At 42.4% G+C, this 115,343-nt stretch carries 89 protein-coding genes (1 of these 89 running past the window's edge); 45 read left to right on the top strand and 44 right to left on the bottom strand.

Translation table 11 applies throughout. The features are described from left to right. From xdhB to guaD, 3 genes are all read left to right on the top strand, one after another. Window positions 1-2,232: the 3' portion of a xanthine dehydrogenase molybdopterin binding subunit gene (gene xdhB / locus JMX89_RS02520; RefSeq protein ID WP_201531361.1), read on the top strand. It extends 339 nt beyond the left edge of the window; only the last 2,232 of its 2,571 coding nucleotides appear in the window; its start codon lies off the left edge, out of view; the stop codon is at window positions 2,230-2,232. Then, window positions 2,225-3,208, top strand: coding sequence for a xanthine dehydrogenase accessory protein XdhC (gene xdhC / locus JMX89_RS02515; RefSeq protein ID WP_227672982.1), 984 nt, complete (start codon window positions 2,225-2,227; stop codon window positions 3,206-3,208). Before xdhB ends, xdhC begins: the two co-directional genes overlap by 8 nt. A gap of 213 nt (window positions 3,209-3,421) precedes the next feature. Beyond that, window positions 3,422-4,879 (top strand): guanine deaminase, encoded by a 1,458-nt coding sequence (guaD, locus tag JMX89_RS02510; RefSeq protein WP_227672981.1) that lies wholly within the window; start codon window positions 3,422-3,424, stop codon window positions 4,877-4,879. Window positions 4,880-5,039: 160 nt separating this feature from the next. Here the strand turns inward: guaD and JMX89_RS02505 are convergent, their stop codons facing one another. Continuing rightward, window positions 5,040-6,212 (bottom strand): cupin domain-containing protein, encoded by a 1,173-nt coding sequence (locus tag JMX89_RS02505; protein WP_181210544.1) that lies wholly within the window; start codon window positions 6,210-6,212, stop codon window positions 5,040-5,042. Between the two features lie 131 nt (window positions 6,213-6,343). Between JMX89_RS02505 and JMX89_RS02500 the strand changes: the two genes are divergently transcribed. Next, window positions 6,344-6,529, top strand: a complete 186-nt coding sequence (locus JMX89_RS02500) for an NF038104 family lipoprotein (RefSeq protein ID WP_011513481.1) — start codon at window positions 6,344-6,346, stop codon at window positions 6,527-6,529. Between the two features lie 124 nt (window positions 6,530-6,653). Here JMX89_RS02500 and purB read toward each other — a convergent pair whose 3' ends face one another. From purB to mnmA, 3 genes are all read right to left on the bottom strand, one after another. Continuing rightward, complete coding sequence (gene purB, locus JMX89_RS02495; protein WP_201531363.1) at window positions 6,654-8,045, bottom strand: adenylosuccinate lyase; 1,392 nt, start codon at window positions 8,043-8,045, stop codon at window positions 6,654-6,656. 80 nt (window positions 8,046-8,125) lie between these two features. Continuing rightward, window positions 8,126-9,964, bottom strand: a complete 1,839-nt coding sequence (locus tag JMX89_RS02490) for a hypothetical protein (protein ID WP_201531365.1) — start codon at window positions 9,962-9,964, stop codon at window positions 8,126-8,128. A gap of 53 nt (window positions 9,965-10,017) precedes the next feature. Continuing rightward, on the bottom strand, window positions 10,018-11,244 hold the full coding sequence (mnmA, locus tag JMX89_RS02485) for a tRNA 2-thiouridine(34) synthase MnmA (RefSeq protein ID WP_201531367.1): 1,227 nt from the start codon (window positions 11,242-11,244) through the stop codon (window positions 10,018-10,020). Window positions 11,245-11,496: 252 nt separating this feature from the next. Here mnmA and ispF point away from each other — a divergent pair, with 252 nt between their 5' ends. From ispF to JMX89_RS02460, 5 genes are all read left to right on the top strand, one after another. Continuing rightward, the gene (gene ispF / locus JMX89_RS02480) at window positions 11,497-12,003 is read left to right on the top strand and encodes a 2-C-methyl-D-erythritol 2,4-cyclodiphosphate synthase (RefSeq protein ID WP_320157701.1); all 507 of its coding nucleotides are present in this window, start codon (window positions 11,497-11,499) and stop codon (window positions 12,001-12,003) included. Window positions 12,004-12,152: 149 nt separating this feature from the next. After that, a complete protein-coding gene (grxD, locus tag JMX89_RS02475) occupies window positions 12,153-12,503 on the top strand; it encodes a Grx4 family monothiol glutaredoxin (protein ID WP_011280514.1) in 351 nt (116 codons plus the stop codon). A 255-nt stretch (window positions 12,504-12,758) separates the two neighbouring features. Then, window positions 12,759-13,286: a hypothetical protein gene (locus JMX89_RS02470; protein ID WP_201550762.1), complete on the top strand. Its 528-nt coding sequence runs from the start codon at window positions 12,759-12,761 to the stop codon at window positions 13,284-13,286. A gap of 276 nt (window positions 13,287-13,562) precedes the next feature. Next, window positions 13,563-15,461 (top strand): tRNA uridine-5-carboxymethylaminomethyl(34) synthesis enzyme MnmG, encoded by a 1,899-nt coding sequence (gene mnmG, locus JMX89_RS02465; protein ID WP_201550760.1) that lies wholly within the window; start codon window positions 13,563-13,565, stop codon window positions 15,459-15,461. A 249-nt stretch (window positions 15,462-15,710) separates the two neighbouring features. Then, window positions 15,711-16,670: an AEC family transporter gene (locus JMX89_RS02460; RefSeq protein ID WP_201531373.1), complete on the top strand. Its 960-nt coding sequence runs from the start codon at window positions 15,711-15,713 to the stop codon at window positions 16,668-16,670. Between the two features lie 125 nt (window positions 16,671-16,795). Here JMX89_RS02460 and JMX89_RS02455 read toward each other — a convergent pair whose 3' ends face one another. Both JMX89_RS02455 and JMX89_RS02450 read right to left on the bottom strand, forming a co-directional pair. Continuing rightward, on the bottom strand, window positions 16,796-17,815 hold the full coding sequence (locus tag JMX89_RS02455; RefSeq protein WP_201531375.1) for an LLM class flavin-dependent oxidoreductase: 1,020 nt from the start codon (window positions 17,813-17,815) through the stop codon (window positions 16,796-16,798). A 542-nt stretch (window positions 17,816-18,357) separates the two neighbouring features. Then, the gene (locus tag JMX89_RS02450) at window positions 18,358-19,287 is read right to left on the bottom strand and encodes a LysR substrate-binding domain-containing protein (RefSeq protein ID WP_011513490.1); all 930 of its coding nucleotides are present in this window, start codon (window positions 19,285-19,287) and stop codon (window positions 18,358-18,360) included. Window positions 19,288-19,782: 495 nt separating this feature from the next. Here JMX89_RS02450 and JMX89_RS02445 point away from each other — a divergent pair, with 495 nt between their 5' ends. The 5 genes from JMX89_RS02445 (at window position 19,783) to JMX89_RS02425 (ending at window position 26,063) form a co-directional block, all read left to right on the top strand. Further along, entirely contained in the window at window positions 19,783-21,444 is a 1,662-nt protein-coding gene (locus JMX89_RS02445; protein ID WP_201531377.1) for an AmpG family muropeptide MFS transporter, read from the top strand. A 47-nt stretch (window positions 21,445-21,491) separates the two neighbouring features. Next, window positions 21,492-22,418, top strand: a complete 927-nt coding sequence (gene prmC / locus JMX89_RS02440) for a peptide chain release factor N(5)-glutamine methyltransferase (RefSeq protein WP_201531379.1) — start codon at window positions 21,492-21,494, stop codon at window positions 22,416-22,418. Window positions 22,419-22,433: 15 nt separating this feature from the next. After that, the gene (locus tag JMX89_RS02435; RefSeq protein ID WP_201531381.1) at window positions 22,434-23,228 is read left to right on the top strand and encodes a HesA/MoeB/ThiF family protein; all 795 of its coding nucleotides are present in this window, start codon (window positions 22,434-22,436) and stop codon (window positions 23,226-23,228) included. 74 nt (window positions 23,229-23,302) lie between these two features. Continuing rightward, a complete protein-coding gene (locus JMX89_RS02430; RefSeq protein ID WP_201531383.1) occupies window positions 23,303-24,658 on the top strand; it encodes an ABC1 kinase family protein in 1,356 nt (451 codons plus the stop codon). Window positions 24,659-24,761: 103 nt separating this feature from the next. Beyond that, the gene (locus JMX89_RS02425) at window positions 24,762-26,063 is read left to right on the top strand and encodes a YbfB/YjiJ family MFS transporter (RefSeq protein ID WP_201531385.1); all 1,302 of its coding nucleotides are present in this window, start codon (window positions 24,762-24,764) and stop codon (window positions 26,061-26,063) included. Window positions 26,064-26,082: 19 nt separating this feature from the next. Here the strand turns inward: JMX89_RS02425 and JMX89_RS02420 are convergent, their stop codons facing one another. Continuing rightward, window positions 26,083-26,571: an Lrp/AsnC family transcriptional regulator gene (locus tag JMX89_RS02420; RefSeq protein WP_020443364.1), complete on the bottom strand. Its 489-nt coding sequence runs from the start codon at window positions 26,569-26,571 to the stop codon at window positions 26,083-26,085. A 217-nt stretch (window positions 26,572-26,788) separates the two neighbouring features. Between JMX89_RS02420 and leuA the strand changes: the two genes are divergently transcribed. Together leuA and JMX89_RS02410 are read left to right on the top strand one after the other, a co-directional pair. Then, a complete protein-coding gene (leuA, locus tag JMX89_RS02415; RefSeq protein ID WP_201550758.1) occupies window positions 26,789-28,573 on the top strand; it encodes a 2-isopropylmalate synthase in 1,785 nt (594 codons plus the stop codon). 290 nt (window positions 28,574-28,863) lie between these two features. Then, window positions 28,864-29,478, top strand: a complete 615-nt coding sequence (locus JMX89_RS02410) for a hypothetical protein (RefSeq protein ID WP_181210556.1) — start codon at window positions 28,864-28,866, stop codon at window positions 29,476-29,478. Window positions 29,479-29,614: 136 nt separating this feature from the next. On the opposite strand, the gene accC is transcribed toward JMX89_RS02410, so the two are convergent. The 4 genes from accC to JMX89_RS02390 all read right to left on the bottom strand — a co-directional run bounded on the left by accC (window position 29,615) and on the right by JMX89_RS02390 (window position 34,108). Then, window positions 29,615-30,976: an acetyl-CoA carboxylase biotin carboxylase subunit gene (gene accC / locus JMX89_RS02405; RefSeq protein WP_020443367.1), complete on the bottom strand. Its 1,362-nt coding sequence runs from the start codon at window positions 30,974-30,976 to the stop codon at window positions 29,615-29,617. 204 nt (window positions 30,977-31,180) lie between these two features. Further along, entirely contained in the window at window positions 31,181-31,612 is a 432-nt protein-coding gene (accB, locus tag JMX89_RS02400) for an acetyl-CoA carboxylase biotin carboxyl carrier protein (protein ID WP_011513500.1), read from the bottom strand. A 250-nt stretch (window positions 31,613-31,862) separates the two neighbouring features. After that, a complete protein-coding gene (locus JMX89_RS02395) occupies window positions 31,863-33,230 on the bottom strand; it encodes an MATE family efflux transporter (protein ID WP_011513501.1) in 1,368 nt (455 codons plus the stop codon). A gap of 380 nt (window positions 33,231-33,610) precedes the next feature. Next, the gene (locus JMX89_RS02390) at window positions 33,611-34,108 is read right to left on the bottom strand and encodes an EVE domain-containing protein (RefSeq protein WP_201531389.1); all 498 of its coding nucleotides are present in this window, start codon (window positions 34,106-34,108) and stop codon (window positions 33,611-33,613) included. A 229-nt stretch (window positions 34,109-34,337) separates the two neighbouring features. Here JMX89_RS02390 and hemW point away from each other — a divergent pair, with 229 nt between their 5' ends. Beyond that, window positions 34,338-35,663 carry a radical SAM family heme chaperone HemW gene (gene hemW / locus JMX89_RS02385; RefSeq protein WP_201531390.1) on the top strand — a complete coding sequence of 442 codons (1,326 nt, stop codon included), beginning with the start codon at window positions 34,338-34,340 and terminating at the stop codon, window positions 35,661-35,663. A gap of 96 nt (window positions 35,664-35,759) precedes the next feature. Here the strand turns inward: hemW and JMX89_RS02380 are convergent, their stop codons facing one another. Then, window positions 35,760-35,900: an entericidin A/B family lipoprotein gene (locus tag JMX89_RS02380; RefSeq protein ID WP_011280495.1), complete on the bottom strand. Its 141-nt coding sequence runs from the start codon at window positions 35,898-35,900 to the stop codon at window positions 35,760-35,762. Between the two features lie 261 nt (window positions 35,901-36,161). On the opposite strand from JMX89_RS02380, the gene JMX89_RS02375 reads away from it, so the two are divergent. Beyond that, window positions 36,162-36,725: a tRNA (cytidine(34)-2'-O)-methyltransferase gene (locus JMX89_RS02375; protein WP_181210559.1), complete on the top strand. Its 564-nt coding sequence runs from the start codon at window positions 36,162-36,164 to the stop codon at window positions 36,723-36,725. 65 nt (window positions 36,726-36,790) lie between these two features. Here the strand turns inward: JMX89_RS02375 and JMX89_RS02370 are convergent, their stop codons facing one another. From JMX89_RS02370 to tusD, 4 genes are all read right to left on the bottom strand, one after another. Then, window positions 36,791-37,156 (bottom strand): TusE/DsrC/DsvC family sulfur relay protein, encoded by a 366-nt coding sequence (locus JMX89_RS02370; RefSeq protein WP_409033825.1) that lies wholly within the window; start codon window positions 37,154-37,156, stop codon window positions 36,791-36,793. 2 nt (window positions 37,157-37,158) lie between these two features. Next, window positions 37,159-37,497 carry a hypothetical protein gene (locus tag JMX89_RS02365; protein WP_133104237.1) on the bottom strand — a complete coding sequence of 113 codons (339 nt, stop codon included), beginning with the start codon at window positions 37,495-37,497 and terminating at the stop codon, window positions 37,159-37,161. Window positions 37,498-37,572: 75 nt separating this feature from the next. Next, a complete protein-coding gene (locus JMX89_RS02360) occupies window positions 37,573-37,896 on the bottom strand; it encodes a hypothetical protein (RefSeq protein ID WP_181210561.1) in 324 nt (107 codons plus the stop codon). 69 nt (window positions 37,897-37,965) lie between these two features. After that, window positions 37,966-38,397: a sulfurtransferase complex subunit TusD gene (tusD, locus tag JMX89_RS02355; RefSeq protein WP_181210562.1), complete on the bottom strand. Its 432-nt coding sequence runs from the start codon at window positions 38,395-38,397 to the stop codon at window positions 37,966-37,968. 423 nt (window positions 38,398-38,820) lie between these two features. Here tusD and glnE point away from each other — a divergent pair, with 423 nt between their 5' ends. From glnE to JMX89_RS02340, 3 genes are all read left to right on the top strand, one after another. Beyond that, a complete protein-coding gene (glnE, locus tag JMX89_RS02350; RefSeq protein ID WP_201550756.1) occupies window positions 38,821-41,667 on the top strand; it encodes a bifunctional [glutamate--ammonia ligase]-adenylyl-L-tyrosine phosphorylase/[glutamate--ammonia-ligase] adenylyltransferase in 2,847 nt (948 codons plus the stop codon). A gap of 273 nt (window positions 41,668-41,940) precedes the next feature. Further along, on the top strand, window positions 41,941-42,870 hold the full coding sequence (locus tag JMX89_RS02345; RefSeq protein ID WP_201531392.1) for a branched-chain amino acid transaminase: 930 nt from the start codon (window positions 41,941-41,943) through the stop codon (window positions 42,868-42,870). Window positions 42,871-43,201: 331 nt separating this feature from the next. Next, window positions 43,202-43,891, top strand: coding sequence for a glycosyltransferase (locus tag JMX89_RS02340; protein ID WP_011513511.1), 690 nt, complete (start codon window positions 43,202-43,204; stop codon window positions 43,889-43,891). Between the two features lie 33 nt (window positions 43,892-43,924). Here the strand turns inward: JMX89_RS02340 and JMX89_RS02335 are convergent, their stop codons facing one another. After that, window positions 43,925-45,487, bottom strand: coding sequence for a glycosyltransferase family 2 protein (locus JMX89_RS02335; protein ID WP_201550753.1), 1,563 nt, complete (start codon window positions 45,485-45,487; stop codon window positions 43,925-43,927). A gap of 305 nt (window positions 45,488-45,792) precedes the next feature. On the opposite strand from JMX89_RS02335, the gene JMX89_RS02330 reads away from it, so the two are divergent. Then, the gene (locus JMX89_RS02330) at window positions 45,793-46,914 is read left to right on the top strand and encodes a glycosyltransferase (RefSeq protein WP_201550750.1); all 1,122 of its coding nucleotides are present in this window, start codon (window positions 45,793-45,795) and stop codon (window positions 46,912-46,914) included. Here JMX89_RS02330 and JMX89_RS02325 read toward each other — a convergent pair. The 4 genes from JMX89_RS02325 to aspS form a co-directional block, all read right to left on the bottom strand. Next, window positions 46,907-47,749 (bottom strand): hypothetical protein, encoded by an 843-nt coding sequence (locus tag JMX89_RS02325; protein WP_201550747.1) that lies wholly within the window; start codon window positions 47,747-47,749, stop codon window positions 46,907-46,909. The genes JMX89_RS02330 and JMX89_RS02325 overlap by 8 nt on opposite strands. A gap of 60 nt (window positions 47,750-47,809) precedes the next feature. Then, the gene (locus JMX89_RS02320) at window positions 47,810-48,610 is read right to left on the bottom strand and encodes a glycosyltransferase (protein WP_201550745.1); all 801 of its coding nucleotides are present in this window, start codon (window positions 48,608-48,610) and stop codon (window positions 47,810-47,812) included. A 105-nt stretch (window positions 48,611-48,715) separates the two neighbouring features. Further along, window positions 48,716-49,642 carry a lysophospholipid acyltransferase family protein gene (locus JMX89_RS02315; RefSeq protein WP_201550743.1) on the bottom strand — a complete coding sequence of 309 codons (927 nt, stop codon included), beginning with the start codon at window positions 49,640-49,642 and terminating at the stop codon, window positions 48,716-48,718. Between the two features lie 67 nt (window positions 49,643-49,709). Continuing rightward, window positions 49,710-51,536, bottom strand: coding sequence for an aspartate--tRNA ligase (gene aspS / locus JMX89_RS02310; RefSeq protein ID WP_181210571.1), 1,827 nt, complete (start codon window positions 51,534-51,536; stop codon window positions 49,710-49,712). Between the two features lie 363 nt (window positions 51,537-51,899). Here aspS and sohB point away from each other — a divergent pair, with 363 nt between their 5' ends. The 5 genes from sohB (at window position 51,900) to JMX89_RS02285 (ending at window position 57,630) form a co-directional block, all read left to right on the top strand. Next, window positions 51,900-52,880: a protease SohB gene (gene sohB / locus JMX89_RS02305; protein ID WP_201550741.1), complete on the top strand. Its 981-nt coding sequence runs from the start codon at window positions 51,900-51,902 to the stop codon at window positions 52,878-52,880. Window positions 52,881-53,127: 247 nt separating this feature from the next. Further along, window positions 53,128-54,378: an acyl-CoA dehydrogenase family protein gene (locus JMX89_RS02300; protein ID WP_227672986.1), complete on the top strand. Its 1,251-nt coding sequence runs from the start codon at window positions 53,128-53,130 to the stop codon at window positions 54,376-54,378. 139 nt (window positions 54,379-54,517) lie between these two features. Continuing rightward, window positions 54,518-55,792 (top strand): phosphotransferase family protein, encoded by a 1,275-nt coding sequence (locus JMX89_RS02295; RefSeq protein ID WP_133104249.1) that lies wholly within the window; start codon window positions 54,518-54,520, stop codon window positions 55,790-55,792. Between the two features lie 77 nt (window positions 55,793-55,869). Beyond that, the gene (locus JMX89_RS02290) at window positions 55,870-56,622 is read left to right on the top strand and encodes a histidine phosphatase family protein (RefSeq protein ID WP_133104250.1); all 753 of its coding nucleotides are present in this window, start codon (window positions 55,870-55,872) and stop codon (window positions 56,620-56,622) included. A 138-nt stretch (window positions 56,623-56,760) separates the two neighbouring features. Next, window positions 56,761-57,630, top strand: a complete 870-nt coding sequence (locus JMX89_RS02285) for an SDR family oxidoreductase (protein ID WP_227672980.1) — start codon at window positions 56,761-56,763, stop codon at window positions 57,628-57,630. A 95-nt stretch (window positions 57,631-57,725) separates the two neighbouring features. Here the strand turns inward: JMX89_RS02285 and JMX89_RS02280 are convergent, their stop codons facing one another. The 3 genes from JMX89_RS02280 to JMX89_RS02270 form a co-directional block, all read right to left on the bottom strand. After that, window positions 57,726-59,426, bottom strand: a complete 1,701-nt coding sequence (locus JMX89_RS02280) for an AMP-binding protein (protein WP_201531410.1) — start codon at window positions 59,424-59,426, stop codon at window positions 57,726-57,728. 563 nt (window positions 59,427-59,989) lie between these two features. Beyond that, the gene (locus JMX89_RS02275) at window positions 59,990-61,687 is read right to left on the bottom strand and encodes an AMP-binding protein (protein WP_201531412.1); all 1,698 of its coding nucleotides are present in this window, start codon (window positions 61,685-61,687) and stop codon (window positions 59,990-59,992) included. A 622-nt stretch (window positions 61,688-62,309) separates the two neighbouring features. Further along, window positions 62,310-62,879, bottom strand: a complete 570-nt coding sequence (locus JMX89_RS02270; protein ID WP_201531414.1) for a thioesterase family protein — start codon at window positions 62,877-62,879, stop codon at window positions 62,310-62,312. Window positions 62,880-63,196: 317 nt separating this feature from the next. On the opposite strand from JMX89_RS02270, the gene xthA reads away from it, so the two are divergent. From xthA to JMX89_RS02255, 3 genes are all read left to right on the top strand, one after another. Next, the gene (xthA, locus tag JMX89_RS02265) at window positions 63,197-64,021 is read left to right on the top strand and encodes an exodeoxyribonuclease III (RefSeq protein WP_011513526.1); all 825 of its coding nucleotides are present in this window, start codon (window positions 63,197-63,199) and stop codon (window positions 64,019-64,021) included. Between the two features lie 72 nt (window positions 64,022-64,093). Beyond that, window positions 64,094-65,317, top strand: a complete 1,224-nt coding sequence (gene argJ / locus JMX89_RS02260; protein WP_133104254.1) for a bifunctional glutamate N-acetyltransferase/amino-acid acetyltransferase ArgJ — start codon at window positions 64,094-64,096, stop codon at window positions 65,315-65,317. A gap of 318 nt (window positions 65,318-65,635) precedes the next feature. Further along, entirely contained in the window at window positions 65,636-66,034 is a 399-nt protein-coding gene (locus JMX89_RS02255; RefSeq protein ID WP_020443396.1) for a DUF4377 domain-containing protein, read from the top strand. Window positions 66,035-66,174: 140 nt separating this feature from the next. On the opposite strand, the gene JMX89_RS02250 is transcribed toward JMX89_RS02255, so the two are convergent. Then, window positions 66,175-67,608: an L-serine ammonia-lyase gene (locus JMX89_RS02250; RefSeq protein WP_133104255.1), complete on the bottom strand. Its 1,434-nt coding sequence runs from the start codon at window positions 67,606-67,608 to the stop codon at window positions 66,175-66,177. A gap of 714 nt (window positions 67,609-68,322) precedes the next feature. On the opposite strand from JMX89_RS02250, the gene JMX89_RS02245 reads away from it, so the two are divergent. After that, a complete protein-coding gene (locus JMX89_RS02245) occupies window positions 68,323-69,756 on the top strand; it encodes a solute carrier family 23 protein (protein WP_201550737.1) in 1,434 nt (477 codons plus the stop codon). Between the two features lie 120 nt (window positions 69,757-69,876). Here the strand turns inward: JMX89_RS02245 and JMX89_RS02240 are convergent, their stop codons facing one another. Continuing rightward, window positions 69,877-70,809 (bottom strand): DMT family transporter, encoded by a 933-nt coding sequence (locus JMX89_RS02240; RefSeq protein ID WP_011513531.1) that lies wholly within the window; start codon window positions 70,807-70,809, stop codon window positions 69,877-69,879. 367 nt (window positions 70,810-71,176) lie between these two features. Here JMX89_RS02240 and JMX89_RS02235 point away from each other — a divergent pair, with 367 nt between their 5' ends. Further along, window positions 71,177-72,334, top strand: coding sequence for a WG repeat-containing protein (locus JMX89_RS02235; protein ID WP_201531416.1), 1,158 nt, complete (start codon window positions 71,177-71,179; stop codon window positions 72,332-72,334). Window positions 72,335-72,442: 108 nt separating this feature from the next. Here JMX89_RS02235 and JMX89_RS02230 read toward each other — a convergent pair whose 3' ends face one another. Together JMX89_RS02230 and JMX89_RS02225 are read right to left on the bottom strand one after the other, a co-directional pair. Continuing rightward, window positions 72,443-73,480: an alpha/beta fold hydrolase gene (locus tag JMX89_RS02230; protein WP_020443400.1), complete on the bottom strand. Its 1,038-nt coding sequence runs from the start codon at window positions 73,478-73,480 to the stop codon at window positions 72,443-72,445. A 28-nt stretch (window positions 73,481-73,508) separates the two neighbouring features. Then, window positions 73,509-73,673: a rubredoxin gene (locus tag JMX89_RS02225; protein WP_011280463.1), complete on the bottom strand. Its 165-nt coding sequence runs from the start codon at window positions 73,671-73,673 to the stop codon at window positions 73,509-73,511. Window positions 73,674-74,010: 337 nt separating this feature from the next. Between JMX89_RS02225 and JMX89_RS02220 the strand changes: the two genes are divergently transcribed. Next, window positions 74,011-74,580: an adenine phosphoribosyltransferase gene (locus tag JMX89_RS02220; protein WP_201531418.1), complete on the top strand. Its 570-nt coding sequence runs from the start codon at window positions 74,011-74,013 to the stop codon at window positions 74,578-74,580. A gap of 282 nt (window positions 74,581-74,862) precedes the next feature. Here the strand turns inward: JMX89_RS02220 and JMX89_RS02215 are convergent, their stop codons facing one another. Both JMX89_RS02215 and JMX89_RS02210 read right to left on the bottom strand, forming a co-directional pair. After that, a complete protein-coding gene (locus JMX89_RS02215) occupies window positions 74,863-75,315 on the bottom strand; it encodes a hypothetical protein (protein ID WP_201531420.1) in 453 nt (150 codons plus the stop codon). Window positions 75,316-75,500: 185 nt separating this feature from the next. Then, window positions 75,501-76,442 carry a transaldolase gene (locus JMX89_RS02210; protein ID WP_133104259.1) on the bottom strand — a complete coding sequence of 314 codons (942 nt, stop codon included), beginning with the start codon at window positions 76,440-76,442 and terminating at the stop codon, window positions 75,501-75,503. A gap of 454 nt (window positions 76,443-76,896) precedes the next feature. On the opposite strand from JMX89_RS02210, the gene pheA reads away from it, so the two are divergent. The 6 genes from pheA to JMX89_RS02180 all read left to right on the top strand — a co-directional run bounded on the left by pheA (window position 76,897) and on the right by JMX89_RS02180 (window position 83,940). Beyond that, on the top strand, window positions 76,897-78,078 hold the full coding sequence (gene pheA, locus JMX89_RS02205) for a prephenate dehydratase (protein ID WP_201531422.1): 1,182 nt from the start codon (window positions 76,897-76,899) through the stop codon (window positions 78,076-78,078). A gap of 140 nt (window positions 78,079-78,218) precedes the next feature. Beyond that, window positions 78,219-79,361, top strand: a complete 1,143-nt coding sequence (gene hisC / locus JMX89_RS02200) for a histidinol-phosphate transaminase (RefSeq protein ID WP_133104260.1) — start codon at window positions 78,219-78,221, stop codon at window positions 79,359-79,361. Window positions 79,362-79,410: 49 nt separating this feature from the next. Beyond that, window positions 79,411-81,750 (top strand): bifunctional prephenate dehydrogenase/3-phosphoshikimate 1-carboxyvinyltransferase, encoded by a 2,340-nt coding sequence (locus tag JMX89_RS02195; protein WP_201531424.1) that lies wholly within the window; start codon window positions 79,411-79,413, stop codon window positions 81,748-81,750. Window positions 81,751-81,996: 246 nt separating this feature from the next. Beyond that, a complete protein-coding gene (gene rarD, locus JMX89_RS02190) occupies window positions 81,997-82,956 on the top strand; it encodes an EamA family transporter RarD (protein ID WP_201531426.1) in 960 nt (319 codons plus the stop codon). A 50-nt stretch (window positions 82,957-83,006) separates the two neighbouring features. Next, window positions 83,007-83,429, top strand: coding sequence for a dihydroneopterin aldolase (folB, locus tag JMX89_RS02185; RefSeq protein WP_201531427.1), 423 nt, complete (start codon window positions 83,007-83,009; stop codon window positions 83,427-83,429). Beyond that, window positions 83,419-83,940, top strand: a complete 522-nt coding sequence (locus tag JMX89_RS02180) for a 2-amino-4-hydroxy-6-hydroxymethyldihydropteridine diphosphokinase (RefSeq protein ID WP_133104264.1) — start codon at window positions 83,419-83,421, stop codon at window positions 83,938-83,940. Before folB ends, JMX89_RS02180 begins: the two co-directional genes overlap by 11 nt. 64 nt (window positions 83,941-84,004) lie before the next feature. On the opposite strand, the gene cysE is transcribed toward JMX89_RS02180, so the two are convergent. The 10 genes from cysE to JMX89_RS02130 all read right to left on the bottom strand — a co-directional run bounded on the left by cysE (window position 84,005) and on the right by JMX89_RS02130 (window position 97,508). Next, window positions 84,005-84,874: a serine O-acetyltransferase gene (cysE, locus tag JMX89_RS02175; protein WP_413786634.1), complete on the bottom strand. Its 870-nt coding sequence runs from the start codon at window positions 84,872-84,874 to the stop codon at window positions 84,005-84,007. 187 nt (window positions 84,875-85,061) lie between these two features. Continuing rightward, complete coding sequence (locus JMX89_RS02170) at window positions 85,062-85,505, bottom strand: YtoQ family protein (RefSeq protein ID WP_201531429.1); 444 nt, start codon at window positions 85,503-85,505, stop codon at window positions 85,062-85,064. An 86-nt stretch (window positions 85,506-85,591) separates the two neighbouring features. Continuing rightward, window positions 85,592-86,470, bottom strand: a complete 879-nt coding sequence (locus tag JMX89_RS02165; protein WP_201531431.1) for an RNA methyltransferase — start codon at window positions 86,468-86,470, stop codon at window positions 85,592-85,594. Then, window positions 86,467-86,850, bottom strand: coding sequence for an Hpt domain-containing protein (locus tag JMX89_RS02160; protein WP_201531433.1), 384 nt, complete (start codon window positions 86,848-86,850; stop codon window positions 86,467-86,469). Before JMX89_RS02160 ends, JMX89_RS02165 begins: the two co-directional genes overlap by 4 nt. A gap of 92 nt (window positions 86,851-86,942) precedes the next feature. Continuing rightward, window positions 86,943-90,650 (bottom strand): DNA polymerase III subunit alpha, encoded by a 3,708-nt coding sequence (gene dnaE, locus JMX89_RS02155; protein ID WP_201531435.1) that lies wholly within the window; start codon window positions 90,648-90,650, stop codon window positions 86,943-86,945. Window positions 90,651-90,982: 332 nt separating this feature from the next. Next, window positions 90,983-92,431 carry an alanine/glycine:cation symporter family protein gene (locus tag JMX89_RS02150; protein WP_201531437.1) on the bottom strand — a complete coding sequence of 483 codons (1,449 nt, stop codon included), beginning with the start codon at window positions 92,429-92,431 and terminating at the stop codon, window positions 90,983-90,985. 116 nt (window positions 92,432-92,547) lie between these two features. Beyond that, window positions 92,548-94,044, bottom strand: a complete 1,497-nt coding sequence (locus JMX89_RS02145) for an aldehyde dehydrogenase (protein WP_201531439.1) — start codon at window positions 94,042-94,044, stop codon at window positions 92,548-92,550. A gap of 111 nt (window positions 94,045-94,155) precedes the next feature. Next, window positions 94,156-95,037 (bottom strand): 4-hydroxy-tetrahydrodipicolinate synthase, encoded by an 882-nt coding sequence (dapA, locus tag JMX89_RS02140; RefSeq protein WP_133104272.1) that lies wholly within the window; start codon window positions 95,035-95,037, stop codon window positions 94,156-94,158. A 104-nt stretch (window positions 95,038-95,141) separates the two neighbouring features. Then, on the bottom strand, window positions 95,142-96,389 hold the full coding sequence (locus JMX89_RS02135) for an NAD(P)/FAD-dependent oxidoreductase (RefSeq protein ID WP_133104273.1): 1,248 nt from the start codon (window positions 96,387-96,389) through the stop codon (window positions 95,142-95,144). Between the two features lie 96 nt (window positions 96,390-96,485). After that, complete coding sequence (locus JMX89_RS02130) at window positions 96,486-97,508, bottom strand: proline racemase family protein (protein ID WP_201531440.1); 1,023 nt, start codon at window positions 97,506-97,508, stop codon at window positions 96,486-96,488. Window positions 97,509-97,837: 329 nt separating this feature from the next. Here JMX89_RS02130 and JMX89_RS02125 point away from each other — a divergent pair, with 329 nt between their 5' ends. Beyond that, window positions 97,838-98,641, top strand: a complete 804-nt coding sequence (locus tag JMX89_RS02125) for a helix-turn-helix domain-containing protein (protein WP_201531442.1) — start codon at window positions 97,838-97,840, stop codon at window positions 98,639-98,641. 10 nt (window positions 98,642-98,651) lie between these two features. On the opposite strand, the gene ggt is transcribed toward JMX89_RS02125, so the two are convergent. Both ggt and JMX89_RS02115 read right to left on the bottom strand, forming a co-directional pair. Continuing rightward, window positions 98,652-100,589, bottom strand: a complete 1,938-nt coding sequence (ggt, locus tag JMX89_RS02120) for a gamma-glutamyltransferase (RefSeq protein ID WP_201550735.1) — start codon at window positions 100,587-100,589, stop codon at window positions 98,652-98,654. 272 nt (window positions 100,590-100,861) lie between these two features. After that, window positions 100,862-101,383, bottom strand: coding sequence for a Spy/CpxP family protein refolding chaperone (locus JMX89_RS02115; protein WP_201550733.1), 522 nt, complete (start codon window positions 101,381-101,383; stop codon window positions 100,862-100,864). 290 nt (window positions 101,384-101,673) lie between these two features. Here JMX89_RS02115 and JMX89_RS02110 point away from each other — a divergent pair, with 290 nt between their 5' ends. The 3 genes from JMX89_RS02110 to JMX89_RS02100 all read left to right on the top strand — a co-directional run bounded on the left by JMX89_RS02110 (window position 101,674) and on the right by JMX89_RS02100 (window position 109,832). Further along, window positions 101,674-102,366: a response regulator transcription factor gene (locus JMX89_RS02110; protein WP_201550731.1), complete on the top strand. Its 693-nt coding sequence runs from the start codon at window positions 101,674-101,676 to the stop codon at window positions 102,364-102,366. After that, window positions 102,366-104,057, top strand: a complete 1,692-nt coding sequence (locus JMX89_RS02105; RefSeq protein WP_201550729.1) for a sensor histidine kinase — start codon at window positions 102,366-102,368, stop codon at window positions 104,055-104,057. Before JMX89_RS02110 ends, JMX89_RS02105 begins: the two co-directional genes overlap by 1 nt. A gap of 312 nt (window positions 104,058-104,369) precedes the next feature. Further along, window positions 104,370-109,832, top strand: a complete 5,463-nt coding sequence (locus tag JMX89_RS02100; protein WP_201550727.1) for a YadA-like family protein — start codon at window positions 104,370-104,372, stop codon at window positions 109,830-109,832. Between the two features lie 156 nt (window positions 109,833-109,988). Here the strand turns inward: JMX89_RS02100 and JMX89_RS02095 are convergent, their stop codons facing one another. Next, on the bottom strand, window positions 109,989-110,852 hold the full coding sequence (locus tag JMX89_RS02095; RefSeq protein WP_201531452.1) for a universal stress protein: 864 nt from the start codon (window positions 110,850-110,852) through the stop codon (window positions 109,989-109,991). Between the two features lie 615 nt (window positions 110,853-111,467). Here JMX89_RS02095 and JMX89_RS02090 point away from each other — a divergent pair. After that, window positions 111,468-113,018 carry an acetyl-CoA hydrolase/transferase family protein gene (locus JMX89_RS02090; protein WP_133104282.1) on the top strand — a complete coding sequence of 517 codons (1,551 nt, stop codon included), beginning with the start codon at window positions 111,468-111,470 and terminating at the stop codon, window positions 113,016-113,018. A 105-nt stretch (window positions 113,019-113,123) separates the two neighbouring features. On the opposite strand, the gene JMX89_RS02085 is transcribed toward JMX89_RS02090, so the two are convergent. Next, a complete protein-coding gene (locus tag JMX89_RS02085) occupies window positions 113,124-113,828 on the bottom strand; it encodes a hypothetical protein (protein WP_201550725.1) in 705 nt (234 codons plus the stop codon). Window positions 113,829-114,109: 281 nt separating this feature from the next. Between JMX89_RS02085 and JMX89_RS02080 the strand changes: the two genes are divergently transcribed. Further along, window positions 114,110-115,036, top strand: coding sequence for a bestrophin family protein (locus tag JMX89_RS02080; RefSeq protein ID WP_201531454.1), 927 nt, complete (start codon window positions 114,110-114,112; stop codon window positions 115,034-115,036). The last annotated feature ends 307 nt before the right edge of the window (window positions 115,037-115,343 follow it).

The raw sequence follows: 115,343 nt of genomic DNA, 5'->3' as shown, positions 1-115,343 counted from the left end.
GTCGGTCAAACGCTATTTACGGTGGTTGCCACCAGTCACCGTGCAGCAAAAAAAGCCGTGCTCAAAGCCATTGTGGAATATGAACCGCTGTCCGCAATCCTCACTATTGATGAGGCGCTAAAGCAAGAGCAGTTTGTACGTCCAAGTCACTTTATGACGCGCGGTGATGCTCAGGCTGAGCTTGAAAATGCACCTACTCGTATTGCAGGGCATATTCGTATGCTAGGGCAAGAGCATTTTTATTTGGAAGGGCAGGTGTCATACGTCATTCCTTGCGATGATGGTGGGCTTGAAGTCTATACTTCCTCACAGCATCCGAGTGAAGTGCAGCAGCTGGTCGCCGAAGTGGTCGATTTACCTTTTCATGCCGTGACGACAGTTGTGCGCCGAATGGGCGGCGGCTTTGGTGGTAAAGAAACGCAAGCCGCGGCATGGGCGTGTCTGTGCGGTATCGTTGCCAAACGCCATAATGTGCCAGTGAGTATGCGCTTAGACCGTCAAGATGACATGGTCGTAACTGGTAAACGTCATGAATTTGCCAATCGCTACGATGTCGGTGTCAATGATGCTGGTCAAGTGCTTGGCGTTGATATGCAGCTATCAGGATTGTGTGGCTATTCACCAGATTTGTCCGATGCCATTGTCGATCGGGCGATGTTCCATTGTGACAACGCTTATTATTATCCAGCGGCTCAGATCGCTGGTCATCGCTGCAAGACACATACGGTATCTAATACCGCTTATCGAGGTTTTGGTGGCCCACAAGGTTTGCTGACCGCTGAATATATGATGGATGATATCGCCTACAGTTTGGGCAAAGATCCTCTGCAGGTACGTTTGGCAAATCTATATCAAAATGGTCAAAGCACCCATTATGGGCAGCCAATTGAGCATTTTGATTTGGCGACTATTATGCAGACGTTAGCTGATGATAACGATTATGCTAAGCGCCGTGAGCAAATCACAGCAGCTAATCAAAAAGCTGAAGCTGAGGGCAGTGACAAACGTTTTGGTCTGGCTTTAACGCCGGTCAAATTTGGTATCTCATTTACGGTACAGACGCTAAACCAAGCGGGTGCTTTGGTTCATATCTATACCGACGGTACCATTCAAATCAATCACGGCGGTACTGAAATGGGGCAAGGGCTATATATTAAGATTGCCCAAATCGTTGCCAATGAATTCGATGTAGATTTAGATACCGTAAAAGTAACCGCAACTCGTACCGATAAAGTGCCAAATACTTCGCCAACAGCGGCGTCGTCAGGTACTGATATGAATGGTAAAGCAGCACAAAATGCCTGTATTACTATTAGAGATCGCTTGGTTGAATTTGCTACTGAACATTTTGACGTAAGTGCAGAGGATGTCAAATTTGAGCGCAATCATGTCCATATCGGTGATAAAGAAACACTAACCTTTGCTGAAATGGTGTTACTCGCATATCAGCACCGCGTTAGCTTATCGTCTACTGGCTACTATAAAACACCAAAGATATTTTATGATCGCTCAAAAGCATGGGGTCGCCCATTCTTTTACTTTGCCTTGGGTGCCTCTTGTTCTGAGGTTGAGATTGATATTTTAACGGGTGAATATAAAGTATTGCGCTGCGATATCTTACACGATGTTGGGCAGTCGATTAATCCTGCAATTGATATCGGTCAGATTGAAGGCGGTTTTGTTCAAGGTATGGGCTGGCTTACTGCTGAAGAGTTGGTTTGGGATAAAAAAGGAAACCTTGCGTCAAACAGTGCCGCCAATTATAAAATTCCAACGGCGCATGACTTACCAAAACAATGGAGCGTCAAACTGTTCGAGCGTAAAAACGAAGAGCAGACTATTTATAACTCCAAAGCCGTTGGCGAACCGCCATTTATGCTTGCCGCTAGCGTTTGGTGCGCGATTAATAACGCGATTGCAAGCTTAGGTAATTATCAGAGAAACCCTGAGCTGACCATGCCGGCAACGCCAGAAGCGGTATTAAAATCGGTCATGCGCATGCAGGGTCAAGCGTGGGAAATCACCTCTAAAGCGGATACAGACACGATTACTAGCCTAACAGTAACCGATGATAATTGCGGTATTGATGATGATAAAGTCAAGCTGCAGCAAGTCGCACACGGTAAAGATATTAATCCAACAGAAGTCGAAGGTAAGCTAACGGATGATCAGCCTGAAGCGATACAAAACCCAAATGTATCAACGGCTCGCGGACCGGCACATAGTGAATAAGTCACTAATCACACCGATGCCACCAACAAAGTGGTATAACGGACTGGCGCAATATCAGCAGCAAGGTATTGCGCACGTTTTGGCGACGGTCGTTGCGGTGAATGGCTCAGCACCTCGTGAGCTTCAATCCAAAATGATCGTGACGCTTGATGCATGTTGTGACACCTTAGGCGGCGGTAGCCTTGAACATGACGTGACGATAACCGCTAGGCAATTGCTAAATGGTGAAATTAATGCCACTGACGCTAGAAGCATGCAACCGTTAAAAGAAGGTAAGTCTGCAAAGGCGCAGGCAGTACGCCGCGATGCCGTTTATACCAAGCATTATCCATTGGGCGCTACATTGGCTCAATGCTGCGGCGGTAGCGTCACGGTCATGTTTGAATGCTTTAATGTAACGCCGCCCATGTCGTTACTGGTGTTTGGTGCAGGGCACGTAGCAGCTGCGCTAATGACCATTCTTGCTGAGCTACCTTGTCAAGTCGACTGGGTAGACAGCCGAGCTGAAATGTTTGAGCGTTATCTAACCCATAATCCGGATACTGTAGAGGGGCAAGTGACTTATCAGTTGCCTACTCACATTCGCCCGCATATTGATGAAGATCCAGTCGATTTTATCCAACCGTTTGTCGCTAAAAGCATTCAAAGCACTTTGAATGCATCAACAAAAAAGGGCACTCAGTATTTTATTTTGGTCATGACTCATGATCACAGTCTTGATTTTGATTTGGTACGTGCCGCGCTTGATACTTATGGGAAAACTGGCATAGATAGCAGCTTAGTGCCTTATCTTGGCTGTATAAGCTCAGCGACCAAAGCCAAGCGTTTTAGAGATCGCTTACTACAGCGTGACTACAATGAGCAAATAGTCGATAAATTGACCATGCCAATCGGTCTTAATACTGGCGGAAAAGAGCCAATGGCGGTCGCTATCTCTATCGCGGCGCAAATGATGCAGCTTTATCATGATTTATAACTAACATTTATCTCAATTAAAAAATTTTTAATTCTCTATTTATCTGTCTGCCTTAAATGCATTAAGACATCGTTCTTAGCTTCGTCAGCCGTCATACGAGATAGGCTGCGCTCAGTAACTTTGTGCTTGTATTTCTTTGATTGCATTAGGGTAAACACATAATATGGATGAATTTTTAACCAAAATACTTATCTATTATTGTGAGATTTTTTTATGACCATACATATTTATCAAGCACAATTATTGCATTATTTAACGGAAGAGAATCTGGCGGCAAGAGCCAAGCATACCCATGTAGAGACGGCTGACTTAACTAATGATAGTTTAACCAATGCTGAGCGTCCTAGCATTACGGTGGTCGATAAAAACGTTACTTTGCTGCCAGTGGTGGCAGGCGTCAAGGTTTATCCTGAATATATCGCTAATGGTGCCTTGGTGGTCGATGATGCGACTGGTCGCGTCGTAGATTATGGCAGCTGTGCGTCAATGATGTCGCAGTACGGCAACGCCAGTCGCCAAGAGGGTCAAGCGCCAGTACAGATTCATGATTGCCAAGATCAGCTTATCATGCCAGGCTTTATTGACACCCATGTGCATTATCCGCAAATAGATATGATTGCTGCGTTTGGCGAGCAATTACTTGATTGGTTGAACAATTATACCTTTGTGACCGAAGCCAATTTTGGTGATACAAAGATTGCTGATGATACCGCAAAATTCTTTTTAAACCAGCTGCTTGCTAATGGCACAACAAGCGCCTTGGTATTTTCAACCAGTCATCCGCAGTCAGTAGAATCATTCTTTAACGAAAGCTGCCGTCTGAATACTCGTATGATTACGGGTAACGTATTGATGGATCAAAACGCGCCTGAGCATCTGTGTGTGCCAACAGAGCAGGGCATCCGTGATACCCAAAATATCATCGATAAATGGCATGAGCGCGGACGTCAGCATGTGGCGATTACGCCAAGATTTGCCATTACGTCAACGCCAAAACAATTACAAATGACCGGTGAGCTGTATCGTAGTTATGATAGTGTTTATCTGCAAACACATCTGGCTGAAAACCTTGATGAAATCGCTTTTGTACGTGAGCTTTATCCCAATCATAAAGGTTATTTGGACGTTTATCATGATATGGGCTTACTTGGCAGATATACGACGTTGGCGCATGGCATCCATCTCTCGACATCAGAATATGAAGTGCTACGTGATACTGGCACCCAAATAGCCCATTGCCCGACGTCCAATTTATTTTTAGGCAGTGGACTGTTTGATTTGTCCAAAACTCTAAGCTATACCGGCGTTAGTATCGCAACCGACGTGGGCGCAGGTACTAGCTTATCGATGCTGACCACTTTAGCAGAAGCCTATAAAGTTCAGCAATTACAGAGTAATCCGTTATCAGCGCATCAAGGGTTATATCAAATCACGTTAGGCAACGCGCAGTCATTGTTGTTAGACGATAAAATCGGTAACTTTATGCCCAATAAAGAAGCAGATTTTGTGGTGATAGATATGGGTGGCACTGATTTAATGGAGCGCCGTATGACACAGACCAAGTCACTTGATGAGCAGTTATTTGTGCTGATGATGTTAGGTGATGATAGGGTGATTGAAGAAACAATTATCGCTGGCGTGAGTCGTTATAAAAAAGCGGTTGCTGCATAAAGGGAAGTATTAAAGGTATTTTTTTGCTTAAGTTAGAATGTTTACATAAAAATCAGCGCCTATTTATTAAGACATTTAAATCTTAGTAAATAGGCGCTGATGGTTTTTAAATAATGCTTAATAGCCAATGTGCTATAAAAACTGGCTAATAACTATGGCATTACTCTGGATGATTCATCCATATCCAACCATTCTCTAACCATTCCATCACTTCATCAGGGTCAATCCCTTCCATATCGTCAAGGCTTAAATGCTCGCCATTAGATAAGCGTACCAGTAGTGCTATCGATGTTTCATGCAAATCATCTAGGCGTTGCCCATTGGCATATAAAACGATGTCATTATCCGCCTGGGTGTATAACAAACGATTGCTATAATCTGCTTGCAACGTCGCGCCAGTTGCCAATGCTGCTATCATCTCATCAGTCGTCAGCGACTCTTCAGGGACAAGCACATCATATTGACGCTTGCTGACCACTTCAGACACGGCTTGGCGAATAATCGTATCACCGCGCTCAGATTGGAGGAGTTGTAATAATTGAGTTTTAATCGCCTCAATGCTGTCAGTCTTTAACTCCCCTGACGCTTGCATAGCTTGTGGTAATAACATCGGTATAAATAAAGCGCTGTCATTGGTCGCGACATCGGCAAGGCTGTCAATGATTTGCATCAAGTTTGGACGACGGCAGCCAAAGGAAAAGGTTAGGCAATCATCTTGCGCTACGCCAAAATGTGCTAATTTTGGTGGCACGTATAGCACATCACCGGCTTCTAAGATTTCATCAAAGATAATCTCGCCCATATCATCAAATAGACGTATCGGCTCATCGGCAACAAATTGGGTCTGCTCATCACAAAACTTACCTAACTGCCAACGTCTAGAGCCAAACCCTTGCGCTAGAAATACATCGTAATCATCATAATGCTTGCCAACCGAGCCGCCTTTTGGCGCATAAGACACCATAATATCATCGCGCTGCCACTGCGGTATAAAATCAAGCGCCTGCCATAATGCGCCAAGTTCCGGCGACCATTGCTCAAGATTTTGTACCAGTACTGACCATTGCTCAGGTAAGTTATCAAAGTCGGCTTCAGTTAGTGGGTTCTTTTTAAGTTGCCATTGCGGCTGACCTTCTTGTTTGCTCGCAGCTTGAGTCAGTAGCCTTGCAGTAGCGTCTTCATCTATGGCTAAGCCTAAGATATCTTCCGGCTCAAACATACCAATTAATTGCGGTAAGCCTTGCTTAATCAAGAGGGGTTTTTTTTGCCAATAATCGTTTAAGAATTGCTCAGGAGTAATGGTATTCGGTAAACAAAGGGGGATAGAAGTCATGGATAAATCCGTATGGTTAACTGGTTATAAGATTAATAGAAATGATGGCTTTATAGGCAGGATTTATTAGTTTATGATTATTGCTTATCTGATGACTGTCATCAGAGCCTATAATTATTCTTAGGACATTTATGAAAAAATTGCATTTTATCGTTATTATTGCCAGTATGTTTTTGCTGCAAGCTTGTGTACATAAAATTGTTACTGTACCTGCTAAAATCGCTTATAAAACCACTAAAGGTGTGGTTAAAGGTACGGTCGCTGTGGGTAAAGCTATCATACCGGGCGATAGCAGTGATAAAGACGATAAAGAATAAAAACCTCACCCATCAACTATGTATTTTAAAAAATAATAGTGTTTAGAGTAAGGTTTTTATTAAGATATAAATGAGTGCTCATTTATATCTTTTTTACATTTGATAGAAATGATTTGATTGCCAGTTAAATTTTAGCAATCCATTCTTTAATCGTGCGTGCTTGTTCAGCCGCATTACCAATATAAGTAGCAGGCGTCATTTCACGCAAACTGTTTTTATCGCTTTCACTGACTGCCGATAATTCATCGCCATCAACAAAAGTAAGCATCGCTTCACGAGTCATGGCATTACCACGAGTTAATGCTTTTAGCTTCTCGTATGGGTTTTCAACACGGTAGCGACGCATAACCGTCTGAATTGGTTCAGCCAATACTTCTTGCGCATTATCCAAATCGTCATTTAAACGTTGGGCATTTAATTCAAGTTTGCTGACGCCTTTGAGGCACGCATCATAAGCAATCATGCTTTGTGCTAGACCAACACCGATATTACGCAACACGGTAGAGTCAGACAAATCGCGCTGCATACGTGAAATCGGTAGCTTTTCACCCAAATGAGCAAGCATGGCATTAGCTACACCCAAATTACCTTCAGAGTTTTCAAAGTCAATCGGGTTGACTTTATGCGGCATGGTAGAAGAACCCACTTCACCATCTTTTAGGCGCTGTTTAAAATAGCCTAAGCTAATATACTGCCAAATATCACGGTTAAAGTCGATTAGAATGGTATTAAAGCGTTTTACTACATCAAACAATTCAGCGATATAATCATGCGGCTCAATTTGCGTGGTATAAGGATTAAAGGTCAATTCTAAACGTTCATTAATGAATTTTTCAGCATGATTCTGCCAATCAACGTCAGGATATGAGGCGTAGTGAGCATTATAGTTACCGACCGCACCATTGATTTTACCGAGTAACTCTACCTGACCGACTTGCTTGATTTGACGCGCTAGACGATAAGCAACGTTTGCCATCTCTTTACCTAGAGTCGTCGGGCTTGCCGTTTGACCATGAGTACGTGAAAGCATCGGTTGATCAGCATGGATAATTGCTAGATTAACGATGCTATCCGTTACTTCTTGCATTTTAGCAACGACGATTTCGCGGCTGTCTTTGAGCATGAGTGCGTAAGATAGGTTATTAATATCTTCACTGGTGCAAGCAAAATGAATAAATTCTAATGAATCTTCAAGTGCTGCCTGACCACGGAATTTATCTTTAATAAAGTATTCGACCGCTTTTACATCATGGTTGGTCGTTGCTTCGATGTCTTTGATCGCTTGCGCGTCAGCTTCGCTAAAGTTATCTACGATAGCATTTAAAAACGCATTGGTATTGGTATCAAATTCTGCCAACTCACCAATCGCGCTATTATCAGCCAATGACTGTAACCAGCGAATCTCAACGGTCACGCGCGCTTTAATCAGACCAAATTCTGATAAATAAGGGCGCAAGCTATCGGCTTTGGATGCATAGCGACCATCGATTGGGGAGAGTGCGGTAAGTAGATTCATATCATTGCCTCAAAAGTTATTGAAATTACAGCTGGTTAAAAAAATGTAAAAAATGATTTAATCTGAAAAATCATCATGTATTAATTAGATTGCGTTGTACCGTACTTAGTATTGAAGTAAAAGTCGTAAGATGATTTTGCAGCTAGAGTAAATATTTTGGTTTTAATTAAACCATTGTTACCGATAGCCACACTATCAGAAGCATAGTCATTTGGCTTATATAGTGGCGCAATCAGTTTTGAGTCGACCGTGGCCCCTTTTTCTCCCTTCTTTTGAAGCATATCTTGCATTATGAAGTTATCAATAGAAAGGTTGGCGCGATTGGTTGCCGTAATTTTATAGGCAATACAGTTTCCAGGCTCAATATTATCAATAGGTTTAGTACTAAAACCACTATTAGGGTTGTCAGCAGCGGTATTGCTAATAGTGGGGTAATCAATAGTCGCCGGACAGCTATTTACATATTGGTATTTTATAAGTACTAGAGCAGCATTTTCAGCAGCGACTCTACCAAAATTATTGGTATCATAAAAATATTTGTTCGTCACTAAATCCACTTGTTTTTTACTATTAGTAGTGCGAATAGGGTGTGTATTCGTACTGTTTTCTTCTATCAAACAGACAGTGTTTTTGCCGCTCAGATTGGCAATGGGCGTTCTAAGTTGATATTGCCCAACACCAGTCATAGGTAAATTTTCACTAGCGTAAACTATATCTGAGTTGTTGCAATCGACTAGTTTAATAGTACTGTTAGAAATTCCGCTTTCGGAGACGGTATCAAAAATACCGTTAAAGTAGCCAGAGTTATTTACTTGTGGATTGGTATTACCACCATTATCGTTAAATACTGTTCCTGAAAAAACATAATAGAGAGGTTCGCTTTCTACCCCGAAGCTGATCCATTCATTATAGGTTTCTCCAACCACATCCGCTTCAATAGCACTATTACCTCTCATGATGCCTTCGTAAGTTAAGGTGACAGTCTTGGCATTTTTAACCGCAAGAACATAGTTGCTGTCTGCATTAGCGATACCATAGCTGACGTAGCTGCTATTATTAGCTATGATGTCGTTTACGTTCAATGCCCGATAAGTCGTCTGATTATTGGGACTGGTAGAGGTTTCTTTTAGAATATTGGTAAAGGTGGGCATAGGGGGCAAGGTGCCTCTTTTTTGACCAGATGCAAAAGATACTTGTCCACTACTATTGGTAGTAGGCGTAAACGAGCTACTATTACCACTACCGTTAAGCGCAGTGATTCCGTAATAATATAAGCCGCTATCTCCACCAATTGAGCTATCGAAGCGTAGCTGTGGCAAGGTAACCATATTGTTAGAGCTAAAGCTATTTCCAGCCAGTTTTTTACCCATAAAATAATCACCCATGGCATTATAAAAATAGGAGACGTTTGGGTTATTTCTGATGGTAGCTTGCGCAGGTGTACTAATTTGACTATTTTGGGTAAAGCTTAATGTTTGACGTGCAATCTCTGAGTTACCACCTATTGAATAGCTAGCTTGACCAACTTTTATGGTATGTATAGAAGCATTGTCATCAGGAGTAATAGTAAAGGTGTACTTGAACTTATCTCTATCAATACTAGTATTAGAATCATTCCTGATTTCAATACCATTGGTGCGCGTACCACTAGCTGGTGTTATCTCAGCGCTATTGTTATAACCAATATTTTCATTGCGCACCAAAGTAAAACGACCGGTAGCACCAGAACCTGCTGCGATATAGGTGCCAGAAGCACTACCAGTCGAAGCATTAGAGCTGGTCACCGTAATACTACCCATCTCTGCTGGTGCTGACTGTGCACTAAATGACGCAGCAATGAAAGTAAGCGTAAGACCTCTCTTTACCCATATCGAACAAGAAAATGAGATATTCAGCAAGGCGAAAAGGCGAGCGGTCATTCAGTATCCTAAAAAAAGACAAATCATTGTATTAATTAATGTTAACTGAGATGTCAAATTCCGCAAGGCGCATCAATAGAGGCAATGACGCCACCGCCCAAACAAACCTCATCGACATAAAACACCGCTGACTGACCTGGCGTCACTGCACGTTGCGGCGCATCAAACATCACTCGTACTTCTAAACCTTTATCATCAACAGCAAACACTCGGCACGCTTGGTCAGGCTGACGATAGCGCGATTTTGCCATACAACGTAAACCTTCATCGGTAAAGATATCTGCAGGCGGTAAACCATTGACCCAATCGAGCTTATAAGCTTGTAGCTCATTACTCAGCATCATGGCATGCTCGTGACCTTGTCCAACGATCAAACGGTTGTTATCCAAGTCTTTTGCGAGTACAAACCATGGTTCTTCGGGACGATCTTTCACTCCGCCAATACCAATACCACCGCGCTGCCCTAATGTATAGTACATAAGACCATCATGCGTACCGATAGTAATACCATCGTCAGTGACGATATCGCCTTTTTGGGCAGGCAGGTACTGTTGTAAAAAGTCTTTAAAACGGCGCTCGCCAATAAAACAAATACCAGTTGAATCCTTTTTATTGGCGGTAATAAGGTCATGATCTTCAGCGATTTGACGAACGACTGGTTTTTCGAGCTCACCAACTGGGAACAGGGTTTTGGCAAGCTTGTCACCACCAACCGCATGTAAGAAGTAGCTTTGGTCTTTATTATTATCGAGCCCACGTAGCAATTGAGCCACTTCAATACCGTCATTATTCTTATGGTTCACACTGCGGCGGGTATAGTGACCAGTGGCGATATAATCAGCACCAAGCGTTAAGGCATAGTCTAAGAATGCTTTAAACTTGATTTCTTTATTACATAAAATATCGGGATTTGGCGTGCGACCCGCTTTGTATTCCGCTAAAAAATGCTCAAAGACGCGATCCCAGTATTCCATGGCAAAGTTGGCGGTATGCAATTTTATGCCAATTTTGTCGCACACCGCTTGCGCATCTGCTAAGTCATCCATCGCCGTACAATATTCGGTACCGTCATCTTCTTCCCAGTTCTTCATGAACAGACCTTCGACCACAAAGCCTGCCTGCTGAAGCAATACGGCAGACACAGAAGAGTCGACTCCGCCTGACATGCCAACAATCACATGCTTAGTGCTAGGATCATTGATATCGGCAAGCGTTAGAGGGCGATGGGCGTCAAAAGAAGCAGAAGCTGATGTGTTAGAAGCGTTTGGTATGGCTGACATAAAGCGGCTCAACTATTTATACGTTCTCCAAAATACATATTGACGCCAAAATTATGCAATGACTACCATGCGTAGTCTCAGCAGAACGACGTCGGCTTATCTTTTGGATTGGGTATTATGATAAAATAAGCGTCATATTATACCAGTTAATTGAAACTGGTGGCGAGCTATGGCATCTTACTGGCGGTAAAATCGCTTTAAAAATTTAGATAATGGTTTTCAATTATCCTAATCACCATTAATTTACTTGGAATGATAATGATAAAAATTGGTCAAGGTATTGATGTTCATGCGTTTCATAATAATGGTCAACAGCAGCAATATGTGGTGCTGGCAGGTGTGCCTATTGATCATACGCACAGCTTACTTGCGCATTCTGATGGTGATGTAGTACTGCATGCACTTGCTGACGCTTTGCTTGGCGCCTTGGCACTCGGCGATATCGGGCAACATTTTCCAGATACCGATGCGGCAAATGCGGGTTTAGATTCACGCGTACTACTTCGTTATGTATATGGCAAAGTTTTGGCCGCAGGTTATATGTTGGGGAATGCTGATATTACCGTAATGTGTGAACGCCCAAAACTGGCACCACATAATTTAGCCATGCGCGCTAATATCGCTAGTGATTTGCAGACCGATGTGGGCAATATCAGTGTTAAGGCAACCACTACTGAAAAATTGGGCTTTACCGGTCGGCAAGAGGGTATTATGGCCAATGCCGTGGTATTATTGGTGCCGAATGCGCTTGGCGTTTAATTCTCAATAGTATATCAGTGCGTATGATTATGGCTGTCAGCTTTCCAAACTGCTTGCAATGTGGTTAAGATTGCCCCATGTAGCAGCCACATGATAAATTTAATGTTACCTGTCTTTTTTATAAATAGTTTTAATTAATAGGAGTTTTTATGAGTGAGCAAACCCCAAATACTGCTGCCAACGATATTGAACAACTGATTCGTAACCAAATCAAAGACAACAAAGTCATTCTATATATGAAAGGCTCACCGCAGTTCCCACAGTGTGGTTTCTCTGCCAAAGCGATTGAAGTCTTGACACAAATTGGTCGCCCATTTGCTTTCGTCAATATCTTAGAAAATCCAGAAATCCGCGCAACGTTACCACAAATTGCTAATTGGCCAACTTTTCCGCAGCTATGGATTGATGGTGAATTGATGGGCGGATCAGACATTATTTTACAAATGTACCAATCAGGCGAGCTTAAGCCTTTGGTTGAAGCAAATAGCCCAGCTGCTTAATATCGAGAGCACTTTATATCGACGTTTAATGCTTGAATATCTAAGTGGCATTAAGATGTTAATATAATTGATATTCGAGCCTAAGTACCCAAATCCGAGTCGCCTTATTAAAGGTTGCTCGGATTTTTTATTTTTTAATATTGACAGTCAGCAAGTTCAATTGTTTTTGCCAGCTTTATCCCCATATAACTCTCAATATCGATATTCAATACCTCGAAACATTAAGAAACATTGAATCAATAATAAGAGAGTTCTATGACTAACGAATTAAATAGCCAAACCACTCAAATACAAGATGCCGAGCAAGCTGCGATTGAAAAACGTCGCGAGCACTTAAAAAATGAATCCACGCGCATTATTGAAATCGCTGGCAATGAGCCACATTCAGCGCTTAAATGTATTCATCAGCTTAGCGTGGCAGGCGGCGCAACAGAAGCCACTTATATTGCGATTGAACAGCGTATCGTCGCGGATCAAGATGCTGCGGGTGCTTATCATTTGGCGTTATTGGCACAGAATACGCCAGATTTACCCATTGATGCGCGTCAACTTATTGAACTGGTCGTTAATAAAGGTGATAACGCTCAGCGTTTGGCATTACTTAAAAACTTGCCACTACCACCTGTTGAGACAATAAAACAGCATATATTAGCGAGTGATGATGGAGATGCGATTGGGCAGATGAATGCTTATTTACAGATTAATCCAGAAGGCTATGGCAGCCAACATATGCTGGCGAGTGGGCAGGCGGATCGTATTGTGCCGCTTAGTCCTGGCAAATAAGTCCTGACAAATAAACGTTGGGAATGAGCATTGGTAAATGCTGTCAACGTTAATCAAAATTTCTTGATCGTTAATCTCAATAGTTTTTCGTATAACGTTTTTTAAATGATAAAAAATTGTTATAATTAATGGTTATCTATTCAGCTAATAGTGGCTTGTTCTATATTCTAGTCGCTATTTCTTTTTTAAATTCGACTGACACTTATCTACCCAGTTCCTGTTATTAAATAATAGCCTGTCGCTAAGCATAGCGTGATCAGTCAAGTGAGGCATTACATGCAATACCCAAAAAATTACGACGTGGTGGTGATCGGTGGCGGTCATGCTGGCACAGAAGCTGCTTTGGCGGCCGCACGTATGGGCGCGCAAACCTTGCTGTTGACGCATAATATTGAAACGCTGGGACAGATGAGCTGTAACCCTGCGATTGGTGGTATTGGTAAATCGCATTTGGTGCGTGAGATTGATGCACTTGGCGGCGCAATGGCACTGGCAACGGACAAATCTGGCATCCAGTTTCGAGTACTTAACAGTCGTAAGGGTGCCGCTGTACGAGCCACTCGAGCGCAAGCAGATCGTATTCTTTATAAAGCCGCCATTCGTCATACGTTAGAGAATCAGCCAAACCTTGATATCTTCCAACAAGCAGCCGATGATATTCTAGTTGAAAACGGTCGTGCCACAGCGGTTGTGACTGCTACTGGTATTATTTTTAATACGCAAACGGTTGTGTTAACCTCAGGTACGTTTTTAGGCGGGGTGATTCATATTGGTCTTGAGAGCTCAAAAGGTGGTCGCGCAGGCGATCAACCTTCTATCAAGCTTGCTGATCGTTTACGTGAGCTGAAACTCCCTGTTGGTCGCCTAAAGACAGGTACACCTGCCCGTATTGATGCACGTAGTGTTGACTTTAGTGTGATGACCGTACAGCCGGGTGATACACCGCTGCCGGTCATGAGTTATATGGGTGATGTGTCCATGCATCCTGAGCAGGTCAATTGCTATATCACTCATACCAATACGCGCACTCATGATATCATCCGTGAAAATCTAGACCGCTCACCGATGTTCTCTGGCAAAATCGAAGGGGTAGGTCCACGTTATTGTCCATCGATTGAAGATAAAATACATCGCTTCGCTGACAAAGACAGTCATCAGATTTTTATTGAGCCAGAAGGCTTGACCACTCATGAGCTATATCCAAACGGTATCTCAACCAGTTTGCCGTTTGATGTGCAGTTAGAATTTATTCATAGTATGAAAGGCTTAGAGAACGCTCATATTACCCGTCCAGGCTATGCGATTGAATACGATTATTTTGATCCGCAAAACCTAAAACCAACGCTTGAAACCAAATCGATTGACCGCTTGTACTTTGCCGGTCAAATCAATGGTACAACTGGCTACGAAGAAGCAGGCGTACAGGGTTTATTAGCTGGCACCAATGCCGCTCTAGTCACTTGTGAAAACAATGAGTTTGATGTCTGGACACCACGCCGTGATGAAGCCTATCTTGGCGTGCTTGTCGATGATTTGATTACGCATGGCACGACCGAACCATACCGCATGTTTACCAGTCGTGCAGAATATCGTCTACTGCTACGTGAAGACAACGCGGATCAACGCTTAACTGAGACGGGTCGTAAGCTTGGCTTGGTAGATGATGTGCGCTGGCAAGCGTATGAAGAAAAAATGGAAGCCATTGCTTCAGAAACCGCACGCCTCAAAGATATGTGGGCAACCCCTGCCAATGCATTGGGCAAAAAAGTCACAGAGCAAACGGGCGAGGTGCTATCCAAAGAGGCAACAGCTTTTGATTTGCTCAAGCGTCCGCAGATTCATTTTGCTGATATCGCTGCCATCACTGATTCGAAAGTCGATATCCAAGTGGGAGAGCAGATTGAAATTTCTGTCAAATATGCAGGCTATATTGATCGTCAGCAAGAAGATATTGATCAAATGAAGAGATTGGAGAATACAGCGCTACCAATAGATTTTGATTATAGTGTGGTATCTGGGTTGTCCAATGAGATTGTCCAAAAACTTGCGCAAGTCCGTCCGTCAACATTGGCTCAAGCGGGACGTATCAGTGGTGTCACACCAGCTGCTATCCAGCTACTAGCAATGACGATCAAAAAACAGAAAAAAGTAAAAGCAGCATTAAACGCGTCATAATAATGTATCAATGACTTAAAAAATAGAAAAGCAAAAAGCCCATACCGAGAAGTCGTTATGGGCTTTTTTATTGCCAAAATACTACCGTTGTTAAAAGAAAGAGGTGTACTCACTTGTCTTGGTTGCTGCTTTCTCTTTATACTGGCTCTACGAATTACCAACTCTATTATTATTACTTATATCTTTTTTATTAATTTACCTCGCTATTGTCCACATTATGATGGGCTTGTCACTAAACTGAGCCTATTTATGATTGATGCCATTATTTTTGCTATGACCATCGTCTTGCCCAACCTTGTCTTAATGTGGTTAGGTTTTTTTATGAAAAGACGCGGTGAGGCGGATCAGGTGTTTATCGATCAGGCCTCCAGTTTCGTTTTTAATTATTGTCTGCCATGTCTGCTGTTTTTTAGTGTGGTCGATAGTGACGTTGATTATGCGAAGCAAGTGGTACTGATAGGCGCTGGTATTGTGGTGACCTTTATATTGTTTATCGGCTCTGAGCTCTATGCTAAGCGCTTTATCAGCGACCCTGCCAATCAAGGGGTTTTTGTACAAGGTATCTTTCGCAGCAATATGGCAATTATTGGACTGGCAACCGTTGCCAACGCCTATGGGACGACTGGCTTAAGTATTGGCGCGGTATATATGGGTGTGGTGACAATACTGTTTAATATTTTAGCGGTGATTACGCTCAGCCGAGTGTCTAAGAGTATAGAGGATACTTGGCTCAGTCGTAGTACCATGATTGTCAAAAAGCTATTTACCAATCCGCTCATCATTGCACTCGTTGCAGCCTTTACTTATAAAGCATTGCCACTACCACCGATAGCGGGTGTGATTCATATCACCGGTGGGCTATTAGCAGCAGTTGCTTTACCGCTTGCCCTGATTTGTGCCGGTGCCAGTATTAATTTGAAGTCGATGTTGCATCCTTCTGGACTTTCTATGCAGGCAAGTATTGGACGCATTGTTATTGCACCGTTGGTTGCTATAGCGGTTGGTTTTGCTTTTGGCTTAACGGGCGTACATATGGGCGTACTGTTTTTGATGGTTGCATCACCAACAGCAGCAGCAAGCTATGTGATGGCAAAAGCGATGGGCGGTAATGATATTTTAGCGGCCAATATTTTGGCATTTACAACAGTAGTTGGTATGTTTGGCATGGCGATTGGCGCGGCAATATTACGCGCTATGGGGCTAATTTAACCACTGTTTGATAAATGACTACATACTTATAAAACAGTGGTTAAATCAAAAGACAGTTATTAAGAATTTATCAACCCCTGATTAAAAAACCTTCCCTTCTATAAAGAAGGGAAGGTTTTTTAATATTATGCAAGTATTGCTGTTGGTTTTAAATCAAATAAATTAAGCTCAGAGACAAGCTCAAGCGAACGCAAACGTGCTGCTTGGTCATAGATGTTTGCTGTCACAATCAGCTCATCGGGCTGATAGGTAGCAAGAAACGCCGTAAGCTTTGGCTTAACCGTTTCAACAGAGCCGATGAACGATACCGACAACGCACTATCCACCATCATTTTCTCAGCAGCGCTCCAGATACTATCCATATCATGAGTAGGCTTTGGCATTTGACCTGTTTCACCACGGCGCAAGCGCACAAAGCTCTGCTGTGCTGAGGTAAAGTGATAATGGGCGGTCGCATCATCGTCCGCAAGCAATAAATTTGCCGCTAGCATGACATAAGGCTTGTCTAAGTAAGCTGATGGTCTAAATTGCTCGCGATAAGCATTGATGGCTTGCCCAAGCATTTGCGGCGCAAAGTGTGAAGCAAACACATATGGCAATCCTAAGTGCGCTGCTAAGGTCGCACCAAAAAGGGAAGAACCTAGTATCCAAATGGGAATATTGGATTTTGCACCCGGAAATGCTTGTACGGGACTATCATCTGTGCCATTCCCCAAAAAGTACATCAACTCTTGCACATCTTGCGGAAAGCGATCAGCATCTTGCATCTGGCGACGTAATGCCTGAAAAGTTGCACCGTCTGTACCGGGCGCACGACCCAAACCCAAATCTACGCGATCGCCATATAATGCTTGCAGAGTACCAAACTGCTCAGCAATGACGAGCGGGGCATGATTGGGCAACATCACACCACCTGCGCCAATACGTATACGCTTAGTCTGAGCACCAATATGCGACAATAGCACTGACGTCGCTGCACTAGCAATACCGGGCATATTATGATGTTCTGCCATCCAATAGCGATTTAAGCCAGATTTTTCAGCTTGCTGCGCTGTCTCGACGGTTTGGGCAATGCCTTCAGCGATGCTTTTACCCTCAGGAACGGGGGCTAAATCTAAGAAGGATAAGGGAATAGAGTTACTCATAAATCACCTGTTTTTAGATGCCATATGATTAATGGCAGTATTATTTATTATAAATTTATAAGAGCCTCAGCTTGCGTAGTTATTATTCAACTAGTGATATAAGTATCATTATGCAAGTCCTGAACGCTTTACCTCCTATATAATGGGGCGGTTAAATAAGATATAAAGGTCAGTATTCATGCTGATAACAAATCTTAATCATATGAGATATAGAGGATAAGGACAGTTGGTTTAGTCAGACATTGACTAGAAAAGAATAGTTCACAATAAAAAGCATCACTATCTAAAGATAATGATGCTTTTATGAGTATTTTTAATTACGAGTACTTTGATCTTCTATTTATATAACTGACTTAATAATCAAATACTATAGTCACTCCTAAATAAAATAAGTACAAATATCATAACGCGCTACTGGTATAAATTTCTCTTGCTTGCTGTGCCTGCGCAGACAGAGGCGGCGCAAAACTTATCCCAGTAGCACTGTGTTTGATTTATAGTGGATTGACTATAGCTACACGTATTAGTGAAAACAGCAGTCATTACTGACTAAACTGTTTTTGACACAGCTCCATAAACGCCCGTCCATACTGACGAATCTCTGCGTCATCACGTACTGCCATCCAACTGGTAAAACGTCCAAAATGGTCGACTGGAATGGCGGTTAGATTTTGATAATGACTTGGCTCAAATGCCATTTCTGCAATAATACCAATCCCTAAGCCAAGTCCAACATAGGTGCTAATCACATCAGCATCAAGTGCTGCCAATACGATATCTGGCTCAAGACCGGCATCGCTAAAAGTCTTGTCAATGGCGCCGCGCCCCGTAAAACCACCGTGATAAGTTACGATTGGATAGCTGGCGAGAGTTGGTAAATCGATAGATTCTAGTCCTGCCAATTCATGATCGCTTGGCACAATGACACGATGCGTCCAGTCGTAATAACGATAGCAGCGCAGATAGTTGTTATGTAGCAAGGACTCGGTTGCAATACCAATATCGGCCTGCCCACGTATCACCATCTGTGCGATGGTTTCAGGATCTGCCTGTTGTAGAATGAGATTAACCTTAGGAAAACGCTCTTTAAATTCTTTCACGACTTCTGGTAAGACATAACGTGCCTGAGTATGAGTCGTGGCAATTGTCAATGTACCCACATTTGGATTGTTAAAGTCGAGGCTGAGGTTTTCAATCGTACGGATTTCGGTAAAGATAGACTCAATATGCGGCATGAGCGCCGTACCCATTGTCGTAAGCCCCGTCAAACGTTTGCCTTGGCGCACGAACACTTCAGTTTTGAGCTGATTCTCAAGTGCTGCGATATGCTTTGAAAGACTTGATTGGCTGGTATGCAGTACCGTCGCCGCCTGACTTAAATTATAGCCATTGATTACGGTATGCCACACTGTCTCCAACTGTTTGAGTTGAATTTGCAGATGCCGCTGATTGACCACTACGTCGATTGCCATAAGTTAATCCCATTATATAAAGAGTCAGTCGTCTTTATAAAAGTTAAAACGCCCAAACAACATAACAAGCGTGTAGTGTAAATCAAAGCTATTATTCTTGTATATAATAAATAGGTATCTATTTATACATATATGGAATATAGGAAAATCGCTTGAATAGTAGGCTAGATAGAAATCTAATAGGAGTAAACCAAAAAATTATATCTTAATTTATATTTAAGAAAGGTTAAGATACATGTACTTACTAAGGAAAGCTATAGAGTATATCCGATATGCTCAATCAAGTAGTTAGTGGAAAAACATCTAGTCAATTTAAGCATTCTCAAGTACCATTATTCAATTTTGCAGCAAATGTCATTTTCTTTGTACAGAGCTAGGCAATTTTTTGTCCTTTTTTATCCTGATAGTCTCGATGTCACACTGCCAGTAGATAAAATTTTTGGATAAAAAGTAGCGCACTGTCGTATTTTTTGTCTAAATTTTTGGTGAGTCGTTATGTCTGCTGTCCAACCTATTCCGCCCAATTCTCCTATTGCCAAGAAGTCACTTAGCGAATCTTTGCAAGCTTATCTTGATCGGCGTTCACTTATCATGCTGTTCTTGGGCTTTGTCGCTGGCATTCCGATCTTACTAATTTTCTCTAGCTTATCATTATGGCTGCGTGAAGCAGGGATTGATCGTAGCGTAGTAACGATGTTTAGCTGGGCAGCGCTTGGTTATGCCTTTAAGTTTATCTGGGCACCACTGATTGATGCGGTGCCATTGCCAATATTAACCAAGCTCTTAGGTCGCAGGCGCAGCTGGATTTTGGTCTCGCAGATTATGATTATTGCCGCTATCTGTATTATGGCGAGTGTCAATCCAGCGAATGAGGGCAGTCTAGTCCTGATGGCAGTAGGTGCAGTACTACTTGGCTTTTCATCAGCGACACAAGACATCGTTATTGATGCCTATCGCATCGAATTGGCACCACCAAGCCTACAGGCGGTCTTGTCTGCCATGTATGTGACCGGTTACCGTATCGGGATGATTGTCGCTGGTGCTGGAGCATTATATTTAGCCGATTACTTTGGTTCTACCGAGAGCTTCTATAGCTATGAGGCGTGGCGCAATACCTACTGGATTATGGCAGCGGTGATGGGCATTGGGGTTATTACCACCTTGGTGATTCATGAGCCGATTAGACAACAAGTGGTTGTTGAACGTAAAACGTCAGAATATACCCGTCTAGTATTAGTATTCGCTATATCAGTCATAGGTTTTGTACTGGTATTTGCTAATGCGGGCTTGGTCTTACCTGAGACAGAAAGTGTGTTCGCAGGCTTCTTAATCGAAGTAGTGCGTATGGTATCGAGTTTGGCAGCGGCTTTGATTATCGGTTACGGCTTAGTAAAAGCCAATCTTGTGGAGCAAGAGTTTGCTAAGACCACATGGATTGAGCCTATTGCTGACTTTTTCCGCCGTTACGGTAAAAAGGCGTTATTGTTATTGGCGCTGATTGGTCTTTATCGTATCTCCGATATCGTTGCCGGGGTTATCTCTAACGTCTTCTATCAAGACATGGCATTCACTAAAGTTGATATTGCCAACGCCGTTAAATTGGTTGGTGTTGTCATGGCGATTGCTGGTGGTTTCTTAGGTGGTTTATTAGCACAAAAGATGCGTATCATGCGTGCAATGATGGTTGGAGCAGTCCTTGCCTGCGTGACCAACTTGTTATTTATTCTGTTGACGTACCATCCTGGGAGCTTGCCGTATATGTATTTGGCAGTAATCCTTGATAACCTTGCAGCTGGTCTTGCTAGTGCTGTATTTATTGCCTTCTTATCTGCATTAACATCTATTCGATTTACTGCCGTCCAGTATTCAATATTTTCATCACTAATGACATTATTACCAAAAGTGGTGGGTGGTTATTCAGGCACTATCGTTGATAGCACCAGTTATCCCTTCTTCTTTATGTTTACTTTTCTAATTGGTATTCCTATTTTAGCGCTGATTTATTATGTTGATAAATATATCGTCATTGGTGACAATGATGATATTTATGGTGATGGCGGTGACGATAGTAATAGTGGCAGTAATAAAGGTGTTGAGTTAACCAAAGCCAATCCTAATTTAACCAATACCAATGAGCCACCGCGCGCGTCAGAGTAGGTTAGAGGTTATAAAAATAAAGCAGATATAATTATTAAGAGTCATTTATGACAGCGCAAAAAGCAGCAGACGTAACAGTATGGCAAATCAAGCAGCAAGCGATTCAAATGGCGGAAGAATTATCTGTTCCGCCATTTTGGATAACGGATTGGCTGCTATATATCATTGATAAACCCGCGCTATTTTTAATAACGGATGATAGCTATCAGCTAAGTGATGTTGAGGTTGAGCGATTTAATGTTGGTGTGACCAAAATGCAGCAAGGTACACCATTGGCTTATTTAACGGGTATACAGGCATTTTGGTCGCTTGATTTTGCCGTTAATGAACATACCTTAATTCCCAGATCCGATACGGAAGTTTTGGTTGAGCAAGTACTACATTGGATAAATACTGCCAATAAAGAGTTTGTACCTAATGCTGCTAGCAATAAGCGTCTGCTTGATCTGGGCACGGGTTCTGGTTGCATTGCCATTAGTCTTGCTCACGAGTTAAAGCTGGCTCGCAAATTGGAACCAGTAAGCTGGCAAGTTGTTGCCGTTGATTTCTCGCTAGAGGCGCTAAAAATTGCTCAGCATAATGCGGTCAGTAATGCTGTAGATATCGAGTTTGTCCATAGTAGCTGGTATGATGCACTCTCTACTCAGGACGAACATTTATTCGATGTGATTGTCTCAAATCCGCCCTATATTGATGAGGCGGATAAGCATTTAGCAGGTTTATTAGCAGAGCCAATTAGTGCTTTGAGCGCCCCTAATCATGGTTTGGCTGATATCGAACATATTGTCCATCATGCGCCGCAGTACCTAAAAGTAGGCGGGCTACTAGCGATTGAGCATGGCTTTGATCAAGGGCATGCTGCACGCCAGTTATTTGCGGACAATCATTTCGATAATATACAAACGATTAAAGATTTTGGTGGGAACGATAGAGTGACGCTTGGGCAGTTTTATAAAAATAAGCGGCAATATTGAGTACTGGTAATCCATATGAGTAATGTAGAAACAGAGATATTGTTAGATGATGAGCTGCTGCGTTATGCGCGTCAAATATTGCTTGATGGCTGGGATATTGATGCTCAGCTACGATTAAAATCATCACGTGTCGTCATGATAGGCGCAGGTGGGCTAGGTTGCCCAGCTTCTGAAACCTTAGTGCGTGCAGGACTTGGGCATATTCACCTAATTGATGAAGATGACATTGAAGCCAGTAATTTACAGCGTCAAACATTGTTTTTACCGGAGGATATTGGTAAACCTAAAGCTCTAACTGCTGCGCAAATGTTGATGCGTATCAATCCTTTAATCACAGCTCGCGGTACGATAGCGCGTTTGAGTGAAGACAATGCTTATGAGTTACTTGATATGGCGTGCGGTACGCCAGACCTATTGTTAGACTGTACAGATAATTTTGCTACCCGTGACATCATCAATCGTATTAGTGTGCGCTATCAGATTCCATTATTATCGGCATCTGCTATTGCAATGCAGGGGCAACTGGCACTGTTTGAGCCACATCTAAATACTGGCTGCTATCACTGTGTGTTTGGTTCGGTAGTACTAGATGCCGAGGCGGATGAACGTACGTGTGCCAATTCAGGAGTGCTTGCCAGCACCACAGCTATCATGGGGAATCTACAAGCCAATGCAGCTTTGCAATATCTAGGATTAACCAAAAATCCACTGACAAACAAACTGCTGATATGGGATGGTAGTCGGATGCAGCAACGCTTGATGGGATATCGAAAAGAGTCAGAATGTCCTGTCTGTAATAGCTTTTCCTAATTTCAATTAATGATTTTTTACCAATTATAATCGCCGATTCTCAAATATCCTTCTTATGACCACAGTTGTCTTTTATGAAAATTCATCGTCCGCATTTATTAAAACATACCTTTAATGTCGTTAATCGTGTTCGTCAAACAGCAAGTGTCGCTGGTTTATCAGCGCTTAGAGTGGCGAAGGGCGAAAAGCCTGATGCCATGCTGTTAAAAGAAACTTTTGAACAACTGGGTACGACTTATATCAAAATTGGGCAGTTTATTGCCAGTACGCCGTCATTATTTCCGCGCGAATATGTGCAAGCCTTTCAAAGCTGTTTGGATCAAACCACGCCATTGTCTTATGCTTATATCGAGCAAGTATTAACAGAAGAGCTAGCTGTTAATGGACTCACACTTGAAGAGACGTTTGCCTATATTGATTCAAAACCACTGGCTTCTGCTTCTATCGCCCAAGTCCACGCAGCGCGTTTGCATAATGGTGATGAAGTTGTCTTAAAGGTGCAAAAACCTGGCGTCGAAACCATTATGCAGACGGATTTGGGTGTATTGCATGGCGTGACAAAGCTGGTTGAATTGTTGATGCCTTCAATGAGATTTGCCAGCATTGCGCCGATTATTGATGAGATTCGTTTGCGTATGCTTGCGGAGACAGACTTTATCGCTGAGGCACAAAATATTCGCGACTTTCAGCAGTTTTTGGCAGTATCAGGCAATACACGTGTGGTGGCACCAAAAGTCTATGAGGCGTACACTACCAAGCGTGTGTTGACCATGAGCCGCTTATACGGTGTCTCTATGGTAGATGAAACTTTGATGCGTCAATATTGTACTGATCCTGCCCAAGTGATGGCAGATACGCTCAATACTTGGTTTGCAAGTCTGATGCTGTGTAATAGTTTCCATGCGGATTTGCATGCGGGTAATTTAATGCTATTAACTGATGGACGTATCGGATTTTTAGATTTTGGTATTGTCGGTAAATTGAAGGCTGAAAGCTGGCGCGCTTGCATGGGAATGATGCAAGCCATGCAGGATAATGATTATTATGCGATGGCACGCCATATGATAGATATGGAGATGACACATGGTGGTAGTCAGGTTGATGTGGTGGCATTGGGTGATGATTTGCAGCGTATGATGAAGACCATTATGGCAGAGGACAAAGCCTTTACCAGTGGTGTGCCTTTTAATACGAAAGAGCAGGCGGATGAGCTGAATACAATGATGCTGGAGATAGTTGAGGTCGGTAAGCGTCATGGTATTCATTTTCCGCGTGATTTTGCTTTATTGACCAAGCAGATGCTCTATTTTGACCGCTTTATGCGTACGCTTGCACCTGATATGGATATGTTTAGTGATCAGCGCGTGCAGATGTTGGGACAAGCAGAGAAAAATGAGCAAGAAAATCGTCCAACACTCAATGTTTCGTAGGATTAAATACTATATTTAATGCTGTTCTAATACTCGTTCATAATTGTTGTTTACTACTTTAACACAAAGGATTGTGTGCTTTTTGCCACAAAATGGCCTTGTCATGATGACTGCTCTCAAAAGCCGTGCTGTTATTACTATCACCAATGAAACAGCTGTTGCGTTGATTGGTATGTACTGTATGGCAGTGGTGATGGGGTTTGGACGCTTTTTATTTACAGCCACTTTACCTGATATTATGCTGCAATTGTCGCTATCCACGACCATTGCGGGTTGGCTCGCTTCAATCAACTATATTGGCTACTTTATTGGCGCGCTTATCGCGATGTTTGTGCCGCAGCGTTTAACATGGCACATGCTAATATTATGGACAATAGTTAGTGTCATTACTACCATGCTGTTGGTCGTGCCAAATATGTCATTAAATCTATGGTATGGCATTCGGCTGATATCAGGTATCGCAAGTGGTGTGGCGATGATTTTAAGCTCATCTTTGGTCATTCAAAGCTTCAGTCTTGAGCGCCGTTCGGTGCTATCGGCAGTACACTATGCAGGTATCGGCGTCGGTATCAGTGCCTCCGCAATATTGACGTGGTGGTTACTGACGCTTGGCTACCATTTCGACGTGATTTGGCTGATCGCTGGAATGATTAGCTTACCTGTTTTATGGTTGCTGTATGGCATACGTCCGTCTGCTATGGTTACTTTATCTGGTTCAACATCATCAAATCCAACATCAGTAAGCTCAGAAACACCCCAGAGTAATCATTATTCCTCGCTATATCAAACCTATATTAATTTTAAGCGTTCTTTATACGAGGCGCTAGCAGGTCATAGCAAGCCCATTGCATTATTGTTGACCAGTTATGTGCTGGCAGGCTTTGGTTATATTACATCGGCGACTTTTTTGCCGGTAATGGCAGCTCAGCGCTTGACCACTCAAAATTCTGCTGGACTGTCTATTTGGCTGGTGGTAGGTATTTTTGCCATGCTCTCAAACCCGATTTGGGGTGCTCTTGCCAAGCGTATTGGTGAAGTCAAAACCTTAATGGGCTTGACGTTATTGCAAGCGTTTGGTATGTATTTGCCAATAGGGTTTGATGGTGCTATTGGTTTATATGCTAATGCCATGATTTTAGGGTTAACCTTTGTGGGTATGGTCTCTATGACCTTGACGATTATTAAAAACATAAATCCCATCTATTCAAATCTGTTGATAGGACTGGCGACATTAGCCTATGCAATAGGGCAGTTCATCGGACCATTGGTAACGGTAGCGCTGGCGGGAGAGAATGATAACTTTAATGCAGGGTTGTTGGTAGCGGCTATAGGACTGCTGATAGGACTGGTTTTGGTATTCTTTTTCTGGCGTCAAACGAACCGACTGCAAAAAATAATCATTTAAGCGAATCACTTTAGTAGTATTAAACCATACTGCGGCTGAATACTTCTCGCAGCTCAAAGCTGGTATGGACTTGTGCCACGCCTTCGATACGATTTAACCGATGCAATAAAAACTCCTCATAGTGAGCCATGTCCCGTACGCGTACTTTAATCAGGTAGTCCTCGGAGCGACCAGTGACGATACTACAGCTGATGACTTCATCGAAGCTTTTAACCTTGCGCTCAAACTGCTCAAAACGGTCGGCCGTGTGACGGTCCATACTGATAGCAATGAAAACTGCCAAGGGATAGCCAAGTTTTTGGGCATCGGTTTGAGTATGATAACCGGTGATAACGCCACTATCTTCTAAGCGCTTAATACGGCGCGCGCAAGGGGTTGCCGAGAGATTAACGCGCTCGGCAAGCTCAGTAATGCTCATACGTGCATCGGTCTGCAATAAGCGCAATAAGCGTTTATCTGTGTCATCAATATCTGCAATTAAAAGCTGATTAGAATGAGTATGTTGCATAACAAGTATTTTTATTAGTGGATTATGCCAATTATAGCGATTTATTTATCGTATTTCACTAATATAAGGTAAATATACTTATTATAAAGCCGATATTCACCTTATAAACTTTGTTATTATAATGGCATAAGTTCGTATTATCTCGTATGATAAAGCAGGATTTTGGCATTGATTGCCTCACTAAAAATACCAACCTAATGCCATCTAAGGATTGATTATGTCTGACCAAGCAACACGCCCTGTAGCGCCTGCCGCTGCAAAGAGCACACCAAAAAAAGCCGCTTTCGATTTCCGTAAATATCGCCCTTTTGCATTTGCGCCACTGTTGCCAGATCGCACATGGCCGAGCAAAACGCTAGAGAAATCACCGATATGGGCAAGTGTGGATCTGCGTGATGGCAATCAGGCATTGATTGATCCGATGACTATTGAACAAAAAATGCGTTTTTTTGAAACCTTGGTAGAGGTGGGTTTTAAAGAGATTGAAATAGGTTTTCCCTCAGCGGCACAAGTCGAGTTTGATTTTGCTCGTAAATTGATTGAAGAAAATCATGTGCCTGACGACGTGACTTTGCAGGTATTGGTGCAGGCACGTGAGCATTTGATTGCTCGTACTTTTGAATCCTTAAAAGGCGCAAAGCGTGCCATCGTTCATGTTTATAACTCAACTTGCCGTATTCAGCGCGAAAAAGTATATGCTAAAGATAAAGCTGAAATCAAAGAGATAGCTGTCACTGGTGCTAAATTATTGGTTGAATATGCTGCTAAATATCCAGAAACAGAATGGGTATTCCAGTATTCACCTGAGAGCTTTAGCCAAACTGAGACTGAATATGCAGTTGAAGTCTGTGATGCCGTTTGTGATGTTTGGCAGCCCGAGAATGGTCAACAGGTAATCTTAAACTTACCTGCGACGGTTGAGGCGTCAATGCCCAATGTATTCGCTGATCAAGTCGAGTATTTTTGTCGTAATCTTGCCAAGCGTGAGCATGTAACTATTAGCTTGCATACGCATAATGACCGAGGCTGTGCGGTGGCGGCGGCTGAGCTTGGTGTGCTTGCTGGCGCAGATCGTATCGAGGGCACCTTGCTTGGTAATGGCGAGCGTACCGGCAATATGGATATCATGGTCATGGCGATGAATCTGTTTAGCCAAGGTATCGATCCTGAGCTTGATTTTAGTAATATGAGTGAGATTGTACAAGTCGTTAGCGAATGCAATAACTTGCCTCTGCATCCACGTCATCCCTATGTAGGTGAGCTTGTATTTACTGCCTTTAGCGGCTCGCACCAAGACGCGATCAAGAAATGCCTCGACTATAATGAGAAGCATGTGGAGAAGACAGAAAACGTCTGGGATGTAGCATATTTACCAATTGATCCTGCACATATTGGTCGCAGCTATCAGGATGTGGTTCGTATCAATAGCCAATCTGGTAAAGGCGGTGTGGCTTATATCTTACAGCGCAACTATGGCTTTAATTTACCACGTTGGATGCAAATTGACTTTAGTGGTGTGGTACAAAAACAAGCTGAAACCACGGCTCGTGAATTGCAGAATGATGAAATCTTACAGACCTTTGAAGACACTTATTTACAGCAAGGCAGTTTTGAGCTGTTAGATTATACAGTCAACAATAAAGGCGGCGAAGTCTACTTTAACGGTCAAGTTCAGATGAATGGCGATACCATCACTATAGATGGTGATGGTAATGGGCCGTTATCTTCGTTTATCGATGGATTGGCGCAGCACACAGGTAAATCAATCCATGTCATTAACTACGCTGAGCATGCAATTAATCCGCAGCATAATAGCGGTGATGGTATCAATGATGATAACAATAGAGACAATAAGACAAATGCCAATGCTGCTGCTTATATACAGCTAAATGTAGATGGTGAAGTTTATTCCGGTATCGGTACTTGTAGCAGCACCGTATCAGCCATGCTAAAGGGTGCATTGTCAGCCTTTGCTCAAGCAGTTAGTATCGCTGCTGTTTGATAACTAAGTACTTAAGAATTTAAATATTTAGGTATATAAGTTTACGTTTCTATAAGTATAACGTCATGGCTCATTGCGATAAGCAAATCAGAGCCATGGCGTTATTTTTTATGTTTGGACCTATGTTTGGACCTATGTTTGAAACTCAGTAATTAGAGATCTTATTGAAATGCTTACCACTGAGAGGTTAAAGCCTAATAGCATAATGTTACTTGTGTTTTCGGTGACTAAGACTTACGCTAATGTACATAGCATTCATTATTATAATAGTATAAATAACAAGGTTAATTATGGAACCTCTCTCATTTGCTTCATTTTCATTAGCCGCTATTTTGGCATCATTGCCAGTAAATGGCGAAGCAGTTAGTAAGCCGACCATTACCACACATATTAGTCCTGCGATTGCTGGACAGTGGGAGATCGATTTAAACAGTAGTATCACGATGACCAAAGAAGCTGAGGCGCGGCAAGCAGCGTCAAAAGAGAAGAGTCAGATTAAAAGTAATGAACCTAAAGTCGACGCCGGTGCAGGACTATTGACACAAAACGAAAAACGACTCATTAATATTCAAGCAGATACCAGCAAAAAACTCATTGCATCAGCAAAGAAATCTGCTCAGTGCCGTGAGCTTTACAATTTTGCTGCTGATAATGAAATGTGGTCAGTCAGTGGCAAAGAGTGGACTTATGGACGTTATTTGATTACGCACCGTGAAGAGGGGCTACCTATCATTGCTATTAAAACCGTTTACGATAACAATGAAGTAGATTGCTCCGGCAGCCAGATAGATCAGAGCAATGAGGCGTTGATTGCATTTTTAAATCATGATGGCAATCAAATGCAGTGGTGTGCTGATCCTGATGGCAAAGAGTGCTTTATGAACTTTAATAGAATTCTGCCATAATAATGGTTTTTCGGTGACTTTGCTTTAGCTTTAATTACAATCATCAATAAAAAAACCGCTATCTGCATGGATAGCGGTTTTTTTATTGAGAACAAATCTTTAGGATAACAATATGTGATATCAATATTTAATCAGTTCACAAGTTGGCTTTTTCTTTATTAGCAGTTAACAATTCTCTTTCAAGATAATGAATATTCTGTGCTTCATGAACAAAATTATCATCTGATAAGATTACATCACGATGCATCGGGATATTTGTTTTGATACCTTCGATAACCAACTCATCAAGTGCCTGTAGCGTTTTAGAAATCGCTTGCTGACGGGTTTGACCATGACAAATAAGCTTACCAATCAAAGAATCATAGTAACTTGGAATCTCATAGCCAGGATATAGATGTGAGTCAAAGCGGATACCAGCCCCACTAGGTGAATACAGCTGAGTGACCGTACCAGGTGATGGCATAAAGGTCACCGGATCTTCAGCATTGATACGACATTCGATCGCATGGCCTTGAATTTCAATCTCACTTTGGCGATACGATAAACCGTAGCCTGCTGCGATTTTTAACTGTTCAACGACCACATCAATGCCTGTAATCATCTCAGTAATAGTATGCTCAACTTGTACGCGAGTGTTCATCTCAATAAAGAAATATTCATTATTTTCAAATAAAAACTCAAAAGTACCAGCACCGCGGTATTTGACTAGCTTACATGCTTTTACGCAAGCATCTAAGATAGGTTGACGTACATCATCAGGAATATCAGGGGCAGGGGCTTCTTCTAAAACTTTTTGATGACGACGCTGCAATGAGCAATCTCTGTCATATAAATGAATGGCATTACCATTACCATCGCCAAGTACTTGTATCTCTACATGTCGCGGGTTTTGGAGATAACGTTCCATATAAACCGTATCATCACCAAACCATAGCTCAGCTTCTTGCTTAGCCGCTTGCACTTGACCGATAATTTCTTCAAAGCGCTCAACCACACGCATACCACGACCACCGCCACCCGCTGCCGCTTTAATCAACAAGGGAAAACCAATATTGCGCGCTTGCTCTTCAGCATTGTGTAGCGTCACAGCACCTACTGAACCAGGTACTGTCGGCACACCCGCTTTTTTCATAGCATTAATCGCGGAAACCTTGTTGCCCATCAGACGAATATGATCTGCAGTAGGGCCTACAAAGGTTAATCCAGCTTCTTCAATACGTTCAGCAAATTCAGCATTTTCAGCCAAAAAACCATAACCGGGGTGAATGGCATCAGCGCCAGTAATCTCAGCAGCAGTCAAGATAGTATTGATATTTAGATAGCTTTGATTGGCATTAGGCTTGCCGATACAAATGGCTTCATCAACAAAGCGTAAGTGCATCAAATTGGCATCAGCCGTAGAGTAAACACCAACGGTTTGAATACCAAGGGCTTTACAAGCGCGAACGATACGTAGAGCAATCTCACCTCTATTGGCGATGAGCAGTTTTTTTATCATGGGGTCATCCTTATTGAAGCGGCGTTTTTTAATGGAGTCACTATATTCAGCAATATCAAAATTTATTATTAAGCCTAGTGATTATCTAACTTTAAAATCTTTAAGCTTAGATATGATTAAGCTTAAATAGCCTAAGCATAAGTTGATATTGCCTGATAAATAGCACGCTCTCCATCAGAACGAAGTAAAGGTTGGCAAATCTGGTTACGCTTTATAGCGTACGATAGGCTGACCAAACTGTACCACTTCAGAATTAGTGACCAAGATCTCATCAATAACACCACTTTGAGTCGCCTCAAGAGGATTCATAATTTTCATCGCTTCAATGATGCCGAGCGTATCACCAGCTTGCACTTTTTGTCCAACCTTTATAAATGGTGGATCATTAGGGCTAGGGGCTGAGTAATAAACGCCAACCATAGGTGATGTCTCAACACTACCTGCTTTCATCGCAGGCTGAGATTCAGTAGTATGAGGTGTAGCAGCACCAGCAGTAGGTGCGGCCATCATCGTTGGCGCCGGCGCATCATAGTGACGAGTCAAACTGATATGCTCGTCATCTGAGCTGATTTCCAAATTAACCAGTTCGCTTTCTTCCATGAGTGCAATGAGGGTGCGTATTTTTTCAATATCCATAATTGTATTTTTGCCTTGTAACAAATTCGAGAAAAATAGTGTAACTAAATATTGTGTAGATAATTGCTAATGATACCTATATTCACGGCAATGAGCAATCGATGTACAGTTGTTAACTGAGTTTTTTTACATATTATGACGTAAGCGCTCGTTTGAGTAAGAATTTATCATAGTCTATGTGACTTGCGAGCGCCAGTGATGATTATTACAGATAACATTTAGATAAACTTGTGTAAACCTAGTCTTATTATTATCCCCACATTGCCAGTAATCTCTTTTGTTGGTAGCGCAAACGTATGGTAAGTAAAATAGACGATAAAAATAACCCCGTAATTAAAGCCATCCAAAAACCTTGCGCCCCAATATCAGTAAAGCGTACTAGATAAATACCAAGCGGCAGTGCCACTATCCAGTAGCAAAATAGGGTAACCCACATCGGTATTGTAGTATCTTGCATGCCCCGTAATATGCCCGCGACATTGACTTGCCAGCCATCAAATAGCTGATAAGCAAGCGCAAAGATGAGCAAATGCATGGCTTGAGCTCGTACTACAGGATTGTCAGTGAATGCCGCTGCTAATTGTGGTCTAAATAGCCAAACACCAATCATACAAGCAAATGCAATAAGTACCGTCCATATAAGGCCGGTTGCTTGTACTTGACGCAGTGCCATTAGGTTTTTTTCACCAAAGCGGTTGGATACCATAATGGTCAGTGCCATCGCGACCGAAATGGGGATCATAAACAACTGCGAGGTCACTGATAGGGCGACTTGGTGCGACGCGGTTGCCAGCTCACCCAATGGACTAATCACCAGTGCGCCTAAGCTAAATAGACTGGCTTCAAAAAAGATAGAGACGCCAATCGGAATACCAAGCTTGAGAAGTTTTTTTATCTGTGCCCGATTTGGGCTGGCAAAGGCATAAAAAAAGCGCGTACTGGCAAATTGCTGACGCTTAGTAAAGCTGGTATAAGCGGCTAATAATAAGACGTTAATCCACAAAACGATAGCAGTTGCTACCCCGCAACCAGCGCCACCCATCTCAGGCATGCCAAACAAGCCATGGATAAAAATATAGTTAAGCGGGATATCTGCAAGCAGCCCTATGATACTAATAACTGTCACTGGCTCAGGTCGACCAAGCGCTTCACAGTAACTACGCAGCACCGCATAAACGGCAATTGCAGGGAAGCCAAATGATACGCCATGCAAATACTGAGTTGCTATCGGTTGTATATTTTCAGGAACACCCATGAGGGCAAGTACATTGGGTGCTAGGTTGACAATGATAAAACCAAGGATACCAATGACACCAGCCGTCCATAATGACTGCTGCGTGATATGTGGTACTTTATCGAGTTGGTTTTGACCAATGGCTTCACCGATCAGAGGCGTAGTCGCAATCAAAATACCTGTTGCTAATAAAAATAATGGTAGCCAAATACCTGAGCCGACAGCGACAGCAGCCAAATCAAGTGCCGAAACTTGACCTGCCATAATGGCATCGACAACACCAAGCGCTGCTTGACAAAATTGGGTGATTAAGATGGGCAGCGCGAGTATACCTAAGCGTAAACTGTAACTTTTAAAATCTACAAAAGACAACGGGAAAACCATAATGAGCAACTTTTATTCTTTACAATAATTATTTTTGATAAACAAATTTTACTAATGAACAAACACAGCCATTAATAAATCAATAGCGAGACAGTAAAATAGGAGGTGTGCGACGATAATACTCCGATAAATAATATGAGCAAGTGCATTTTTAATAAGACTAGGCATGCGGAGTGAAAAAAGAATCACTGATGCTAAAATAAAAATAACCCGCCGATTCAAGTGATGAAGTGACAGGTCATAAGTTAATAGAATGGTAAAGAAGTTAGGCTATAATGTAAATGTTTTAGAAAGGTTTGATAAATATCGTATTTATAGGTGTATTAAGCCTCTAATAGAAGAATTAAACATCAATTTTGGTGCTTATAAGCCAGAATTATTCATTCAATAGAGTCAGTATCTTCTGACAGTAAATTAAGATTTCCTGCAATATCCATAATTGCATACCAGTGTTTAGGCTCAAGCGGTATGATGGTCAATTGCTCACAGCCTTTTCTCAGTAATAATGAGTCCTCGAGCGCGGGCAGAAACTTTAGCTCTGACAGTGGTAATATATCATTAAAAGCTTGATTGAAAGTCACATCCACCATATACCATCGCGGATTCTCTGCGGTGGCTTTCGGGTCGTAATGCCGGTGTTCAGGATGAAATTGAGTAATATCAGGATAGCCAGCTTGACTAATAGTCACGATACCAGCAACGCCAGAGGGTTTAGCACTAGAGTGGTAAAAAAACGCCTTGTCACCTACTTGCATATCATCACGCATAAAATTGCGGGCTCGGTAGTTACGCACGCCATCCCACATCTCTGTTCCTGCACCTTCTAAGTCTTTTATACTAAAACAGCTTGGATTAGATTTTATAAGCCAATATGCCATGGTTTTTATCCTTTTTATATAGTTGGTTATTTATAATTATTTTATATAATAATGGTGATTCTTAGTTATTTTGCCTATAACTAAGAATTTTTAACATGAGCCTTTGTCATTGGTTTTGTTATCGATAGAATTTTCTTGAAGTTAGGCTTTTTTTTACTGTGCTTAGCCGTTATCCTAGCGGTATTTTCTGCTACTGATGGCAGTTACCTATTTATAGATAAGTCTGCTTATGTCAAATATCAAACCTAATCAACTGTTTCAGCAAGCAAAGCCTTTTCATGATGGTCATTCGAATACAGTAGAAGTGACAGACATTCCATTGGCGTTATACATCCATATCCCGTGGTGTGTCAAAAAATGCCCATACTGTGATTTTAATTCACATGAGCTACCAGTTGATAGTCAGCTGTCCATGTATGATGAATATGTAGATGCATTATTGCAAGATGCTGCGATGCAGCAGATATTGACCCAAGGACGTGAGATTAGCTCCATATTTATCGGCGGTGGTACGCCGTCGTTGTTGCCCATTGCTCAATACCAGCGCTTGTTTGATGGTTTACGGAAATATTATCAATTTTCTAGCGACATCGAAATCACCATGGAGGCAAATCCAGGTACCCTTGAGCATGCGCCATTTGCTGACTATTTAGAGGTGGGTATTAATCGTCTATCGATAGGTGTGCAGAGCTTTTCTGCTGAACAATTAACCACGCTTGGACGTATTCATAATCCTACTCAAGCGCTATCTGCAATTAAAGCGGCTCGAGAAGCTGGATTTGAGCGCGTAAACGTGGATTTGATGCATGGACTGCCAGAGCAAACCATGAGCGAGGCGTTAGACGATATTCAAATGGCACACGATGCTGGTGCGACCCATATCTCATGGTATCAGCTGACCATTGAGCCAAATACCGTATTCTATCGCAGTCAGCCAATTTTACCCAATGAGGATCGCTTGGCAGATATAGAAGAATCTGGTCAGACATTATTACAGAATTTGGGTTATTGCAATTATGAGGTATCCGCATGGTCTGGGGCAGGGGATAAGCCTTGTCAACATAACGTCAACTACTGGCAGTTTGGTGACTATTTGGCAATCGGGGCGGGTGCTCATGGAAAAGTCACTATTGGACAAGATATTACCGGACAAGATATCGGCAATAAGATGGCGACTGATTTCTGGACTATTGATAATGAAACCAACCAAGCAGGTATCTATCGCTTTAGTAAATCCCGTATGCCAAAAAGTTATATAGAACATGAAGAAGCTCATGGCCAAGATGGGACATCAATATCAGTGCCAAAAATGGTTGGCTGGCAAGCGATTGATGAAGAGGAGTTGGTTAGTGAGTTTATGCTTAATGCCTTACGTTTGCATGGTGGCGTAGCATGGTCGTTATTTGAAGCACGTACGGGGCTAAGTTATGACAGCATTGCCATACAAGTTGCTACATTAATCGAGCAAGGTTTATTGATGGATCATCCGGAACAGTTGCAACCGACAGAACTTGGTAAAAGGTATCTCAATCAAATATTAAGAGCATTTTTATAGCGAAGTATGCTCGTTAAGGGTTCAGAACTTAAGCTTCATAAAAAAGGGCTTATCACATAGATGATAAGCCCTTTAAACAACCTAAATATTTAAAGCTTAGATTTTGTTTTGTACTTCTTGTGCAGTACCGCTTACAGCACTACCAGCGCTTGATACGTCTTGGCCTAGACCTTTAAAAGTGTTACAACCAGTTAATACAAACATAGCAGCCAAAGATGCGATAACTAATTTTTTCATGGTATATTCCTCAAAAAAGACAGATACAGATAAGTAGTGTAGTAACAGTGAAACCTGATGTTGATCCTAAGTTGCACTGCAAGATGATAACAGACGATGACAATGTTTTTATATTATCCCTTTGTCCGTTACAGCCATCATAATCAAAGTTAAAATACGTGCCCAGTATCAAAATGTAATTATTGGCAGTAAACTGTAACTTTTAATTACCTTTGCCATATAAGTCAGAAAAACAACCCTAATGCTAATGACGGAGAGAGTATGACCATTCATATCGTGCTGGTAGCGCCAAAAATGCCCAGTAATACGGGCAATATCATTCGTCTGTGTGCCAATAGTGGGGCGCAGCTGCATTTAGTCAAACCATTAGGGTTTGAGCTGGATGATAAAAAATTGCGCCGTGCAGGATTGGATTATCATGAGTATGCCCATCTGCAAGTGCACGACAATTGGTCAATGGCAAAGCAAGCACTGCAAGATGCTGACTGTCATACCATTACGGCGTTGACTACCAAGTTAAGTAAGCCTTTTTATGATTATGATTTTGGTGGACAAGAGACTGCAGAATCGGGCAGTGAGTTTTATGGAAATAATGTGGCCATGGTTTTTGGCTCAGAAACAGCGGGACTGGCAGATGATATACGTGAAGATATTGGCGCTGATAACTGGCTACGATTGCCGATGCTAGCAGATTCACGCAGTTTGAATCTGTCGAACAGCGTGGCAATATGTTTATATGAGGTATGGCGACAACAAGGATTTGGCGGTGATGAAGGTCGTAGTATCGGCTATGAGACACTCACCGTCTACGACCCTAAAGAGTAATTTTTATTATTAAAATTAAAAAAGGCAGATAAAGAAAATGATTTATCTGCCTTTTTTATGGGCATTTATAAGCAATTAGGGGGTTTGGGCAGCCCAGCAAGGCGATTGACATGGCGGGCGACCAAACCAGTATTGAATAGCTGCTGCAGCTTTTGATTACTGATGTCATTATCAGGCAAGGTTTGCTGTAGCCATTTAATCAACGGGCGCGTAGCAGGTGCGTGATTGAATTTTACAAAAAAAGCTCGTACTTGCTGTAACACTGCCAAGCGCTCAGTATCTAAGACGACATCCAAGGTATTAGCTAGCTGCTGTGCAATAACGGGCGTCCAGATAGTGTGGTCACATAAATGCCCATCTTGGTCTAATGCCACATCGTCTAATGCTAAATCGATTGAGCTCAGAGAGGATGTAGACGAGTTAGTAGACATACTCATAAGGCAATCGTCACTACTTTATCAAAGCGGCTGTCTTGGGTCATCGCTACCCATTCGGCATCGCTTAAAATACCAGTGAGCTTTGCCGCTAGATTAAGCTTCGCTGCGGTGTTTTCATGCAACTGTGCCACATCGTCGGCAAGCGCGTAAATACCAGCAATGGTTTCTATTTCCATATTCTCGATATCGCCCAAATACGCATTGAACCAATCTATATACGCGACGGTCGTACCCAATAAAAGGATGCTATCGTCCGCCTGCCATGACAACGCCATTTGTTCCGTAGTGCGTCTGAGCGTATCCATACTGCTATGTAATTGATATAAAGTTGCCATACTCGTGTCCGATTGCTTGCTATAGGTTTGAAACAATAAAATTTTATATCAGCTTTGCTATTTATAGCTTTAAGATTAAAAAGTGAGAATTTGCTCAAATATTTGTAAATTTACTTCTTCTGGAATCAAGACTAACTGCGTTGCCAAGTCCGTCGGTAGCATGCCAGCTATCCAGCCACTAAAAACATCTTCAGGTAGCCACGCTGGCGGCATGTCATAAAGCTCAAGCGCTTGAATCATACCTTGCAAGCGTGAGTTTGGCTGCATTAAAAATCCAAAGACGGGCGCATCCAAATACAGCTGCACTTCGTGCCCAAAGGTTGCCAAAGTCAAAGCCAGCGCACAGCCTTCATAGCTTGCCATTTCAGTGGGCGTATGCAGCCGAATGAGTAATTTCATGAGGTATTCCTAATCTTGTTTGTCGCTATCTATTAGTATCAAACTGAATTTTTATTTCCATCATTTTTATTAGAATTGTAGTAAGCGACAGTCGCCTTGCATCATCATAGCAAGCTCACTCAGACCTACTAGCTTAAAACCTGTCGCTAGATTTTCTGTCTCTAACTGATGACGGCTGCTGTTGTCCGTATCACTAATACCGCGACTGAGTGCCGTACTGACGCATACTGGCAGCACAAGATTATACTGTGCTGCCAGTGCCTGCCACTCTTGGGTAATATTTGATTGATCAGCTGACTGCCACCTTAAACGATTGGCAGTATGTGCTGCATCTGCATAAAAAAAGATGTTTAATACAGAGTTTTCATGATTGGTGCTGTTACCTTCTTTATTATCTGTAGAAGCGCCTTGTAGATAAGCGCGCGCATAGCGTAATGCCAGATAGGCAAGTGGATGGCTTGGGTCAGCGGTAATTAAAAGTAGAGGTGTTGAGAGTGTCATAATGGCGGTATCACATAGTATTAATAAGCATTGAATAAATGAGTATTGAAAAAGAACTGAGACCTTGTATGGCTGTATATTGTATCATCATTCAGCGCTTTTTCATTTTTTGCAAGTATAGTCAATTCTAAATAAAACAGATACGTTATGTTCCAACGTAGTACTGGTATAAATTTTTCTGGCGTGCTGTGCCTACGCCGACAGAGGCTGCGTAAAATTCATCCCAGTCCTACTGTAGCGCTTTAATACTGAATTCGCTATATGCTTGCTCTTGGCAGCGCATTACTTTATTTATGTTACTATAAAAGCATGGTGTTTCACTGATCCATAGCAGTTGTGACCGTTCCGTAAGAAAAAACAATAAACTTATTCGCCCAGTTCACGTAGGCTTATGGCTCTATGCTGCAATGAGGTAACATCATTATGCTATCTACCACTCCAAATGGTAACGGCTATCAGCCCACATCAGAACAGCTACAAGTATTGCAAACTGCCAGTGAGTTTGCTTATCAAATTTGGCAAAGTCGCACGGGCGCCTGCCAGACGTTTTTACGCAGTTATCCTTTAGACACGACCTTAACGCGCCAACAGATTGATGACCTGATACAAGATTATACATTGGACGAAAATTATCAGCTTGGTCATGAAACCAAAGTGATGAGTGGTTTACGCAATTTGCGTATGCTACTGATGATGCGTTGGGTATGGCAAGACGCGTTGGCAGTGATTGAGCTTGAGCAATTGACCGACGAGTTGTCCGAATTCGCTGATGGTTGTATTTTATTTGCGAAAAACTATACCTATCAGCAGTTGGTGACTCAATATGGTCAGCCTACCTTTATTAATGAGAAAGGCAATGCGCAAGTTGATGATATGGCGATTATGGCAATGGGCAAGCTTGGCGCTCATGAGCTGAACTTATCAAGTGACATTGACCTGATTTTTATCCATCAAGCGCGCGGTGAAACTGATGGGGATAAAGCCAAAGGCACACGCAGTATCGATAACAAGCGCTTTATGACGCGCCTTGGTCAAGGTATTATTAAGCTGCTCGATAACAATACAGCAGATGGTTTTGTGTTTCGGGTAGATATGCGCCTGCGCCCATGGGGCGATGGTAGTGATTTAGCGATTCATCTATCGGCGTTACAGAAGTACTTTTCTCAGCATGGGCGGGCATGGGAACGATTTGCTTGGTTAAAAGCCCGCGTGGTTGGACATATAGAGCGACCGTTCTATGATGACATTCAAGCACTTATTAAACCGTTTGTCTTTCGATATTACGTCGATTATAGTGCTTTTTCGGCATTACGAGAGATGAAGTCTCTGATCCAAAATCAAGTCGCCCAGCGTGAAGATTTGGATAATATCAAACTCGGTGCTGGTGGTATTCGAGATATCGAGTTTATCGTTCAAGCTTTCCAGTTGATTTATGGCGGACGGCATCCGCAGCTACAGGTCAAATCTTGTTTAAAGGCAATGCAGGCGCTGTATGAGCTTAAGTATTTAGAAGAAACCACTTATCAAGAACTGCAGAGTGCTTATCGGTTTTTACGCCGGCTTGAGCACGGTATTCAAGCAATCAATGACCAGCAAACCCAGCGTCTTCCTCATGATGTGCATTGGCAGCACAATCTTGCGCTCACGCTTGGGTTTGAAGACTGGACTGCATTATTACATACGCTTAATTATCATCGATATCATGTCAATGTGCCGTTTGAGCGTATGGTTACTGAAAGGCAAGTACCGGATCACGATGATGAGCTAGAACCTGCTAACTTGGATGAGCAAGTGGCTCGTTTAAATGACGTGTTGACGGAAGAGAATCATAGCCAATTGCAAAATTTTTGGCAGTCAAAAATGGTTGCCAATTTAAGCGATGAGGCTCGTGAACGCTTGGACGGAGCGTATCCAGTCATTGTGCATGCGCTACTTGCTCATCAAGATCAGCAGCAATTGGCGAATACTGCATTGCCGCGCTTGATTGCCTTGCTGGAAGCGATTTGTCGTCGTTCTATCTACTTGGTTATGATTGCAGAGAACCCAAACGCCACGGTTGAGTTGATTCCGATGCTGTCTGCTAGCCCTTGGATTGCCAAAGAGCTGGCACAGTATCCAGTGTTATTAGATACATTTTTACAGCAACGCTATCGGCATTTACCAGACAAGCTTGAGCTGCGTGATATCTTGCGTCAGCAGTTATTGAGAGTAGAGCCTAATGACGAAGAAAAGCTGCTTAGCGTATTACGATTGTTTAAAAAGAATCAAGTATTAGCGGTTGCCGCCAGTGATGTGTTGGCTGAACGTCCAATCATGAAGGTGTCGGATTCTTTAACATACATTGCCGAGGTGGTATTAGAAGCGGCGCTTGAGCGTGCTTTCGCTGAAATTGTGAAACGTTATGGTTATCCTATTGGCCAAGATGGCGATCCGGTCACCGAAGCGGATTGCGGCTTTGCTATTATCGGATACGGTAAGCTTGGCGGTCTTGAGTTGTCTTATTCATCAGATTTAGATTTGGTGTTTTTGCATAAAATAAAAGAGCAGGGTATGACCACGGGTGAAAATTCGGTCAGTGGCATGAAGTTTGCGGCACGCTTGGCGCAAAAGCTCATGACCTATCTTAATACCCAAACCCGTGATGGCCGTGCTTATGAGGTAGATATGCGCCTGCGTCCCTCCGGCAATGCTGGCATGATGGTGGTGTCTTGTCATGCGTTTGAAACCTATCAGCTTGAGAAAGCTTGGTCATGGGAGCATCAAGCGCTGGTACGGGCGCGTGCAATCTGCGGTGATAAACGCGTCACAGCCCGTTTTTGTGATATTCGCCGTACGGTCTTAGCATTACCGCGCACAATTGAGGAAGTACGTATCGAAGTGACAAGTATGCGTATCAAAATGCAAAAGCATCTGGGTACGAGCCAATGGCAACAGCAAGCGGGTAAGTTTCATCTTAAACAAGATGCAGGCGGTGTCATTGATATCGAGTTTTTGGCACAATTTGCCGTACTGGCCTATTCGCATGAGCATCCAACCTTGACCAAATGGAGCGATAACGTCCGTATCTTTGAGGAGATGGCGACACTAGGTATTTGGGAGCGTGAGATCTGTCAAGATTTGACGGATGCTTATTTGCGCATAAGGGCGGCAACGCATCAATTGGCACTATCCGAGCAGTCATTACTGGTCGATGAGTCGCTTTGGACTGAAACTCGTGCACTCGTACAGGCGCAGTGGCAGCATTTGATGGGTGTGGAATCGACAGAATAGCGGTATTAAAAAGGCTGTGCTGAATGAAAGGACAGTGTTAAGACAGTCTTGGTACTGATATTTAACGCCATATAAATAAAGGCACGGCAGTAATGAACTAAAATATTTCATTTGCTTGGCGTGCTGGTGATATAATCATTTGCGCATTAAATTTGCACATGATGTTCGTGCATTAAAACAGACACTCAGTGTCACTATAAAATTTTAATTAAAACATTTACTTAACACTCAACAAAAAAAGTTAGACGTTAGCGCTAGCATAAGGATTATTAGATGAATATGGCAACAAAGGAAGGCAAGCTTTGGATGAATGGCACGATGATTGAACAGCCAGATGCCAAGGTTCATGTACTTACGCACAGCATGCATTATGGTATCGCAGTCTTTGAAGGCGTCCGTGCCTATCAAACCGCTGATAACCGTACCGCGATTTTCCGCTTAAAAGAACATACTGAGCGTCTGCTAGGTTCGGCAAAGATTTTCCAAATGGATGTGCCTTTTGATGCAGCAACACTTGAGCAAGCACACAAAGATGTGGTCAAGCAGAACAATCTAGCAGAAGCTTATATTCGCCCACTGATTTGGTTCGGTGCCGAAAAACTGGGTCTATCATCACGTGATAATAGCGTTAATGCCATGGTAGCCGCTTGGCATTGGGGCGCGTACCTTGGTGAAGAAGGTATCAAAAACGGTATTCGTGTAAAAACGTCATCATATACCCATCATTTGCCAAACGTGACCATGTGTAAAGCAAAAGCCTCAAGCAACTACCCAGTATCTATCATGGCGAACCAAGAAGTGACCCGTAATGGCTATGACGAAGCCATCTTGATGGATCCACAAGGCTATGTCTGCCAAGGCGCTGGCGAGAACTTATTCTTAGTTAAAGATGGTGTATTGCATACGCCAGATTTAGCAGGCGGGGCACTTGACGGTATCACGCGTCGAACTATTGTCCAATTTGCTGAAGATTTGGGCATTAAAGTTGTTGAGCGTCGTATCACTCGTGATGAGTTTTACTTAGCGGATGAAATATTTATGACTGGTACCGCTGCTGAAGTCACGCCTATTCGTGAATACGATGATCGTACTATCGGTAATGGTGGTCGCGGACCCTTGACTGAAAAGCTGCAAACACTGTACTTTGATGTGGTTCATGGTCGTAATGAGCAGTATATGGATTGGTTAAGTTTTATTGACTGACATCAAGTTTGTTTGAATTAATAAAAAGGGGCTGAATATACTCATTTAGTTCCTTTTTATATTTTCTATAAACTTAAATTATATTTAAATTAAAAATATCACAGTGGTGCTATTCAATATTACACTGAATTTTTAACTATCAGATGTCAATCTTTCTACTAATCTTTATGCTTAACAGCTAATAAAAAATCTGATTCTATTAAGAAAAATTAAAGATTATTATTTTTTATCTGTAATTATTTTTATTAAAAAGCATTGATTATAAATATATTAGTAAGAATATAGTGGAGATTAATTGGCAAGTTTTATCTTATCATCCGGAACAAATAATATGAGTCATCTACAAAATATTACTTTATGTTTAACCATTGGTAAACGTCCTTATGAACTTCGCCAGACTTTAGAAAGTTTGTTATCTAAGTTGCAATTTCCTAATATTATTGCTATCAATGATTTTGGTGATGAGGAGTCTAACAATGTTTTTCATGAGCTATGTCCACATGGTAAATTAATTGATTTGGGATATAACTTAGGTCACCACAAAGCTATAGATTATATGTATGAAAGAGTTGAAACTCCTTATGTTTTACATTGTGAAGATGATTGGGTGTTCGATAGTACTCCCAATTTAGAAGGGATCATTAACTTTTTGCAAAGTGATCAAAAGATTACGATGGTATGCTTACGCAAAATATCTGATATGGAATTCAGTGAGATTCAAAATAGCCTAATAATAAACCGTCAATCTTCATTTGTAGACACTGTGGAGGTTCATCATATTCATGATCAATGGTATGGTTATTCGTTTAATCCGCACATTGCATCTTTAGATAATTGGAAAAAGTTGAAACCGTTTTCCCAATATAAAAAAGAACGACATATTTCACGAAGTTATCGTAGATTAAATTGCCATTTAGTTTATTTGCAACAGGGAAGCTGCGAGCATATAGGTTTTAATAGCGTGGCTAACCCTGAACCACTTACTTGGCTTCATAAGCTAAAAAACAAAATATCTGGCTAGTTTAGGAAATTCAACAGTTTATAATTAATTGAACTATTTCTTCTGATTCATCTGCCAAAGCATTATATATTTATCCATTGTGTAGCCTAATGAGGCGAAAGCCAAAATATAGCCATAAGCCCCGCCTAATATGTCAGCACGCATGATGTATTCACGAAAGAAAGAAAACCAAGAACGTAATAACATGCCTAAAAGCGTTACCTTTTTACCTTTATGATGTCTTTCTCTTGCCCAATCATGACTGTAGCGCACATTTTTCATCAAAAAATGGTGTAAATTATCATTGGTAATATGCAATAGATAACCTTGCAATACCTCACTTGGAACGCCTTTTTGATCTAACGATTCATGAACCTCTAAATTAGAGTATTTAAATAAGCTATTGGCATATAATCGTGCCAGTTTATCTGTATACCATATTCGTTTCTGTACTTCGACGCCGCAAAACTGATTGACTCGAGCCACACTAAATACTCTATCAGTCTGTAGCGGCTCATTTAACAACCTAGCAATAGAGTGTCTTAAATTATTCTCTAGACGTTCGTCTGCATCTAGTACTAAGACATAATCACAAGTAGCATAAGATTGTGCCAACTGTCGCTGTTTACCGAAGCCTTGCCACTGCTCATTGACGTACCATTTAGCACCATACTGTAGGGCAATGGCTTTAGTGTCATCTGTGCTACCAGAATCCAAAATAATGATTTCATCTACAATATCTTGTACCGTTTTTAAACATGCTTCTAAATGCTTGCCTTCATTTTTTACAATCATTACTAAAGACAAGCTGCTTTGTTTTTTCGATACGTCTACTGGCTGTAAGTTTTCAGCTATTTCCAACGATTTTATAAATGCTTGCTCTGTTTTATTGTATGTTAGGTCATATAAAATAGCGTATTTATTAAAGGTATACTGCATAAATAGCAGCGAATATATGAGTCCGTATTTGCCTTTTAAGAAGCGTCCATCTATTAGGTACTGCTTAATAAATGCCCAAATTGGATTGAAAATAACTTTATAAAAGCTAATTTTTCTACCTTTTTTATGGCGATCCTCAGCCCACGCCTTAGCATAATCTAAACGTTTTTGTAGCCAAAATAGTGGCGTTTCGGCTGTATGATGGTGCATAAACCCATCTAATGTCTTGGTAATAGCATTATGTAGGACGACAGATTCATGGACTAGATTTTCATTATAATAAAAGTGACAGGGATATAAACGCCAGTGTGCTTTTATTGCCCAATAGCTAGGGTCAATTTCGTGCCCAAAAATACAATCAATACGCTTAATACCATAGACTGTATTATCAGGTTTTTGTGTGATGATCTTTAGTATACTTTCTTTAAGCTGAGGAGTAACTTCTTCATCAGCATCTAATGCAAAAATCCAATCACCGGTCGCATATGACTGTGCCAATTGACGTTGTTTGCCAAATCCCTGCCAATCTGTATTGACATACCATGTTCCGCCATATTGCTCTACGAGCTGACGGCTATTATCGGTGCTGCCTGAGTCTAATACGATGATTTCATCAGCCAATCCTTGCAGAGAAGGTAAGGTAATAGCAAGGTTTTTGGCTTCATTTTTAACTATCATTACTACTGATAAGCGGTATGACCTAATGTTTTTTACATGATTCACATCATATGCTCCTGTAGATAGTGATTTAGATTTGCATCAAAATAAGGGCTAATACCCTAAAAAATGGTAGCCTACAGTTTAATTAGACAATAACAAATGTATTAGCGAATGAATAAAAAAATGTTTTAATAGATGCTTGTTCGTAATATAAAAATAGAGGAGACTAGCATACAAAGGTAGAGCGCTGCAATATTAAACAATTATTTTACGGCTATTTATTATACCAAGATAGGCATCACAAGTATGAAAGACGGGTTACTATGATAACTAGCAATAAACCAACTATTTTACTAATATTAAAAGCGTTAGAAGGGCGCGGTGCAGAACGTATGGTCACGACATTGGCGCGTGCCTATATAGATATGGATTATGATGTCCATGTGCTTTCCCTAGAAGATACGACAGATATGTGCTTAGATTCTCGCGTGCATTACCACATCGTTCCTTATAATCAGCCGCTTTTTAATATAGAAACTGAGCAAGCCACCGCTTATAAAGAGGTTGCAGCGCGCATTGATGAATATGTACTAAAAAATATCGGAACACCTAAATTAATCTTGGCCAATATTTACAAGGTTAATTGGATTATGGCATATAGTAAGCTACCAAATATAGTGAACGTATTGCACACCGCAGTGTCCAAACAGTTTCAAGAAAAGCTAACAACCATACCTGCTCAAACCATAAGTCATTTAAAAGTGGTTTATGGTGCTCATCCGTGTAGTTGTGTCAGTGGAGGCGCATGCCAAGATTTATTGGCATTAATAGGTAACTTAAACAGAACCACGACAATTTATAACCCATGCGATGTCAGTCAAATTCAGCAATTGGCCAGTGAACATTTTCATATTGAAGAGTTTGGCTTGACTGATAAAGGTTATATTATTCATGTCGCTTCGTTTGACGCTATGAAAGGTCATCGTGATTTACTGCACGCCTATGCCAAAACAGAGCGTAGGCTACCATTGGTTTTGGTAGGTAAAGGTCGACTTGAAGATGAAATAAAACAATTAGCGATTGAGTTAAAAATTGAGGATAAAGTATATTTTTTAGGCTTTCATGCCAATCCTTATCCGTTGATTGCGGGAGCCGCACTGCTCGTCATGACTTCTAAGTACGAGGGCTTTGGTTATGTTATCGTCGAAGCGCAAGCCTTAAATGTACCTGTTATTAGTACGGATTGCCCCTTTGGTCCAAGAGAGCTGTTACCACAGAAAAACTTAGTTGCTATTGATGATATCGAAGGGTTGGCAGCGCTAATAAGTCAGGCATTAGATAATGCGAATCAATTTATAACGCCGTTAAATCAGCAGCTATTACCAAAACATATTGCACAGCAGTATTTAGATTTTTCGCTATCAATAGTAAATGATATTAACTAAAGTCGAAAAGTGATTTAGAGATAGGAGAGTGATTGGTAACACGCACGCCATATTGTTGATAGGTTTTGGCTAATAAATTAAATGACGGTACAATAGTATTGCTGATGACATTATTTAGCGTCGTGGGCGCGCTACGCTCTCTATCTTCATAAAACCGCGGCTCGTTACTATTAAGTAGATCAACACCATATAAATGCAGTGCGTTTGCACCACGGGAGAAAGCCAGCTGCGTTGCTACATAAGCCACTGTTCCAGCTTCTACAAAGCCGTAAGTGATGTCTAAGGACAACCCGATAGGTGATGGCTGATGATAGCTATCGATAACAAATTTAGCATGCTTAGCAAATGCTGATAGTGGCGTTTTTCTATTGAGCGCTTGGTATCGTGACTCCTTACCTAACAGCAAAAGACTAAATTCTGAATCATTTCCTTTAACACCCCACGGTCTGTCAACAAGATAGATAATACGCATCTTATGATGATATTTTTTTATGATTTCAGGATGGGCACTGACCAATGCTTCTAATACTGCCAAGGTGGCATATAAGGGCTGACCGGTGTAGTATTTGTTTAATATATCGGGCTGATGGAGGATAAAACGTGCATCACTAATGACATAACCGACGACTTTGTTAAAGCTATACTGAGCGGTGAGACTAATACTACCATTAATAAAAATCGTGGCTGTATCTAGTAAAGGTATAAAATCTACCTCAGCAATAGAGGGACCTGAAGCAATGATATTGACAGCTTGTCGGTCAAGGTTTTGTTGGGTTTCTTTTGCGTTAAATGCGTAAATAGGGAAAGGCTGATTACCAACATCAAACTCAATCATAGGAGGCAATCCCAATGTCAACTCCAGATATTTTAAAGTAATGTTGGTTTGATGATTAAATTATATCCAATACTCTTTGAGCCAAGGGCTCGGCTTCACATGACGATACCATTTACCGCTGCCGCCATTGATGGCATCCGGTGGATTAATCTCACCATGGAAAATAACGATTTTAGCATCATTTGGCAGAGTAGGTGCCCGTACTAGATTAAAAGGAATAGGTGCAATACACTGATATTTAAAGCTGACACACCAATCTTTGTCCCAATACTCTAAATGATGATGCTCACGTAAATAATTGGACAGATATGCTTGCTCATGACGAACTTGAGTACGAATAGTTTCAAAATTACGTTCAAAATTTGCGAGCAAATCAGGATACGTATTCATACCGATATTGAAGCGGTATACCGAGCTATTGCCAATCATACGCCACGGTTTTTTCCAGTCACGAATGATCACGACGCTATCTTCATGCTCAGCTTCATAAGTGAAAAAGCCGTCGATATTATCAACGATAACGATATCGATATCTAAAAATAATGCAACGCCTTTTAAATCGTAAAGCTCGGGCTTAAAAGTCGTGAGCTTTTTCCAGCCACGCTCAGGTCCTGCAGGTAGATTGAGCTCAGGAATAGGGTGGCAGATAACAGCAGGATCGATACCAGTACTGTCATCGGTTAAGCAAACCATCTGAAAATCTAAAGTTAGGTTACGATGCACCATGTTATAAAGACGGTTAACATATTCAGCACCATATTTATCACCCCATTTCATACAAATGATATAACGCTGATCAGAGTTTTTACTGTCTGTTGGCGTTTGATTGGTTGGGAAATTTTGATTCATGTCAGTTGCCATAGTGCACTCATATTTATATAAATAAGGGGCTAACTTTTAAAAAATTGATAAAAAACACTAAAATTGAGAGTCTATCAGTAGCGTACGGATTTCACTGTATCGATTTTATTTATTATCGACACTAGGATGATGTGCGCGAATGAATGCTGCTAAATTGTCTTCATCAGTGTTGTAAGGGTTGTCTATCATAGGGATATGCTTAAAGCGTCGATAACCCCACATATAATGACTGTAATTGTCTTCAATCATACGTTGCATTGCTAGATTGAGTGCATAAGCTGCCGTTTCAGTATTGCGATCATATAAGGCTGGGTCATCGAGTTTATAGCAATAAATATCAAAGCCATGCCCGTCGTCGCGGCGAATACATGCCAATCCGACCAGTGCGCATTTGGTTTTACTAGCAAGTTTGGAGGCGAGGGTGCTGGTTAACGTTTCAATGCCAAAAAAAGGCACGATGACACCGCCTGATGGGTCAGGAACGTGGTCAGGTAAGACAATACTAAAACCACCTTGTTTGAGTGTTTTAAATACTGCTTTTACACCGCTACCATCCGTCGGTACTAATGTCGCATTGAGGCGGGCACGACCTTGAAATATAAAATTGTTGGTAATGTCACCTTTTACGGGCTTATACATGATGGTTGGCGAGCCAAATTGATTGAGCCAAGCATTCATCATCTCCCACGTACCCAAATGCGGTACGATCGCGAGCATGCCGTTAGGACTAGCAAGTCCATCAAGTAAGATGTCTTTATTATGAACGTCACGAATTTGAGCGATACTCCAATCAGGTGGCATCGCCCAGCTTTTGATTGACTCAATGCTGGTTAAACATTGATGATAGATAATCTCTTTGGTTAATGCTTGTTTTTGCAGGTGAGATAACGTAGGAGCAATCAGTGCCATGTTGATTTTAATCGTGCGCATGATACTAGCGCTTGGCATCCTTAAGATTATCCACGCAACAAAACGTGCCAGCATCTGCAAGACAGACAGTGGCACGATTTTGAAAATATGATACGGATTCATGACCATTCACACAGTGATGAATCACATAACAAGCACTGTAAAAAATAGCTTCGCATGATCAGACTATTTATTCAGCAGACTTACTGGTGTCAGCTTGTACTTTTTCACGGACACGGATACCAAGCTCACGTAGCTGCTTGGTATTTACCTCAGCCGGTGCTTGGGTCAATGGACATTCAGCAGTTTTGGTTTTTGGGAAGGCAATCACGTCACGGATAGAGCTTGCGCCTACCATAAGCATGATTAAGCGATCCAAACCAAATGCCAAGCCACCATGTGGCGGCGCACCAAATTTTAACGCGTCAAGCAAGAAGCCAAATTTGTCTTCTGCTTCCTGATCATCAATACCCAATGCTTCAAATACGGCTGTTTGCATCTCAAGTGTATTGATACGTAAACTACCACCACCCACTTCAGTGCCGTTTAATACCATGTCATAAGCGATAGAAAGGGCAGATTCAGGATTGGTTTTTAATTCTTCAACCGAACCTTTTGGCTTAGTAAACGGATGGTGCATTGAGGTCCAGCGACCATCTTCAGTTTCTTCAAACATCGGGAAGTCAGTTACCCAAAGTGGTGCCCACTCACAAGTGGTCATTTCTAAATCTAAACCAATCTTTTGACGTAGGGCGCCGATGGCATCATTGACTATACTGGCTTTATCCGCACCAAAGAAGATAATATCATTGCTTTCTGCACCAGTACGCTCAATGAGGCTTACCAATACACCATCAGTCATATTCTTAATGATAGGAGACTGTAGACCAGATTCTTTATCCACACCGTTATTGATGTTGCTGGCATCGTTGACTTTAATATAAGCCAAACCACGTGCACCATAGATGCCAACAAATTTGGTATACGCATCGATTTGCTTACGGCTTAATGAAGCACCGCCAGGGATGCGTAGGGCAGCAACGCGACCTTTAGGATCGTTAGCAGGACCGGCAAACACTTTAAAATCAACGTCTTTCATTAAGTCTGCAACGTCAATCAATTTAAGCGGAATACGCAAGTCAGGCTTGTCTGAGGCATAATCACGCATGGCTTCAGCATAAGTCATACGTGGGAACTGTTCAAATTCAACGTCCATCATCGTCTTAAAGACATGCTTAATCAGACCTTCGTTGATATTCATGATTTCTTCTTCATTTAAGAAAGAAGTCTCAATATCGACTTGGGTAAATTCAGGCTGACGATCCGCACGTAAATCTTCATCACGGAAGCACTTAGCGATTTGATAATAGCGGTCAAAACCTGCGACCATCAATAACTGTTTAAACAGCTGTGGCGACTGCGGTAAGGCAAAGAAGTTACCCGGACGCGTACGTGAAGGCACAAGATAATCACGAGCACCTTCTGGCGTTGCACGAGTCAAGATAGGGGTTTCTACGTCTAAAAAGCCATGATCATCTAAATAACGACGAATCGCTGAGGTGGCTTTCGCACGGAATACCATACGATCTTGCATTTGTGGACGGCGCATATCAAGATAGCGATATTTGAGACGCAAATCTTCTGATACCGTACTTTTCTCATCATTTAATGGGAATGGCGGAGTTTCAGACTTTGCAAGCACTTCGATTTCTTTCGCCAACAGCTCGATGTGACCACTGGTCATATTTGCGTTTTCAGTGCCCGCGTAGCGTTGACGGACACGACCTGTGATTTTTATTACATACTCAGGACGTACTGCATCAGCAATAGCGAACGCTTCTGGGGTATCAGGATCGACAACGACCTGCAAGATACCAGCGCGGTCACGCATGTCTAAGAAAATCACGCCACCGTGATCGCGACGACGATGTACCCAGCCTACGACACTAATGGTTTGCTCAATCAAGCTTTCGGTTACGGCTCCGCAATATTCGTCTCGGTATTCGCTATGCGTCATAATATAATTATCCAGTTGTCAGCCCAATTCGAAATACAATAATGCAGCCATCGTTACGCTTCTTTTAGATAATAACTAGTTTAGTTAAAAGAAGCGCAAACAACGCGATTAAGACAAATAGTCATCACGTTGGCTACAGAAAATTTGGTGTAAACGTATATTATGCCTAATCTGCCTTTGTTATACAACCGAATCAGCCCAATCAAAGCTCAGTAAAGATGGCTATAAGCCGTATTTATGCCGTAACAATTGCATTAGGTTAAATATTGTTCCTCTGCTTGAAAAGATAAGCGCGCGTGCGCATATCAGCCTAACTTATAAAATTACACTAAGACCGTCTTAATAATTTAAGGAATCGTACTCATGCTGTTTAATCCCTCTAAAAACCCTGTTGAGCTAAGAGTTATCCATCTGAATAAAAACCAAGAGCAACGCCGTGAAGACCTGATGGAGGCGACTCAAGGTAAAGCTGCCCTCAAACAATTCAAAAAAACACTGGCTAAAAAAGCAAAACAAGCCCTAAAAGCAAAAACCAAAAATAAGAAAAAAAATAGTGATAGCAAGCAACAAGTTTTTGTACTCGACTTTGATGGCGATATCAAAGCCACTGCTGTTAAACACCTGCGTGAAGAGATTAGCACGCTAATAAGCACCGCAAATAAAGGCGATGAAATAGTGGTGCGTCTAGAGTCTGGTGGGGGCGTAGTACACGGTTATGGTTTAGCCGCCGCACAATTGGCTCGTCTGAAAGATGCCGGTTTGAAACTCACCGTCTGCGTTGATAAGGTTGCAGCTAGTGGTGGCTATATGATGGCCTGCGTAGCGGACAATATTGTGGCGGCGCCATTTGCCATTATTGGCTCTATCGGTGTGGTATCACAACTGCCCAATTTTCATAAATGGCTCAAAAACCATGATGTCGATTATGAGATGTTTACGGCTGGTGATTACAAACGTACCGTGACTGTATTTGGTGAAAATGACGACGAAGATCGTGCCAAATATCAAGAAGAGCTAGAGCAAACCCATGAGTTATTTAAGCACTTTGTCAATCGTTATCGCGGTATGCTTGATGTAGATAAAGTTGCAACAGGCGAGCATTGGTATGGTGAAGATGCGCTGCATTTGAACTTGGTAGATAAATTACAGACATCAGACAGTTATCTATTAGAGCGTATGGAAAACAACGAAGTGTACGCGCTGCATTCACGTCAAAAGCCAACACTGGCAGAAAAGCTAGGGCTATCACAAGCTGCAGAAGCGACCATCAGCATGGCGGTTGATAAGCTGCCAGAGGCACTAGCACGATTTGACCTTAATAGTCGTTTAAATATCTTAAAGTAGTTTTAAGTATTAAGAGGCTAGTGCATAGCTGATCTTTAAAGTTCTAACCTTAATTTGTGCATTGTTTGTATTTTGTAAAAGGCGTGTCCTAACGGGTCGCGCCTTTTTGCTGTTTAAAAATAATTGCTGTGTTATAAATGGTAAATACGATACAGAGTTTACGTACGTACACTATGAAGTTTTTTATAAAAATGTGATTGAGATAATTAATAAGGATAGGGAAATCATTATGTCTAGCAATGCCTTAATGTTTACAGCAACAGAACATGGTCAAGCCATGCATGCCCAAGTACAAGCATTTATCGAAACCCTTATTGAGCCCATTGAAGCGCAATTTTGGGCAGACTGTCATCAGCAAAATCCTGATGGTAATTGGAAAAATTGGCAGTGGCCAGAAAAGTATGAGAGCTTACGTAAGCAAGCACGTGAAGCTGGCCTGTGGAATTTATTTTTGCCGGATGACATCCTAGGTGCTGGCCTTTCGGTTACCGATTATGCACCGATTGCAGAGTTGACAGGTCGCAGTTTATTAGCGCCTTACGTGTTTAACTGCAATGCCCCTGATAGTGGCAATATGGAGCTGTTGTGGCGTTACGGTACACAAGAGCAACAAGATAAATGGCTGACGCCAATCTTGGAAGGTAAAACCCGTTCGGTGTTTTGTATGACTGAGCCTGAGGTGGCATCCAGTGATGCGACCAATATGCAAGCGACTGCGGTTGTCGATGGCGATGAAATTATTATCAATGGTAGTAAATGGTGGTCGTCCGGTCTTGGCGACCCAGCGGTTGATATTTTGATTGTGATGGCATACACCCCTGATGAAACTAAAGACCGTCATCATCAGCATTCGATGGTATTGGTTCCAGCAAAAACTGCAGGCGTCAATATCGAGCGCATGCTAAAAGTATTTGGCGATTATGATGCGCCGCATGGTCATGGTGAAGTCAGCTTTAATGATGTACGTGTACCCGTTAGCCACTTTATCGGTGGCCCAGGTATGGGCTTTGAGATTGCGCAAGGTCGCCTAGGGCCAGGTCGCATTCATCATTGCATGCGTTGTATTGGGGCCGCTGAAAAGTCGCTAGAGCTGGCCGTAAAACGCGGTATGGAGCGTACGGCTTTTGGTAAGCCATTACTACAACTAGGTGGTAACTTTGAGCGTATTGCTGAAGCACGTATTAAGATTGACCAAGCCCGTTTGCTGACTCTATACGCCGCGCAGAAAATGGACGGCCAAGGTACCAAAGCAGCACTCACAGAAATCTCTGCCATTAAAGTCGTCGCACCGACAGTCTTACAAGAAGTGGTTGATATGGCGATTCAGATTCATGGTGGCATGGGCGTTTGCCAAGATACGATGCTGCCGAGTTTCTTTGCTCAAGCACGCGCGCTGCGCTTAGCCGATGGTCCTGATGAAGTACACAAAACGATGATCGCCAAACTAGAACTGAAACGTCAGGGTTTTAGTCGTTCGTCGAAGCCTGCTAAATCTTAATATAGATTAGTGCGAGTCTATAATTTAATGAAAAGTGAGCTTGACGATAATTAAAGATTCACTATTACACCATTAATAGTGAATTTTCATCCCTATACTCATTGATAAAAATAACTGCCCACACGATAAGGAACATCTTATGGCAACTGCTAATCAGAGCAATACTACGGATAAAGAAGTAGCTAATAAAATCTTAGATAAAGGCGGCGAGGTTCGTGAGGGTGAAGAGCTTGACGCCAAAGCGGTTAGTAACTGGCTACGCGCCCAAGGAATCGATGTAGCAGGTGAGCCAACGGTTACCCAATTCTCAGGCGGAGCATCAAACTGGACTTATCGCCTGCAATATGAAGGCGAAGGTAACGCTGAAAGTAAGAGCCAAGATTTAATCTTACGCCGTCCGCCAAAAGGCACTAAAGCCAAATCAGCACATGATATGGTGCGCGAATACACTGTCCAAAAATCCTTAAAGGATGCTTATCCTTATGTACCTAAAATGGTCGCGCTATGTACGGATGAGTCCGTCATCGGTGCCGATTTCTATGTCATGGAGCGTATGGAAGGTATCATTCCTCGTGCCAATTTGCCAAAAGGGATTGATTTAAACGAAGAGCAAACGCGTGCATTATGTACCAATGTTATCGATGCTTTGGTTGAGCTGCACCAAGTAGATTATAAAGCGCATCCTGATTTAGTGAATCTTGGGCGTGGCGAAGGTTATTGCGAGCGCCAAGTAACAGGTTGGGATAAGCGTTATGTCAAAGCCAAAACACCTAACGTCCCAAGTTTTGCATTGGTACGTCAATGGCTTGGCAAGCATACGCCTGCTGATAGTAAGACTTGCTTGATTCACAATGATTGGCGTTTTGACAATGTCATTTTAGATGCCGCAGATCCAACTAAGGTTATCGGTGTACTTGATTGGGAAATGGCCACCTTGGGTGATCCTTTGATGGATTTGGGTAGCGCCTTGGCTTACTGGATTGAAGAAGATGATAACATCATCATGCAGCAGTCACGCCGTCAGCCCACGCATTTAGAAGGGATGATGACTCGCGATGAGGTGGTTGCTTATTATCTTGAGCAGACAGGTCTAGAGATAGACAACTGGACGTTTTATGAGGTGTTTGGTTTATTCCGTCTAGCAGGTATTGTCCAGCAAATTTATTACCGCTACTATCATAAACAAACGACCAATCCGGCATTTAAGAATTTTTGGCTTATCGTTCATGTATTGCATGCAAAATCTCTGAAGTTGATAGCACAGTATGAAGGTGAGGCGTTATTTAATACTCATGTGCAGCCGCATTTGCAAGATATGGGCGTCGATGCTGCCACCATTGAGCAATTACCAGCGCCTGTACAAAAAGTTATTAAAGGTATTTTACCAAAAGGCTATTTTGCTAAGTCGCCGTAATCAAAAGCTGAGTAATTTTTTAGCAAGTAAAATTTTTGAAATCAGCATATTGAAACTATGATAAAAGGCAGTATTTTATGACAACCATTCTTCTGGCACGTCATGGCCAGGCATCCTTTGGACAAGAAAATTACGATCAGCTGTCAGAGCTAGGTGGTATCCAAGCGCAAATGCTCGGCCAGCATTATGCAACGACCCAGCGCCGAATCGATGCTATTTTTACGGGGAGTTTGGTCAGGCAACAAGATTCTGCACATCATTTTTGGCAGCGTTATCAGTCATTTGCTGATACCGATAGCTCTAACAAGCCTGCAATCGATATGAGTGCGCCGGATAGCTATGTACTGCCACAATTTGATGAATTTAATCATAAAGATGTTTTTGTTAAATCAGATCCAGCATTCAGCACTCGAGCATCAATTGCAGCTGAGATTGCTAAAGCGGATGTACCGATGACACGTTTGGCTGAGTTATTTGATAACGCGATGCAGCGCTGGCATGGCGGTGATTATGATCAAGATTATATAGAAAGCTGGTCACAGTTTAATGAGCGAGCTAAGCAAGCGCTTGAGCAAATACGTATACAGGTGACAACGCTAAATTTAAATCGTGATAGTACGGTATTGGTATTTACTTCAGGCGGTGTGATTGCGGCTATTACATCGCAACTCTTGCAACAAGGCAGTCAAACTGCGTATCAAATCAATAAAAGCTTGGTTAATACGGGCGTGACATCTATTACTTTAAAAGAGCAGAATTCACGTTTACTATCATTAAATGAGTATAGTCATTTATTCGCTGATGGTAAGCGTTTTGTGACATGGCGATAAGTCATGATTGGTTGCTAAAACCTTGTTATAGAAAGTCTGTAGTGGCTGGCTATTAGCGCAGATAACACCAAAGCCAGATAGACAGTTGGAAGTGTTTACGTTATCTTGAGGTTATCATTGATACATAAGAGAATGTCCATGCAAAATAAATTACTGAGCCTAGTGGCAAAAAAAGTTGCCAAAAGTAAAAATCAATTATTTGGCGCGGTCCAACCAGCACGTTATTTAAAAGGTTTAAATAAGCAGCAGATTGGTCGTGGCAAAACAGTTTTAATCACGGGTGCCAGCTCAGGGTTGGGCGAGGGCATGGCGAGATTGTTTGCTAAGCTTGGATACAACCTTGCTATTTGTGCGCGTCGTACGGATCGTTTGGACAGTCTACAAATAGAGCTGATGGCACAATATCCTGATATTCGTATCGAGTATCGAGTGTTAGACGTTAGTGATTATAATGCGATTTTTGAAGTGTTTGATGCCTTCACGGCTGACTTTGGTCATATTGATCGTGTCGTGGTAAATGCAGGCATTGGCGAGAGTCGCCGTATTGGTAAAGGACGCTTTGATACCAACCGCCGTACGGTTGAAGTTAACTTTATCTCAGCGCTCGCGCAGTGTGAAGCGGCGATGAGTATCTTTCGCGCACAAAATAGGGGCCATTTGGTCGTGATATCTAGTATGTCAGCGATGCGTGGATTACCTAAGCACTTGACTGCCTATGGTGCGAGTAAGGCAGGCTTGGCACATTTGGCAGAAGGTATCCGTGCTGATATGCTATTGACCAAACTGCCGATCAAAGTCTCTACTATTTATCCAGGCTATATCCGTACTGAAATCAATGAAAATGCCAAACCACTACCGTTTGAAGTAGATTCAGATACTGGCACGAAAGCCATTGTTGCAGCTATTGAGGCTGGCGTGGAAGAAGCTTGCGTGCCGAGCTTACCATGGTCTATTGTCGGTCAAGCAATGAAGCATTTGCCATTGCAGGTGGTCAATAAAGTCAGTTAGCACAAACCACGTTGATGATATTAAGAAAAGATAATAAAAAGCCCTCAATATTAATGTTGAGGGCTTTTTATTATCTTAATTCTAAAGCTCAAGTACTACAAGGTTTGAGGGTTATCTGACATGTGTTTTTCACGCAGTTTTTGACGCAATATTTTACCCACATTACTCTTTGGCAACTCACTCACAAATTCAATATGACGCGGGCATTTGTAGCCAGTCAAATTGTCCAAGGCAAATTCTTTAATATCACTCTTGGTAACATTGTTATCAGCAGGGACGATATAAATTTTGACTGCTTCGCCTTGATGCTCATCAGAAATGCCAATCACTGCGCAATCAATAATACCTTTGCAATCTAGCATAACTGACTCAATCTCATTTGGAAAGACGTTAAATCCTGATACCAAAATCATGTCTTTTTTGCGATCAAGTAAAGTGATATAGCCTTTTTCGTCCATACTAATGATATCACCAGTACGGAAATAACCCTCTTTAGTAAAGTCATTGGTGTTGTCTTTATTAAAATAGCCTGAGGTGATATTTGGTCCCTTAATGCACATTTCACCAGACTGATTAAAACCTACGGTCTCGCCATTATCATCGACCACAATAACATCGACACTAGGTACAGGAATGCCAATAGTGCCATTGAACTTGCGATCAGTAATGACGTTAGCAGTACCTGCTGCAACCCCTTCAGTCATACCCCAACCCTCAACCATCGGGCAACCAGTGACTTCTAACCAGCGTGCTGCCGTCTGCTCAGTCGCTGCCATACCGCCTGCTTGTGAGATACGTAATGCGCTAAAATCTAGGTTTTTAAAGGTTGGTTGATCAAGTAGTCCTTTAAACAAGGTATTGACGGCAGGAAAAATATGGAAGGGCTGTTTTGATAAGGTTTTGACAAATCCAGGCATGTCTCGTGGATTAGGTATTAATATAAAAGTATAACCCGAACGCATACCTAGCAAGCTCAGCATAAAGGCAAATATATGATATAGCGGCAATGCCATCACCATATTAATGTACACCTCATTAATTTCAGAGGTAACAGGGCGATACCATGCTTCTGATTGCATGGCAGCAGCGACAACGTTACGCTGGGTTAAAATAGCGCCTTTAGATAGGCCTGTTGTACCGCCGGTATATTGTAAAATAGCTTTTTGTTGCAGTGAGGTTTTTGGTGTTTGAAAAGGCAGGTTTTTGCCTTTTTTAAGCACATCAGGGAATTTGGTAACATTATACTTAGGGTCATTCAGGTTGTACTTAGGTACCAAGCGTTTGACCTGACGAATAACGGTGTTGACCAAAATACCCTTTAGTCCCATCATATCGCCCATTTTCGATAGTACAATACGTTTGATGTTTGTCTCTTCAATGACCTGCTCAAGTGCTTGAGCAAAGTTATCGACGACAAAAATAACCTGAGCGCCTGAATCATTGAGTTGATGACGTAGCTCACGACCAGTGTACAGTGGGTTAATAGGGGTGCAAACATAGCCGGCGCGCAATATACCGATCATCGTCGGTAAGTATTGCGGCACGTTTGGCATCATGACTGCCACTACGCTACCTTTAGGGATATCTTGTGCTTGCAACCAAGCAGCGACAGCAAGAGACGCTTTGTCCACGTCTCCATACGTATGAGAAACGCCCATACAGATGGTCATAGGATGCATACGGAAGCGGTCAAAACACTCTTCATACAACTCGATGAGACTTTCATACTGATCAGGATTAATAGTCTTGGGTACGTTTGCTGGATATTGAGCAAGCCAAGGTTTATCTGTTGTCATACTAAGCGTCCTTAAATTTGCGATCAGTTAAGGCTCTATACAAAAGTAGTCACATCCATGTCAACAATACGAGTCATCGCCAGTTAAGCGGTGGATTGTCGAGTGCTATCCCATTTATTCACAAACTGCTAAAATACGGCGGCCTTTATACAAGGTGATTGAACTAAAAATTCATTTAACCACACAGAAAACTCATCTGAATAGATTAAATGGCTGGTTTGTAATTATTTTTGAAAAATGTACTGCTGTTTAAGGTCGATTAATTGACCTTAGTTAAATATATTACTGACTCAATGTTATAAACAATAGCGTAACATATTTCGGCAATACATTAACATAAGTGTAATTGAGTAAGTTATTGCTATAAAAGAACTTGAGAGTTTGTCGTTATACTTGATATATTGAAAAATATATGTTGCAACTAAGAATAGTGAAGCGATTGCAGAGACAAGATAGCATATTAAAAATGCTAATAAAGTTTAAAATTGATCGATGGTATGGTTAATAAAAAAGCGCCTTGCATCTAATGCAAGGCGCTCTTGACAATTAAAAGACCGCTTTAATTATAGTTGAGGATTGTCTATCATATGCTTCTCGCGAAGTTTTTGACGTAATACTTTACCGACGTTACTTTTTGGTAGCTCAGTAACAAACTCGATATGACGTGGACATTTATAACCAGTCATATTGTCTAAAGCAAACTCTTTAATAGAGTTTTTGGTGACATTGTTGTCAGCAGGGACAACATAGATTTTGACCGCTTCACCTTGATTCTCATCAGGGATACCGATGACAGCACAATCGATAATGCCGTCACAATCAAGCATGACCGACTCGATCTCATTTGGAAATACATTAAATCCTGACACCAAAATCATGTCTTTTTTACGGTCTAATAGTCTAAAGTAGCCTTTCTCGTCCATGCTGACGATATCGCCAGTGCGAAAGTAGCCATCTTTGGTAAAGTCATCACTACTGTCTCTATTTAGATAACCTGAGGTGACGTTAGGTCCTTTGACACACATCTCGCCTGCTTGATTGGCACCGACAGGGTTGCCTTCGTCATCGATAATAATGACATCAACACTAGGGACAGGGACGCCAATCGTACCATTAAACTTGCGATCAGTGATGACGTTGGCCGTACCAACAGCAACCCCTTCCGTCATTCCCCAACCTTCAATCATAGCGCAGCCTGTCGTCTCAAGCCAGCGTCTTGCTGTTTGCTCAGTCGCTGCCATACCGCCTGCTTGTGAGATGCGTAGTGAGCTAAAATCTAGGTTTTTAAAGTTCGGATTGTCGAGTAAGCCTTTAAACAAGGTATTGACCGCAGGGAAAATATGGAAGGGCTGTTTTGATAACGTCTTAATAAAGCCTGGTATATCACGCGGGTTAGGAACCAATATAAAGGTGTAACCTGCACGCATACCCAGTGAGCTCAGCATAAAGGCAAAAATATGATACAGCGGCAGTGCCATCACCATATTGATATATACCTCATTAATCTCTGAGGTAATAGGGCGAGTCCAAGCTTCTGACTGCATCGCGCCTGCGACAATATTACGCTGAGATAAAATAGCGCCTTTAGAAAGCCCTGTTGTACCACCTGTATATTGCAAAAAGGCGGTTTGACTCAAAGACAGTTTTGGCTTTTGGAACGGCAGGTTTTTGCCTTTCTTGAGCACATCAGGGAACTTAGTGACATCGTATTTTGGGTCATTCAGATTATACTTGGGTACCAAGCGTTTGACCTGACGAATAATGGTGTTGACCAATATACCTTTTAGACCCATCATATCGCCCATTTTTGATAGGACAATGTGTTTGATATGGGTTTCTTCAATGACCTGCTCAAGTGCTTGGGCAAAGTTATCGACGACAAAAATAACCTGAGCGCCAGAGTCATTCAATTGATGGCGTAGCTCGCGCCCAGTATACAGAGGATTTACGGGTGTACAAATATAGCCAGCCCGCAAAATACCAATCATCGTTGGCAAGTATTGCGGCACGTTTGGCATCATAAGCGCGACTACGCTACCTTGAGGCAGACCTTTCGTCTGTAACCATGCAGCAACCGCGATAGAGGCTTTATCGACATCGTCGTAGGTATGAGTAACGCCCATACAGATGGTCATAGGATGCATGCGAAAGCGATCGAAGCACTCTTCATATAGCTCCATGATACTGCTATATTTGTCTGGATCAATCGTCTTTGGCACACCAATAGGGTAATTTGCAAGCCAAGGTTTATTTGGCGTCATAGTCAGCGTCCTTGAAATATGAGAGAGGTTAAATGTTGCTAGCTAAGCAGTCAGATCCGTGTCAATAAAAAAACAGCGCTGACATAAAAGCGATCGCTGAATTTGATAATATCCTTATCCATTGACAGACTGCTGGTGTTATTGGGTTATTTGACATCAGTAAATGGTAAAAAATAAGTGTTTGATTAAAAAACTATTTGAGTAATCTTAAAAAATTAGTCGAATTAATTTTTTCTACCAACCATCTACCACAAAAAAATAATATATCAAATATATAATGATACATTTAAGCAATACGTTAGCATGAATCTAGGCTAAGGCACTACGATGATAAGAGTACTGCTCAGTACAGGAAGTATTCTTATAAATGAATATATAGCAAGGTCTATAGCCAGCTCAATGTAAAAATGATACAGCGAGACTGGAATGAATGTTTTGCAGTCTCTGTCGGCGTAGGCATAGTATGCTTCACAGGGGCTACGAAAAATCTATAGCAGTAGAGCTGTATCGGTTTTAAATCAAATCGATTCTATATATCATACGAAAAGAGAAGATGACTAATTATTGTCGTAGGAAAAACAGATTTTTCTAAAGATATTTAAGAAATCAATTATTATAGAAGCTACTTATTATATTCTGAAATTGCTTGCTCAATAGCAACACGTAATTTTTTTGGCACACGAATAGGGCGCATTGGCGTCGTATTGGTACTGGTTTTATTTGACGCATCATTCTCTATAGCATCCGGTGTGATTTGATTTTGTACGCAGGCAACAACGATTTTAGTGCTGCTTAGCAAAACCGCTTTTACATTGTCAGCAGTGTTCTCTTGAGAGTGCTGACGATAAATGCTTTGATAGAATACAATGCTTGCAGGTTTTATCTCAACGTTATCAATGCGTACATTAATGACCTCATCTAATAAAATAGCGCGCTTATATTGCAAGTCCGCTTGAGTGACGACGAAATGCTGAATCTGACCGTCATTGGTCTCCAAGAAATAACCATTTAATCCCAATTGAGTAAACCAATCGCGGCGGCAGTTTTCAAAGAATACTAAGTGATTGGCATGATAGACTATACCGCCAGCATCAGTATGATTGATGTAGACATTATAGTTGGTCGCAAATAACGGCGTAATTATGTGAGGTTTTGATACGGCAGTTGGGTTCTTATCAGTTGCTTTTGTCATAATAATGCTCAATAGATTTTTAATAATAGGGTGTTATAAGTTGTTTAAATGCCGCTGCTTGATAAGCATGATTTAATAAAAAGTAGGATAGTCAATAAGAGTGGCTTGATAGCATGTTTTGATAAAATGACACGGCAAACAGCCAAGTAATTAGACCAAACAAACACTCTAACTCAAGATATAAAAGGGTGCAACAGCTAGCGCTGTCTATGTCTGTTATCATAACCGTATTTGTTTTATTTTAGATTTATTTATAAGTGCATTTTAAAACTGCATTTACTTATCAAAGCAGTTATTTATATAGGATAGGATAATTTATGACCCGTTTTGTTTGTTTTAATATCAATGGTATCCGAGCTCGTCAACATCAGCTGGAGGCGGTGCGAGATATTATCGATCCTGATGTCATGGGTCTGCAAGAAACCAAGGTGCATGATGAGCAGTTTCCCCTTGAAAATGTAGAAGGCTTGGGCTATCACGTCGAGTATTTTGGACAGAAAGCGCATTACGGTGTGGCATTATTATCGAAAGTTGCGCCTATTTTTGTGCAAAAGGGTTTCCCTAACGAAGATGAAGAGGCGCAAAAACGTTTTATTCATGCGCGTTATGAGTTTGATGGGCGTGAGATTGATGTGCTCAATGGCTATTTCCCACAGGGTGAGAGTCAAGATCATCCGACCAAATTTCCGATGAAACGTGCTTATTATGCTGATTTAATGGCCTATATTGATACGCTAAAAGCAGAAGGGCGCTCGCTAGTGATTATGGGGGATATGAATATTGCCCCAGAAGACATCGATATTGGAATCGGTGAAGTAAATGCTAAGCGTTGGTTGAAAAATAGAAAAACATCCTTCCTACCTGAGGAGCGTGAGTGGTATAGCAATCTTATGTCACGTGAGTTGACTGATACCTACCGTTTGCATTATCCAGAAAGCACTGAATTATACAGCTGGTTTGATTATCGCAGTCGCGGTTTTGATGATGATCCTAAGCGTGGATTGCGTATTGATCATATTTTATGTACGCCTGATCTTGTTGAATGTTGTGTTGATGCGGGTATCAGCTATGAGCTGCGCGCTATGGAAAAACCCTCTGACCATGCGCCTATTTGGACAGCATTTGATTTAAACAAAGTATGATGTTTTTACCATTACGATTAAAGCTTTACAATCAATAAAAATATACCAATATCAATAATTAAGGAGTGAATGATGGCAGTTGGCAATGTTGCAGTACCTGAGACGATTTATCCTATTGAAGGCATTAAATTAAGCGCTACCGCAGCAGGCGTACGTTATAAAGATCGTGATGATTTGGTAATTATTGAGATCGCAGCTGATGCGGCCACTGCAGTGGTAACGACCAAAAACGCATTTTGTGCAGCGCCTGTGCGCGTATTACGTGAACACTTTGCTGCAGCTTCTCCGCGCTATTTGGTGACCAATACTGGTAATGCTAATGCTGGAACCGGTGCTGATGGCAAACGCCGCGCCACAGATATCTGTGCGGCATTGGCTGCTAAAGCTGGCGTGGCTAGTGATGCAGTACTGCCATTTTCGACGGGTGTTATTGGTGAGCCATTAAATAGTGAAGCGATTATCGCTGGACTAGACAACGCATTAGCCAATCTAGCGCCTGATAATTGGCTTGCTGCTGCAAATGGTATCCGTACAACGGATACGATTCCAAAGCTCGCGAGTAAAAAAATCGATGTTGATGGTAGTAGTTATCATATTACGGGGATGTCAAAAGGCTCAGGCATGATACGTCCCAATATGGCAACCATGCTTGGCTATGTTGCAACCGATGCCAATATTGCTGCTGACTTATTACAAGAGATGTTAAATGCTATCAATGAGCAGTCTTTTAACCGTATTACGGTTGATGGTGATACCTCGACCAATGATTGTTGTGTATTGATAGCGACAGGTGCTGCGAGCTCAGATATCATTGATAGCCCTGAGCACCCACATTATCAGGCAGTGTTTGAGGCGTTAGCTGAAGTCTTTATACGTTTGGCACAACTGATCGTACGTGATGGTGAAGGCGCTACTAAATTTATGACAGTTAAAGTTACAGGTGGCAAAACCACGCAAGAATGCTGCGATGTGGCATATGCGGTTGCGCATTCACCCTTGGTCAAAACGGCATTTTTTGCCAGTGATGCCAACTGGGGTCGTATATTAGCAGCCGTCGGTTATGCTGGGATTGAAGACCTTGATACCGAACAAGTCGATGTCTACTTAGACGAAGTTATGATTTGTCAAAATGGTGGTGTCGCGCCAAACTATACGGAAGAGGCGGGCAATACGGTCATGAGTCGCCCTGAGATTACCATTCATATCGATCTTGTACGCGGTGATGCCCATGATACCGTTTACACCTGCGATTTATCTTACGACTATGTCAAAATAAATGCGGACTATCGTAGCTAAACAATCTTAATACTTACTTACAAAAAACGCTCAGAATCATCATGATTCTGAGCGTTTTTTATTTAGTGTTTTAAACTGATATCACTGAAAGTAGGGTGTATTTATCGGTAATATCAAAAATATTTATTTACTGTTGATTAACAGTCGTTGCAAAAGCTGACGTTAAGTTACAAAGCAGTTATAGAGGCGCAGTTACTTTGCGCCCTATACTGGTCGAGTTAATAATAAGTGATTAAGTGATATTGAAAAACCGGTTATTCTAAAATGAATAAATCGAGTCTAAACAAATAAAACTATGAATATATTGAGGATTTTATAATGAAAAAGTTAGCATTAGCAGCAGTGATGGCAACGTTTGTTTTATCAGGTTGTTCAACCATGGCAACTGACGATACGCGTACCATGGTCGTTGAAGGTGAACCAGCAGTGGTTAAAGTCATTAACATTCCAAGTTTTAAAATAGAGATAGCTCCGCTGAAAGCAGTTTGTGAGCTACAAGCTTCTAATGGTGCCATGATTGAGTCAGAGTGCTTGCAGTATCGCCAAACGTATCAGAAAAACTACACCCCTTTAAATGGTAATATTCAAGGCTTTACGTATGAGCCAAATTATCGTTATGTTTTAGACGTTCGCCAAGAAGCGATGATGGATGAAGTAACGAATGCGGTTAAGCCAGTTTGGATACTGAACCAAGTAGTGTCAAAAAAAGCGGAATAATTGCTCATCAAGTAGCTTTTGGAATAAATAGCACTATCGTTAATTCAATAGCAGTTAGCTTGAAAAAAGACCTCTAATGATTAGAGGTCTTTTTCATAATAGGATTTATATTTTCTATTGAATTATAAGCTGCCCAATCATTAGCATTGGCTGTATTTCACGCTGACGCCATGAGTGGCAGTCGGTATACGGTTGTCAGCATATACTGCCAATCCACCGCGAGAAGTTTCTTTGTATTTATCTAACATGTCAGCGCCAGTAACTTTCATAGTTTCAATGACTTTGTCTAAAGAGACAAAATGTTGACCATTACCACGGCAGGCAAGTCGTGCAGCATTGACTGCTTTGACTGCGCCCATCGCATTGCGCTCGATGCAAGGTACTTGGACTAAGCCACCAACAGGATCACAGGTCAGACCCAAGTTATGCTCGATACCAATCTCAGCAGCATTGAGACATTTAGCAGGGTCGCCACCTAAGATTTCTGCCAATGCAGATGCCGCCATCGCACAAGCTGAACCGACTTCACCTTGGCAGCCCACTTCAGCACCCGATATTGAAGCGTTTTGTTTGATTAAGCTGCCAATTGCTGTGGCATTTAACAAAAACTTGCGCGCGCCATCAAGGCTATAGTTTGATAAAAAATCGCGATAATAATGCATCACTGCAGGAATGATACCTGCGGCGCCGTTGGTAGGAGCAGTGACCACATTGCCGCCATTGGCATTTTCTTCATTGACTGCCAAAGCATATAAATCAATCCAATCCATCGCAACCAGTTTGTCATTTTGCGCAATCGGCTGGTCTTTTTCAGCACATAGTTGCACATATAGTGCTTGAGCGCGGCGTCTTACATCTAATCCACCCGGTAAAATACCGCTGTTTTGGCAGCCACGGGTCACACAATCTTGCATCGACTCCCAAATAGAATCTAAATACGCAAATACTTCTGCCTGCTCACGGTAATGGCATTCGTTTGCTAATACCAGCTCGCTCACGCTCAAGTGATGTTTACGGCATTGTTCTAATAGCTCTGCGGCGCTATTAAAAGGATAAGGAATCACATCGATAGTCGGCGTTGCATTATCTTCATCAGGATTGGTCGCATCTTCTTCATTGATAACAAATCCACCTCCTACGGAATAATAAGTCTGCTGATAAGGGCTGCCATTCGCCAAAGACACACGAATAGTCATAGCATTCGGATGATAAGGTAGAACCGTCTCATCATACCAGTGAATATCACGCTCTGTATCAAAAGCAATAACGTGCTCGCCTGCGATATTGAGTTGATTGTCTGAAAAGATCGGTGCCAGATATTCACTGGTCAAACGCGTATCGATGGTGCTAGGTGCATGACCAAGTAAGCCCAGTAATATGGCAGTATCTGTAGCATGTCCTTTACCAGTTGCCGCAAGCGAGCCATATAACTCAATCTCTAAAGACTGGATGTCGCTCAGATTGGTTTGCTTTAGGAGTGACTGTACAAACAAGTTAGCCGCTATCATAGGACCAACCGTATGAGAGCTTGATGGGCCAACGCCGATTTTGAATAAATCAAAGACACTAATCATAATAAGTTACCAAAAAATAAAAGGGATTCAGAAAAACCGCATAGCAAAGACTACTGCGCCCATATAATATTATAATGGGCAACAATAGATAATAAGTATCGATCATCGATAAATTTAGTGCATTGTCTATGAAAATGTTTAAACGTGTTCGTTCGAGTGACGGGTGAATAATAGCTGTTGTTTATTATTAAATTCCGTTATGATGCTCGGCATCAACGCTTATGTAACATCCTGTAAGTTAGCTGTCGCTATAGAATACACGGTATGAGCAGCCAAAGCGTTGAATTTAGTAAAGCATATCTTAGTCAATACAGCTAGCAAAATGTGGTAATACTCTAAAATAATACCTATTATTATGATATTTCCAAACAGCTGATTGGAGATAGAAAAATAGTGTAGAAAAACATAGAAATAAAAATTATTTTCTTGCGAGATATTAAGATTAAGCGAGAGAGACAGTGTGTTAAAAATATCAAAAATAGCTCTGTATTCATACAAGAATCCGTAGTTAGTAAGAGCTAGATTTCATTATTTTTCCATTAACTTTTTATTGTATATATAGCTATCCCATATAATAGCCACTATTTATAACAGCACTTATAGTAAATACCGTTACTTGTTATCTCTTTATTTATTCGAGCTATTATTAGCCTGTTCGTTAGTGAGTCATTACCAGTCTGTTATTATTAGCTTAAGCCTATAGGACAATCGCGCATGATAACCCCTCCAGAAAACTCGTCTCAATCAACGCCGCATAGTCAGAAAGAACCATCAACGCCAAACGCGCTAGAAGCAGCAGGTATTGATGTTGCAACTGGCTCGGCGACAATGAACTTACCGCACAATCCAGACTTTGATAATGGTCGCTGGTTTCCAACATGGCGTCCATATGGCGGTGATTTGGATCGTGATCCGGTTGGCATTAATGAATATTTACCGCCCTCAAAAAGCATGCTACTGGGTATACAACATACCTTTGCGATGTTTGGGGCGACAGTGCTTGCGCCATTATTAATGGGCTTTGATCCAAACTTAGCGATTTTGATGTCTGGTATTTGTACGGTGATGTTTTTTGTGATTACCGGTGGACGTATGCCCAGTTATTTGGGATCGAGTTTTGCTTTTATTGGTCCCGTGATTGCCGTGACGGCATATGCTGGCGTAGGGTTTAATGCCAATCTGAATGTTGCATTGGGCGGCATTATGGCCTGTGGTATTATTTATGCATTGATAGGTCTGCTGGTCATGAAGACGAGTACAGGCTGGATTGAGCGCTTGATGCCACCGATTGTTACTGGTGCGATTGTAATGATTATTGGTCTTAATTTAGCGCCCGTAACCATTCAAGGGGTGTCTGCCAACCAATTTGATGCATGGATGGCCACGTTAACGGTATTGCTTATCAGTGGGGTAGCGGTATTTACCCGCGGCATGCTACGTCGTTTGCTGTTATTAGTTGGCTTAATATTGTCTTATATTGCTTATTTTGTGATGACCAATGTATTGGGCTATGGCGTGCCGATTGATTTTAGTAGTGTGTCGGCAGCTTCATGGTTTGGGCTGCCAAGTATTCATGAGCCGCGTTTTGAGATGAGCGCCATTGTATTAATTGCCCCTGTCGCCTTTATTTTAGTTGCTGAAAATTTGGGACATTTCAAAGCGGTAGAAGGCATGACTAAAGCGCGAGTAACGCCTTATATGGGGCGTGCATTTTTTGCTGATGGCTTAGCGACGACTTTTTCGGCAGGTTTTGGTGGTACAGGTGTGACGACTTATGCAGAAAATATCGGCGTGATGGCGGTCACCAAAGTATATAGTACAACTATTTTTGTCGTAGCAGGTTTGGTTGCTATCATGCTGGGCTTGTCACCGAAATTTGGTGCGATTATTCAAACCATTCCGCCCGCATTATTGGGCGGTGCATCTATCGTAGTTTTTGGTTTGATTGCCATCGCTGGTGCGAAAATTTGGATAGACAACCATATCGACTTTAGTAAAAACAGCAATCTTATCATCGCAGCAGTCACTGTAATCATGGGAACCGGTAACTTTAGCTTGCATCTAGGCGGCTTTGATTTGGGTGGCATCGGTACGGCTACCTTAACAGCAATTGTGCTTAACGCTCTATTTAATCGCCAAAAAGACTAACTTTTTTACTATCTTAAGCTTCAAATAACTCACTATATTGATAAGCAAAAGCCACAATAATCATTGTGGCTTTTATCTATTATGACGCTTATTTATAATCGTTACTGTTCTGTACGAGCTTTACTTATAATCACGCTTATAAAACCGTGCAAAAAACCGATAACGGCGTAGGGCGCGTGGTTTAGGCTTTAGCGAACCCAAATAAATGGCAAACATCGTGAGTAACGCACCGCTCCATTGTAGGGTATTGATGGGCTTATCAAGCCAAGTATAATCAATTACCAATGCCGCAACCGGCTCGGTCAATAATAGTAATCCAGTTAATGCCAAAGACAGCTTGGGAATAGAGTAGGCGATAAGCCCCCATGCTAGGCACTGCATGACCGTACCATAAATCAATATCCAGCCAATATCAGACCAGCTATTAGGCAGTATATTACCCATATCAAAGACAAACATTGGCACAATCATTGCCAGTCCGCCCCCAATACTAATCAGCTGCATAAGCATGAATATTGGCGTCGGCTCAGTATCATGGGTTTTACGTATAAAGGTCATTGAGGCTGCGAGCATAGCCCCTGACACGATACCAGTAATAAATCCCCAAGTAGCGGCCTTATTTTGGGCAAATTCTGGGCTACCGATCATTGCCACACCCAACATTGCCAAGACCAAGCTGACAAGCTGTAATATAGATTGGCGCTCGTTAAAATATAGAAAGCCAATGGCTGCCAAAAAGAAAATCTGTAAGCTGTTTAGTAAGGTTGAAATGCCGGGACCCACCGCATAGATACTCTCGTGCCACAGTGCCAAATCCAAACCTAAAAATGCACCCGATAATAAGCCATAAAAAACAGCACGTTTTGAGCGCGGTAGCCGTTGCCCTGTCATTTTTGCTAATACCGCAAACACCACGCCTGAAATAGCCAAGCGCCAAAAAGCCATTGCCCAGCCACCGATGTCAACATGAGCGACGATTAAACTGCCCAAACCAAAGATCACACAGCCAATAAGCAAGCCAGTAGCAGCGGAGCGTGAAGAGGCAATAGCCATATATTATCCTTATATCATGACAACTTTTATTTCAATTATTGCGTACTAAAGACATCATCTTTACCACAAGCCGTATTGTCGATGTTTTGAGCTAAAATTGAAATGGTTTGATATTATTTATTTTTATTTTATAGTGGTATTTTATGACTTTAGAGAATATGAACTTTCTAAGGTTTCATCTAAAGTATAAAGACAAGCTACTGCCAATTAATATCCTTACAGGAATATCATTGGCGTTCTTACTGCGATTTGTTACCCTTATTTCTACTTTTATATTGTAATATCATCAGCTTAAAAAACTAATACCCTTAAAATATCTCATTTAAATTGCCTTAACCGCCATCATTACTTTAGCTTAGGTTTGCTTATGCTCCAACGTACCTTATCAAAACGATCACTGTTATTAACGACATCTGAAGATCCGTCATCCCTAATAAAGCGCTGTGCGCTGACAATTGGTATGTTAACAACCGCGTTATTTGTCATACCAAGCGCGCAAGCTGCCAGCTGTAAAATCCCTAAGAGTTATTATAAGAACGTCTCTTGTACGGCGAGTAGTGGTTATTTCTTAGCAGTGAAAGACTTTGGCGCACCGGTCGCCCTTATCGATAAGCAAGGTAAAAGCCTTGTTGATTTAACGCGCTATCAAAAAGTGGATGCAGATAAAATATCAGCAGGTCTATTGCCTGTCATGCGTAATAGTCATGTCGGTTATCTGAATATGCAAGGTCGTGAAGTAATTCCTGTGATGTACGATGTGCTAAATGACGGTCAAGGTTGGGCGCGTCCGGTATCTGAAGGGCGTATCGTGGTCAAGCAGGGCGGTCACTATGGCGTCATCGATACGGCAAATAGGACTATTGTTCCATTTTCAGCAGCGATTAGTGATATTGATGATTACCGAGGCGGTATGGCTCGTGTACGTAAAAACAAAGCGATAAGCTGGCTTGATAAAGAGGGCAATATTAAGAACGCCAATACTCAAAGCACTAATACTCAAAATGCCGGTGTCAAAAAAGATAATAGTAAAAGTAATGACGGTAAGAGTGCCAAAAACAGCCGTGTAAATGACCGACCCGCTGCCAGTAAATCAGAAGTTAAACCTAGTGCTCGCGCAAATAGCACACAGAAAAATTCAGCCTCCATACCAATTAATCGCTTTACCACGCTGCAGCCGCGTCAACAAGACGGTAGATGGGGATTTGTTGATGACAATAATGTCACTATGATTACGTATTCTTTCGACGAAGTACGTCCATTCTCGGAAGGGCTAGCGGGCGTGCGTATTGATGCAGAGTGGGGCTTTATCAATCTTGGCGGCGAGCTTGTGATTCCTTTTAACTTTAAGGATTTTGACGGCTCTAATAACTTTAATGATTCCAATAATAAGAGCCTCAGTCTTGATAGCCGCTATAAGGACAAACCTTCTTTTGTGTTTGTAGCGGATAAGGCTTGGATTGGCAGCTTAGAGAACGGCACTAAAATGTGTATCGACAAAGAAGGCGCGGCTATCGCCTGTGATTAAATCCTAACAGCATATTTTATTTTGACCAAAAAAAGAGCCTATAGCGATTCATGATTGCTATAGGCTCTTTTTTGTAGCCGGAAAATTTCACAAGCTAACTCATTAAAACTATTTTTCTAATAAGTGATTGCTAATTAAATCAACCATATACGGCTGATAGTACTCAGGAATATCGTGCGCCATGCCTTCAATCAAATGAAATTTGGCATTAGGGATGGTTTTGGCAACCACGCGACCTTGTGAGGCAGGAATTAAGCCATCAGCGCTGCCATGTAATACGATAGTAGGTGCTTTGACTTGTTTGCTAAATCGACTGATAGAACCTGATGCCAAGATAGCATTGAGCTGCTGCACCGTACCGAGCGGATGAAAGTTACGCTGATACCGTATCTTGGCAATATCACGTACCATGCGCACATTTACATGCCCTGGCGTACCAACAGTCTTCATAAACCAAACGCTATGGCGCACGATATCACGCTCAGAGTGGCTCTCAGGGCGATTAATCAGCGTATATAGCTGTCTAGGCTTTGGTGGTTTTAAAAAGGCACGGTTGGTGGTGGTAAACATCAATGCCATCCGCTGTACTAGGCTTGGATAACGTGCCGCTACGATTTGGGCAATCATGCCACCCATAGAAGCACCCAGCAAATGTGTTTTGCCAAGCTGCAAAGCCTTGATTAAACGCGCCGTATCTTCTGCCATGTCGGTTAAATTGTAGGCAACCTGTGCACCTTTATTAGACAGTCCCGTTTGCAGGCGCATCATCATTTTAAGCTGACTAATACGCGGTAGACCATCGATTTGTACTTTAGAGGACAAACCGATATCACGATTGTCAAAACGAATCACAAAAAAACCGGCATCAATAAGGCGCTTAATAAAATGATTTGGCCAAAATATCATTTGTGAGCCAAGTCCCATAATCATAAGCAGTGGCGGATGATTAGGATTACCACCAGCCTCAACACACAGCTCGATGCCGTCGCCGATATCTATCATGGCTTGATAAAGATGCTCACTGAGGTCTGATGCGCCCCACAGGTGCTCACCAAATTTTTGCCATTCAGGCGTCGGGTAACTCGAGCTGCTATCCAATGAATCAGGCAACTTAGCAGCATTATCAATGTTGTTTTTTTCTGTCATGAACGGTCCTATCTAAAAGGTCATTGGCTTAAAGTTCTAGCATCTCAAAATCAAGCTTGCCAACGCCGCATTCTGGGCATGTCCAATCATCAGGGATATCATCCCATTTGGTGCCCGGTGCGATACCTTCTTCAGGGCAGCCCAGTGCTTCATCATATATCCAGCCGCAGACAATACATTCATAACGTTTCATAAAGAGTCCTATCGATTATTACCAGTGTTACTATACGTTTTTAAGGTGACATTGATGGCACATCAAGAATGATTACCGTCAATATCTAGACTGTAAAAACGCAGCTAGTTTAGCATATAACCGTTGTTTTCATAGTTAAGTTTACACTTGTATATTGAGATTGATAAACGTTTATCAAGTACTATGCCTGATTTTATTGACTTAATAAGTGGTGTTTTCCCCATTGCCGCGCAATATTAAAGGCAATTATGCTATAATAGCCGCCGTTAATTTTCTGATGCATAGATTATTTGCTATTGTTACATCATTATCTAAGTTATAGACGTTAAGGGTTACTATGAGCGCAAACACCGCTGTTACAGCAGTTGATACTGCAATCGAGTCATCGAATACGCTCAATACCGATCATCCATTTTGGAACATCATTCGCACAGTACCAGACTTCCCTAAAGTCGGCATTGATTTTTATGATATTACACCGTTACTACGCAGTCACATTAATGAAGTCATTGATGCACTGCTGGCTGTCCTACCTGAAGGCATAATGGATGAGGTGGATTGTTTGGGTGCTGTTGAAGCCCGTGGATTCGTGTTTGCAAGTTTGCTGGCAGGACGTCTGGGTAAAGGTATGATTTTGCTACGTAAACCCGGCAAGTTACCACCGCCTGTTGCCAATAAAGCCTACGCGTTAGAGTACGGTAAAGATACTCTTGAGATGCAGAACAATCTGCCACCAGAGCGTGTGCTATTGGTTGATGATATCTTGGCAACGGGCGGCACATTGACCACCGCCTATGAGCTATGTCAATCAGCCGATCATACGGTCGTTGGTGCATTAGTCTTATTAGATTTGGTGGATTTACATGGCGATTTCCCCGTGCCTGTTTATACGGTATTAAAGGCGTAAATGACGGGCATTTTTACTTATAGTGGGTAAAAATAAAAAGTAATATCGATACATTATGTACTGCTGGTATTAATTTTTCTTGCTTGCTGTGCCTACGCAGACAGAGGCTGCAAAAAATTTATACCAGCAGTACCGTAGTGTTTTTAGAGTACCTTAATTATAAGTAAAATGCGTTCAAAGCCAGTTTTCTATGGCTTTGAGATGATATAACTAAAGCATCATTAAAAAAGCGCGCTTTTTTAATGATGCTTTTTTAGATTGCCTTTGCCTATTTTATTTGTGCTATTTGGCTTGTTCGTGGTTTTTGCACGCTTGCTCGACTAGCATACGACTGACCGTTTTTGGGGCAGTAATTTTAAAATCTTTGGTGGTCAGGAGAGGTTTTTCTGATTGCCAAGACTTTATTACCTTGTCGTCAGCGGTATAATAAACGTATGCCCGTCTGTAATAGCTGGCGTCCTTACAAGAGATAAGCCATTGCTGGTCGCTATGATGAATGCCGCTTTCTTTACTATCACTCGTTGTACTTTTTAATGCAGGGTAGGTTCTACGAATGGAGACGGTAATATTTTCGACCCGCTTTTCATCAAGAATATTGATGTCAGAGCGTTCGATAGAATCCAAATCTAAGCTAAAAATGGAACCGGTCTGACTTTCTGTTACTTTCGACCAGTTTACTGCATGAGCACCAATCGCAAGCGTACCGCTTGCTAATATCACTGCTAGCCGTTTCATAATGAAGCCTTGCTTGTAGTCATTTTAGGTCGCTCATAATAGCCAACTTACTATGAGCAGGCAAATTTCTTTTATTACCTGCTGCGTATAACTATGTAATATTTCCATTGTTTTATAGTGCTTTAGTAAGTAACTCTCAAGCCAGATAGGCTTGGTTATACGCCCATATTAATCATATATACAGCTTAGCTGCGCATACTCGCTAGCATGTGGGCAAGCTCATCACGCGCACCAATAAAGCCGTCAATGCCTTTTGGTAAAAGATCTTGAGTAATGGTATCTTGTTGATAAGCGCTACTGAATTCTTCAGCGCTTAAGCTCACTCGTGTCATATCTGTCATGTCCATCGACATGCTTTCTGATAATTGACGTGTAACTTCGATATCCATTGCTGCTAGCTCATCAATTAGGTCAGGTGCAATGGTCAGTAAATCACAGCCTGCCAGCGCCAATATCTGCTCAGTTGAGCGGAAACTTGCGCCCATCACCTGCGTTTTGTAGCCATGCTGCTTGTAGTATTGATAAATGAGCTTAACCGATTGTACGCCCATGTCATCAGAGACGGGTATGTTTTGACGGTTTTGCTGGCGTTTTTGCCAATCCAAAATACGTCCAACAAAAGGGGATATCAAGGTCACACCAGCATCGGCACAAGCGATGGCTTGATGTTGCCCAAAGAGCAAGGTGAGATTGCAGTGTATACCTTGAGTTTCAAGGTAGCGTGCCGCCTCAATACCTTGCCAAGTCGCTGCCATCTTGATCAACACACGCTCTGAGTCTATACCCGCTTTTTGATAGGCTTCCATGAATGCCAATGCCTTATCAATGGTCGCTTGTGTGTCATAGGACAAGCGGGCATCGACCTCAGTTGAAACACGTCCTTCAATTAAAGATAAAATATTACAGCCGATTTGAATGGTTAGCTCATCAATTACTGCATCGATATCATCTCGATGGCGGCTCATGGTTTCTGATAATACCGCTTCATTATCAGGATGGATCAGTGCTTTGGTAATTAGACTTGGATTGGTGGTCGCATCGATAGGTTTTAGACGCTCAATGGCGGCAAGATCGCCTGTATCAGCGACAATGGTGGTCATAGTGCGAAGCTGTTGTAATGCGCTCATCAGATATCCTTGGTATTATTCATTAATGGTGTTATTTTCTTATGGATGGTTGTGGTCTATTATGGATAAAATCCTGTGTCCGTTTAAACTGTAACATAGATTTAGGCACATGTTACCTGATAGTTTTAGCAGGCTAAGCCCGTATATCGCTTAACTATGCTAAGATTTATGGCGATTTGCCACTTTACGTTCATTTACGAATGGGCACTGTCCGTAGTTTTTGTTATAGTAGAGCCGGTCAGTGGTTGAGCTTTACGAATACTACGAACTTTACCAAGAACATAGCGCTGCTTTAAAAAACCAATAATGATAAATTGGCGATATAAGAGCAACAAATAGCAAAAATATTTATGCCCTTTAAAAAAGTCTTCATGTCTTTTAACGAAGTATTTATGGTCATCATTGACAAGTATTTATACCTAACAGTAATAAAATCTAAAAAGGATGGGCGGTAATGAGTGAGCAGTCACCAGAACAAAACAATGATAATCTAAACCAAACCACCGCAAGCATCAGTACTACCGCAACGGATAAAGAGTTTTTGAATACATTGCGCGGCAGTATCGATGCGGTAGACTGCGAAATTCAGACGCTGATTAACAATCGTGGCAAATTGGCTCAGCAAGTGGCGAGCGTGAAAAAGAACCACATTGCCAATGATTCTGCTGCTGAAAATGCCAACCCTATCTTTTATCGTCCAGAGCGTGAGGCGCAAGTGCTAAAAGCCGTCATGGAGCGCAATGAAGGACCTATCGCCGATGAAAAAATGGCACGCTTGTTTCGAGAGATTATGTCGGTATGCCTTGATTTAGAAGCGCCGCAGCGCATTGCGTTTTTGGGTCCACTGGGCACTTTTACTCATGCGGCTGCATTAAAGCACTTTGGTAAAGCGGCGGATACTGTACCGCTGAATACCATTACTGATGTGTTTCGTGAAGTTGAAGCGGGCACCGCAATGTACGGTGTCGTGCCCGTTGAAAACTCATCTGAAGGCGTAGTCAACCATACACTAGATGGCTTTTTATCTTCTACATTAAAAATAATCGGTGAAGTCGAGCTGCCGATTCATCAAAACTTTTTGGTCGCTGAACATACCAAACTTGATGGGTTAAGCCGTATTTACTCGCACCAGCAATCATTGGCGCAGTGTCGTCATTGGCTTGATGTGAATTATCCCAATGTCGAGCGTGTTGCGGTATCGAGTAATGGTGAAGCGGCACGTCGCTTGAAGAATGAGTGGCATTCGGCAGCAATTGCGGGTGACGTGGCAGCAGCAGAATATGATTTGCATAAGCTTTATTCAAATATCGAAGACAATCCAAGCAATACGACCCGTTTCTTGATTATTGGTCATGAAGCAATTGCACCATCAGGTCAAGATAAAACCTCAATTATGGTTTCAGCGCATGACAAAGCGGGCGCTCTGATCGAAATATTAAAGCCTTTGTCTTATCATGGCGTGTCTATGACCAGCATTGAAACGCGCCCTGAGCGTCCTAATAAATGGGCTTACGTCTTCTTTATTGATATGAATGGGCACATTGAAGACCCAAATGTGAGCGCTGCTATCGCTGATATTCGTCCATTGGTCAAAGACTTACGTGTCTTAGGCTCTTATCCAAAAGCAGTACTATAAATTTACTGGTTTCTATGAGTTATTGTTTTATTAGTATTAGCCGTAAGCGTTTATAAATTGCCTTGTCATAAATAGCGGTCACCAGTGACATTAATGGGCTTAGCCAATGATAGGTGCGTTATCACATCTAAGGATTAATCATGCAGTCTGCGCAATCGACAGAGTCAAATTTATTACCGCTCGTACCTGCTTACGAGAGTATTTTGGCGTTGGCACCGTATCAAACTGGTAAGCCTATTGAAGAGCTAACGCGAGAGTATGGCGTCTCAGATGTGGTAAAAATTGCCAGTAATGAGAATCCGATCGGCTGCTCACCGCACGTTACGCTAGCGATTACTGAACAGCTAGGTCAGCTGTCACGTTATCCTGATGGCAATGGTTATTATCTAAAGCAAGCATTGGCTGATTTTAATGATGTCAATGCTGATCAGATTACTTTGGGCAATGGCTCTGATGATTTGCTCGATATCTTGGCGCGTAGTTTTGTAGGTGCAGATGATGCAATCGTTTATAGCCAGTATGCCTTTGTGGTCTATTCGATGCTCGCTAAAATGCAGGGTGCTATGGATATTGAAGTGCCTGCTCAGCGCTTTGGTCATGACCTAAAAGCCATGAGCCAAGCGGTTCAGGATAACTCTAATACCAAAATTGTCTTTATTGCCAATCCGAACAATCCAACCGGTACACAGCTTGAACATGCTGAGTTGAGAGAGTTTGTCGCTAGTGTGCCAAGCTCAGTACTGGTGGTGTTAGATGAAGCTTATATTGAATATAGCCCTGAGAGCAATAATCGGGCGCTGTTAGATGAATTTGATAATGTGGTTATTGTTCGCACCTTTTCTAAAGCCTATGGGCTGGCAGGTCTGCGTGTTGGCTATGCGTTAAGCTCGGTAGCTGTGGCAGATTTACTCAATCGCATTCGTCAGCCATTTAATGTGAGCCGCATTGGACTGGCGGCAGCGGCAGCGGCACTTGCGGATCAAGACTTTATTGAAAAAACTCGTCTGATGAATAACGAGCAGATGCGCTGGTTGGAAAAACAGTTTGATGCACTGGGACTGGGCTTTATAAAGTCACATGCCAACTTCATTATGGTCGAAATCGAAGTTGAAATGGAAGATACAAACGCTGCTGTTATTTATCAGGCATTGCTTGAGCAAGGCGTTATTGTGCGACAACTAGAGGTTTATGGTTTGCATAATTGGCTGCGTATTAGTGTAGGGGTCGCAGAAGATAATATGCGTCTGATTGATACTTTGCGATCTATTTTGACCGATGATTAAATCAATAACTAATAAGTAATTTAATAAGCCACCTAATAATTAAAACAATATGCAAAAAATAAATCACGCCGTAAATCTTCAAACAGTAACTAAACTGACTCCATCCTCTACGCAGCCGCTATTCCAGCAAGTGTGTGTGATAGGTTTGGGTTTAATTGGTGCAAGTCTTGCGCAAGCGATTAAAGACAATGGTTTAGCTGAGCGTATCGTTGCAGTCGATAGACACGAGCCAAGTCTAGAGGAAGCTATTCAACACGGTTTACTAGACGCTGGTAGCTCAGTACTCAATGACGTGATATCTGATAGTGACTTGATAGTGATTGCGGTACCAGTACAAGCGGCACAAGCGGTATTTATAGATATCAAAAATGCAATGGATAGTGGTCTACTTGCTACTGATTGTATTATTACCGATGTATGCAGTACCAAAGTTAATATTATTGATGCTGCCAAGACTGTGTTCGAGACATTGCCTGTCGGGCTTGTGCCTGCACATCCAATTGCTGGTGCCGAGAATTCAGGGTATCATGCTCGCCGCGCTACATTGTTTGTCAATCATAGCGTTATTGTCTGTGAGCTCCCAACGACTAGCCATGTAGCAATTGCCAAATTAAGCCAGTTATGGGAAGCAGTGGGTGCAAGCGTCATGCCGATGGATGCCGCTCATCATGATTCTATATTGGCACATACCAGTCATTTACCGCATTTGCTCGCCTTTAATTTGGTTGAACAGCTGGCAAGCCATGATGATAATTTAGATATTTTCCGCTATGCTGCAGGTGGTTTTCGTGATTTTACCCGCATTGCTGCCAGCGACCCTAAAATGTGGCATGATATATTTTTTGCCAACCAAAACGCGATTGTAAGCGCCCTTGATGAGTACAGCGGTTATTTAAATGATATTCGTCAGCTTATTATTGATAAAGATTCAACCGCCCTGATGGGACTTTTGGGCCGCGCGCAAGCCGCACGGCGACATTTTGGCCATATGTTAGCCAGCACCCCTTATACGGATACTTCTGCTATGTCAGCTTCTTATTATATCACCCCAAGCAACACCGTCTCTGGTACTATTGCCATTCCTGGGGATAAGTCTATCTCGCATCGTAGTATTATGCTCGGTAGCCTTGCTACTGGCGTAACTAAAGTGACTGGATTTTTGGAAGGGGAAGATGCGCTTGCCACTTTGCAAGCGTTTCGCGATATGGGCGTGACCATTGAAGGTCCTGATAATGGCAATTTAACCATTCATGGCGTTGGTATGAATGGCTTAAAGCCAAGCAAAACACCTTTATATATGGGCAATTCTGGCACCAGTATGCGTCTGCTTTCAGGCATCTTAGCAGCGCAAGCATTTGATAGCGTATTGACGGGTGACACTAGCCTAAATAAGCGTCCAATGGAGCGTGTGGCAGCACCATTACGTGAGATGGGTGCAGTGATTCAAAGCACCGGTCAAAAAGGTACAGCGCCACTGAGTATTACTGGTCGAGATAGTGTTGGCAAACCTCTACAAGGGGTTGAATACGATATGCCAGTTGCTTCTGCACAGATTAAATCTTGCTTATTGCTGGCTGGACTTTGGGCGGAAGGCACCACTACCGTTACTCAACCTGAAGTTAGCCGCGATCATACCGAGCGTATGCTTTCAGCTTTTGGTTATCCAGTAACGGTCGATGGCAATCGTATCAGTGTTGAAGGCGGCGGCACGCTCACAGGCGGTAATATCGCAGTACCTGCTGATATCTCATCGGCAGCATTTTTTATGGTTGCTGCGGCCATCAGCCAAGGTAGCGAATTGACTTTGAAGCAAGTCGGTATCAATCCTACGCGTACTGGCATTATTGATATTCTTAAGCTGATGCAAGCGGATATCAGCTTAAATAATGAGACTCATGTTGGCGGTGAGCCAGTAGCGGATATTACTATTCGAAGCTCAAACTTGGTCGGTATTGAAATACCAGAGTATCTAGTACCACTTGCCATTGACGAATTTCCTGTATTATTTATCGCAGCCAGCTGTGCCCAAGGTCGTACCGTTTTGACCGGTGCAAAAGAGCTGCGTGTTAAAGAATCAGATCGCATTGCAGTAATGGCAGAAGGCTTGCAGACATTAGGCGTTGATTGCACTGTTACCGAAGATGGTCTAATTATCGAAGGTAAGGGTAAGGCTGATAGTCGTGACGTGAATAATAGCCATGCGGTATTTGGTGGTGGACATATCGTCTCGCATCATGACCATCGTATCGCCATGAGCTTTGCGGTGGCAAGCTTACGCGCCTCTAAGCAGATTACCATTGAAGGCGTTGAAACCGTCAATACCAGCTTCCCAGGATTTGCAGAACTTGCCAACCAAATTGGCATGTCTATTGACGTTGTGAGTGCTTAACGCAGTAACTTTAATTTGAGCCAATGATAATAGCTTAGCAATAAAATGAGCTATTAATTTTATTGTTGATTTTATTATTTTAATTATGGTTTTCGGCAGCAATGGGTTGATACGATTTCTAGTATCAACTCATTGCTTTTTACCTTTTATTCTATCTGTAGTGACCCTGTACTCTTAACACCAAATTACCATCAATGATAATAATTGGGTGAGGGTGCGCTTTGCTCTAAAAAGTTGTCCTATCTTATGACTACCCAAAATGTCATCAAAAAACCTGCTGCTCCCATTAAAACAACCAGACGTGGTATTGTCACTGCGCTGATAGCTTTTTCTATCTGGGGCGCTTTTCCTTTATACTTTAAGCAATTATCGGACTATAATGCCACCGAAATTATTGGTCATCGCATTGTTTGGACCTTTGCTTGTCTTTTAATCGTGTTAGTAGTGACCAAGCGCTGGCAGTGGATTGACACGCTAAAGAAAAACCCGAGGTGGATAGCCTATACCTTTGTGTCAGGTATTATCATCGCGATAAACTGGCTCACTTATGTATGGGCGGTCAATAACAATCAGATTTTAGAAGCCAGTTTGGGGTACTTTATTGGACCACTGGTTGGCGTAGGGTTGTCGATGCTACTGTTCAAAGAGCGCCTGCGTACTTTGCAATGGGTGGCAATTGGTTTTGCGCTATTATCAGTCGTTATTCAAGTGGTCATGCTGGGTAGCCTGCCGTGGGTATCGTTAATATTGGCGTTTAGCTTTAGTACTTACGGCACTATTCAGCGCCAAACCCCTCTGACAGCAGTCGATGCAATGTTTGTCGAGACAGCAATGCTACTGCCTATTTTTATCGCATGGTTCTGGCAGTCTGATGTGGCGAGTAGTAATATCAGCTTTTGGTTTACGCCTTCTATTTGGCTGCTTATGTTGGCAGGACCTATTACTTTGATACCGCTATTGATGTTTAACAAATCCACCAAGCTGGTCGCTTATAGTATCCTCAGTTTTATGAATTATCTGACGCCGACCTTTATTTTCTTCTTGGCGGTATTCTATTACAATGAGCCTTTTGATTTACATCGTTTGGCAGTCTTTGGTTTAATTTGGCTGGGTCTGCTATTATTCAGTATCGATTTATGGCGTCATCGCCCAAGCAAGCAGCTAAAAGCGGCACGTCTACCTGAAGAAGCATTAACGTCTAAATAAATTATCAAACTAAAATAGATAGTAAAAATATCATTAACAAGGATGCTTGTATGTTTCATACCCAGTCTGATGTCGTGTTTGTAAAAGGCTTAAAAGTAGAGGCGGTGATTGGCGTTTATGAATGGGAGCGCGCCATTACACAGCCGTTATTGATTGATATCGCGCTTGAAACCGATATCAGTCGTGCTGCGGTGTCAGATGATGTAAACGATGCGCTAAATTACAAAGAAGTCTGTGATGATGTCAGTGCGTGGTGCCAAGCTATTAAGGCTCAGTTACTTGAACATCTGGCTGGGCAAATCGCTGATAAACTGCTTGAAAAGTATAGCTGCGATAAAATTTCCTTAAGTATTGCTAAGCCTACCGCTATTCAACAAGCAGATGCAGTTGGTGTCCAAATCACCCGCTATGCCAAAGCCGCATCTAGCGTATCTACCAATCAAGTTAATCCTAGCTTGTCTAATGATGCATAAAGCCTTGGCTGATTTATTTGAATCACTGATAAGCTGCGATCCTGAAACGCTGCAAGCACAGCCTGTAAAAGCTGTGCTACTGGCCTTAGGTAGCAACCATGATGCGCAGATACACTTACCGCGTGTCCGAGAGCGATTGACAAGTATTGGTGCTATAACATTGTCAACAGCCTTTCAAAATCCTGACTTCACTGCCACTATAGAATTACCAAAACCTGACTATACCAATCAATGTGTCCATATTTTGTTAATGTCACCGATGACATTACAACAGTTGCAGCAAATTTTCAAACAGTTTGAATGTGACTGTAATCGGCAGCGTTTAACGGAAACACAGGCACCAATAAAAAAAGTCACGATGGATATTGATATATTGCTTGTTAAATTGGATAAAGATAATAGCCTAAGCAAAAAAAATGATTCTGAATGGATAATAATGGCAAATCGCTATCCATTTAAAGCGCATGAGAGGGCAGGGATAAAAGAATTGGTAGCGGGGATAGATAGTTGACAGTTGTAAAACGAAAGCTCTAAGCTGAGCTTAATATTAAACCCAGCCCAAGAATAAAAAGTTATTACGATTCAGCACCTATCTCATTCATGTCACTTTTGCCAATCACGTCCAAATCTTCTAAGCACAATTTGTCATATTCTTTTTTGCAAAAGTTAGGATCGATTTTGCACATGGCAGTTTGTAATTGATCTAAGCGATTTTCTGATTGTTGAATGTGTTCAAGCATTTTAGCAAAGGCTTCAGCAACAGGGTCTTGTGACATGGGATCAATGCCATAAGCTTGAAAAGTGGTTTCGCGCGCTGTGTGATTCGTTGTTTTTTTATCTGCGGGGTTCTCGGTAGAAGCAGCTTGCACTGCTTTTTCTTGTTGATTGGCATCATTGACTTTGGTCGTAATAGGATTGCCTTTTTCGTCATGATGCTCTGATATCATACGAGCAGCATTACCGACCATGGTTGCGCCTGCTGGCACTGCTTTAACCACGACAGCATTTGAGCCAATTTTAGCGCCTTTACCAACAGTGAATGGTCCTAATACTTTAGCACCGGCACCGACGATGACGCCATCTTCCAAAGTAGGGTGGCGTTTGCCGTTATTCCAAGAAACGCCGCCAAGCGTGACGCCATGATAAAGGGTCACATCATTACCAATCTCTGCTGTCTCGCCAATGACGATACCCATGCCATGGTCAATAAAAAACCGACGACCGATCTTAGCAGCAGGATGAATCTCGATACCAGTAATGATACGCGAGCCATAAGAAACCACTCGAGCAGCAAGCTTTTGCTCATTTTGCCAAAGACAATGCGCGCCGCGATGTAGAATAAGCGCGTGGATGCCAGGGTAAGTTAAGATTACCTCTAGACTATTACGCGCAGCAGGGTCGCGATTGAATACCGCATCAATATCTTCTTTTAGGTCTCTTTTGATGCGGACGAGCGATTTGAATAAAGCAGTTGGCAATGACATAAATCGTCCTATCGTATTTTTGGTTACAATCTCTTTAGTTATAGCAGTTTTATAGCAAAAAATATAGCAATGTACTTTAAATAAAAAATCGTCTGTAGATAAAACGCCAATAATTAGCGATTCATCTCCAGACGATTACTCTTATCCTTTAGCTATCACTGACAACATATTTGAGCAATTCAACAATCTGCTCAGGCGTTTGCGCCCATGCCATTGCCGCGGCATCCACTTCTTTTAACGGATGAATAATATCCTCCGCATGCAATGTGATATACGGTTTGCCCAACGCGGCGCAATAACCGGCATCGAATGCGGCGTTCCACTGCTTATATTTATCACCGAAACGAATAATAGCAATGTCACACTTTTGGATCATATTTTTGGTGCGAATCGCATTAACTTTGGACGATTTATGATCGCGCCAGAATCCATTGTCATCTTTACCGAGTACATCACCTGCCGCATCGCTGGCTTCATGCTCAGTCACTGCTGATGTAAATTTAATAACAAGACCATGGTCTTTCGCGCCTTGCATAATTTTCTGTCGCCAGTCAGTGTGTATTTCTCCGGATAAGTAAACAGTCCAATTCATCGTAAATCCCTTTTTATTGTTAAATGATATGACTACCTGTACTACTAATAATGCCCATAGTGGCAAGAAAATTAACTTATTAAATGTTAGTCTTTTAAAAGTTTTGCCAGCAGAGCACTGAGTAATTGATACTCTTTTTGGTCGAGTTGAATACGTGAACCGAGTCTAGATAAGCGCGATGGCAGCGATTTTAAGTTTTCACTATCTGCCAGTTTGCGTTGAACCATTAATGCGGTGGTACGCTCAGTAAGCAGTTGCAATTGCTGTTGAGTAATCGCTGGCTCATCCCATTGCTGGCGCACATAGGTATTAAGCATCCCTTGTTCAAGCGTCTCTAGGTTGTCAGTTACCTGTGCTATATCATTAACTTCGCTGTCAGCTTGGATATGAGTTTGTGCATAAGCATAAATGAAGCTTGCGATCACTTGAACGGCTGAAGCGACATTGAGCACTGGATAAGCAGGATTGGCATCAATTTGAACATGATAGTCAGCATAAGCCAATTCTTCATTGGTCAAGCCGCGATCTTCACGCCCAAACAGGATGGCAATATTGGGCGCTGTATTACTGTCGTGCCCGTCAATCGTGCTTTGCTTATCAATAAAATCCAGCATGATTTTGGCAGCTTGTGTCGGCGTGACCACAGGACGCGGTAAATGACGGCTACGACTACTGGCCGCAAATACCAACTGGCAATCAGCGATAGCAGACTCAAGCGTTGGTGCGATGATTGCTGATGATAGCAAATCACTGCCACCAGCAGCATGAGAAACGCTAGTGTCATCAATCGGTAATTTTGGATCAACCACCGTCAATCTCGATAAACCCATGGTGTGCATGGCGCGTGCTGCTGAACCAATATTGGCAGGCAATGTCGTATTGACCATCACTACTTGAACACAAGACAAATAATTGCTGACGTTTGGTACTGCTGTTGCTAAAGATAAGGGTGCATTGTTACTCATTGTTGTCCTAGTCGCTGGTTGATGTCTTGCTCAGCACGTTGCAATGCAACTGCAATGTCCTCGATAAGAGGGGCTTGTTCGCTGATAAGACGCTCACGGCAAAGCTCTTGCAATTGACTGCCAAGACGCGTCATTTGGGTTGCGCCCAAATTGACACTGGCTCCTTTTAGTGCATGAGCAAGCTCAAAGCCATTGGCATTATCTTCTTCTTGCTGAGCTTGTCTGAGTTTTGTGATACGGTGACGACAATCAGTAAAATAGACTTGTATCAAATCGACAAAGTCTTCTTCTAATAAGTCGCGCATATCTTCAAACTGCTCAGTATTGATAATCTCGTCATCAGTTATGGCGGTCATATCCTTGTTCGTAATAGTAGCCATAGTCATGTTCCAATAGGATTAAAGTTAGCGCAGAAAGAATTATTATAATAAATATTTTCCTACTAATGAATATGCTAACGATAATACATTCGTTAGCTGTAGTGAAAATGTAAGTTATCTTCTCTAATCATGCTTTTTAGCTGCTGTAAATTATCATCATTTGGATAGATGCGCCAATGCTCAGACAGTCCTACATTAGCAATGCCATATTCTTCATAAATACTGAGTCCAAGGGGTAGGCAATTATCTCTAATAGAGACGTCGGTATTGCTTAGAGCATTATTGGCGTAGCTTTGATTAGAGGCGCTTTGACTCCTATTACTTTCTAGTGCCAACAAATCATTACCGTCTTCGTCATATAAGCTGCCACCCATAGCAGGATCGTAGACGCTATTGTTACTATTATTACCTTGTTCGTCCTGATCATCGTTATAAGACAAGCGCGGTGTTGGTATGATGTCAGCTTGTGCCGATTTCAGTAAAGGCTGCATGCGTGTCAGCAGCTCGATATCACTACCATGAATTTTAATACTGATCTTTTTGAGCCATCTTAGGCGAGCATCGACCATACTCATGGCATTATCAAGACGAGCAAATAAACGCCCATCACGCTCACGGATGCTGCCTTTAATTATGACGACTTCATCTATTTTTAACTGTTCTTTGACACGGTTAAAGCGCTCAGCATAACAACTGACCTCTAACCTTGATGTCCCATCGTCCAAGGTAATAACGTTACGAGTACCAAAGTTGGCGATATCAATGATAAGACCGGCAAAATAGCAGCTGCCGTTATAGCCCGTATCAGTCAATTTATCGAGACGAGCACCTGAGGTATAGCGTTTGAGCTCGTCTCGATATTCATCGATAGGATGTCCGGTCAAATAAAGCCCTAGAGTATTTTTCTCTGCTTTTAGGCGGTGTTTGTCACCCCAAATTAGCTCTGGCGTCATAACGAGTGGCGGGGCAGCGACGACACCATCCATTTCACCAAACAAATCCATCATACCGATTTCACGATTTTGACGATCTTGCTCGGCGGCTTGCACGGCGCTTGGCAACTGACTCATTAACGCACCGCGAATCTCGTAGGCTTCATCGGCTGGCAAGTCTGGACGTAAAGTCGCCGCAAAGTCATCAAAACAGCCAGCACTGACCAAGGCTTCAAGCGTGCGTTTATTGACCTTTTTAATATCAACGCGACGGCAAAAATCATATAGATCTTTAAACGGACCTTCACGTCTTCGTGCATCGACAATAGACTCGACCGCGCCTTCACCGACCCCTTTAATCGCCCCCAAACCATAAATGATATTGGTCGGGGTATCAGCGACGAAATGCCATTCACTGCGATTCACCGATGGATTAACGACGGTTAACTCAAAGTTTTCACGGCAGTCATTGATAAAGAACACGACGTTATCAGTGTTGTTCATATCTGAGGTCAATACCGCCGCCATAAACTCAGCAGGGTAGTACTGTTTTAGATACGCGGTCTGATAAGCAAGCACACCATAAGCGGCAGAATGCGAGCGGTTAAAACCATAACCGGCGAATTTTTCCATCAAGTCAAACACACCGCCCGAGGTAACTTCATCGATACCTTGTGCCGTAGCACCTGTGACGAAAATGTCGCGCTGCTTAGCCATCTCTTCAGGTTTCTTTTTACCCATGGCGCGGCGTAGCATATCTGCACCGCCCAAGCTATAGCCTGCCATCACCTGTGAGATTTGCATGACCTGTTCTTGGTAGACAATAACGCCATTGGTGTTTTCTAAAATTGGCTCAAGGTTGGGATGGTCATAAATGACTTCCTCACGACCATGCTTACGGTCGATATACATCTCTACCATGCCTGCATCGAGTGGACCCGGACGATAGAGCGCACACATGGCGATCACATCTTCGATGTTGGTCGGTTGTAATTTCGCCAGATACTTTTTCATACCCATACTTTCTAACTGAAAGACAGCAGTGGTCTTGGCATCTTGCAAGAGCTTGTAGGCTTTAGCATCATCTAACGGCAGGTCTTCTAACACCAACGCATCTTTGCCTTCTTTTGCACGGCGCAGGTTGATATTTCTGACAGCAGCATCAATCACGGTCAAGTTACGTAGACCCAAAAAGTCAAACTTTACCAGCCCAACGGCTTCAACGTCATCTTTATCAAATTGGCTGACGCGGTGACCTTCATCATCACAATAAATGGCGCTAAAATCTGTGATTCTGTGCGGTGCAATCAATACGCCGCCGGCATGTTTACCCACGTTCCGGCAAATACCTTCAAGCTTGATAGCCATCTCCCATACTTCGATGGCATCTTCATAATCCATATTATCAGGATTGGAAATTAAGTCTTTCAGCTGCGGCTCTTGCTCAAGCGCTTGACTGAGTGTGATCCCCGGTGTTTTGGGAATAAGTTTAGACATTTTACTGGCAAGAAAATAGGATTTACTTTGCGCGCGCGCCACATCTCGTACCACTGCTTTTGCCGCCATGGTACCAAAAGTGATAATCTGCGAAACCGCTTCACGCCCATAAGTTTGCGCGACATAATCAATAACACGGTCACGACCTTCAATACAAAAGTCAATATCGAAATCGGGCATTGAGACACGCTCAGGGTTTAAAAAGCGCTCAAATAATAAGTCGTAATGGATAGGGTCGAGGTCGGTAATGTTTAACGCATAAGCCACGAGCGAGCCTGCACCAGAACCACGACCGGGACCGACTGGTACACCATTGGCTTTTGCCCAACGGATAAAGTCCATCACGATCAGGAAGTAACCGGGGAATCCCATTGATAAGATAACCTTGAGCTCATACTCTAAGCGGTCATCGTATCTTTGGCGGATATCACTCCAATTATCACTGCGCGCGTCAACTGGAAAGAGCTTGTCTAATCGATTATTAAGCCCACGCTGCGATTCTAAGCGAAAGAAAGATTCAGTGGTCTCGCCCTCAGGTACTGGAAACTCTGGTAGGACATTAATACCTAGCGTTAAGGTCACATTACAGCGAGTTGCTAAGCGCAAGGTATTATCAATCACCTGCGGAATATCAGCAAATAGCTGTTCCATCTGCGCTTGGGTCTTGAGGTACTGCTCATCTGAATAAGTCTGTGGGCGATTTTGGTCGGCAAGTACATAAGAGCCAGCAATACAAACTCGCGCTTCATGAGCATCAAAATCATCTTGCTTTAAGAAGCGCACGTCATTATGGGCAATGATGGGGATGTTTTGCTTAGCACCTGAATGAATAGCAGCTTTAATAAAGGCATCTTCGCCAGTACGATTGGTGCGTTTAATCGCAAAATATAAGCGATCAGCAAACTGCGCTTGCCATTCTGTCAGTAGCTCATCGGCTTTTTCTGGCATTGAGCCAATCAATGCTTGCCCAACGTCTGACTTTTCAGTGAATAAGACAATGACACCTGTCGCATGCGCTAAAATATGGCTGCGTTTAATAACAGGAGTACCGTGATTAACAGGATCAGCACGTCCTTCGGTAAAGCCAAGCGATACGATACGAGTGATGTTTTGATAGCCTTCGTTGTTCATCGCCAATAAAGTTAAGCGCGTGTCCTCATTTTCCATGATGACTTCACTACCGATGATGGGCTTGATACCCGCACCTAAGCAAGCACGGTAAAACTTTACCGTGGCATAAAGGTTGGATAAATCCGTCAAGGCAAGGGCGCTTTGATTGTCTGCCGCCGCCGCTTTAACCAACGACTTAATACGCACGATAGAATCGGTAATGGAATATTCGCTGTGGATGCCAAGGTGTACAAATGCCATAGAAGACTCTTACGAATGCAAACAAAAGGAGAGGGTGCGAATGAGTGTCAGAGATAAAGCAAGTGAAAACAGATGGTAATGTATTTAAAAAATATACTATATCAATGGTTTGACTGATATTTTCAGTAAACTATCATGTTAATAGCCACACTTTATACGCTGTATCTCAGCCGCTAATCATAGCATTATTTGCTCATAACAGCCACTCATTCGGAGTTATCAAATAGCATAGTGTGTTATTGCTAATGGGTCTAATAATAGAAAAAAGCCTTCTACATCATTATGATATAGGAGGCTTGTATGGGGAAAAATTACGATTATTTAGCTAGAATTTAACGCTTATGATGTCTATCACTATATTCTATCCAAAAGTCTGCATTTTCAACGCCCGCTTTTCTAGGGTCAAAGACAGGGTCAATTCCCAGCTTCATTTGCTCATCGTAGTCTTTTAACACTTTTAGCGCCGTTTTACTGAGTAATACGATAGCGATGAAGTTAAGGTAACACATGCTGCCAAAACCAATATCACCTAGCGCCCACATCACGCCAACAGACTGCATGCTACCGGTAAAGCAAACTATTAAGAACATTATTTTTAATAATGGTTTTAAAACAGGGTAGCGCAATTTATTGTCTAAGTATACTAGCGTGGTCTCAGCAATATAGTAATAAGCAATCAAGCAGGTAAAGGCAAACAAGAAGATGGCGATAGCGACAAAGCCACTTCCATATTGGTTAAACACTGTCGATACAGCTGCTTGGGTAAATGCGGTTCCAGCTTCAATGCCTGGCATGTTTTCGACTAGTACCAAGCCTTCTGCTGGAATGACGTTATACATACCAGTAGATAAAATCATCAATGCAGTAGCGGTACAGACAACAACCGTATCGATATAGATAGAAAAACTCTGTACTAAGCCTTGCTTGGCAGGATGAGAAACCTCTGCAGCTGCTGAGCTGAAAGTTGCTTCGCCTGCACCAGCAACGTTAGAGAATACCGCACGGCGGACACCCCAAGATATGGCTAGACCGACGATACCGCCAAATACAGCATCCATACCAAACGCGCTTTTGAAAATCAAGGCGAACATAGCAGGTAGGTTTGAGGCATTAAAGGCTAAGACGATAACCATCATCAAAACATAGCCGATCGCCATAATAGGCACGACCTTGCCAGCGAAGTTTGCAATACGTTTTATGCCACCAAATATGATAAATGCTAACAGCGCAACGATAATGAAACCAGTTGCAACAGGTGGGATGTTAAAAGCGGTATTAAAAGAATCAGCGATGGTGTTGGCCTGTACGCCAGGAACCAAAACACCATAAGAAAGACAAGTCACCGTAGCTACTAAAATAGCAAAGGGTTTCATCTTTAGTCCGCGCTCGATATAAAAGGGTGAGCCGCCACGATACTGGTCATCAACGGTATGCTTATATACCTGTGCAAGTGTTGATTCGATAAAGGCACTGGCACCGCCAAGCAGACCCATGACTATCATCCAAAATACTGCGCCAGGTCCACCCGCTGCGATAGCGGTGGCAACCCCTGCAATGTTACCGACGCCGATTCGGCCTGATAAGGCCATACTAAAGGCTTGAAATGAGCTAATACCTTGGGTTGAGGTTTGCTTGTCAAACAACAGCCTAACCATCTCTTTAAGATAGCGAAACTGTACGCCGCGGGTCATCACGGTAAAATAAATGCCGACACCGAGTGCCAAATAAACTAAAGCATCGCTCCATATATAGCCGACGATGGTATTAATAATCGCTTCCATGGCCTTACTTCCCTGTAAGTATGTGACTAAAGGCTTAAATCATTTAAGCTGTTGTTTTAATTGATGACTGTACTGACTGTACTGACTGTACTGACTGTACTGACTGAATACGTTTGTTAATTAACCAGCCAAATGGTTTTGGTCTGTGCGTATTGTGCTAAGGCTTCTAAACCATTGTCACGACCGCCAAACCCTGATTGCTTATAACCGCCAAATGGTGTGGTGATATCACCTTCTGAAAAACCATTAATAGAGACCGTGCCTGCTTTGATGGACGATGCCACACGATAAGCGCGCTTGATGTTCTGTGTATAAAAAGAAGCGGCGAGTCCATAATTGGTTTCATTGGCTAATTTGATGGCTTCTTCTTCCGTCTCAAAGCTTGTCACCGCAAGCAAGGGTCCAAAGACTTCTTCCTTGAACAAAGTCATATCGGCTGTAACATCATCAAAAATAGTCGGCTCGATATACCAGCCACTGCCCATGTCGTCATGAATGTTGCCACCTGCAACGATCGTTGCGCCTTCCTCTTTTGCAGTCTGTAAGTAATGACAAACCTTATCGAAATGCGCTTTTTCAATCATAGGACCAATAGCCGTGTCGACATCGTAAGGTAAGCCGACTTTCCAACCTTTCAGACCGTTTTTTAGTTGCTCAAGTAACGCTCGTTTTTGACTGCTGTGGACTAATAAGCGTGAGCCGCAGCTACAGTTTTCACTCATATTCCAAAACGCGGCCGATAAGATATCGTTAATCGCAGCGTCATCGAGTACGGCATCGTCAAAGACGATTTGTGGGCTTTTACCACCGCATTCTAAGACGATTTCTTTTAGATTGCTTTGTGCCGAATACTGTAAGAACAAACGTCCGACCTCAGTCGAGCCAGTGAACGACACCATGTCAACATCCATATGTTGACCAAGCGCCGCGCCGACATTTTCACCAAGGCCACAGACCATTTGCAGCGCTTCTCTGGGCACGCCAGCTTCATAGGCAAGCTCAGTTAAACGGTAGGCAGATAAAGAGGTCAGCTCAGCAGGTTTAACAATAACGGAGTTGCCCATAATGAGAGCAGGGGCGACTTTCCAAGCGTACATTTGGGCTGGGAAGTTCCAAGGTAATACCGCACCAACGACACCAATGGGCTCTTGCACAATAAGTCCTAAAGCTGTGCTACCTGTCGGCGCGATTTTGCCAAATACCTTATCAGCGGCCTCGGCATACCATTCAAAAGTCTCGATAGTTGCTGGGATATCGGTATTTAAGCATTCAGTAATCGGCTTACCCGCATCCACACAATCTAATGCTGCCAGCTCCTCGACGTGCTCATGCATGAGTGCACACCAGCGCTGCATAATAGCCTTGCGCTCAGCAGGAGCCAGACGACGCCATTCACCGTTTTCAAAAGCATCGCGAGCGACTTGTACGGCAGTATCGACATCATCGCTAGTACCTGAAGCAATCTGACCGATAATACTGTTATCAATCGGCGTGTAATTGTCCAAAGTAGCTTCTGATAAGCCATCTGCTGCTATTAAGTGACCCGCCCATAATTGCTGCTGTTTTGCTTTCTCAAATACTTGCTCTTTAGTGGCTTGTTCTTTAGTGCTCATTTTTCTAATCCTTGTCTGCTAAATTTGATGCCATCGATTCGAGATTTGAATACGGCATCAAATTTAGCGTGGGTTATCCTTGACATTATTTCTACTAAGCTGAGGTGAGTGCTATTTAGATAGTAAGGCTAAAAACTCTGCTTTTTCATCTTCTGGCATGTCAGTTAATGGCACACGAACTGAGCCAACATCCATACTGCCTTTTAAGCAGCCCGCTTTTGCCTTTTGGTTATAGTTGCCAGATTCCATAGAATGAATAGCAGGATAAATCTCACTCATGATTTGCTTGGCTTTATCCCAGTCCCCTTGCTGAGTGGCATTAAATAATGAAACTTGCTCTGCTGGGAAGACGTTCGCTGCGCCTGCAATCCAGCTCTTTGCACCCCAAAAGAAGAAATCAACGGGCTGATCATCACAGCCACAAACCACCTCAAAATTGTCAAAATCAGCTTGCAGCATGCGTAGCGCATGACTAAAGTCGCCGCTACTTTCTTTTACACCGACGATGTTAGGATGCTTAGCTAGATGAGCAACAGTGTCAAATTCAATGGCAACGCCAACACGATCAGGGAAATTGTACATAATAATCGGCAGCTCACTGGCATCCGCAACTTTTTCAAAATGCGCGATAATGCCATCTTGCTCAGGTAAGCTATAAGGGGTGGCAGACAGCATAAGGCCGTCATAACCTAAGGCTTTGGCTTGTGCGGCAAGCTCAATAGAGTGGTCAGTCGATAAGCTGTTGATACCAGCAATCAGAGTGACTTTATTCTCAGCGCCTTTATTTTTTGCGGCTTCAGCGATAGTGGTTAATACGAGCTCGCGCTCTGCCGCCGAAAACGTATAGTACTCACCTGTAGTACCGCAAGCGACGATACCAGCAACGCCTTTTTCAATAAAGGCTTCGACCAGTGTCGTTAATTTTTGCGCATCAACGTCGCCGTTATTGTCGAAAGGGGTGACGATTGGGACTAAAATTCCATTTATGTTCATGAGACTATCCTTATTGGGGTTGATATTGTTGGTGATTTAATGGGTAATGATTCAATGATGAATCGGTTGATTTTTGCTGGGTTTATAACCGTTTAATAAATAGCTTATTGAAAGCGGGCAAGTTGATACGGTTTTGGATCAATCGTATGGTCTTCATCAAAATAGTATTCGGCAATCATTTGCGCACTAACGACAGCTTGCGTTAACCCTAAATGCTGATGACCAAAGCTTAAAAATACACGCTCGATTTTGTCGATGACTGGTAAGGAGTCTGCGGTCGATGGACGAAACCCCATCCATGACACGCTATCGCTAGCATCTAACGGCGCTTTTAACATAGGCTGCGCTTGTTGTAATAGCATATGTGCACGCTGCATATTGGCAGGCGCGTCCAGTCCTGCGTACTCCACCGTACCCGCCAAACGTAGGCCGTCTTGCATCGGAGTCATGACAAAGCGTCGATCCAAACTCGATACGGGAATCTGTAAGCGCGCGCTTTCATGAGGTAGCATTAAGTGATAACCACGTTCGGTATCTAAAGGGATGTTGACGCCCGTTAATTGCTTGGCCAAGGCTTTAGAGTGGGCGCCTGCTGCTAGCATCACTTTGGACACGGTCATATCACCTTGACTGGTGGTCAAATGAATACCATCTGCATCATTCGTCGCTGCAAGGACGCGACAATGTTCAATGACATGACCGCCCAATTGTCTAAAGGTATCGTGAAGCTGATTGATAACGGCTTTTAAATTGGTGATATGTCCTGTATTTGGGAAAAATAACGCTGCTAACTGATTGTCTTGTAAGGCAGGCTCACGCTCTAATAAATCCTCTTTGCTCAGCAGCTCATTGCTCACATCAATGTCATTGAGACGCTTACCGTGTGCTGTTAATAGCTCAAGGCTACTAGGCTTTTCAACCGTTAATAACGAACCCTTTACTTGTATCCAATCACCCAATTGCCACCGATCAGCAAAGCCTTGCCACGCTTGCAGGCTGTTTTTATTTAAGCTTAACAACGCGTGATGAATCCGCTCAAATGGCTCAGGGCGCATATTCATCAGCAACTGCATCGCCCAAGGCATCAAACGCGGCAGATAGCGCCAGTCTATGCGCAGCGGTCCAGTCGGATTCAATAGCATGGCGGGTACATGACGGAGCATGCTGGCATCAGCAATGGGGAATACTTGCTCGGTAGCGATATGACCGGCGTTACCTAATGATGCGCCTTGACCCACTTCATTGGCGTCCAGCAGTGCGACTTTTACGCCTCGCGCTTGCAACGTCACCGCAGCCGCTAGACCGATAATGCCGCCTCCAATGATATGTAAGTCGACGTTTGAGATAGTCATAATTTTTCTCGCTTACGTTCGTCGATTAAGCGGTTTTAAGAGTGTTCACGCGTTTATCAATAAACCTGTCATTTCATAAATAATGCTGTGATTTTATTAAGATGGGAGTCCCCATTTAAAGGGATCGTCTTGTTGCACAATGAGTGTGGTCTCAGCACAAACATAAGCATGACCACGAATCGTTGGGATAATGGTCTGTGCAGGATAAGCCGTACCAGCTGCATTATTGAGCTTAGTACTAAGATCGGTATTCAACTCAGTATTAAGCTCAGTTGCATGCTGATAACTGCCAGTGAATACGCTGCCGACTATGCCCTGTTGCTGCCATAATTGTTCAGGAGCGAGTTTATTGTCAGCCGCTAGGCAAGCAAGTTTGGCGCTGGTACCGGTACCACAAGGGGAGCGATCGTAGGCTGAACCTGGGCACAAAACAAAGTTTTTACTATCTACTTGTGTATCATCGCTATCAGAAAATAACTCAATATGGTCAATCTCGCCGCCGTTGTCGCCAGTGATGTTGGCATTGAGTAGTGCTTGCTTAATTTGCATGGTTACTTGAGTAAGCTGTTTAACGTTGCTGGCTTGAATGTTTTGTCCATGCTCACTCACTAAGAAAAACCAGTTGCCACCCCAAGCGATATCACCGCGGATAAGCCCTAACTCAGGAACGTGAACTTCGACTTGTTTTTTATAACGATAAGAAGGGACGTTTTGTACACTGCAGCTGCCATCATCACGTAGGGTTGCTTTAACCAGACCTACGGGAGTCTCTAGCCAATGTATGCCTGCTGATATTTTTTGTTGATAAGCTAAAGAGACGATGACGCCAATCGTGCCATGACCGCACATGCCCAGATATCCAGCGTTATTAAAAAATATAACGCCTGCTGTGGCTTTAGGATTGCTGGCAGGAAGGAGTAGCGCGCCAACAAGGACATCATTACCGCGGGGCTCTAAAATGATGCTTTGACGTAGATGATCGAAGTTTTGTTTGAAGGATTGTAGTTTGTCTTGAATAGTATCGCCGACGAGGTCAGGAAAGCCGTCATAGACCATGCGAGTAGGCTCACCGCCCGTATGCGAGTCAATAATTTTGAAATTAAATAGAGAAGAAGCCATGACCGACATCCTAATTCATCCGTGAAAAAGTAACATTCCATTGTTGTTTGCTAGACCTTGTCAAAACCATCGTGTTAACGCGGTCTGTATATAGAATGAACTTTTTTAGATACAGCGTCTTGCTGTTTTCTGATGAAAAAATGCGCATTCCTGCACAGTGGCTCGGTGTACACTAGAGGCTATAATGATGGTTTTTAATGAGAAAAATCCATCGTGAGATAGCTTCTGATTAAGTAGTGTTTTGATAGAGATTTACTATCTTTAGCAAGGGAAGAGCAAATAGTATTGCTTGTTAATGACTGGGATTGAGATGGCAGGGATGACATAGGATGATGGATGTAATAGAAGAGACGGGGCTTGTCGGTTTTACTGCCTCGTTGCGGCAGAGCATGGCTACTTATTATTCAGAAAGTAGTGAGGCATTTATTGGTAATGTCTCATTATTACTGCCTCTACTTGATACTTTAAAGAATGTGGTGTTTTTTGTGAAAGATGAGCAGGCACGCTATCAGCTGGCAAACAAAACATTATTAAAGCGTTGTAAGTTAAGTCAGCATAGTGACATTGTGGGATTTACCACTGAGCAGGTATTTTCTCATCAGCAGAGTAAGGATTATATCTTGCAGGATATGAAAGTGTTGCGAGATGGGAAGTCAATCGTTGATAATTTAGAGCTGCACAGTTATGCATCTGGTCAGTTAGGTTGGTGTATTACCAATAAACTGCCTATCTATAATAGCAGTCAACAAGTGGTCGCAATGGTTGGGATATCCGTCGATATTGATGAAGATAACGAACGCATTTTACGTAAGCACGCGAGACTGGCTGACGTAGCACAGTTCGTACGCGGTAATCTGGATCAGAAAATCAATATAGCAGAATTGGCGGAGCTGGCACATTTTAGCTTATCGCAGTTAGAGCGCACCTTTAAAGCAGTGCTAAATATGTCGCCTTTACAGTTTGTACAAAAGCTGAGATTAGAATATGCGGTTAAGCTATTAGCCATGCCTGAGATGTCAGTCACTCAAATATCGTTGAACTGCGGCTATAGCGATCATAGTGCCTTTAGCCGCCAGTTCAAACAGTTTACGGGCTTGTCACCCAGCCAATTTCGCCAAACGCATTTATCATGAAAAAGTTAAATCAGTAACCAACGACTGCCGCATCGACAATACGTGGATCTGAAGATCCATACACGCCATTTGGGGTAACCATAATAGACTGTGTTGATCCCATAGCTGACTGCTGACTGACCTTATGTCCCATGGACTCCAGTTTCTTAATAGTATCGATATTTAGTGCTTTTTCGATACGAATCTCATCCGGTAGCCATTGGTCATGAATACGTGGCGCATGCGTCGCTTCAGCGATATTCATATCATGGTCAATGACATTTGAGATCACCTGCGTGACGGTAGTAATAATGCGGCTACCACCCGGACTGCCTGTGACGATATAAGGTTTGCTGTCTTTAAATACGATTGTTGGACTCATAGAAGATAACGGGCGTTTATTGGCTTCAACCGCATTGGCGTCGCCGCCGATTAAGCCGTAACCATTTGGCACACCGGGCTTAGCAGAAAAATCATCCATCTCGTTATTGAGCAGTATCCCCGTACCTTCAGCAACAAGCCCCGTCCCATAAGAAAAGTTCAGCGTATACGTATTGGCTACCGCATTGCCATCTTTATCGACAATAGAAAAATGCGTGGTTTGATCACTCTCATAAGGTAGAGGGTTATTTGCCTTAATAGTTGCTGCTGGCGTGGCTTTATTTGGGTTGATTAACGTGCGTAGCTTATCAGCATAAGGCTGGGCAGTTAAACCGCTGGCAGGTACGTCAATAAAATCAGAATCCCCCAAATATTCAGAACGATCTGCATAAGCCAACTGCATCGCTTCAGCCATTAAATGAATGGTTTGCGCGCTGTTTTGACCATAGTCTTTTAGCGGATAACCTTCTAAGATATTTAAAATCTGCACGATATGAATACCGCCAGAAGACGGTGGTGGCATTGAGACAATCTCATAACCACGATAATCGCCTTTGACCGGCGTACGGGCAATAGCTTGATAATTTGCCAAGTCCTGCAAGCTCATTTTACCGCCTGCTTCATTGACCGCTTTAACCAATTTACGGGCGGTTTCTCCTTTATAAAAACCATCACTACCTTCTGCCGCAATCAGTTTAAGGGACTTTGCCAGCTCCGGCTGTTTTAAACGCTCACCCGGTTGATAAGTGCTACCATCGGCTTTAAAGAATATCTTTTTGGTACTTGGCCATTTTTGTAAGCGATCGCTTAACGCTTCTAGCGATTCGGACAAACCAGCAGTGACTTCAATACCGTTTTCAGCCAGCGCAATCGCTGGTGCCATTACTTGCCCGCGGCTCATGGTGCCATGATCCTCTAACGCTTTGAGTAAGCCTGCGACCGTACCCGGCACACCAACGGCTAAGCCATGATAACGAGATAAATCACTGACAGCATTGCCCTCCTTATCAAGATACATATCACGCGAAGCGCTACTAGGGGCTTTTTCACGATAATCGAGTGCGACTGTTTTACCTTGTTTGGCGTCATATACCATCATAAATCCGCCACCGCCAATATTACCGGCTCGCGGTAATGTCACAGCTAACGCAAAGCCAACAGCTACAGCAGCATCAACGGCATTGCCACCATCTTTTAAAATCTTTAAGCCGATATCAGAAGCCAGTGCTTCTTGGGTAGCAACCATGCCGTTTTTTGCCCAAACAGGATGGTGGATAGCGTCCACAGAATAGATGGGTTGATCGGTTTTGGCTTGCGTGGCCTTAGGCGTGAGCGTGTTACTTTTCGCTCGTGTCACACGCTGCGTCTCAGACAATACCGTGGGATTTTCTTTCATAACCGTTAGATTAATCGCACTGGTATTAATCGAGGTTGGATTGATGGTTTTTGAGGCGACAGCAGTATTTGTGTCTACCGCATGGGCAGATACAGAAAATAATAGCGTGCTGCCAATAATTAACGCTGCAGATTTTAAAGTCTTATAAGTGGGCGCTTGTGTCTGATGAGAATAAGAATATGGAGCTGACATCGCAAAGTCCTTTTTACGAGGATGAAAGAAATTGGGCTAAAAATACAGGATTAATAAATAAGATTAACTGATAAGGTTAAATAGTAACGAATATTGCTAGTAGTAGAAAGGACTTTGACATCTTTCGTTTTCAGATAAGAAAACGGTTATGAGGTAATTGAATTTAGGAAATGTAAAATACAGAGGAAAAGAAGCGCATCGGTAAGCCGATACGCTTCTTTAAATGTTCTTACATTATCTAACTAATGCTTTTTAATTCCATGGCTTATATCTTACTGCGCTTGATTATGCATCTTACGCTGTTTTGAACCATGATGACCTTTGGTTGTTCTTTCTGATTTTAACTGTGCCATTTTTGCACGCTGCTCAGCTGTGAGTACTTGCGAAATGGCATGTTGGGTTTGAACGCGTTCAATAAAGCGCTGCTTGTTTTTAGCTGCTTGCTGGTCTGCAAGACGATTGATGGCAGCGTTATCCAAGGTATTAGCGTTCGTCAATGCCTGCATCTGCTGCTGCATTTGCATACGTTCTGCTTGATGTTTTGCACGGTCATTTTTGCGATCGCCCTGTTTTTCTTGCATGATGGCTTTGATTTGTGCCTGCTGCGCCGCTGTTAGATTTAGCTGTGCCATTGGACCTCTCATGCCGTCTTTCATGCCTTTATGCTGCATTTTGCTCGTGGTTGGCGTCGCCTCAGTAGAGGCATTGACACTGCTGCAGGCAGTCACGGTCAACACACTGGACATCGCTAATACTGAACCCATCAATAATTTTTTCATTTGCGTCATTTGCATAAGAGTTACCTTAATTTCTGTAAAAGTGAGGGTATATCTGATAATTCTAGTCTTGATCGAGCGTCCCGGATAGTCACTATGGATCACTACTATAAATCACTAATATTAATCATTGCTCGACATTGTAAATTAGTATCAACTTGTTTTTGATAACCGCTATCATGCGACAGCCAGAGGTTACGAACATTTATGAAACATTAAGAAAGGTAACGTTTATAGCGCATAGGTAGCGCTTGCTTGATAATATGAGCCATAAAATGATTGAGAGGTACAATAATAAAGTGATAACGATGTCAAATATTTTATTGGGTGACGATGACGAAGAGTTGACTCAATTACTGCAAGAGTATCTGCATAATCACGGTGTTCGTTGTGACTGCATGCATGATGGCGAAGCGGTCATAGAGCGATTAAAGACGACGATGCAAGATAATTCGCCTTATGATTTGTTGGTGCTCGATATTATGATGCCAAAAATAGACGGGCTCAGTGTGTTACGCCAGCTGCCTGCTATTAGTGATATCCCTGTCATTATGCTTACCGCAAAAGGGGAAGAGATAGACCGTATCATCGGGCTGGAGCTTGGCGCTGATGATTATATTACCAAGCCTTGTAATCCACGTGAGCTGCTGGCACGTATCAATGCGGTGATCAAGCGCACCAGTATTGCAGCACATATTGTTGAGCAATTACCGCTGCCGAGTAGTCGCTTATATCTTGACCAACAGCAAAGGCTTTGCCAGATAGATGACGTTGAGCTGCAATTAACAGGTACAGAGTTTGATTTATTGCTGGCTTTATTACGACAAAAAGGCGAGGTAGTCAGTAAATCGTGGCTATCACAGCATGTCTTGCAGCGAGAATTACAGCCTTTTGACCGTAGCCTTGATGTCCATGTCTCGCGCCTGCGTAAAAAACTTCAACCTTTCCATGATGAGCCAATCAAGGCAATTCGTGGTAAAGGCTATCAGTTGGTACTCTAATGACAGAAGCTGCCCAAAATCCTACAGCGATAAACAAATCGAAGCTGAGCATACCTATGTCGCTATTTTGGCGACTGTTTTTGAGTTTGCTAGCGATGATTCTGATCACTTCTATTTTATCTATAGCAGTAGAACGCTGGCTTAATGAGAGAGAGCTTGCTACTCGTATGGATTCTCAAATTGATAAGCTGCTTATTCAGCGTGAGCGGCTGGTCATATCCTTGGAAGCGGGTGACTTATCTACTGTAAAGCAGATTTATAATGAAGATCGAAGACTCATGAGCCAAATCAGGATATACGATGAGCAGGGCGCTATTATATTTCCAAGATATCGGTTTCGAGAAAATCGAGTCAAGCGGCGTCCAGCACGTGACGTGGCAAGTATAAAGGCAATAGACTTGCAGATAAAAGGTGAGCAATCATCTGTGTTGTCTAATCCTCAAAATTCTGTGAGTAGCAGTGTTGACAATAAAGCATCTGATTACAGTGAACTTAGTGATAAAGACCGTGTCGATAAGAACCCTTATAGGGCGTATTCCTTTGATAAGGATGGCGTCAAAAGCGCGCACCCAAATAATAAACCTTTTAGCCTCGATGATATTTTAAAACCAATGCCGTCTCATAAAGCCATTGCTGACATTGATAGCCGACCTGAGTTAGCTGAGGTTACAGTGGTTATGCCAAATAATGACAGCGTTATCATACAGCTGCGTCCGCACCTATTATTTAAAGATGTGTTAGAGCTACAGCGGGGCAATTTTATGCTGCGGCTCTTGCTGATTATACTCTTTAGCGTGTTGGTATGCTTTTGGCTCAGTCGTACATTGACTCGGCGTATTGGGAGTGTGCAGGATACCGTACACCGGATGATAGATGGCAACTATGAAGTCAATCCGCAGTTATCAAGTCTGGGTTCTGACGAATTGGGGTTATTAGCAAAAGATGTCGCTTTACTATCAACGCGGCTCGCTGACAGTGAGCTGGCACGCAAGCAGATGTTAAGTGATATCTCCCATGAGCTGCGCTCGCCGCTCGCCCGTCTCGATGTAGCGACTGAGCTGACACGAGATTTTGCGCCCAACGCCAGTCGTTATCTTGACCGTATCGATAAAGAGTCAACGCGGATGAATGAGCTGATTGAGCAAATTATCCGTATTCAATCGTTGCAAATGCAGCAATATACCATCAATACTCTAGAAGATGAGGCAGTAGACATCTGTGAAATTATCAATGAGATTGGTCAAGATGTCTGTTTTGAGTTTCAGCATAAAAATATATATTGGCAATGGCATGCGAATCCGTCTTTATTGCCAGATTCTTGCACAGTAATGGGCAATCAAGAACAGCTGCATAGTGCCCTTGAAAACATCATCCGTAATGCCTTTATGCATACTGCTTTTGATTCGGCAGTGATGGCTGAGATACAAGCAGTGAAGATGAATAATAAAACAGCAGCTATTGAAATAAGCATCACTGACGAGGGCGGCGGTGTTGCAGAAAAGGATCTGGAGCGTATTTTTCAGGCTTTTGTTAGGCTTGATACGGCGCGCCATCGCGAAACGGGCGGTTATGGACTGGGGTTGGCAATCGTTCATGCCGTAGTGATGGCACATAGAGGTCAGATCACTGTCCATAATCGCCAAGATGGCATATTAGGGCTTGTAATAAAAGTAATATTACCTATTAAATAGAAACAACCTCAAATGAGAACGTATTTCATCAACATATATTCACTAATAAGAATATAACCGATGGACGGTAGTAAATTACCGATGTGTGGTATTGAGACTCTCTGTATATTCGTTAATAATAATATACAGAGAGTTATAATGATTTACAAAATAAGACGCTTTATGTCTCAAATAATCATCTAAGTAATTTTTTAACCCTAACTTCTAATCCTATTGCCTCATAACTGTTTTCTTTTGTTACATCAACTCTCTACAAAATGGATTTTAACTTCGATTTTTTAAATCAGACAAATCTATAAGGGAGTATACATCATGAACCGCATCTATAAGGTAATATGGAATGAAGCCTTAAACTGTTTCACTGCAGTTGGTGAATACGCAAAGGCACGTGGCAAATCTTCCAAATCTAGCGTGAGTGCAAACGCTACCATCAATACGACAGACAATCTTTCATCTACCAGTGCTTTTAAAATCACGGCTATCGGGCTGGGTCTAATGGCAGCTGGTTTTTGTATACAAGCGAGTGCTATTCCAAATAATGGTAACTCGAGTAATCACAATATCGATTATCCTTTTACTCATACCCATGGTCTTGGTGAACATACTCATACTACTAACAATAGTCATAAGAAAGAAGGTGATAATTCGGATACTTCAATAATTCTAGAATTTGAAGGTGATATTGGTGATCCTATTGCACTCAAACAGGGTGAAACACTTCATATTTTAGGTGGTGAGACTGATGCAAACAATTTATCCAATAATGATAATATCGGTGTTGTCGCAGATGGCGATATCTTAATGATCAAGCTTGCTAAAGATATTGACCTTGACGCTGATGGAAGTGTAACGATGGGGGATACTTTGGTTGATAACTCAGGTATCACGATCACTAATACTGTTCCAGCTAAAATTGTCAGCTTAACCAGTGCTGGTCTTAACAACGGCGGTAATCAAATCACGAACGTCGCTAGTGGGGGTTTACTAACAGATCCCAATAATCAACATAACGCTGCAACCATTGGTGATATTGTAGCCAACCAGATAAAATACGTCAGTATCAACTCAACAGGTGGCACTAATGAAGATAACCTAGGTGCTCAAGGTGCAGACGCAATTGCGATTGGTAAGGGTGCTTCTGCAGTTGGACAGACTACAGTAGCCATAGGTTTAAACTCTGGTGCTGGTTCAACTGCTTATACTGAACAGGGAGTATCTGTAGGTAATGCATCAGGTCAGAATGTACTATCGTCGGGTAACGTAGGAATAGGGGCAAGTGCTGGCTCAAATGTAAGTGCTACGCCAAGAACTACAGTAGGTGGTAACCCAGCATATAGACCTTATTCAATCGTAGGACAAAATACTGCAATTGGCGCTGCGGCTGGTAATGGAGTCTATGGTGATTCTAACTCAGCATTAGGTGAGCGTGCAGGTCGTAATGTTGACGGTCACGCCAATACAGCTATTGGTGCGTTCTCAGGTAACGCAGTAATTGGTAGTGCTAACGTTGCTATGGGCCCTACTGCAGGCTACACAGTTACCGGTGACAGAAATACAGCAGTTGGTAACTTCTCTGGTTCGCATGTAGTTGGTAAAGTTAACTCGGCGTTTGGTAACGGTGCTGGTTCAAACGTTACAGGTGAATATAACCTTGCTCTAGGTGCTGGTGCAGGCGCCGGTATCACTAATGATTTAACAGTAGCTATCGGTAATAATGCTGGCAATTTCCAGAACGGACAGATTGGTAAAAACAGCATATCAGTAGGTACTAACTCTTCAGCTCAAGGTCACAGCAGCATGGCGCTTGGACGTGGGTCTGTCTCTGCTGGAATTAATGCTATTGGTATTGGTGTTCAATCTATCGCCTCAGCAACAGGTACTATTGCTGTCGGTGATAGAGCTGAGGCCAGTGGTGAAAATGCTATTGCGATTGGGAAAAATTCGCTAGCTACAGGGTCACAAGCTATTGGTGTAGGATCACGTGCAGGGAATGGTGGTGCAGCATACGGTGATAACGCTGATGCAGGAGGCACCACAATGTCTGCTACTCCTACTGTTATCAAAGGAACTGCTATCGGTAATGGCTCTATAGTTAACGTTGATAATGGTGTAGCTTTAGGATCGAAATCAGTAGCTAACCGTACTGCTACTGGCTCAGGTACAGTGTTTGTCCCAACATCAGCGAGTGGATTAGCTATTGAATCTACTAGAAGTACTGCACTTGGTGCTGTCTCTGTAGGCAATAATGTTGACGGCAACCGTCAGATAGTTAATGTCGCAGCTGGTAGAGATGATAGTGATGCGGTCAATGTATCTCAGCTAAGAGCGTTAGATACTATCGTTGCTGGCATTGATTTCCCTATCCGCTCTAGCAATGCAAAACCATACACCACGTCAGTAACAGGTACTGATGCTCTTGCTGTTGGCTCTAATGCTATAGCAAATGGTGACCGCTCAACTGCTGTTGGAGAGAATGCTAAAGCTATTGGTATTCAGGCTAGTGCCTTTGGTGCAGGTGCAGAAGCAACAGCCCGTAGCAGTTTGGCATCAGGTTTTGAAGCTAAAGCTAAAAGTGGCGAATCAGTTGCTCTAGGTGTCAGGAGTAGTGCGGAAGGTTTAGGTGCTACAGCTGTTGGTCCTACTGCAAACGCTAGAGGCGAAGATAGTGTGGCACTAGGTCGTCGCTCTAAAGCAGACGGTGCTGGTGCCATGGCTTTAGGTGGTTTCTCTGAAGCCGTAGGTGAAAATGCATCAGCTGTTGGCTTTAATGCTGAAGCTACTAATAAAAATGCAACAGCGATTGGCGTAAATGCAAAAGCCTTAGGTGAGCGTTCAGTGGCTATAGGTGAAGGTGCGCAAGCTACTACTCTTACAGGTACTGCTATCGGTTCACGTACGCGCGCTACTGGAATACAAAGCACCGCAGTTGGTGTTGGTTCTAAAGCAACTAAACAATGGTCAACGGCTATGGGCTTTGTTTCAGAAGCAAATGGCCTCAGTTCTGTTGCTCTAGGTGATCGAAGTATAGTGGGTGGTAAAGAGTCAATAGCGATAGGTAAAGGAAATACAGTGAACGGTGCTAACTCAATCGCTGTGGGTGTCCGCAATAAGGTCAGTGGTACACGATCTGGAGCCTTTGGTAGTCAGCTTCCACCAGATGACATTGACAGTGTTTCTGGCAACAGTAGCTATTCAGTTGGTAATGATAATACTGTTGAAAATGATAATTCGTTTGTTCTCGGTAATAATGTTTCGACAACGCAAAACAACAGTGTTGTGTTAGGTAACTTATCTACTGATCGTGCTGCTACGACTGAGACTGGGGTTATTATTAATACAAGATATTACACTTATACAGGTCAAGGTTCTGCTGCCAAAGGTGTGGTGAGCGTTGGTTTCGTTAACGGGGAACGTCAGATTATCAATGTCGCTGCAGGTGCTGTCAACGAGAACAGCACTGATGCTATCAATGGTAGCCAGTTGTATGCAACCAATCAGTCCATTGAAGAAGTCAACGACACGGCCAACAAAGGATGGTTCATACGGACCGACTCTGGTGATGGTGCAAAGAGCAATGTTAAACCAGACGATGTAGTCACTATCAACGGTGACAATAAGAATATTAGCGTTACCAATGTAGGTAATGACCTTATTGTTGCATTGAGTGATGACATTAATGTTGGTACTTCAGGTATCGATGGCAAAGACGGCTTTATCGGCGTTAATGGTAAAGATGGTGTATCCGGTGTTGCTATCAATGGTTCGAACGGCACAATCGGTCTAACGGGTCCTACTGGTGTATCAGGTACCATTGGTGTCATTAACGGCGTACCAGGTGTTAATGGTGGTGATGGTATCACACGTATCGTTATCGACGATATCCAAGTTGCCACGATGGAAGACGGCCTGAAGTTTGCGGGTAACACTGGCACTACCATTAATAAGAAGTTGAACGAAACGTTGAGCATCGAAGGTAAGCTGGCGAATGCTGCTGATGCATCGGGTGCAAACCTACGTGTTGACAGCCTCAATGGCAAACTGAACGTCGTGATGGCTAAGAACCTAACGGATCTTGACACAGTTACTGTGGGTTCTGACCCAAGTAATCAAACCTTTATTAACAGAGGTACGATTAGCAGCAAAGCCCTTAATGTTAATGCTGGTCGTTTTGTTGTCGAGGACGATAAAGTCAGTGTGGCTCTGGGCACCAACGTCAGCATGGGTGGTAACCAGGTTCACAATGTTGTAGCAGGTGCTGCTGGTACTGATGCAGTGAATGTTGATCAGCTTAATGGTCAAAACTCTACTATTGTAACTAAAGGTCTAAACTTCGCTGGTAATGATAATATCAACATCCATAAGGATCTTGGTACGCAACTTAAAATCGTAGGCAGTTTAAATCCTCTTAAAACAGCATCTGCAAAAAATATTCGAACGGTAGAAAACAACGGTCAGTTAGAGATTCAGATGGCTGATGCTTTAGATGTAACATCCGTTACTACTGGTAATACTGTGATGGATAATGGCGGTGTTAGTTTCATTAATAGTGGAGTAAAATTAAACAGTACTGGTTTCACTATCACTAATATTGTTCCAGCTAAAACTGTCAGCTTAACAAGCACTGGTCTTAACAACGGCGGTAATGTTATTACCAATGTTGCACGAGGTGAAGCAACTACTGACGCTGTGAATGTTGGACAGTTAAACGAAGTCAAACAAAGTGCAGCTGATGCCAACAAAGGCTGGAACCTCAGTGCTCAAAGCAATGAGAGCACTATAAGTACAGTGAAACCAAGCGATACAGTTGACTTAAACAACACAGATAACAATATAACCGTCTCTAAAACAGCAGAGAGTAATAATGTTACCTTTAATTTAAGTAGGGATATCGCCGTAGATAGTGTGCAAACGGGTGATGCCACGATGAATAGCAGTGGTCTAACTATCGTAGGCGGTCCTAAACTTACTAAAACTAGTGTTGATGCTGGTGGTAACAAGATCACCAACGTTGCTAATGGCTTCATTGAGGTAGCGAGTAAGGATGCCGTCAATGGTGGACAATTATTTGAGTTTCTCTCTCTTGTCAATACACAGACAACTGTGATCGCTGAGATGGGTGCTGGACTCAACTTCGATGCAGATAGTGGTCCTGTTATCAACAAAAAAGCAGGTTCTGCTCCACTTACGTTTAAAGGTGGCAATAATATCACCACGACATCAGCAGGCAGTAGCATTAAGTTTGATTTAAACGGCAACATCAATGTCGACAGCGTGACGACTGGTGATACAACCGTCAGTACAAACGGAGTTGTCATTGCAGGTGGCCCTAGTATCACTAAAGCCGGTATATATGCAGGTAATGGTGAAACTGCTCCTAGTATGACAGCAGCCGGTATTAATGCTGCTGGCACTAAGATAACCAATGTTGCGGACGGCATGCAACCTAGAGATGCTGTGAACTTCGGTCAATTGGATGCAGTCAATAGAAACCTAGGCAACAGCATCAATGAGCTGGGTTATAGAATTGGCGAGGTTGAGGACGACGCCAACGCTGGTATCTCAGCAGCCATGGCGATGTCTTCATTGCCTCAAGCTTACATCATCGGTAAGTCTATGATAGGTGGTGGTATCGCAACGTATAACGGTGAGAGTGCCGTTGCTATCGGCTTTTCGAAACTGTCCGCTGATGGACGTTGGGTCATGAAGTTAAATGGTACTGCAGATACTCAAGGCAACGTAGGTGCAGCCATAGGTGCAGGTTTCCATTTTGACTAAACACCTATTTGACTAAACATCTAAGCGAAATGACAATCATAATCATTAGTTAGATACAAGAAGCAAGGCATCAGATGCCTTGCTTTTTTAATGGATATTTATCAACATATAAAAACCGACAGAACAGATTAAAAGTATAATCACGCTCGTTACCTATTAGCGCACCAAAATAACTGGTGACAGCGTACTGGCGATAATCTCTGTTGTAGTGCTGCCAAGAAACAGATGCTGTAGTTTTGAGCTGCCATAAGCCCCCACCACAATCATATCGATTGCATGCTCCATTTGAAAAGCTAACAATCCATTGACCGCGTCAAGCTTTTGGAGATGATGAGTCTCTACTGAAAATCCTGCTGCTGCCATCTGCGCGCGGGCATCGGCAAGGCTTTGTTTGGCGGTTTCATTATCGTTACCGACCATCACGATATGACCTTGCATGCCTTTTAATAATTTGCTCTCTGACAGCATAGTTATGGCCTTAAGCGCTGTTTTACTAGCGTCAAAGGCTACCATGTATGAATGAGGTTCTTTGAATTTCTCTGAGCAAATGAGCACCGGTATGCTTGACGCTCGTGCAACTGTCTCGATTTGGCTGCCGATGTTGATGCGACTATGTTTATGGTCTTCACCGCGGCGTCCCATAACGATGGCACGATTATGCGCTGTAAAATGCTCAATAGCAGGCAGTAGCTTGCCACGGCGCTGATAAACATGGACATTTACGTCATCAAACTGATTTTTGATATGGCTTTTGGCATCTTGCACCAAGGCGTTACTATAGCTATTGACTACCTTGGCTCTTTGCTCGTCAAGCTGAGACAATTCATCTAGCAAGAATTGACGGCTATTAATGCCAATCGCCCCAGACAAGTCTCTTCTAATAGACGCTGCTACATCGCTGACATGCAACAGTCCTACCGAAATATTGAGTCGCCTTGCATACCATGCTGCATAGTCACAAACAGACTCTGTCACTGCTGAGCCGTCAATACAAGCCAAAACGTGCTGTTGAGTTGTCATCATTCATCCTTAAATGCTTATTTTTTCGCTACCAACTTTATGTCAATCAGCTAATAATGAACTGCTTTCATATCAAATTTAGCACCAGTTTTTATCAGTATAACCTTTAGTTAAAAAATTTTGCCAGTTTCTGAAATATAGCATGCGTGGAGTCCTTTTAAAAATATGACACTGATAATCTTACTATAATTTTTTTGGGTCTATAGACAAAAAACCAGAAATATTATCGTTAATATTTTTCTATTAATCAAAAATATCCCATTCTATATTTCAAAGTATAGTTTTTAAATGCGTTGATACCTATCTGAGAAAAATAAATAATAAGGATTTTTAACCATCATACCTTACAATAAGCATATCTATTTGTGATAAAGAAAAATAGATATGACTGCAATTTAAAGAGGAAAAGAACGTTATATAAACGATATTAAAAAACGAACTAATGTTAGTTTATATGAGACAGATAAAATCTCTACAGGTAAATTTAAGTCATTCAACTTGTTTTTTGCGGGAAAGTTGCTAATATGCAGCAATGCATTTTATTGTTGGTTTCGTATCAAACGTTTCATCACGAAGTGGTTTGATTTTAATATGGAAGTTACTAGGAAAAAAGGTATGACATCATTAAATCATGAAGGTCGCGTGCTTCACGACGGTCTAAGCAAAAAAATTATGTCTGCTGATCAAGCAGCAGCGTTCATCAAAAACGATATGAATGTCGGTATGAGTGGCTTTACTGGTGCAGGTTACCCAAAAGCGATACCCGCTGCGCTTGCCAAACACATGGAAGCGGCTCATGCTCGCGGTGAAGACTTTCAAATTGGTTTATTGACAGGTGCCTCTACCGCAACCGAATGTGATGGCGTATTGGCAGAAGCGAACGGCATCAAGTGGCGCACGCCATATCAATCAGAGCCTGCTTTACGTAAACAAATCAACGCAGGTGAAGCGCATTATTTCGACATGCATTTATCGCATGTAGCGCAGCAGAGCACCATCGGTTTCTATGGCAAGATGCATATAGCGGTCGTTGAAGTGTCTGGTATTTTGCCAGATGGTCGCCTGATTCCATCGACTTCTATCGGTAACAACAATGCCTGGTTAGAAAATGCAGACAAAATCATCTTAGAAGTGAACGCGCAGCAAAGCTTGATGTTAGAAGGTATGCATGATGTCTATAATGATATCGGTATGCCGCCAAACCGCAAGCCGATTCCACTTGTGACCCCAGGCGGACGTATTGGTGTGCCGTATCTACATTGTGACTTGGATAAAGTGGTTGGCGTTGTCTTAACGAACTCGCCTGATCGCAACAGCAAGTTTGCTGATCCTGATGAATGTTCAAACAAAATAGCCAGCCATATCATTGATTTCTTCCATGATGAAGTCAAAAAAGGTCGCATGCCAGAAAATTTATTACCGATCCAGTCTGGTGTAGGTAACGTAGCCAATGCCGTATTGGCAGGACTACAAAACAGCCCGTTTGAGAATTTGACCGGCTACACTGAAGTATTGCAAGACGGTATGTTAGACCTAATCATGTCTGGCAAAATGACCATGGCATCTGCCACTGCACTGTCATTAAGCCCAGATGCTCTAGAACGTTTTAATGCCAATATCGAAGAGCTGCGTGCGCGTATTGTATTGCGTCCACAAGAAATCACCAACCATCCTGAAGTCGCGCGTCGCTTAGGTGTATTGGCCATTAATGCCATGATTGAATGCGACCTTTATGGTAACGTCAACTCAACCCACGTTATGGGAACTAACATGATGAATGGCTTGGGCGGCTCAGGTGATTTCGCTCGTAACGCTTATACGTCATTCTTTGTATCGCCATCAGTGGCAAAAGATGGTGCTATTTCTTGTATCACGCCGATGGTCTCGCATCACGACCATACTGAGCATGATGTGATGGTTATTGTCACCGAACAAGGGTTGGCAGATTTGCGTGGTTTATCGCCGCGTCAACGTGCAAAAGCAATTATCGATAACTGTGCCCATCCTGACTATCGCCCAATGCTACAAGATTATTTTGATCGTGCTTCAGATACGGCTGGTATGCAAACCCCGCATATCTTGGACGAAGCATTATCATGGCATCAGCGTTATGTTGAAACGGGTGATATGCGTATCAAAAAAGCTGCTTATAAAATTGCCGTTTAATATAATAGATATTATAACAGCATAAATAAATTCCAAAAAAGCGCCCCTTATTTAATTTAAGGGGCGCTTTTTTGTGCAACGTTAAGTAATTTAGTAACGAATTATTTAACGGCTGGTAAATATAATCGCTTTCGTACCGTTGTTTGTCGGTTGGCTAATCGTCACTTTACTATCTAAGATATCACCGCGCGCATTGATTTTATAGCATTCTGATGAGACACCATTGGGATCATTTGCGACGAGTAAATTGGCTGAGGTGTCGACACAAAACCATGCAGTGTTATTGGTGTCTCTGGTCAATGACCAGCCTTGTCTGTAGCTACCTATCTTTTTGCGCATACTTCTATCGGCGTATACGTCCTCTGCAATCAATTGACTAGAGGAGCCAACAGTTGCCAGCTTAGGAAGCGTCGTGCTCTGGGTCGCTAATGAGTATTTGCCTGAGCTATCAGTATAACCATGGAAGACCAATGGATTTAACGTAAAGTAATTGATGGCAACAGATTGGTCAGTGATTTGATTATTTACTTTATTAATAGTATTTACTTCGGCAGCTTGTACTTGTTTATTATTGAATACCATACTGCCTTTTGGGGTAATTGTAATATCAGCTGAGGCAGTTTGATTGCCGACGGTCGCTACTAAGCTTTGACTGCGAGTTTTGGTGTAAATGTTGAGCATCGCTGCTTCAACAGGATATTGAGTGACGATAGTATTTTGGTTGTTATTGCCAATGGTGCCACCGTTTATCCCGCCAGCACATGCGCTCAAGCTCAGTGCCACTGCGGCGCATAATCCTAATTTTTTCATCATTTATTCCTTATTTTGTTTATATGAGCATATCTATGTCTACTATAATCGAATTTTTGTGCGATGGCATCTGGTATCTACCTTTGTCTTTGCTATCATTACATCACTATAACAACCAATGATTTGTTAGACATCTATTGCACAACAAGGTGATAAAAATAGTGGTGTATTTTTACGATAAATACTTATTCACAGTTCAATGATAAGCATCTTTTTGCACCTCATTATGGTGAGTCTGTTATCATTTCGCTCTGCAAAAGTATCAGTGTTAGGAAGTCAATATGATCGTCAAGCAAAACCCAAGCGCCATCAAACTATTCTTTACCTTGCGTGGCTCAATTCTTCCCAAAGTATATCCTCAAATTTTGCTGATTGGTCTTATCAGTGCGCTTATTACCAATATTCAGCACGGCTTTCCAAGCTCTTTTTCTTCTTATGGCGTTGCGCCTTTCACCTTGCTTGGGATTGCCTTATCGTTGTTTTTGGGCTTTCGTAATAATGCCAGCTATCAGCGTTGGTGGGAAGCAAGGGGGCTATGGGGACAATTGGTTTATGATGCGCGCAGCCTGTGCCGTCAAGCGCTCTCTTATATCGACGAAGACAATCCAATAGGGCGAGATACTCAGCGCCGTCTGATTCATCTGAGTATTGCTTTTACTCATGCGGTGCGTCATCGACTGCGAAACACCTCGCCTTGGGAGGATATCGAGCGCTTTGTTGATCCGAAATATCATAGCAAAATGCGGCAGGCAAAAAATCTGCCTGATTATCTGATGCGCTTGATGGGTAAGGAGCTTGGATATTGTCGACAGCAGCATTTGCTATCAGAGCAGATGGTACAAAATATGGATGAGCGTCTGAACTCTATGACGGTGGTACTGGCAGCGTGTGAACGTATTCATAATACGCCATTGCCATTTGCTTATACTTTGCTTGTACATCGAACCACTTATCTTTATTGCTTTATGCTGCCGTTTGGTTTGGTATCTTCTTTGGGCTGGGTGACACCCTTAATCTGCAGCGTGATTGCCTATACCTTTTTTGGACTTGATGCGCTAAGTGAAGAGTTAGAGTCACCATTTGGCTTGGCGGACAATCAGCTGCCATTAACGGCTTTATCGCGCACGATTGAAATCAATTTGTTAGAGGCCTTGGGTGAAACTGATTTGCCAGCTGATATCAGCCCTATAAAGGGCTACTTACCATAAATAATGGGTAAGATAATAAAAGACCGCTCGATTGGAGCGGTCTTTCTATGTTCGTATGTCACTTTGATTACTTATTAGCCTTAAATACCTTTTAAAAAGCTCAGTAAGATCCCTTTTTACGTACTAGGTCATTGTGTATCGCTTTTATGAGCGCCGCTAAGGGACAGTTGCTTATAGCTGGCTAGGAATTTTTATAGGGATAGGGTAGTTATACATCCAAGTATGCGAGGTATAGTCAGTTCAAAACAAAAGTGTTATGGCTAGGACAAACATCATAAAATAATTTGGATAAGTCATTTTCCATCCA

It is taken from the genome of Psychrobacter sp. DD43 (assembly GCF_904846555.1).
GTDB classification, from domain to species: Bacteria; Pseudomonadota; Gammaproteobacteria; order Pseudomonadales; family Moraxellaceae; genus Psychrobacter; species Psychrobacter cryohalolentis.
This window is presented reverse-complemented; position numbering and strand designations above follow the sequence as displayed.

Bases quoted from the DNA above. Each gene is read 5' to 3' on its own strand.
- accB (WP_011513500.1), bottom strand. From the start codon at position 31,612: ATGGATATTGAAAAAATACGCACCCTCATTGCACTCATGGAAGAAAGC.
- JMX89_RS02295 (WP_133104249.1), top strand. From the start codon at position 54,518: ATGGCAACTGCTAATCAGAGCAATACTACGGATAAAGAAGTAGCTAAT.
- JMX89_RS02130 (WP_201531440.1), bottom strand. From the start codon at position 97,508: ATGGCTTCTTCTCTATTTAATTTCAAAATTATTGACTCGCATACGGGC.
- JMX89_RS02450 (WP_011513490.1), bottom strand. From the start codon at position 19,287: ATGGCAATCGACGTAGTGGTCAATCAGCGGCATCTGCAAATTCAACTC.
- JMX89_RS02300 (WP_227672986.1), top strand. From the start codon at position 53,128: ATGTTTACAGCAACAGAACATGGTCAAGCCATGCATGCCCAAGTACAA.
- JMX89_RS02445 (WP_201531377.1), top strand. From the start codon at position 19,783: ATGTCTGCTGTCCAACCTATTCCGCCCAATTCTCCTATTGCCAAGAAG.
- JMX89_RS02330 (WP_201550750.1), top strand. From the start codon at position 45,793: ATGATAACTAGCAATAAACCAACTATTTTACTAATATTAAAAGCGTTA.
- JMX89_RS02430 (WP_201531383.1), top strand. From the start codon at position 23,303: ATGAAAATTCATCGTCCGCATTTATTAAAACATACCTTTAATGTCGTT.
- JMX89_RS02105 (WP_201550729.1), top strand. From the start codon at position 102,366: ATGACAGAAGCTGCCCAAAATCCTACAGCGATAAACAAATCGAAGCTG.
- JMX89_RS02360 (WP_181210561.1), bottom strand. From the start codon at position 37,896: ATGAAATTACTCATTCGGCTGCATACGCCCACTGAAATGGCAAGCTAT.
- sohB (WP_201550741.1), top strand. From the start codon at position 51,900: ATGCTGTTTAATCCCTCTAAAAACCCTGTTGAGCTAAGAGTTATCCAT.
- folB (WP_201531427.1), top strand. From the start codon at position 83,007: ATGTTTCATACCCAGTCTGATGTCGTGTTTGTAAAAGGCTTAAAAGTA.
- ggt (WP_201550735.1), bottom strand. From the start codon at position 100,589: ATGTCAGCTCCATATTCTTATTCTCATCAGACACAAGCGCCCACTTAT.
- accC (WP_020443367.1), bottom strand. From the start codon at position 30,976: ATGATAAAAAAACTGCTCATCGCCAATAGAGGTGAGATTGCTCTACGT.
- JMX89_RS02315 (WP_201550743.1), bottom strand. From the start codon at position 49,642: ATGAATCCGTATCATATTTTCAAAATCGTGCCACTGTCTGTCTTGCAG.
- JMX89_RS02270 (WP_201531414.1), bottom strand. From the start codon at position 62,879: ATGACAAAAGCAACTGATAAGAACCCAACTGCCGTATCAAAACCTCAC.
- JMX89_RS02370 (WP_409033825.1), bottom strand. From the start codon at position 37,156: ATGTCTACTAACTCGTCTACATCCTCTCTGAGCTCAATCGATTTAGCA.
- ispF (WP_320157701.1), top strand. From the start codon at position 11,497: ATGATAATGATAAAAATTGGTCAAGGTATTGATGTTCATGCGTTTCAT.
- JMX89_RS02320 (WP_201550745.1), bottom strand. From the start codon at position 48,610: ATGGCAACTGACATGAATCAAAATTTCCCAACCAATCAAACGCCAACA.
- JMX89_RS02470 (WP_201550762.1), top strand. From the start codon at position 12,759: ATGACTAACGAATTAAATAGCCAAACCACTCAAATACAAGATGCCGAG.
- JMX89_RS02390 (WP_201531389.1), bottom strand. From the start codon at position 34,108: ATGGCATATTGGCTTATAAAATCTAATCCAAGCTGTTTTAGTATAAAA.
- JMX89_RS02460 (WP_201531373.1), top strand. From the start codon at position 15,711: ATGATTGATGCCATTATTTTTGCTATGACCATCGTCTTGCCCAACCTT.
- JMX89_RS02225 (WP_011280463.1), bottom strand. From the start codon at position 73,673: ATGAAACGTTATGAATGTATTGTCTGCGGCTGGATATATGATGAAGCA.
- JMX89_RS02085 (WP_201550725.1), bottom strand. From the start codon at position 113,828: ATGAAAAAATTAGGATTATGCGCCGCAGTGGCACTGAGCTTGAGCGCA.
- JMX89_RS02160 (WP_201531433.1), bottom strand. From the start codon at position 86,850: ATGGCTACTATTACGAACAAGGATATGACCGCCATAACTGATGACGAG.
- aspS (WP_181210571.1), bottom strand. From the start codon at position 51,536: ATGACGCATAGCGAATACCGAGACGAATATTGCGGAGCCGTAACCGAA.
- JMX89_RS02110 (WP_201550731.1), top strand. From the start codon at position 101,674: ATGTCAAATATTTTATTGGGTGACGATGACGAAGAGTTGACTCAATTA.
- JMX89_RS02215 (WP_201531420.1), bottom strand. From the start codon at position 75,315: ATGAAACGGCTAGCAGTGATATTAGCAAGCGGTACGCTTGCGATTGGT.
- argJ (WP_133104254.1), top strand. From the start codon at position 64,094: ATGGCAGTTGGCAATGTTGCAGTACCTGAGACGATTTATCCTATTGAA.
- JMX89_RS02285 (WP_227672980.1), top strand. From the start codon at position 56,761: ATGCAAAATAAATTACTGAGCCTAGTGGCAAAAAAAGTTGCCAAAAGT.
- leuA (WP_201550758.1), top strand. From the start codon at position 26,789: ATGTCTGACCAAGCAACACGCCCTGTAGCGCCTGCCGCTGCAAAGAGC.
- JMX89_RS02080 (WP_201531454.1), top strand. From the start codon at position 114,110: ATGATCGTCAAGCAAAACCCAAGCGCCATCAAACTATTCTTTACCTTG.
- guaD (WP_227672981.1), top strand. From the start codon at position 3,422: ATGACCATACATATTTATCAAGCACAATTATTGCATTATTTAACGGAA.
- JMX89_RS02145 (WP_201531439.1), bottom strand. From the start codon at position 94,044: ATGAGCACTAAAGAACAAGCCACTAAAGAGCAAGTATTTGAGAAAGCA.
- hisC (WP_133104260.1), top strand. From the start codon at position 78,219: ATGCAGTCTGCGCAATCGACAGAGTCAAATTTATTACCGCTCGTACCT.
- mnmA (WP_201531367.1), bottom strand. From the start codon at position 11,244: ATGTCAGCCATACCAAACGCTTCTAACACATCAGCTTCTGCTTCTTTT.
- grxD (WP_011280514.1), top strand. From the start codon at position 12,153: ATGAGTGAGCAAACCCCAAATACTGCTGCCAACGATATTGAACAACTG.
- JMX89_RS02150 (WP_201531437.1), bottom strand. From the start codon at position 92,431: ATGGAAGCGATTATTAATACCATCGTCGGCTATATATGGAGCGATGCT.
- JMX89_RS02435 (WP_201531381.1), top strand. From the start codon at position 22,434: ATGAGTAATGTAGAAACAGAGATATTGTTAGATGATGAGCTGCTGCGT.
- JMX89_RS02240 (WP_011513531.1), bottom strand. From the start codon at position 70,809: ATGGCTATTGCCTCTTCACGCTCCGCTGCTACTGGCTTGCTTATTGGC.
- JMX89_RS02100 (WP_201550727.1), top strand. From the start codon at position 104,370: ATGAACCGCATCTATAAGGTAATATGGAATGAAGCCTTAAACTGTTTC.
- JMX89_RS02275 (WP_201531412.1), bottom strand. From the start codon at position 61,687: ATGACGCCAAATAAACCTTGGCTTGCAAATTACCCTATTGGTGTGCCA.
- prmC (WP_201531379.1), top strand. From the start codon at position 21,492: ATGACAGCGCAAAAAGCAGCAGACGTAACAGTATGGCAAATCAAGCAG.
- JMX89_RS02500 (WP_011513481.1), top strand. From the start codon at position 6,344: ATGAAAAAATTGCATTTTATCGTTATTATTGCCAGTATGTTTTTGCTG.
- JMX89_RS02325 (WP_201550747.1), bottom strand. From the start codon at position 47,749: ATGATTGAGTTTGATGTTGGTAATCAGCCTTTCCCTATTTACGCATTT.
- JMX89_RS02380 (WP_011280495.1), bottom strand. From the start codon at position 35,900: ATGAAAAAATTAGTTATCGCATCTTTGGCTGCTATGTTTGTATTAACT.
- JMX89_RS02180 (WP_133104264.1), top strand. From the start codon at position 83,419: ATGATGCATAAAGCCTTGGCTGATTTATTTGAATCACTGATAAGCTGC.
- JMX89_RS02340 (WP_011513511.1), top strand. From the start codon at position 43,202: ATGAGTCATCTACAAAATATTACTTTATGTTTAACCATTGGTAAACGT.
- tusD (WP_181210562.1), bottom strand. From the start codon at position 38,397: ATGACACTCTCAACACCTCTACTTTTAATTACCGCTGACCCAAGCCAT.
- JMX89_RS02335 (WP_201550753.1), bottom strand. From the start codon at position 45,487: ATGATAGTTAAAAATGAAGCCAAAAACCTTGCTATTACCTTACCTTCT.
- JMX89_RS02410 (WP_181210556.1), top strand. From the start codon at position 28,864: ATGGAACCTCTCTCATTTGCTTCATTTTCATTAGCCGCTATTTTGGCA.
- JMX89_RS02210 (WP_133104259.1), bottom strand. From the start codon at position 76,442: ATGAGCGCATTACAACAGCTTCGCACTATGACCACCATTGTCGCTGAT.
- dapA (WP_133104272.1), bottom strand. From the start codon at position 95,037: ATGAACATAAATGGAATTTTAGTCCCAATCGTCACCCCTTTCGACAAT.
- glnE (WP_201550756.1), top strand. From the start codon at position 38,821: ATGCTATCTACCACTCCAAATGGTAACGGCTATCAGCCCACATCAGAA.
- JMX89_RS02115 (WP_201550733.1), bottom strand. From the start codon at position 101,383: ATGCAAATGACGCAAATGAAAAAATTATTGATGGGTTCAGTATTAGCG.
- JMX89_RS02280 (WP_201531410.1), bottom strand. From the start codon at position 59,426: ATGACAACAGATAAACCTTGGCTTGCTCAATATCCAGCAAACGTACCC.
- mnmG (WP_201550760.1), top strand. From the start codon at position 13,563: ATGCAATACCCAAAAAATTACGACGTGGTGGTGATCGGTGGCGGTCAT.
- JMX89_RS02420 (WP_020443364.1), bottom strand. From the start codon at position 26,571: ATGCAACATACTCATTCTAATCAGCTTTTAATTGCAGATATTGATGAC.
- JMX89_RS02490 (WP_201531365.1), bottom strand. From the start codon at position 9,964: ATGACCGCTCGCCTTTTCGCCTTGCTGAATATCTCATTTTCTTGTTCG.
- JMX89_RS02095 (WP_201531452.1), bottom strand. From the start codon at position 110,852: ATGACAACTCAACAGCACGTTTTGGCTTGTATTGACGGCTCAGCAGTG.
- JMX89_RS02455 (WP_201531375.1), bottom strand. From the start codon at position 17,815: ATGAGTAACTCTATTCCCTTATCCTTCTTAGATTTAGCCCCCGTTCCT.
- JMX89_RS02165 (WP_201531431.1), bottom strand. From the start codon at position 86,470: ATGAGTAACAATGCACCCTTATCTTTAGCAACAGCAGTACCAAACGTC.
- JMX89_RS02365 (WP_133104237.1), bottom strand. From the start codon at position 37,497: ATGGCAACTTTATATCAATTACATAGCAGTATGGATACGCTCAGACGC.
- JMX89_RS02125 (WP_201531442.1), top strand. From the start codon at position 97,838: ATGATGGATGTAATAGAAGAGACGGGGCTTGTCGGTTTTACTGCCTCG.
- rarD (WP_201531426.1), top strand. From the start codon at position 81,997: ATGACTACCCAAAATGTCATCAAAAAACCTGCTGCTCCCATTAAAACA.
- JMX89_RS02345 (WP_201531392.1), top strand. From the start codon at position 41,941: ATGAATATGGCAACAAAGGAAGGCAAGCTTTGGATGAATGGCACGATG.
- JMX89_RS02505 (WP_181210544.1), bottom strand. From the start codon at position 6,212: ATGACTTCTATCCCCCTTTGTTTACCGAATACCATTACTCCTGAGCAA.
- JMX89_RS02395 (WP_011513501.1), bottom strand. From the start codon at position 33,230: ATGGTTTTCCCGTTGTCTTTTGTAGATTTTAAAAGTTACAGTTTACGC.
- purB (WP_201531363.1), bottom strand. From the start codon at position 8,045: ATGAATCTACTTACCGCACTCTCCCCAATCGATGGTCGCTATGCATCC.
- JMX89_RS02230 (WP_020443400.1), bottom strand. From the start codon at position 73,480: ATGACAGAAAAAAACAACATTGATAATGCTGCTAAGTTGCCTGATTCA.
- hemW (WP_201531390.1), top strand. From the start codon at position 34,338: ATGTCAAATATCAAACCTAATCAACTGTTTCAGCAAGCAAAGCCTTTT.
- dnaE (WP_201531435.1), bottom strand. From the start codon at position 90,650: ATGGCATTTGTACACCTTGGCATCCACAGCGAATATTCCATTACCGAT.
- JMX89_RS02235 (WP_201531416.1), top strand. From the start codon at position 71,177: ATGCTCCAACGTACCTTATCAAAACGATCACTGTTATTAACGACATCT.
- JMX89_RS02195 (WP_201531424.1), top strand. From the start codon at position 79,411: ATGCAAAAAATAAATCACGCCGTAAATCTTCAAACAGTAACTAAACTG.
- JMX89_RS02375 (WP_181210559.1), top strand. From the start codon at position 36,162: ATGACCATTCATATCGTGCTGGTAGCGCCAAAAATGCCCAGTAATACG.
- JMX89_RS02170 (WP_201531429.1), bottom strand. From the start codon at position 85,505: ATGAATTGGACTGTTTACTTATCCGGAGAAATACACACTGACTGGCGA.
- JMX89_RS02245 (WP_201550737.1), top strand. From the start codon at position 68,323: ATGATAACCCCTCCAGAAAACTCGTCTCAATCAACGCCGCATAGTCAG.
- pheA (WP_201531422.1), top strand. From the start codon at position 76,897: ATGAGTGAGCAGTCACCAGAACAAAACAATGATAATCTAAACCAAACC.
- JMX89_RS02255 (WP_020443396.1), top strand. From the start codon at position 65,636: ATGAAAAAGTTAGCATTAGCAGCAGTGATGGCAACGTTTGTTTTATCA.
- JMX89_RS02220 (WP_201531418.1), top strand. From the start codon at position 74,011: ATGAGCGCAAACACCGCTGTTACAGCAGTTGATACTGCAATCGAGTCA.
- JMX89_RS02425 (WP_201531385.1), top strand. From the start codon at position 24,762: ATGATGACTGCTCTCAAAAGCCGTGCTGTTATTACTATCACCAATGAA.
- xthA (WP_011513526.1), top strand. From the start codon at position 63,197: ATGACCCGTTTTGTTTGTTTTAATATCAATGGTATCCGAGCTCGTCAA.
- JMX89_RS02250 (WP_133104255.1), bottom strand. From the start codon at position 67,608: ATGATTAGTGTCTTTGATTTATTCAAAATCGGCGTTGGCCCATCAAGC.
- JMX89_RS02090 (WP_133104282.1), top strand. From the start codon at position 111,468: ATGACATCATTAAATCATGAAGGTCGCGTGCTTCACGACGGTCTAAGC.
- JMX89_RS02135 (WP_133104273.1), bottom strand. From the start codon at position 96,389: ATGACTATCTCAAACGTCGACTTACATATCATTGGAGGCGGCATTATC.
- JMX89_RS02290 (WP_133104250.1), top strand. From the start codon at position 55,870: ATGACAACCATTCTTCTGGCACGTCATGGCCAGGCATCCTTTGGACAA.